The sequence below is a fragment of the Janthinobacterium saanense genome (assembly GCF_014200675.1).
Classification (GTDB): Bacteria; Pseudomonadota; Gammaproteobacteria; order Burkholderiales; family Burkholderiaceae_D; genus Janthinobacterium.
This window is the reverse complement of the sequence record NZ_JACHCI010000008.1, coordinates 55,603-170,945: the sequence shown is the minus strand read 5'-3', so window position 1 is coordinate 170,945 and position 115,343 is coordinate 55,603. Positions and strand designations below refer to the sequence as shown.

101 protein-coding genes and 4 tRNA genes (2 of these 105 only partly in view) are annotated in these 115,343 nt (G+C 59.8%); 53 read left to right on the top strand and 52 right to left on the bottom strand.

Features of this window, described 5'->3' with window-relative positions; translation table 11 throughout:
- The 13 genes from hisD to tatC all read left to right on the top strand — a co-directional run.
- On the top strand, window positions 1–490 hold the final stretch of the coding sequence (hisD, locus tag HDE72_RS13480) for a histidinol dehydrogenase (protein WP_183741710.1). The gene continues 836 nt to the left of window position 1, outside the view; 490 of the gene's 1,326 nt are visible here — the last part of the coding sequence; its start codon lies beyond the left edge, outside the window; it ends in the stop codon at window positions 488–490.
- Window positions 487–1,407, top strand: coding sequence for a DNA-methyltransferase (locus HDE72_RS13475; RefSeq protein ID WP_409254963.1), 921 nt, complete (start codon window positions 487–489; stop codon window positions 1,405–1,407). The genes hisD and HDE72_RS13475 overlap by 4 nt, the downstream gene beginning before the upstream one ends.
- A 33-nt stretch (window positions 1,408–1,440) precedes the next feature.
- Window positions 1,441–2,547, top strand: a complete 1,107-nt coding sequence (gene hisC, locus HDE72_RS13470; protein WP_183741604.1) for a histidinol-phosphate transaminase — start codon at window positions 1,441–1,443, stop codon at window positions 2,545–2,547.
- Between the two features lie 20 nt (window positions 2,548–2,567).
- Entirely contained in the window at window positions 2,568–3,158 is a 591-nt protein-coding gene (gene hisB, locus HDE72_RS13465) for an imidazoleglycerol-phosphate dehydratase HisB (protein WP_010402123.1), read from the top strand.
- A gap of 43 nt (window positions 3,159–3,201) precedes the next feature.
- Complete coding sequence (gene hisH, locus HDE72_RS13460; RefSeq protein ID WP_183741602.1) at window positions 3,202–3,840, top strand: imidazole glycerol phosphate synthase subunit HisH; 639 nt, start codon at window positions 3,202–3,204, stop codon at window positions 3,838–3,840.
- Window positions 3,841–3,900: 60 nt separating this feature from the next.
- Entirely contained in the window at window positions 3,901–4,674 is a 774-nt protein-coding gene (gene hisA, locus HDE72_RS13455) for a 1-(5-phosphoribosyl)-5-[(5-phosphoribosylamino)methylideneamino]imidazole-4-carboxamide isomerase (RefSeq protein WP_183741600.1), read from the top strand.
- A 57-nt stretch (window positions 4,675–4,731) separates the two neighbouring features.
- Window positions 4,732–5,493, top strand: a complete 762-nt coding sequence (gene hisF / locus HDE72_RS13450) for an imidazole glycerol phosphate synthase subunit HisF (RefSeq protein WP_183741598.1) — start codon at window positions 4,732–4,734, stop codon at window positions 5,491–5,493.
- A 33-nt stretch (window positions 5,494–5,526) separates the two neighbouring features.
- The gene (hisI, locus tag HDE72_RS13445) at window positions 5,527–5,943 is read left to right on the top strand and encodes a phosphoribosyl-AMP cyclohydrolase (RefSeq protein WP_183741596.1); all 417 of its coding nucleotides are present in this window, start codon (window positions 5,527–5,529) and stop codon (window positions 5,941–5,943) included.
- A gap of 7 nt (window positions 5,944–5,950) precedes the next feature.
- A complete protein-coding gene (locus HDE72_RS13440) occupies window positions 5,951–6,304 on the top strand; it encodes a phosphoribosyl-ATP diphosphatase (RefSeq protein WP_183741594.1) in 354 nt (117 codons plus the stop codon).
- 17 nt (window positions 6,305–6,321) lie between these two features.
- Window positions 6,322–6,693 (top strand): histidine triad nucleotide-binding protein, encoded by a 372-nt coding sequence (locus HDE72_RS13435; protein WP_183741592.1) that lies wholly within the window; start codon window positions 6,322–6,324, stop codon window positions 6,691–6,693.
- 80 nt (window positions 6,694–6,773) lie between these two features.
- Complete coding sequence (gene tatA / locus HDE72_RS13430; RefSeq protein WP_183741708.1) at window positions 6,774–7,010, top strand: Sec-independent protein translocase subunit TatA; 237 nt, start codon at window positions 6,774–6,776, stop codon at window positions 7,008–7,010.
- 48 nt (window positions 7,011–7,058) lie between these two features.
- A complete protein-coding gene (tatB, locus tag HDE72_RS13425; protein WP_183741589.1) occupies window positions 7,059–7,601 on the top strand; it encodes a Sec-independent protein translocase protein TatB in 543 nt (180 codons plus the stop codon).
- Entirely contained in the window at window positions 7,598–8,353 is a 756-nt protein-coding gene (tatC, locus tag HDE72_RS13420; RefSeq protein WP_183741587.1) for a twin-arginine translocase subunit TatC, read from the top strand. Before tatB ends, tatC begins: the two co-directional genes overlap by 4 nt.
- Before the next feature lie 73 nt (window positions 8,354–8,426).
- Here tatC and HDE72_RS13415 read toward each other — a convergent pair whose 3' ends face one another.
- From HDE72_RS13415 to HDE72_RS13395, 5 genes are all read right to left on the bottom strand, one after another.
- A complete protein-coding gene (locus HDE72_RS13415; RefSeq protein WP_183741585.1) occupies window positions 8,427–8,741 on the bottom strand; it encodes a hypothetical protein in 315 nt (104 codons plus the stop codon).
- A gap of 166 nt (window positions 8,742–8,907) precedes the next feature.
- A complete protein-coding gene (locus tag HDE72_RS13410) occupies window positions 8,908–10,722 on the bottom strand; it encodes a DUF885 domain-containing protein (protein ID WP_183741706.1) in 1,815 nt (604 codons plus the stop codon).
- A gap of 174 nt (window positions 10,723–10,896) precedes the next feature.
- Complete coding sequence (locus tag HDE72_RS13405; protein WP_183741583.1) at window positions 10,897–11,385, bottom strand: hypothetical protein; 489 nt, start codon at window positions 11,383–11,385, stop codon at window positions 10,897–10,899.
- Between the two features lie 60 nt (window positions 11,386–11,445).
- Entirely contained in the window at window positions 11,446–15,615 is a 4,170-nt protein-coding gene (locus HDE72_RS13400; RefSeq protein ID WP_183741581.1) for a DEAD/DEAH box helicase, read from the bottom strand.
- Window positions 15,616–15,646: 31 nt separating this feature from the next.
- Window positions 15,647–17,596: a dipeptidyl-peptidase 5 gene (locus tag HDE72_RS13395; protein WP_183741579.1), complete on the bottom strand. Its 1,950-nt coding sequence runs from the start codon at window positions 17,594–17,596 to the stop codon at window positions 15,647–15,649.
- Window positions 17,597–17,793: 197 nt separating this feature from the next.
- On the opposite strand from HDE72_RS13395, the gene hemE reads away from it, so the two are divergent.
- Window positions 17,794–18,891 (top strand): uroporphyrinogen decarboxylase, encoded by a 1,098-nt coding sequence (gene hemE, locus HDE72_RS13390; RefSeq protein ID WP_183741577.1) that lies wholly within the window; start codon window positions 17,794–17,796, stop codon window positions 18,889–18,891.
- Window positions 18,892–19,227: 336 nt separating this feature from the next.
- Here hemE and HDE72_RS13385 read toward each other — a convergent pair whose 3' ends face one another.
- A complete protein-coding gene (locus HDE72_RS13385) occupies window positions 19,228–19,449 on the bottom strand; it encodes a hypothetical protein (protein WP_183741575.1) in 222 nt (73 codons plus the stop codon).
- Between the two features lie 297 nt (window positions 19,450–19,746).
- Between HDE72_RS13385 and HDE72_RS13380 the strand changes: the two genes are divergently transcribed.
- Entirely contained in the window at window positions 19,747–21,786 is a 2,040-nt protein-coding gene (locus tag HDE72_RS13380) for a primosomal protein N' (RefSeq protein WP_183741573.1), read from the top strand.
- Here HDE72_RS13380 and HDE72_RS13375 read toward each other — a convergent pair whose 3' ends face one another.
- Complete coding sequence (locus HDE72_RS13375) at window positions 21,787–22,674, bottom strand: ArgP/LysG family DNA-binding transcriptional regulator (protein WP_183741571.1); 888 nt, start codon at window positions 22,672–22,674, stop codon at window positions 21,787–21,789.
- Between the two features lie 133 nt (window positions 22,675–22,807).
- Between HDE72_RS13375 and HDE72_RS13370 the strand changes: the two genes are divergently transcribed.
- Together HDE72_RS13370 and HDE72_RS13365 are read left to right on the top strand one after the other, a co-directional pair.
- Window positions 22,808–24,256: a dihydrolipoyl dehydrogenase gene (locus tag HDE72_RS13370; protein WP_183741569.1), complete on the top strand. Its 1,449-nt coding sequence runs from the start codon at window positions 22,808–22,810 to the stop codon at window positions 24,254–24,256.
- Between the two features lie 208 nt (window positions 24,257–24,464).
- Window positions 24,465–25,052: an FxDxF family PEP-CTERM protein gene (locus HDE72_RS13365; protein ID WP_183741567.1), complete on the top strand. Its 588-nt coding sequence runs from the start codon at window positions 24,465–24,467 to the stop codon at window positions 25,050–25,052.
- A 20-nt stretch (window positions 25,053–25,072) separates the two neighbouring features.
- Here HDE72_RS13365 and HDE72_RS13360 read toward each other — a convergent pair whose 3' ends face one another.
- The gene (locus HDE72_RS13360) at window positions 25,073–25,558 is read right to left on the bottom strand and encodes an SRPBCC family protein (RefSeq protein ID WP_183741564.1); all 486 of its coding nucleotides are present in this window, start codon (window positions 25,556–25,558) and stop codon (window positions 25,073–25,075) included.
- Window positions 25,559–25,767: 209 nt separating this feature from the next.
- Here HDE72_RS13360 and HDE72_RS13355 point away from each other — a divergent pair, with 209 nt between their 5' ends.
- Complete coding sequence (locus tag HDE72_RS13355) at window positions 25,768–27,828, top strand: UvrD-helicase domain-containing protein (RefSeq protein ID WP_183741562.1); 2,061 nt, start codon at window positions 25,768–25,770, stop codon at window positions 27,826–27,828.
- A gap of 2 nt (window positions 27,829–27,830) precedes the next feature.
- Here the strand turns inward: HDE72_RS13355 and HDE72_RS13350 are convergent, their stop codons facing one another.
- Both HDE72_RS13350 and HDE72_RS13345 read right to left on the bottom strand, forming a co-directional pair.
- The gene (locus HDE72_RS13350) at window positions 27,831–28,181 is read right to left on the bottom strand and encodes an addiction module antidote protein (RefSeq protein WP_183741560.1); all 351 of its coding nucleotides are present in this window, start codon (window positions 28,179–28,181) and stop codon (window positions 27,831–27,833) included.
- Complete coding sequence (locus HDE72_RS13345; protein WP_221291262.1) at window positions 28,178–28,582, bottom strand: type II toxin-antitoxin system RelE/ParE family toxin; 405 nt, start codon at window positions 28,580–28,582, stop codon at window positions 28,178–28,180. Before HDE72_RS13345 ends, HDE72_RS13350 begins: the two co-directional genes overlap by 4 nt.
- 161 nt (window positions 28,583–28,743) lie before the next feature.
- Between HDE72_RS13345 and HDE72_RS13340 the strand changes: the two genes are divergently transcribed.
- Window positions 28,744–28,962 carry a SlyX family protein gene (locus HDE72_RS13340; RefSeq protein WP_183741702.1) on the top strand — a complete coding sequence of 73 codons (219 nt, stop codon included), beginning with the start codon at window positions 28,744–28,746 and terminating at the stop codon, window positions 28,960–28,962.
- Between the two features lie 4 nt (window positions 28,963–28,966).
- Here HDE72_RS13340 and HDE72_RS13335 read toward each other — a convergent pair whose 3' ends face one another.
- Complete coding sequence (locus tag HDE72_RS13335) at window positions 28,967–30,037, bottom strand: SMP-30/gluconolactonase/LRE family protein (RefSeq protein ID WP_183741558.1); 1,071 nt, start codon at window positions 30,035–30,037, stop codon at window positions 28,967–28,969.
- Between the two features lie 293 nt (window positions 30,038–30,330).
- Between HDE72_RS13335 and HDE72_RS13330 the strand changes: the two genes are divergently transcribed.
- The 16 genes from HDE72_RS13330 (at window position 30,331) to ahpF (ending at window position 47,615) form a co-directional block, all read left to right on the top strand.
- Complete coding sequence (locus HDE72_RS13330; protein WP_183741556.1) at window positions 30,331–32,490, top strand: M3 family metallopeptidase; 2,160 nt, start codon at window positions 30,331–30,333, stop codon at window positions 32,488–32,490.
- Between the two features lie 251 nt (window positions 32,491–32,741).
- Window positions 32,742–34,898: a M3 family metallopeptidase gene (locus HDE72_RS13325; RefSeq protein ID WP_183741554.1), complete on the top strand. Its 2,157-nt coding sequence runs from the start codon at window positions 32,742–32,744 to the stop codon at window positions 34,896–34,898.
- 133 nt (window positions 34,899–35,031) lie between these two features.
- Window positions 35,032–35,244 carry a VF530 family protein gene (locus tag HDE72_RS13320; RefSeq protein WP_183682627.1) on the top strand — a complete coding sequence of 71 codons (213 nt, stop codon included), beginning with the start codon at window positions 35,032–35,034 and terminating at the stop codon, window positions 35,242–35,244.
- A gap of 11 nt (window positions 35,245–35,255) precedes the next feature.
- Entirely contained in the window at window positions 35,256–35,543 is a 288-nt protein-coding gene (locus tag HDE72_RS13315; protein ID WP_183741552.1) for a DUF4404 family protein, read from the top strand.
- 252 nt (window positions 35,544–35,795) lie between these two features.
- A complete protein-coding gene (locus HDE72_RS13310; RefSeq protein WP_221291265.1) occupies window positions 35,796–38,051 on the top strand; it encodes a YgiQ family radical SAM protein in 2,256 nt (751 codons plus the stop codon).
- A gap of 88 nt (window positions 38,052–38,139) precedes the next feature.
- The gene (locus tag HDE72_RS28075; RefSeq protein WP_260176679.1) at window positions 38,140–38,271 is read left to right on the top strand and encodes a hypothetical protein; all 132 of its coding nucleotides are present in this window, start codon (window positions 38,140–38,142) and stop codon (window positions 38,269–38,271) included.
- Between the two features lie 8 nt (window positions 38,272–38,279).
- Window positions 38,280–38,549 carry an EamA family transporter gene (locus HDE72_RS13305; protein ID WP_260176678.1) on the top strand — a complete coding sequence of 90 codons (270 nt, stop codon included), beginning with the start codon at window positions 38,280–38,282 and terminating at the stop codon, window positions 38,547–38,549.
- Window positions 38,550–38,710: 161 nt separating this feature from the next.
- Complete coding sequence (locus HDE72_RS13300; RefSeq protein ID WP_183741548.1) at window positions 38,711–39,670, top strand: sugar ABC transporter substrate-binding protein; 960 nt, start codon at window positions 38,711–38,713, stop codon at window positions 39,668–39,670.
- 76 nt (window positions 39,671–39,746) lie between these two features.
- Window positions 39,747–41,309 carry a sugar ABC transporter ATP-binding protein gene (locus HDE72_RS13295; protein WP_183741546.1) on the top strand — a complete coding sequence of 521 codons (1,563 nt, stop codon included), beginning with the start codon at window positions 39,747–39,749 and terminating at the stop codon, window positions 41,307–41,309.
- 19 nt (window positions 41,310–41,328) lie between these two features.
- Window positions 41,329–42,300 (top strand): ABC transporter permease, encoded by a 972-nt coding sequence (locus HDE72_RS13290; RefSeq protein WP_183741544.1) that lies wholly within the window; start codon window positions 41,329–41,331, stop codon window positions 42,298–42,300.
- A gap of 17 nt (window positions 42,301–42,317) precedes the next feature.
- Complete coding sequence (locus HDE72_RS13285) at window positions 42,318–43,370, top strand: LacI family DNA-binding transcriptional regulator (RefSeq protein WP_183741542.1); 1,053 nt, start codon at window positions 42,318–42,320, stop codon at window positions 43,368–43,370.
- On the top strand, window positions 43,367–44,272 hold the full coding sequence (rbsK, locus tag HDE72_RS13280) for a ribokinase (protein WP_183741540.1): 906 nt from the start codon (window positions 43,367–43,369) through the stop codon (window positions 44,270–44,272). Before HDE72_RS13285 ends, rbsK begins: the two co-directional genes overlap by 4 nt.
- Before the next feature lie 10 nt (window positions 44,273–44,282).
- Window positions 44,283–44,675, top strand: a complete 393-nt coding sequence (gene rbsD, locus HDE72_RS13275) for a D-ribose pyranase (RefSeq protein ID WP_183741538.1) — start codon at window positions 44,283–44,285, stop codon at window positions 44,673–44,675.
- 86 nt (window positions 44,676–44,761) lie between these two features.
- Complete coding sequence (locus HDE72_RS13270) at window positions 44,762–45,166, top strand: DUF3597 domain-containing protein (protein ID WP_183741536.1); 405 nt, start codon at window positions 44,762–44,764, stop codon at window positions 45,164–45,166.
- Window positions 45,167–45,355: 189 nt separating this feature from the next.
- Window positions 45,356–45,919 carry an alkyl hydroperoxide reductase subunit C gene (gene ahpC / locus HDE72_RS13265; protein ID WP_183741534.1) on the top strand — a complete coding sequence of 188 codons (564 nt, stop codon included), beginning with the start codon at window positions 45,356–45,358 and terminating at the stop codon, window positions 45,917–45,919.
- A gap of 100 nt (window positions 45,920–46,019) precedes the next feature.
- A complete protein-coding gene (gene ahpF, locus HDE72_RS13260) occupies window positions 46,020–47,615 on the top strand; it encodes an alkyl hydroperoxide reductase subunit F (protein WP_183741532.1) in 1,596 nt (531 codons plus the stop codon).
- Between the two features lie 50 nt (window positions 47,616–47,665).
- Here the strand turns inward: ahpF and HDE72_RS13255 are convergent, their stop codons facing one another.
- From HDE72_RS13255 to HDE72_RS13205, 11 genes are all read right to left on the bottom strand, one after another.
- On the bottom strand, window positions 47,666–50,137 hold the full coding sequence (locus tag HDE72_RS13255) for a TonB-dependent siderophore receptor (protein ID WP_183741531.1): 2,472 nt from the start codon (window positions 50,135–50,137) through the stop codon (window positions 47,666–47,668).
- 88 nt (window positions 50,138–50,225) lie between these two features.
- A complete protein-coding gene (locus tag HDE72_RS13250) occupies window positions 50,226–51,239 on the bottom strand; it encodes a FecR family protein (RefSeq protein ID WP_260176676.1) in 1,014 nt (337 codons plus the stop codon).
- The gene (locus HDE72_RS13245) at window positions 51,236–51,736 is read right to left on the bottom strand and encodes an RNA polymerase sigma factor (protein ID WP_183741529.1); all 501 of its coding nucleotides are present in this window, start codon (window positions 51,734–51,736) and stop codon (window positions 51,236–51,238) included. Before HDE72_RS13245 ends, HDE72_RS13250 begins: the two co-directional genes overlap by 4 nt.
- A gap of 163 nt (window positions 51,737–51,899) precedes the next feature.
- Window positions 51,900–52,241 (bottom strand): CzcE family metal-binding protein, encoded by a 342-nt coding sequence (locus tag HDE72_RS13240; RefSeq protein WP_183741527.1) that lies wholly within the window; start codon window positions 52,239–52,241, stop codon window positions 51,900–51,902.
- An 89-nt stretch (window positions 52,242–52,330) separates the two neighbouring features.
- A complete protein-coding gene (locus HDE72_RS13235; RefSeq protein WP_183741519.1) occupies window positions 52,331–52,990 on the bottom strand; it encodes an ABC transporter ATP-binding protein in 660 nt (219 codons plus the stop codon).
- Window positions 52,981–54,078, bottom strand: coding sequence for a hypothetical protein (locus tag HDE72_RS13230; protein WP_183741517.1), 1,098 nt, complete (start codon window positions 54,076–54,078; stop codon window positions 52,981–52,983). Before HDE72_RS13230 ends, HDE72_RS13235 begins: the two co-directional genes overlap by 10 nt.
- 110 nt (window positions 54,079–54,188) lie before the next feature.
- A tRNA-Asp gene (locus HDE72_RS13225) sits at window positions 54,189–54,265 on the bottom strand.
- Window positions 54,266–54,318: 53 nt separating this feature from the next.
- Window positions 54,319–54,394, bottom strand: a tRNA-Val gene (locus HDE72_RS13220).
- A gap of 208 nt (window positions 54,395–54,602) precedes the next feature.
- Window positions 54,603–54,679: transfer RNA gene (locus HDE72_RS13215), tRNA-Asp, on the bottom strand.
- A 54-nt stretch (window positions 54,680–54,733) separates the two neighbouring features.
- Window positions 54,734–54,809, bottom strand: a tRNA-Val gene (locus HDE72_RS13210).
- 110 nt (window positions 54,810–54,919) lie between these two features.
- Window positions 54,920–57,067, bottom strand: a complete 2,148-nt coding sequence (locus HDE72_RS13205) for a S9 family peptidase (RefSeq protein WP_260176674.1) — start codon at window positions 57,065–57,067, stop codon at window positions 54,920–54,922.
- 189 nt (window positions 57,068–57,256) lie between these two features.
- Between HDE72_RS13205 and dinB the strand changes: the two genes are divergently transcribed.
- Entirely contained in the window at window positions 57,257–58,456 is a 1,200-nt protein-coding gene (gene dinB / locus HDE72_RS13200) for a DNA polymerase IV (RefSeq protein ID WP_260176673.1), read from the top strand.
- Between the two features lie 127 nt (window positions 58,457–58,583).
- Window positions 58,584–59,480 (top strand): recombination-associated protein RdgC, encoded by an 897-nt coding sequence (locus HDE72_RS13195; protein ID WP_183741515.1) that lies wholly within the window; start codon window positions 58,584–58,586, stop codon window positions 59,478–59,480.
- A 114-nt stretch (window positions 59,481–59,594) separates the two neighbouring features.
- On the opposite strand, the gene HDE72_RS27750 is transcribed toward HDE72_RS13195, so the two are convergent.
- The 5 genes from HDE72_RS27750 to HDE72_RS13170 form a co-directional block, all read right to left on the bottom strand.
- Window positions 59,595–60,272, bottom strand: a complete 678-nt coding sequence (locus HDE72_RS27750; RefSeq protein ID WP_260176672.1) for a PEP-CTERM sorting domain-containing protein — start codon at window positions 60,270–60,272, stop codon at window positions 59,595–59,597.
- Between the two features lie 221 nt (window positions 60,273–60,493).
- Window positions 60,494–62,947: a TonB-dependent siderophore receptor gene (locus tag HDE72_RS13185; RefSeq protein ID WP_183741513.1), complete on the bottom strand. Its 2,454-nt coding sequence runs from the start codon at window positions 62,945–62,947 to the stop codon at window positions 60,494–60,496.
- A gap of 77 nt (window positions 62,948–63,024) precedes the next feature.
- Complete coding sequence (locus HDE72_RS13180; protein ID WP_183741511.1) at window positions 63,025–63,990, bottom strand: FecR domain-containing protein; 966 nt, start codon at window positions 63,988–63,990, stop codon at window positions 63,025–63,027.
- 1 nt (window position 63,991) lies between these two features.
- Window positions 63,992–64,507, bottom strand: a complete 516-nt coding sequence (locus tag HDE72_RS13175) for a sigma-70 family RNA polymerase sigma factor (protein ID WP_183741509.1) — start codon at window positions 64,505–64,507, stop codon at window positions 63,992–63,994.
- A 197-nt stretch (window positions 64,508–64,704) separates the two neighbouring features.
- A complete protein-coding gene (locus HDE72_RS13170; protein ID WP_034781194.1) occupies window positions 64,705–65,190 on the bottom strand; it encodes an asparaginase domain-containing protein in 486 nt (161 codons plus the stop codon).
- 148 nt (window positions 65,191–65,338) lie between these two features.
- On the opposite strand from HDE72_RS13170, the gene HDE72_RS13165 reads away from it, so the two are divergent.
- Window positions 65,339–66,112, top strand: a complete 774-nt coding sequence (locus tag HDE72_RS13165; protein ID WP_183741507.1) for an L-asparaginase — start codon at window positions 65,339–65,341, stop codon at window positions 66,110–66,112.
- Here the strand turns inward: HDE72_RS13165 and HDE72_RS13160 are convergent.
- Entirely contained in the window at window positions 66,100–67,113 is a 1,014-nt protein-coding gene (locus HDE72_RS13160; RefSeq protein WP_183741505.1) for a D-2-hydroxyacid dehydrogenase family protein, read from the bottom strand. The genes HDE72_RS13165 and HDE72_RS13160 overlap by 13 nt on opposite strands.
- A gap of 357 nt (window positions 67,114–67,470) precedes the next feature.
- On the opposite strand from HDE72_RS13160, the gene HDE72_RS13150 reads away from it, so the two are divergent.
- A complete protein-coding gene (locus tag HDE72_RS13150; protein WP_183741501.1) occupies window positions 67,471–69,342 on the top strand; it encodes a phosphoenolpyruvate carboxykinase (GTP) in 1,872 nt (623 codons plus the stop codon).
- A gap of 111 nt (window positions 69,343–69,453) precedes the next feature.
- Here HDE72_RS13150 and uvrA read toward each other — a convergent pair whose 3' ends face one another.
- A complete protein-coding gene (uvrA, locus tag HDE72_RS13145; RefSeq protein WP_183741499.1) occupies window positions 69,454–72,303 on the bottom strand; it encodes an excinuclease ABC subunit UvrA in 2,850 nt (949 codons plus the stop codon).
- A gap of 378 nt (window positions 72,304–72,681) precedes the next feature.
- On the opposite strand from uvrA, the gene ssb reads away from it, so the two are divergent.
- Window positions 72,682–73,188 (top strand): single-stranded DNA-binding protein, encoded by a 507-nt coding sequence (gene ssb / locus HDE72_RS13140; protein ID WP_183682695.1) that lies wholly within the window; start codon window positions 72,682–72,684, stop codon window positions 73,186–73,188.
- Window positions 73,189–73,249: 61 nt separating this feature from the next.
- On the opposite strand, the gene HDE72_RS13135 is transcribed toward ssb, so the two are convergent.
- Window positions 73,250–73,660 (bottom strand): hypothetical protein, encoded by a 411-nt coding sequence (locus HDE72_RS13135; protein WP_183741497.1) that lies wholly within the window; start codon window positions 73,658–73,660, stop codon window positions 73,250–73,252.
- 147 nt (window positions 73,661–73,807) lie between these two features.
- On the opposite strand from HDE72_RS13135, the gene HDE72_RS13130 reads away from it, so the two are divergent.
- A complete protein-coding gene (locus tag HDE72_RS13130) occupies window positions 73,808–74,266 on the top strand; it encodes a hypothetical protein (protein ID WP_183741496.1) in 459 nt (152 codons plus the stop codon).
- 18 nt (window positions 74,267–74,284) lie between these two features.
- Here the strand turns inward: HDE72_RS13130 and HDE72_RS13125 are convergent, their stop codons facing one another.
- The 6 genes from HDE72_RS13125 to HDE72_RS13100 form a co-directional block, all read right to left on the bottom strand.
- Window positions 74,285–75,526 (bottom strand): MFS transporter, encoded by a 1,242-nt coding sequence (locus HDE72_RS13125; protein ID WP_183741494.1) that lies wholly within the window; start codon window positions 75,524–75,526, stop codon window positions 74,285–74,287.
- An 8-nt stretch (window positions 75,527–75,534) separates the two neighbouring features.
- The gene (locus tag HDE72_RS13120) at window positions 75,535–75,846 is read right to left on the bottom strand and encodes a hypothetical protein (RefSeq protein WP_409254965.1); all 312 of its coding nucleotides are present in this window, start codon (window positions 75,844–75,846) and stop codon (window positions 75,535–75,537) included.
- A 21-nt stretch (window positions 75,847–75,867) separates the two neighbouring features.
- Window positions 75,868–76,434 (bottom strand): RNA polymerase sigma factor, encoded by a 567-nt coding sequence (locus HDE72_RS13115; RefSeq protein ID WP_183741491.1) that lies wholly within the window; start codon window positions 76,432–76,434, stop codon window positions 75,868–75,870.
- Window positions 76,435–76,570: 136 nt separating this feature from the next.
- Complete coding sequence (locus HDE72_RS13110) at window positions 76,571–80,152, bottom strand: ABC transporter permease/M1 family aminopeptidase (RefSeq protein ID WP_183741489.1); 3,582 nt, start codon at window positions 80,150–80,152, stop codon at window positions 76,571–76,573.
- 9 nt (window positions 80,153–80,161) lie between these two features.
- Window positions 80,162–81,088 (bottom strand): ABC transporter ATP-binding protein, encoded by a 927-nt coding sequence (locus HDE72_RS13105; RefSeq protein ID WP_183741487.1) that lies wholly within the window; start codon window positions 81,086–81,088, stop codon window positions 80,162–80,164.
- Window positions 81,089–81,352: 264 nt separating this feature from the next.
- Window positions 81,353–82,201 (bottom strand): hypothetical protein, encoded by an 849-nt coding sequence (locus HDE72_RS13100; protein WP_183741485.1) that lies wholly within the window; start codon window positions 82,199–82,201, stop codon window positions 81,353–81,355.
- 154 nt (window positions 82,202–82,355) lie between these two features.
- On the opposite strand from HDE72_RS13100, the gene HDE72_RS13095 reads away from it, so the two are divergent.
- Window positions 82,356–83,093, top strand: coding sequence for a metallophosphoesterase family protein (locus HDE72_RS13095; protein ID WP_183741483.1), 738 nt, complete (start codon window positions 82,356–82,358; stop codon window positions 83,091–83,093).
- A gap of 12 nt (window positions 83,094–83,105) precedes the next feature.
- On the opposite strand, the gene HDE72_RS13090 is transcribed toward HDE72_RS13095, so the two are convergent.
- The 5 genes from HDE72_RS13090 to HDE72_RS13070 form a co-directional block, all read right to left on the bottom strand.
- Window positions 83,106–84,449 carry a sigma-54-dependent transcriptional regulator gene (locus HDE72_RS13090; RefSeq protein ID WP_183741481.1) on the bottom strand — a complete coding sequence of 448 codons (1,344 nt, stop codon included), beginning with the start codon at window positions 84,447–84,449 and terminating at the stop codon, window positions 83,106–83,108.
- Entirely contained in the window at window positions 84,442–86,346 is a 1,905-nt protein-coding gene (locus HDE72_RS13085) for a sensor histidine kinase (protein ID WP_183741479.1), read from the bottom strand. Before HDE72_RS13085 ends, HDE72_RS13090 begins: the two co-directional genes overlap by 8 nt.
- 90 nt (window positions 86,347–86,436) lie before the next feature.
- Window positions 86,437–87,441, bottom strand: a complete 1,005-nt coding sequence (locus HDE72_RS13080; RefSeq protein ID WP_183741477.1) for a porin — start codon at window positions 87,439–87,441, stop codon at window positions 86,437–86,439.
- Window positions 87,442–87,503: 62 nt separating this feature from the next.
- On the bottom strand, window positions 87,504–88,817 hold the full coding sequence (locus HDE72_RS13075; protein ID WP_183741475.1) for a dicarboxylate/amino acid:cation symporter: 1,314 nt from the start codon (window positions 88,815–88,817) through the stop codon (window positions 87,504–87,506).
- Window positions 88,818–89,217: 400 nt separating this feature from the next.
- On the bottom strand, window positions 89,218–91,563 hold the full coding sequence (locus HDE72_RS13070; protein WP_183741473.1) for a catecholate siderophore receptor Fiu: 2,346 nt from the start codon (window positions 91,561–91,563) through the stop codon (window positions 89,218–89,220).
- Between the two features lie 280 nt (window positions 91,564–91,843).
- On the opposite strand from HDE72_RS13070, the gene nudC reads away from it, so the two are divergent.
- Together nudC and folE are read left to right on the top strand one after the other, a co-directional pair.
- Window positions 91,844–92,671 (top strand): NAD(+) diphosphatase, encoded by an 828-nt coding sequence (nudC, locus tag HDE72_RS13065; protein WP_183741471.1) that lies wholly within the window; start codon window positions 91,844–91,846, stop codon window positions 92,669–92,671.
- A 78-nt stretch (window positions 92,672–92,749) separates the two neighbouring features.
- Window positions 92,750–93,316 (top strand): GTP cyclohydrolase I FolE, encoded by a 567-nt coding sequence (gene folE / locus HDE72_RS13060; RefSeq protein ID WP_183741469.1) that lies wholly within the window; start codon window positions 92,750–92,752, stop codon window positions 93,314–93,316.
- 54 nt (window positions 93,317–93,370) lie between these two features.
- Here folE and HDE72_RS13055 read toward each other — a convergent pair whose 3' ends face one another.
- Window positions 93,371–94,222, bottom strand: a complete 852-nt coding sequence (locus HDE72_RS13055) for an AraC family transcriptional regulator (protein WP_183741467.1) — start codon at window positions 94,220–94,222, stop codon at window positions 93,371–93,373.
- 173 nt (window positions 94,223–94,395) lie between these two features.
- Here HDE72_RS13055 and HDE72_RS13050 point away from each other — a divergent pair, with 173 nt between their 5' ends.
- Entirely contained in the window at window positions 94,396–94,824 is a 429-nt protein-coding gene (locus HDE72_RS13050) for a hypothetical protein (protein ID WP_183741465.1), read from the top strand.
- A 9-nt stretch (window positions 94,825–94,833) separates the two neighbouring features.
- Here HDE72_RS13050 and HDE72_RS13045 read toward each other — a convergent pair whose 3' ends face one another.
- The gene (locus tag HDE72_RS13045; RefSeq protein WP_183741463.1) at window positions 94,834–95,199 is read right to left on the bottom strand and encodes a hypothetical protein; all 366 of its coding nucleotides are present in this window, start codon (window positions 95,197–95,199) and stop codon (window positions 94,834–94,836) included.
- 256 nt (window positions 95,200–95,455) lie between these two features.
- On the opposite strand from HDE72_RS13045, the gene HDE72_RS13040 reads away from it, so the two are divergent.
- Entirely contained in the window at window positions 95,456–97,096 is a 1,641-nt protein-coding gene (locus HDE72_RS13040; protein ID WP_183741461.1) for a methyl-accepting chemotaxis protein, read from the top strand.
- A 16-nt stretch (window positions 97,097–97,112) separates the two neighbouring features.
- On the opposite strand, the gene HDE72_RS13035 is transcribed toward HDE72_RS13040, so the two are convergent.
- Window positions 97,113–97,538, bottom strand: a complete 426-nt coding sequence (locus HDE72_RS13035) for a hypothetical protein (RefSeq protein WP_183741459.1) — start codon at window positions 97,536–97,538, stop codon at window positions 97,113–97,115.
- Between the two features lie 199 nt (window positions 97,539–97,737).
- Here HDE72_RS13035 and HDE72_RS13030 point away from each other — a divergent pair, with 199 nt between their 5' ends.
- Window positions 97,738–98,436, top strand: a complete 699-nt coding sequence (locus HDE72_RS13030; protein ID WP_183741457.1) for a glutathione binding-like protein — start codon at window positions 97,738–97,740, stop codon at window positions 98,434–98,436.
- 83 nt (window positions 98,437–98,519) lie between these two features.
- On the opposite strand, the gene HDE72_RS13025 is transcribed toward HDE72_RS13030, so the two are convergent.
- The 3 genes from HDE72_RS13025 to HDE72_RS13015 form a co-directional block, all read right to left on the bottom strand.
- Window positions 98,520–101,855: a DEAD/DEAH box helicase gene (locus HDE72_RS13025; protein ID WP_260176671.1), complete on the bottom strand. Its 3,336-nt coding sequence runs from the start codon at window positions 101,853–101,855 to the stop codon at window positions 98,520–98,522.
- Between the two features lie 174 nt (window positions 101,856–102,029).
- On the bottom strand, window positions 102,030–103,709 hold the full coding sequence (locus HDE72_RS13020) for a methyl-accepting chemotaxis protein (RefSeq protein ID WP_183741453.1): 1,680 nt from the start codon (window positions 103,707–103,709) through the stop codon (window positions 102,030–102,032).
- Between the two features lie 212 nt (window positions 103,710–103,921).
- Window positions 103,922–104,812: a LysR family transcriptional regulator gene (locus HDE72_RS13015; RefSeq protein WP_183741451.1), complete on the bottom strand. Its 891-nt coding sequence runs from the start codon at window positions 104,810–104,812 to the stop codon at window positions 103,922–103,924.
- A gap of 111 nt (window positions 104,813–104,923) precedes the next feature.
- Here HDE72_RS13015 and HDE72_RS13010 point away from each other — a divergent pair, with 111 nt between their 5' ends.
- Together HDE72_RS13010 and HDE72_RS13005 are read left to right on the top strand one after the other, a co-directional pair.
- Window positions 104,924–106,105, top strand: a complete 1,182-nt coding sequence (locus HDE72_RS13010) for a serine hydrolase domain-containing protein (RefSeq protein ID WP_183741449.1) — start codon at window positions 104,924–104,926, stop codon at window positions 106,103–106,105.
- A complete protein-coding gene (locus HDE72_RS13005; protein ID WP_183741447.1) occupies window positions 106,102–107,286 on the top strand; it encodes an MFS transporter in 1,185 nt (394 codons plus the stop codon). The genes HDE72_RS13010 and HDE72_RS13005 overlap by 4 nt, the downstream gene beginning before the upstream one ends.
- A 4-nt stretch (window positions 107,287–107,290) precedes the next feature.
- Here HDE72_RS13005 and HDE72_RS13000 read toward each other — a convergent pair whose 3' ends face one another.
- Together HDE72_RS13000 and HDE72_RS12995 are read right to left on the bottom strand one after the other, a co-directional pair.
- A complete protein-coding gene (locus tag HDE72_RS13000) occupies window positions 107,291–107,890 on the bottom strand; it encodes a MarC family protein (protein ID WP_183741445.1) in 600 nt (199 codons plus the stop codon).
- Between the two features lie 92 nt (window positions 107,891–107,982).
- Window positions 107,983–108,789 (bottom strand): AraC family transcriptional regulator, encoded by an 807-nt coding sequence (locus tag HDE72_RS12995; RefSeq protein WP_311735233.1) that lies wholly within the window; start codon window positions 108,787–108,789, stop codon window positions 107,983–107,985.
- Window positions 108,790–108,885: 96 nt separating this feature from the next.
- Between HDE72_RS12995 and HDE72_RS12990 the strand changes: the two genes are divergently transcribed.
- Window positions 108,886–109,812, top strand: coding sequence for a DMT family transporter (locus tag HDE72_RS12990; RefSeq protein ID WP_183741443.1), 927 nt, complete (start codon window positions 108,886–108,888; stop codon window positions 109,810–109,812).
- 346 nt (window positions 109,813–110,158) lie between these two features.
- Window positions 110,159–111,856: a methyl-accepting chemotaxis protein gene (locus tag HDE72_RS12985; protein WP_183741441.1), complete on the top strand. Its 1,698-nt coding sequence runs from the start codon at window positions 110,159–110,161 to the stop codon at window positions 111,854–111,856.
- Between the two features lie 4 nt (window positions 111,857–111,860).
- Here the strand turns inward: HDE72_RS12985 and HDE72_RS12980 are convergent, their stop codons facing one another.
- Window positions 111,861–113,021, bottom strand: coding sequence for an AI-2E family transporter (locus tag HDE72_RS12980; RefSeq protein WP_183741439.1), 1,161 nt, complete (start codon window positions 113,019–113,021; stop codon window positions 111,861–111,863).
- A 248-nt stretch (window positions 113,022–113,269) separates the two neighbouring features.
- Between HDE72_RS12980 and HDE72_RS12975 the strand changes: the two genes are divergently transcribed.
- Window positions 113,270–113,599: a type II toxin-antitoxin system PrlF family antitoxin gene (locus tag HDE72_RS12975; RefSeq protein ID WP_183741438.1), complete on the top strand. Its 330-nt coding sequence runs from the start codon at window positions 113,270–113,272 to the stop codon at window positions 113,597–113,599.
- A complete protein-coding gene (locus HDE72_RS12970; protein ID WP_183741436.1) occupies window positions 113,599–114,108 on the top strand; it encodes a type II toxin-antitoxin system YhaV family toxin in 510 nt (169 codons plus the stop codon). The genes HDE72_RS12975 and HDE72_RS12970 overlap by 1 nt, the downstream gene beginning before the upstream one ends.
- Here the strand turns inward: HDE72_RS12970 and HDE72_RS12965 are convergent.
- Both HDE72_RS12965 and HDE72_RS12960 read right to left on the bottom strand, forming a co-directional pair.
- A complete protein-coding gene (locus HDE72_RS12965) occupies window positions 114,100–114,678 on the bottom strand; it encodes a DUF1993 domain-containing protein (protein ID WP_183741434.1) in 579 nt (192 codons plus the stop codon). The two genes, HDE72_RS12970 and HDE72_RS12965, sit on opposite strands and share 9 nt — an antisense overlap.
- An 80-nt stretch (window positions 114,679–114,758) precedes the next feature.
- Window positions 114,759–115,343, bottom strand: the 3' portion of a protein-coding gene (locus HDE72_RS12960) for an SDR family NAD(P)-dependent oxidoreductase (protein ID WP_183741431.1). It continues 165 nt past the right edge of the window; only the last 585 of its 750 coding nucleotides appear in the window; its start codon lies off the right edge, out of view; its stop codon occupies window positions 114,759–114,761.

Sequence of the window (115,343 nt, the reverse complement as noted above, 5' to 3'; positions counted from 1 at the left end):
GCTGTGCCCGGACGCCGCCTACATCGCGCGCGTGGAGGAAAGCATCCGGAAACTGCTGCCTGCCATGCCGCGCCAGGCCACCATCAGCACCTCGCTGGCCGACCGTGGCGCCCTGATCAAAGTGCGCGACATGCATGAGGCCTGCGAGATCGCCAACAGCATCGCGGCCGAACATCTGGAAATCTCGGCAGAGAACCCGCAGCAATGGGCCGATAAAATCCGCCATGCAGGCGCCATGTTCCTGGGGCGTTTTTCGTCCGAGTCGCTGGGCGACTATTGCTGCGGCCCTAACCACGTGCTGCCGACCTCGCGCACGGCGCGTTTTTCGTCGCCACTCGGTGTGTATGACTTCCAGAAACGTTCGTCCATCATCCATGTCAGCGAAGCCGGTGCACAAACGCTGGGCCGTGTCGCCGCCACGCTGGCGTATGGCGAAGGCTTGCAGGCGCACGCGCGCAGCGCCGAACTGCGTTTGAAGCCGCAGCCATGACGAATATGGCGGACCGGCCGGACTGGCTCAACCGGGTCTATTGCGAAGACGCGCTGGCGGGGCTGGCGCGGATTCCCGATGGTTCGGTGGACTTGATCCTGACCGACCCGCCCTACAACCTGGGCAAGGATTATGGCAATGCATCGGACCAGCAATCGGTCGCGGACTACCTGCGCTGGACCGAAGCATGGATCGATGCGGCGCTGCCCAAGCTCAAAGCCAACGGCAGCCTGTACATTTTTTTGACCTGGCGTTATTCACCAGAGATTTTCGTCATGCTGAAACAGCGCATGGCGATGATGAACGAGATTATATGGGACCGCCGCGTGCCGTCCATGGGCGGCAGCGTGCGCAGCTTTTCATCGGTGCACGACACCATCGGCTTCTTCGTCAAGCGCAAGGATTACTACTTCGATCTTGACGCGGTGCGCATCGCCTACGACGCGGCCACCAAAAAAGCCCGTTCGCGCTCGATCTTCATCGGTGCGAAATGGCTGGAAGTGGGCTACAACCCGAAAGACTTGTGGAGCGTTTCGCGCCTGCACAAGGAACACCCGGAACGGGCCGACCACCCGACCCAAAAGCCGCTCGAAATCATCGAGCGCATGGTCAAGGCTTCCTGCCCACCCGGCGGCGTGGTACTGGATCTGTTCATGGGCAGCGGCACCACGGCGCTGGCCGCCAAGCGTTGCGGGCGCGATTTCGTCGGTTTTGAGTTGAACCCCGATTACTGCGCCATCATCGAACAGCGTTTGACGGCGCAGGAACTGGAAATGAACGCGCCGCCAGTGCCGGTCAAGAAAACGGCAGTGAAGAAAATGGCAGCGAAAAAAGCCACCGCCGTGAAAAAGCCGGCAGCCAAAAAAACACCGTCCAGGAAGACGCCGGCCGCCGAGCCGGAAGACGTCACCACCTAGACCCTTACAAAATTATCAGGAGTGCTTGCAGCAATGTCTTTCCTCGATCAGTTAATCAGCAATACGGTACGCTCCGACGTACAGGACGTCAAAAGTTATCACGTGCCTGATGCCAGCGGCTATATCAAACTCGATGCGATGGAAAATCCGTATCTGCTGCCGCAGCATTTGCGCGACGAGCTGGGCCTGCGCCTGGCTGGCGCCGTGCTGAACCGCTATCCGCCGTCGTACGCCAGCCTGAAGGCGGCCATCTGCAGCAAACTGGGCGTGCCCGCCGGCTATGATGTCTTGCTGGGCAATGGTTCCGATGAATTGATTTCGATTCTGGCCATGGCCTGCGCCGTGCAAGCGCCGTTGCAACAGCGGCCGCGCCGCGCCGTGCTGCTGGCGCCCGTGCCCGGCTTCGTCATGTATGCGCGCTCGGCGCAGTTCGCCGGCATGGATTTTGTCGGCGTGCCTTTGCTTGCCGACCTGAGCCTCGATATCGACGCCATGCTGGCCGCCATCGAGCAGCACCGCCCGGCGCTGGTGTTCCTGGCCTACCCGAACAACCCGACCGGCAATCTGTTCAGCGTGGCCGATATCGAACGCATCATCGCCGCCCTGGGCGACACCGGCATTGCCGTCGTCGATGAAGCATACGAACCGTTTGCGCAGCAGAGCTTCATGGGCCGTTTGCCGGAATTTGAAAACCTGGTGGTGATGCGCACCGTGTCGAAACTGGGCCTGGCCGGCATCCGCCTCGGTTATATGTCGGCCGCACCAGCCTTGCTGGCCCAGTTTGAAAAAGTACGGCCGCCGTATAACGTCAATGTGCTGACACAGGTGGCGGCAGAATTCGCGCTGGAACATGTCGACGTGCTCAATGCACAGGCGGCCTTGCTCAACAGCGCGCGCGATGCGCTGGCCGAACAATTGGCTGCGCTGCCCGGCGTGACCGTGTTTCCATCAAAAGCAAATTTTCTTTTGATACGTGTACCAGATTCCGACGATGTCTATGCAAAATTGCTCACTCACCGGGTTTTAATTAAAAATGTGAGTAAAATGCATGCAGTGCTGGCCAATTGCCTGCGCATCAGCGTCAGCACGCCAGAAGACAATGCCATTTTTTTCAATGCCTTCAAAGCATCCCTCGTTTAGCCTACCGCCAGAGTCCCGCCATGAACCGCACCGCAGAAATCACGCGCAACACCAACGAGACGCAAGTACGCGTCGCCCTCAATCTTGATGGCACCGGCCAGCAAAAGCTGAACACCGGCGTGCCTTTCCTCGACCATATGCTGGACCAGATCGCCCGCCACGGCTTGATCGACCTCGATATCGAAGCGACGGGCGACGTGCACATCGATAACCATCATACGGTGGAAGACGTGGGTATCACACTGGGCATGGCGGTGGCCAAGGCCATCGGCGACAAGAAGGGCATTCGCCGTTATGGCCATGCCTACGTGCCGCTGGACGAAGCGCTGTCGCGCGTGGTGCTTGATTTCTCCGGCCGTCCAGGCATCGAATATCACATTCCGTTCACGCGCGCGATGATCGCCGGCTTCGACGTTGACCTGACGCTGGAGTTTTTCCGTGGCTTTGTGAACCATGCCGGTGTGACCTTGCATATAGACAACTTGCGCGGCACCAATGCCCATCACCAGTGCGAAACCGTGTTCAAGGCGTTTGGCCGTGCGCTGCGCATGGCTGCCGAGCTCGACGAGCGCGCAGCCGGCATCATTCCGTCGACCAAGGGCAGCCTGTAAGCTGACCTTGACTCCTGGTTCATAGATTTCTAGATTAAAACAGATGAATAAAATTGTGGTGGTGGATTACGGCATGGGCAATCTGCGCTCGGTAGCGCAAGCCTTGCGGGCCGTGGCGCCGGAAGCCGATGTCTGCATTTCCGGCCTGGTGGCCGATATCGACAGCGCCGACCGCATCGTCTTGCCGGGCCAGGGCGCGATGCCCGACTGCATGCGCAGCCTGCGTGAGTCGGGCGTGCTGGAGGCCTTGCTGCGCGCAGCCGACAGCAAGCCCGTGCTGGGCGTGTGCATCGGTGAGCAAATGCTGTTCGATAGCAGCGAAGAGGGCGATGCGGCCGGTTTGGGCTTGCTGCCAGGCAAAGTCGTGCGTTTCCAGCTCGACGGCCAGGTGCAGGAAGACGGCTCGCGCTTCAAGGTGCCGCAGATGGGCTGGAACCAAGTGCGGCAAACGGCGTCACATGCCATGTGGGATGGCATCGCCGATGATGCTTATTTTTACTTTGTGCACAGCTACTTTGCTCAGCCTCAAGTAGCGGCCCACACGGTCGGCCAGACTGTCTATGGCAAGCCATTCGCTTGCGCCGTCGCCCGTGATAATATTTTCGCGACCCAGTTCCATCCTGAAAAAAGCGCGGCTGCCGGCTTGCAGCTGTACAAGAATTTCGTTCACTGGCAACCTTGATTTCCGTTTCACCGTTTTCGCTATTTTTACTTACCCACTCATAACCCTGACCACACGACCATGCTGCTCATTCCCGCCATCGACCTGAAAGACGGTCACTGCGTACGCCTGAAACAAGGCGATATGGAACTTGCCACCGTATTTTCCGAAGACCCTGCTGACATGGCACGCCATTGGCTGCAACAAGGCGCGCGGCGGCTGCATCTGGTCGACTTGAACGGCGCGTTTGCCGGCAAGCCGAAAAACGAAGGCGCCGTAAAAGCCATCCTGAAAGCCGTGCAAGACTTTGCGCTGGAAAACGATATCGAGGAAATCCCCGTGCAACTGGGCGGCGGCATCCGCGATCTCGACACCATCGAGCGCTACCTGGACGCCGGCATCAGCTATGTCATCATCGGCACGGCGGCCGTGAAAAGCCCCGGCTTCCTGCACGACGCCTGCAGCGCCTTCCCTGGCCACATCATCGTTGGCCTGGACGCCAAGGATGGCAAGGTCGCGACCGATGGCTGGAGCAAGATGTCGGGCCACGAAGTAATCGACCTGGCCAAGAAATTCGAAGCCTATGGCGTGGAATCGATCATCTACACGGACATCGGCCGTGACGGTATGATGGGCGGCATCAATATCGAAGCCACCGTCAAGCTGGCGCAAGCGGTCAAGATTCCCGTCATCGCTTCGGGCGGCCTGCACAATCTCGGCGACGTGGAAGCCTTGTGCGCCGTGCAAGCCGAAGGTATCGAAGGCGTGATTTGCGGCCGTTCGATTTATGAAGGCACGATCGACCTGGCGCAGGCGCAAGAACGCGCCGACGAGTTAAGCGACGAGGCTGTTTAAGCCAGCCTGGCCGGGGCGCGCATGCGCTCCCTGGCCTGGCGACAATTGGATATCATCATGCTTGCAAAACGAATTATTCCCTGCCTCGACGTGACCAATGGCCGCGTCGTCAAAGGCGTCAATTTCACGGAGCTGCGCGACGCGGGTGATCCTGTAGAAATTGCCCGCCGTTACGACGAGCAGGGCGCCGATGAAATCACTTTCCTCGACATCACTGCCTCCAGCGACAACCGTGGCTTGATCTTCGACATCATCGAAGCGGTCGCCTCGCAAGTGTTCATTCCGCTGACGGTGGGCGGTGGCGTGCGCGTGGTGGAAGACGTGCGCCGCCTGCTCAACGCGGGCGCCGACAAGGTCAGCATCAACACCTCGGCCGTGACGAACCCGCAACTGGTGTATGAAGCCTCGCAAAAGCATGGCTCGCAATGCATCGTGGTCGCCATCGACGCGAAACAGGTGTCGCCGGGCAAGTGGGAAGTGTTTACCCATGGCGGGCGCAACGCCACCGGCCTGGACGCCTTTGTATGGGCGCGTAAAATGGAAAGCCTGGGCGCCGGCGAAATCTTGCTTACCAGCATGGACCGCGATGGCACCAAGGCAGGTTTCGATCTGGGCCTGACGCGCGGCGTGTCCGATGCGGTCAGCATCCCCGTGATCGCCTCGGGCGGCGTGGGCGGCTTGCAAGATCTGGCCGATGGTATCAAGATAGGCAAGGCGGACGCGGTGTTGGCCGCCAGTATTTTCCACTATGGTCAGCACACGGTGCAGGAAGCCAAGCGCTTCATGGCGCAGCAGGGCATACCCATGCGTTTGAGCTGATAGGATATGAATAACATGCAAAACGGAACTATCGTGTCTAGCAATGCAAAGTGGCTGAAAAAGGTCAAGTGGGACGAGCACGGCCTGGTGCCGGTGATCGCGCAGGAAGCGGGCAGCAATGACGTGCTGATGTTTGCCTGGATGAACCGCGACGCGCTGGCGCGTACTGTAGAGCTCGGTGAAGCCGTGTACTGGAGCCGTTCGCGCAAGAAACTGTGGCACAAGGGCGAAGAATCTGGCCATACGCAGAAAGTACTGGAAATTCGCCTCGATTGCGATGAAGACGTGGTCTTGCTGAAAATCGAGCAGGCGGGCGGCATCGCCTGCCATACGGGCCGCCACTCCTGTTTCTTCCAGAAATTTGAAGGCGATGAAAAGACGGGCGAGTGGCAAGTCACCGATCCCGTGCTGAAAGACCCGGAAACGATTTACGCGGACACGAAGAAATGAGCAAGCAATGAGTGAAACCCTGAAACGCCTGGCGGCCGTGATCGAATCGCGCAAGCCGGCCAATGGCGGCGACCCTGCCACCTCCTACGTGGCGCGGCTGTTCGCCAAGGGCGATGATGCGATCCTGAAAAAAATCGGCGAGGAAGCGACGGAAACAGTGATGGCCGCCAAGGATGCGCGGCGTGACAATGACTCGTCGAAAGTATTGTATGAGTGCGCCGACCTGTGGTTTCATAGCCTGGTGATGCTGGCCCAGTTCGATTTGACGCCGCAACAGGTGCTCGATGAACTGGCGCGCCGCGAAGGCTTGTCCGGTCTCGATGAAAAAGCGGCGCGTCAAGATGCGTCCGGCCTATCCTGATCAACCCTGGAGACTGCGTGGATAACTGTATTTTCTGCAAAATTGCTGCCAAAAAAATTCCTTCGACCGTGGTATATGAAGACGAGGATTTGCTGGCCTTCAAGGATATCAATCCAGCCGCGCCCGTGCATTTGCTGCTGATTCCGAAACGCCATGTGTCGACTTTGTCCGACTGTGACGACAGTCATACGGAAGTGCTGGGCAAGCTGCTGCGCCTGGCGCCGAAACTGGCGGCTCAATTTGGTTGCGCGGTCAGCTATGACGCCGATGGTCTGCCATCGGGCGGCTTCAAGACCATGATCAACAGCGGTCCCGATGGCGGGCAAGAGGTGTATCACCTGCATATGCACGTCTACGGTGGCCCACGCCCATGGCGTGGCCAGCACTGATTTCGCTGCGCGCCGGGTTCGCGTGTATACTGTCTGCATAGTTTGATGCGATCCGGGCGCCGTCCCGCAAGGAGAATATGATGGGTTCATTGAGTATTTGGCACTGGCTGATCGTTCTGGTCATTGTGATGCTGGTCTTCGGCACCAAGAAACTGGGCAATATCGGTGGTGATATTGGCAAGGCCGTCAAAGGCTTCAAGGATGGCGTCAAGGGCGAAGAAGAAACTCCGCCAGCGAACACTCCTCCTGCTACGCCATCGCAAGTGGCCGACAAAACCACGATCGACGTGGATACGAAAGAGAAAAGCAAGTTCTGATAGCGGGGCGGGACCAGTTTCCTGCCCAGCCACAGCACTTGTACGCTTATGATCGATCTCGGTCTTTCTAAAATCGCCATCATCGGCGTGGTTGCCCTGATAGTCATCGGCCCTGAAAAGTTGCCGAAAGTAGCTCGTATGGCCGGCACCCTGTATGGCCGTGCGCAGCGCTACCTGAATCAGGTGAAATCCGAAGTCACCCGCGAAATCGAATTGGAAGAGCTGAAAAACCTGCAGAAGGAAGTGCAGGACGCAGCCCATTCCGTCAAGCAAAGCGTGGAGCAATCCATGCATGGTCTGGAAAATTCCATTTCCGGCAATATTTCCTCGATGGAAGACAGCTGGCGCGGCAATAACGACCACTATGGCGAACCGGGTGGCGATGCACATGAAGCCATGTTGCGCGCCACCAAGGAAGACCTGGCCCGCAAGGCGCGCGAATTCCGCCGCAAAAAGCTGGTGCGCAATTCGGCCGTGCCCGGCTGGTACAAACAGCGTCATGGCGGCAAGATGCATGTGCAATCGGGCGCTGCGCGCGTGGCCCGCTTCCGTCCCCGTAGTACCACTTCCTCGACGTCCTTTTACTCATGAGTAGCAAAGCCCCGTTGGAAGAAACATTTATCTCGCATCTGGTCGAGCTGCGCAACCGCCTGGTCAAGGCGTCGATCGGTCTGGCCGTCGTCTGCGCCGTGCTGTTTTACTGGCCAGGCGCCGCGCATATTTATGACTTCATTGCCGAGCCCATGCTGGCAGCGTTGCCGGCCGGTTCGAAACTGATCGCTACCGGCGTGGTGTCGCCCTTTTTGATACCCATGAAGGTAACCTTGCTGCTGGGTTTTATCATCTCGCTGCCGTGGGTGCTGTATCAGCTGTGGGCCTTTATCGCTCCGGGCTTGTACGCGCATGAAAAGCGCTTGATTGCGCCACTGGTCATTTCATCGTCCCTGCTGTTTATCGCCGGCGTGGCTTTCTGTTATTTCTTTGTGTTTGGCCGCGTGTTCCACTTCATCAGCAATTTCGCGCCCGCTTCGATTGCTGTCACGCCCGATATTGAAAATTATCTCGATTTCGTCATGTCGATGTGCCTGGCGTTTGGCGCCACCTTCGAAGTGCCGGTGGTGGTGGTGATCCTGGTGCGCATGGGCCTGGTCAGCATCGCCAAGCTCAAACAAATGCGTTCTTACGTGATCGTTGGCGCTTTCGTGATCGCCGCCATCGTCACGCCGCCGGACGTGGTCAGCCAGTTCTCGCTGGCCATTCCCATGTGGCTGCTGTTTGAACTGGGCTTGCTGGTGGCGCCTATCTTTGTGAAAGCCACGCAAGCGCCGGAAGAAGCTTCCTGAGTTTTTACCTGTTGACGTGAAAAAGCCGCTGCCTCCGTGAGGAGCAGCGGCTTTTTTATGGATGAGCCCAGCGCTATTGCAGCATCAGCTTGCTCAAGATGCCCAGGTTCAGGAGGATCAGGGTGCTCATCATCCAATAGACATGTTTCATGTCCGCCCCCTGCCGCAAATCCATGCGTTCGAGCCGACCGTGAATTTGCTGTTCGCCTAGTTTGATCGCCGACAGCAGGTTTTGTTCCAGCGCAGACAGTTCACCGCGTGCCACGGCTGACGATGCCAGCGCATTGCCCAAGGCTGCTGCATGGGCTTCCGCCTGCGGTGCGGGGACGCCAGCAGAGGATAATTTTTTGGCGTAATCGAGTGTATCGAATTGGATGGACATGTTCATGATGCTCCCTGTCTTCCAGACTAGCAGAAAAAGTGGCAAATGCCAGCGCCGTATATCTGGTGCTGGCATCAATGAGCGTAGTCCTTTGTGCCAGCACCGGTTTGCGCAAGCACAAGCCCATGAAAAAGGGCGCCGCAGCGCCCTTTCCAACGATCATCTGTCTTGCTTACTGCATCAATTCCTTGATGACTTTGACGGGTGCGCTGCCATAGCTGAGGAATTGCTCATGGAAATCCTTCAGCACGAACTTGCTGCCCAGCGCCTGCTTGCGTTGTTCGCGCAAGTCCATGATTTCGCTGAAACCGCTGAAATAACTGGTCAGTTGAACTGAGCTCAGCTGCACGCGGCGCCATTTTTCCTTCGCTTCACGCGGGGTCTGGAAGGCCTGGCGCGTCAGCAAGTCGAGCGCCTGTTCTTCCGTCATGCCCAGCACGTGCACGCTGTAATCGAGGATGGTATTGGTGACGCTGCGCAAGTTCCATTTCGAGTACATCAGCCACATTTCCGGCGCATTGTCGCCATAACCGGATTCGAGCATCATGCGCTCGCCATACACTGCCCAGCCTTCGACCATGGCGCCGTTACCGAAGATGGACTTGATCAGCGATGGCGACTTGTTGGCATAGATCAGCTGCGTGTAATGGCCAGGAATGGCTTCGTGGATATTGAGGATTTGCAAGATCCAGTGGTTGTATTCACGCAAGCTGCTTTCCTGCTGTTCCGGCGTTTCGCCATCGAGCGGGGTCACGTTGTAATAAGTGCGGTCTTGCGGACGATACGGACCCGGCGCTTCAATGCTGGCGCCAGCCACGCCGCGCTGGTAGACCGGCGTTTCACGCACCACCAGCGGTTTTTTCGGGTCCATGGTCAGCAGGTTGTGGCTGGTGACCCAGGCTTGCAGTTCGGGAATCTGGCGGCGGATTTCAGGTACGAAATCGGCCGGCGCCACGTGATTGCTCGACAGCTTGTCGATCACCATGCCGATCTTGGCCGTGCGGTCAGCCGGCTTGGGCGTATCGCCCATGGTCTTGGTCCACAGTTCGTCGGACAGGCTATCCATATGCGTCAGCAGCTTTTCACGCTCATCCAGGGCCTTCTGGTACATCTGCTCCGCGCTGACGCCGGCCTGTATATCGTAGGCAAATTTCTGATCATACAATTCCTTGCCGATACGGAAGGAGCGCGCGCCATTCTGCGCCAGCAAGGCGTCTTGCTCGCCCAGCCAGCTGGCATAGCCTTGCACCGCCGTCTTGGCGGCAGTGATGCGCACGTTGTACAACTGCTTCTCGGTCGGCGTCAGGATCGACGCTTGCGCCGTCTTGTTCAGGTCGTCGAGCACGCTCAGCACGCCTGCGCTTTGTGCGATGGCCAGCTGCGTGTGTTCACGCGTCGGATGACTGATGCTGGCGCGCGCCGCCGCATAATATTGCGGCACGGTGGCGATGCGCTTGAGCAAGGTGCGCAGGCGCTGCGGCTGGGCCGCATACTCCGTATTGAGGATAAAGTCGATCGTGCTGGCCACATTGTATTCGGCCGGATTCCACTCGAAATCGCGGAAGGTGGTCAGATACCAGCGGTCCGATTGCAGCTTGTTGGTGACCAGCGCCAGGTCGGTGCGCTGTTTGGGCGACATTTTGCTGCCGTCGAGCTTGCCGAACTTGTCCATCCACTCATCGATGAAGGCCAGGCGCGCCTGGCGGTTGGCTGCGTCGGGGATGGTGAGATTGGCTGCGCCATCGTATTTGCCGACGGAGATCGCCGCTTCCGGATCGAGGCGCCACAGGGCCGTCAGGAACTGGCCGCTGAGATTATTCATGGCGCGGTCGCGGCTGTTTTCTGCCGCGACCGGTGCTGCGGCAGCTGTTTTCTTGCTGGCGCTGGCGGCTGCCTTGCCATGTTTCTGGGTTTTCTTGGCGGCCATGGCGGGCGCCGTGGTGAAGGCCATCATCAATGCAGCGATTACAACTTTATTCTTCGTCATCATCTCAAATCTCTTGATTATTTGGTTATTTGTAAAAATCAGTGAATAAAAACCTGACAATATAAGTAACAAACAATTATTTTTAACGTGGGTTTGCTTGCCTGGACGGCCCAAAGATTAGCATCAATTACCCGGCCTGCGCAGATTTTTGCGGCGGGCAAACGGTGTCAGCACTTAGAGTGTGACGGCGTGGCTGGGTATCATCTCTTGCAGACGCGCATTCACGCTGGCCACGGCGTCCTTGCCGCGCGCCATGCCGCTGGCGAAAATTTCCGTGTCCTGGGTATAACGCTGGCTGATGCGTACCGTATAAGAGCGGAACAGCCAGCTCCAGAAATTGCTTTCATAGCTAGCCTCATCCATGTCGCGCCATTTCACGCCGTTCAATTTCTTCTTCCACGGCAAGATGCCCGAGGCCAGCCATACGCCAGCCTCGTCGTAATACAGCTGCACGCTGCGGATAGACAGAAATCGATAGCCGACGATTAGCGCCGAGCCGATCAGCACCACCAGCGCAGCGCGCGTGTTGTACTTGAAAGCCAGCGGCAGGGCAGCGAAAAACAGCAGCACCGCCAGCACGAAGGTGCCGACGTAGGCTGTCCAGGATTTACCGCACAGAAAAGTGGCGCGCTGGCCGGAAGTGGTGGCGATATAGTCGGTCATGGTGCTGGAAAGAAAAAAGGAAAATCATCATCGCATGGAATGCGTTTGCCCTTGTGTTTTTTACTGCTTCAACCCTTCCTGCAACATGCCCAGCATATCGCTGGCCGACATGCGCGCCGCTGCGTCGCTGCCTTCCAATAAGCTGTCAGCCAGGTCGCGCTTGTGCTGGTGTAATTCGACGATGCCTTCCTCGATCGTGTGCTTGGCCACCAGGCGGTAAATCGTTACCGGGCGCAATTGCCCCATGCGGTGGGCGCGGTCCGAAGCCTGGTCTTCCACGGCCGGATTCCACCACGGGTCCATATGGATCACGTAATCGGCCGCCGTCAGGTTGATGCCCATGCCGCCCGCTTTCAGGCTGATCAGGAACACCTCGCCTTCGCCCGCCTGGAAGGCATCGACGCGGCGCTTGCGCTCCTGCATGGGCGTGGCGCCATCGAGATACTGATAGCTGATGCCATGTTGCTCCAGATGTTTGCGGATCAGGCTCAGGTGGTCGACGAACTGGCTGAAGACCAGCACCTTGTGGCGGTTTTCCAGCAAGCCCGACAGCAGTTCTGCGAAGGCTGCCAGCTTGCTGCTGGCCAGGCCCAGTTCCGGCGCCACCAGTTGCGGGTTGCAGCAGGCGCGGCGCAGCTTCATGATTTCGGCCAGGATCTGGATGGCTTTTTTCGAGGCTGGTCCTTCCACCATGGCCAGCTTTTCCAGCGCTTCGCGGCGCAGCGATTCATACAGCGCCGTTTCCTGCGGCGACAACTCCACTTCCAGCACGATTTCCGTGCGCGACGGCAATTCGGATAGCACTTGCGTCTTGGTGCGGCGCAAGATGAAGGGCGCGATCAAACGCCGCAACCGCAGGCGGGCGCCGGCTGCGGCGCGCTTGTCCTGGTCTTTTTCGATCGGGCCCGCAAAGCGCAGGTTGAACTGGTCCAGGGTGCCCAGCAAACCTGGGTTAATGAAACGGAACAGATTCCACAATTCGCCCAGATGGTTTTCCAGCGGCGTGCCGCTGGCCACCATGCGGAAGTCCCCTTGCAGGGCCATCACGGCTTGCGAGCGCTTGGTCGCGCCATTCTTGATCGCCTGCGCTTCATCGAGCACGATGCTATGCCAGCGTACGCCGGCAAACATGGCCGCCTCCTGCTGCAGCAAGCCATAGCTGACTACCACCAGGTCGAAGGCTTGCACATTGTCCAGCATCCCGGCGCGGTCGCCGCTGCCGAACAGTTTCACTTTCAAGGTGGGCGCAAAACGCTGCGCTTCGCTGATCCAGTTCATGCACACGGAGGTGGGCGCGACCACCAGCGCGGGGCCATTCGGTGCGCGCGCCAGTATCAGGGCCAGCGCCTGTAAAGTCTTGCCCAGGCCCATGTCGTCGGCCAGGCAGGCGCCCACGCCCCAGTGCGCCAGGCGCGCCAGCCATGCGAAGCCGGCCAGCTGATAGTCGCGCAAGTCCGCCTGCAAGGTGCTGGGCAATTGCGGCTGATACTCGTCCAGTGCGCGCAGGCGCAGCAAGTGTTCGCGCCACAGCTTGTCGGCTTTGACGCCGCCGGCGTCATTGGCCAGCTCCTCCAGCGCAAACGCCGCCAGCGGATGCACATGCACGCCATCGTCGTGCGTTTCGCCGTACGCCGCCAGTTCCGACAAGCGGCGGTGCAATTCATCGCTGAGGGCCAAAAACTGGTTATCGCCCAGGGCCACGAAGCGGCTCTTGTTGTTCTGCATCAAGTCGAGCAGGGCGCGCAAATCCATCACCTTGTTTTCATCGATCTGCACTTCGCCGCTGGCGGCAAACCAGTCTTTTTCGCTCTTGATGTTCAGGCGCATCTGGGCGCTTTCGATGCGCTTGGAGACGCGGAACGATTCGCCTTCTGGCCAGGCCAGCACGATGCCGGCCGGGTCCAGTTCCTGCAGCTCCACCAGCAGCTGCAAGCACAGCGAAGGCTGGCCCAGCAGCCATTCGCCGTGGTCTTCCTCGGCTTCTTCCAGCACCAGGCAACGTCCGATCAGCTGGCGCTGTGCTTCGCGTTCGGCATTGAGGTCGCGGCGCGCTTGCACGGCCCGCCCTGCCACGTCGGCAAACACGCTTTCGGCGCCGCTGCCGGGGGCGTAATACGCGCCATTATCGAGCAGTGGGCGCACCAGTATCTGCATCTTCAAGCCCTGGCTGTAGGGCAACAAATGCACATGCAGGCGACGGTCGGCGGTGATGAGTTCGGCGTCACTCGCGCCGCCGCCGATATCCGATTGCACGGTCACCATGGTCGAGATGGCGCCTATCGCTTGCAACACTTGTTTTTCCGCATGCAGCGGCACCGACAAGCCGCTGCCGACGATGGCGCCGATGCGCCGGTGCTCGTCCAATATATGCACCACGCGCAGCCGGGTCGGGGTTTCCTTGGCCACCACCACGCTGCCGCCATTGTCGGGCAGCGGCGGTTGCAAACCCAGCCATAGCTGGCCGCCGTGCGACTTGATCAAGAGTTCCGGTGCGCCGGCCAGCAATTCCACGCGCGTTTCGGGCGCATCGAGCCAGAACACCAGCGGATGGCCGACCAGCAGCACGGCCGCCTTGTCGGCCTCGATTTCATAGCGCGGCGCCGACGAGTAATATTGCTTGAATGGTGCAATACTGCCGGCCGCGCGCACATCTTGCGGCGACAGGAAATCGATTTCGCCCACTTCTTCGGCCAGGCGCTTCAAGCCCATGGCGCGGCCCTTGCTCCAGCCGCCGCGGACATCGCGCTTTTGCTCGCGCACTTCCACTTCCGTGATGCCATGGCGCGCATCGAACGCCACCAGCCACACCAGGCGCGAAATATTGCCTGGCGTTTCCAGCGGGGCGTTTTGCTGCAGGTTGATCAGGGCGCTCAGCTGGCGCTGCCATGCTTCCTGGCGTTCGAACCAGGGCGCCATGTCCGTCAAGCCATGCTGGGCCCGCCTGGACGTGGCATAACGTTCTTGTGCCGGCTCGCCCATCAGGCCCAGCAGGCCGGCCGTTTGCGCCGCGATCAAGTCATAGCCGGCCGCGTCGGCTTGCTGCACCAGCGCATGTAATTGCGGTGTGCGTTCGCTCAATTGCGGCAGGGCCAGCCAGTAGTACAGCAAGGCCTGGAACAATTGCGCCTGCAGACCCGTTTCCCAGTTACGCGTGGGAATGATGTCCGCTTGCATGATGCCGGCGCGCACCTGGCGCAGCATGCTCAGTTGCTGGTAGACCACGCTGTCATGGTTGGGTTGCGCGTGCAGGGCGATATCGAGATAGGTTTCCGCCGCTTTCAAGGCTTTGGCGTCATTGCTGCGCAGCAAGGTCAGCACATACAGATGGCCGCCGATGCCGCTAAAGCACAGCTTGCGTTTGCCGCTTTCCTTGCGCAAGCCCTTCAAAGCCGTTTCAAAGCCCGCCACGGCGTGAGCATGTTCACCGCGCAACACGGCAATGCTGCTGTCGATAAACAGCGCCTGCGGCCCTTGCTGGCTTGCCAGGTACTGTGCGGCAATATCGAGCTCGCCGCACAGCAGGGCGTCTTCAGCCAGGGCCAGCGGCAGGGCGGCGGCGATATGGTCGCCGATCGCCGACTGGGCCGCGAAATGCGCGCGCGCGCAGGCGCGGATGGCTTGTGCCGTGGCCGGTTCACGCGGTGCATTGCCCAGCAGCACGGCCAGGATTTCATCCTGTAATTGGGGCACGACGAAGGACAGCATGTCCGGCTCGAATGGCCGGCCAAAAATCTCGATCAGCGGATGCAGTTGCTGCGCTTCATAACAGGCCATACAGGCGGCCAGGATGGCGGCTATCTGGCGTGTTTCATCGTTGCGCAGCAGGGCGATGCGCAAACGCGCCACGCCTTGCCGGTAACTGCGCAATTCCACATAGCCATCCCAGTTGCGGCGCACGGGATTGATCAGCTCGATTGCCTGGCACAGGTCGCGGAACACCAGGTGTTCGATGGCCGCGTGCATGGCGGGCCAGCGCAGCCTGGCGGCGCAGGCAAAACCGCGCCCCACCACCTCTTCCGCATACGCCAGGCGGGCCAGGCGCTGCAGCATGCCGGTGACGACCGCCAGCGTGAATGGCGTGCCGTCAGGCTCGACCACATTGGCGCGCTGCAAGTGTTCATACACGGCATGCTTGCCAACCGGCTCGCCGGCGATGGCCAGCAAGGCCAGGATCATTTTGTCGTGCTGTTCCAGCGCGTTGAATTCATTGAGCAAATGCTGATCGGTCATGCGGCTTCCGCGTCGGTGTTACGGTGAAAAGTCAGGCAGGCAGATTATCGATGTGTACGGGCGCCTCGCCGGCAGGCGTGGCCAGTTTCAGCACGCGCTGATAAAAATACAGCTCCGCGTCCAGGGTGCGCACGATGTTTTCGGCCTTGCGGAAACCATGGCCTTCGCCTGCCAAGGGTACATAGGCCACCGGCACGCCGCGCGCTTTCAAGGCGTCGACCATCAGTTCGGATTGCTGCGGCGGCACTACCTTGTCATCGAGGCCCTGCAGGAAAATCATGGGGCGCGACAATTTATCCGTGTGGTGGATGGGCGAGCGCTCGCGGTACAGCACTTCGGCTTGCGGCTGGGATGCGATCAAATAATCGGTATAGCGCGCTTCGAACTTGTGCGAATCGAGGTCCAGTCCCTTCAGATCGGACACGCCGTAATAGCTGGCGCCCACCTTGAATACATCGTGGAAGGTCAGCGCGCACAAAGTGGTAAAACCGCCGGCGCTGCCGCCACGGATGATCAGGCGTTCAGGATCGGCCAGGCCATGGGCGGTCAGATAACGCGCGCCGGCGATGCAGTCTTCCACGTCGACAATGCCCCATTGCCCCTTGAGCGCATCGCGGTACTCGCGGCCGAAACCGCTGCTGCCGCCGTAGTTCACGTCCAGCACGCCGATGCCGCGGCTGGTCCAGTACTGTGTCGCCAGTTTCAAGGTGTTGCTGGCCATGCTGGTAGGGCCGCCATGGCTGATGACGATGACCGGTGGCAAGCTGCCTTCTGGCGCTTGCACGTCCACATTGTGGGGCGGGTAAAAGAAGGCGTGCGCCGTGCGGCCGTGGTTGCTGGGAAAACTCAGGCTGCGCGGCACGGACAGGTAGCCGAGCGCAGGCAGTGCCGTGATCGACTGGGCCAGCACTTCCAGTTCATTGTTCGACAGATCGATGCGGGCCAGTTCCAGCGCGATGGTCGGGCTGCCGCCCAGCAAGGCCAGGTAGCCCGGCCCCACGCGCAGTTCGCGGATTTCCTGGTACGGATGGGCAATGGCTTCCAGCCTGGCGCTGCCCACGGTTAATTGCCCCAGGTGGCTGACGCCCTGCTGGATATAGGTGCAGATGATCTCGTCGGACGACAGGAAACCGTACATGGAAGCGCCGAAGGTCCAGTGCGGCGTGGCAAATTCCGCTTCCATCGGGCATAGCGCCTCGATATCGGCGCCGTGCAATCGATACAGATTCCACCAGCCGCTGCTGTCGGAAACAAAATGCAGCAAGCCGTTCGGGGACCATTCCGGCTGGCAAATCGATTCACGCTCGCCACCGGCGATCAGGCGCGGCGAACCCAGCGTGCCATCGGCATGCACGTCGGCCAGCCACAGCTCCGTACCCTGCCACGGCAGGCGCGGATGGTCCCAGCTGATCCAGGCCAGCTGGCTGCCGTCCGGCGACAAGCGCGGCGCCGCATAAAAATCGTGGCCGCGCGCCAGCACCGTTTCGCTGCCGTCAAACTGCACCGCGGCCAGGCTGTTTTCGGGATGGGCGTGGCCTTGCTCCGGATGCTGTTCGCGCACGGCGATCAGGCGGCTGCGTGCATGGTCGACGACGAAGTCGGCATGCCGCGTGGTGCCGCCGGCGCTGAACGCTTCGGGGGCAGCATCACCGCTCTGGCGATACAGGCGGTTGTCGGCGAAATGCGAAAAATACACGGTATCGCCATCGACCACGTAGGCGCCGCCGCCGTATTCATGCACGCGCGTGCGCACATTGAACGGTAGCGGCGTCAATTCATCGACCCGCGCGCCGCGCTGGCGCAGCAGGGTATTGCGGCCTGCTTCGCTGGCGCGGCCAGCGAGCCAGTAGACATCGCTGCCATCCGCGCCGCCCAGGGCCAGTTGCGTCAACGGCGAGGCGCCGGCGGCCACCAGTGCGGCGCTGATCGGCGAAGGCCAGGCGCCATAAGGGGCGGTCGTACGGGATGGGATCGATGTCATGCAGGCTCCGTGTGGTAGTGGGCGAGAACGCCGCCCGGCGTCGTGATGCAGCGTGGCGGCGTCCATCATCATAATGGAAGGGACGGCACAGCGAAAGCTATTGTCCATGCGGCAAATGCTGCAAACGAGCACTGGAATCAATGATTTAGCCTCGATTGGATGCGATAATACTGCTTCTTCAAGCTCGATTGCCCGCCATGCCACAATTTGCTCCGCTCCAGAACGATACTTTCTTGCGCGCCCTGTTGCGCCAGCCGACCGAGCACACGCCAGTCTGGCTGATGCGCCAGGCGGGCCGCTACCTGCCCGAATACCGCGCCACGCGCGAGCGGGCCGGTTCCTTCCTGGGCCTGGCAAAGAATCCCGATTACGCGACCGAAGTCACCTTGCAGCCTTTGGAGCGTTTCCCGCTCGATGCCGCGATCTTGTTCTCCGACATACTGACCGTGCCCGACGCCATGGGCCTGGGCCTGTATTTCGCCGATGGCGAAGGCCCCAAGTTCGAGCGTCCGCTGCGCACCGAGCAAGATGTGATGGCCTTGCAAGTGCCGGACCTGTCCTCGCTCGACTACGTTTTCAATGCCGTCACGCAAATCCGCACGGCATTGAACGGCCGCGTGCCGCTGATCGGTTTTTCCGGCAGCCCATGGACTCTGGCCTGCTATATGGTGGAAGGCGGCGGCTCGAAAGAGTTTCACACCATCAAGAAGATGCTGTACAACCGTCCCGACCTGATGCACCACATCCTGGCGATCAACGCCACCTCCGTGGCGCAATATCTGAATGCGCAAATCGATGCCGGCGCGCAAGCCGTGATGATTTTCGATTCCTGGGGTGGTGCGCTGGCCGATGGCGCCTACCAGGAATTCTCGCTGTCCTATATGCAGCAAGTGGTGGCGCAGTTGAAACGCGACAAGGATGGCGTGAAGATTCCCGCCATCGTGTTTACCAAGGGCGGCGGCCAGTGGATCGAGCAGATCGCCGACATCGGCGCCGACGCCGTAGGCCTGGACTGGACCGTCAACCTGACGCGTGCACGCCAGCTGGTCGGCCATAAAGTGGGTTTGCAGGGCAACCTCGACCCGGCTATCCTGTTCGCCAGCCCCGAGCAGATCCGTGCCGAAGTGGCCAAGGTGCTCAACGCCTTTGGTGCGCCATCGGAAGGCAACGGCCACGTATTCAACCTGGGCCACGGTATTTCCCAGTTCACGCCGCCGGAATCGGTGGCCGCCATGGTGGAAGCCGTGCACAGCATGAGCCGCGCCATGCGCAGCGGCCAAGGGCTGGCTAAATAAGCAAGTAGCTTGCTACGGGCGCCGCTGGCGCCTGGCGATCTGGAAGCAGGTTTTCCCTCGGGAAGCCTGCTTTTTTATTGGGCACGCTGCGAGGCAGAGGCGACTTATGCACAATTTTTTTTGCTGCGGAAATAACAGGCAGCTGAAAACCGTAGCCCGGAGGGCTATTGCAAGTAATTGATTTGTAAGGGCTAATTTTTTTCGTTTTGAATATACCTTGCCATATCTGGCAAGGTTGTTCCACCAGGCGTCGCGCTTATCCGTTCATTGTCCACAAAGTTATCAACAGATTCTGTGGATAAAAAAGAAAAGTATTTTGTTAACGGGCACTTAGCGTCATTGTTCAGGTTTTACCTGAAGTTCATGCTGCATTGCATGATATTTAAATAATTTTCCATCTCGCCATTGCTGCAATCGATTGCCTTCGGCGGCGGCTTGCCGGTTTGATCTTGTTGTAAAGAGAATGTTTTGATTTTCACTAGCTAATTTGCTGTAATTGCTGAGTAAAAATTTTGAGAATAGTTCAGTTATGCACAGAAGCAGAAAGATGCCAGCCATTTTGCCTCTCCGGGGCATGATTTTTCAAGTAACTGATTTTAAACGATTAATTTTTATATCGTGCCCCCCTTGACGCAGATGCGAATTTTATATCCACATTATTCTCGAAGTTAATTTTGCTTTGTCCACAAAGTTATCCACAGAATTATCTTCAGACAGCATGGGCTATTTTTTCGCTCCGGGCGCCTGCCTGAGGGCGGGTGTAGGTATTCGGCGGACAGACCAAGTATCATGGCCGGCTGGCCCGTGGGCTGTGGCATCGCCGGGTGCGATTTTTTATCAAGATAGGCAAGACTCATGACGCAGGGCATACTCAGGCAGTGCATCCTTCAAATCGCGCTCGATACGCCCCTGAACGCCGTGTTCGACTATCGTTGGCGTAGTGAGGACGATGCGCCGCTGCCGCAAGTGGGCCAGCTGGCGCTGCTGCCGTTTGGCCGGCGCGAAGTGGTCGGGCTGATCGTCGGCATCGCCGATAGCACGGATGTGCCCGACGCAAAACTGAAAGAGGTGCTGGCGGTGCGCTCGCAGCTGTCGCCCCTGTCGGCCGAATGGCTGGCGCTGGCTGCCTTTGCCGCCGATTATTACCAGCGCCCGCTCGGTGAAGTCGCCTTGCCCGGTGTGCCGAAAAACCTGCGGGTCCTCACTACCGTGGCGCTGGATCGCGCCATCAAGAAGCTGGCCAAGCTGCCCGACGCCCATGACGGCACGCCCTTGAACATGCCGGCGCTGAACCCGGCCCAGCAGGAAGCGGCGGACGCCATCGGCGGCGCGCAGGGTTTCAAGCCGACCTTGCTGTATGGCGTGACGGGCAGCGGCAAGACGGAAGTGTATCTGCAGGCCTGCGCCCAGGTGCTGGCGCGCGAAGACGATGCGCAGATCCTGATACTTGTGCCTGAAATTAACCTTACGCCCCAGCTGGAAGGCAATATCCGCGCGCGCTTTCCCGGCGTCATGCTCGCTACCTTGCACAGCAGCCTGTCGGAAGGCGAACGCATGCTGCACTGGCTGGCTGCGCACCAGGGCCAGGCGCGCATCGTGCTGGGCACGCGCCTGGCGGTACTGGCTTCCTTGCCCAAGCTCAAGTTGATCGTTATCGACGAAGAACACGACCCGTCTTACAAGCAGCAGGAAGGCTTGCGGTATTCGGCGCGCGACCTGGCCGTCTGGCGTGCCTGGCAATTGCAGATACCCATCGTGCTCGGTTCAGCCACGCCGTCGCTGGAAAGCTGGCATCACGCCCAGACGGGGCGCTACCGCAAGCTGGAATTGCGCGAGCGGGCCGTCAAAAATGCGGTCTTGCCGCGCGTAAAATTGCTCGACATGGAGCGCGACAAACCGAAAGACGGCCTCACTTCGCACCTGGTGGCAGCCTTGAAGTTGCGCATGGAACGCGGCGAACAGTCGCTGCTGTTTTTGAACCGGCGCGGTTATTCGCCCGTGATCTGCTGCGAGTCCTGCGGCTGGATCAGCAACTGCACGCGTTGCACCTCGTTCATGGTGCTGCACAAACCCGAGCATCGCTTGCGCTGCCATCATTGCAGCCTGGAATTGCGCATCCCCCGTCATTGCCCCACTTGCGGCAACGTCGATCTGCAGCCGCTGGGACGCGGCACGCAGCGGGTCGAAGAAGGTCTGCAGCAACTGTTTCCAGAAGCGCGCATCTTGCGCATCGACGCCGATTCCACGCGCAAGAAGGGCAGCGCGCAAGAGGCGTTCGATACCGTGCACCGCGGTGAGGTCGACATCCTGATCGGCACGCAGATGGTGGCCAAGGGCCACGATTTCAAAAAGCTGACTTTGGTGGGTATCTTGAACCCTGACACGGCCCTGTTTTCACAGGATTACCGGGCCAGCGAGCGTTTGTTTGCGCAACTGATGCAGGTGGCGGGCCGGGCCGGCCGCGCGGCGCAGACAGAAGGCGGCAGCGTTTCCGAAGTGCTGATACAGACGCGTTATGCGCGCCATCCGCTGTACGACGCCGTGGTGAACCACGATTACGATCATTTCGCCACCAGCCTGCTGGAAGAGCGGGCACAAGCAGCGTTGCCGCCGTATCTGTTCCAGGCCCTGTTGCGCGCCGAAGCGCCGGAATTGGCGACCGCCATCGAGTTCTTGCAGGCGGCCAAGGATTGCATGGCGCACCCGGCCATCACCATCAATGATCCGATTCCGATGAGCATGACGCGTGTCTACAATGTGGACCGCGCCCAGTTGCTGCTGGAATCGGCCTCGCGGCCCGCCTTGCAAGCGTTCCTGAAGGAATGGCTGACGGCGCTGCGGGCCATGAAGTCGCGCGTCAAATGGTCGCTGGAAGTCGATCCGCTGGACATTTAATTAGTGCAGATAATCGCGGCCCGCCTTGATGATCTGTTCCGACAGCAACTTGGTAAATGGCGTATCCAGCGCCCAGGCATGCCAGCTCAGAGGCAGGTCCAGCGTGCGGCCAGGCAGCAAGTCCACCAGCCTGTCCGTGGCCAGCGCCTGCGCGGCCAGCCGTTGCGGCATCAAGCCATAGGCCAGGTTATTCTGGATGCAGGCCCGGCGCGCGCTCTCCACCGGTAAAGTGTGATGTGGGAATGGCTCGCGCATGCCCAGTTGTTCGCTGAGGAAACGCGCCAGCAAGCAGTGCTGGCTGACCACGGCCGGCGCCAGCAACGCCGCCTCGCGTGAAAAACCATCACCAAACCAGTGCCCCGCAAACACGGGTGTGGCCACGCAGACATAGGACAAGGTCCCCAGCGGCGTGACGCTGATGGCCGCTGCCGCATCGCCAGTCATGCTGGCGGCCGCCACACAGCCGAAGACGCTACCGTCGCGCACCATTTGCAGGGCAGCATCGCTATCGGCCAGGCGCACGTCGAGCTGGCAGCGGGGCGGCGCCAGCAGTGCGCTCAGGGTATCGGGGAACCAGCTGGCCAGGCTGTCGGCATCGATGGCGATAGCGATTTCCGGCATGCTGATGCTGTTGCCCAGGTCGATATCGAGCGACGCTTCCATCAACTTCACGTTGCGGTAATGCACGATCAGGCGCTGGCCCAGGCCCGTCGGCACGGCTGGCTGGCCACGAATGATCAGCAAGCGCCCGCTGGCGTCTTCCAGCGCCTTGATGCGCTGCGACACGGCTGACTGGGTAATGCCCAGGGCCAGGGCGGCCTTGTCGAAACTGCCGTGGCTGGCAACGGCGTCCAGCACGGCCAGCGCGCGATAATCGAATGATCCCATTAGCTGTGCTTATATATTTTGAGAATGATTAGTAATACTAATGCATGTGTTGCCGCAAAGTAAAACCTTATTTTCAGCAAAAGGGTAGTATCGATGCTCGCAAACACACCAACACAGCGGGACGGAGCAAGACATGAAGACGATACAAGTGGATGTGGCCGTGATCGGCGGCGGCACGGCAGGCATGACGGCCCACAGGGCGGCGCGCCTCGATGGCAAGCGCGTGGTGATGATAGAAAGCGGCCCCTACGGCACGACCTGCGCGCGCGTGGGCTGCATGCCCAGCAAATTGCTGATCGCCGCCGCCGAAGCGGCCCATGCGGTGGCGGCCGCGCCCGCGTTTGGCGTGTTTCCCGGCCCCGTGAAGATTGATGGAAAGCAGGTGATGGCCCGCGTGCGTAGCGAGCGCGACCGCTTTGTCGGCTTCGTGCTCGAAGGCGTCGAGGCGATCCCCGAGGCTGAAAAATTGCAGGGTCATGCGCGCTTCCTGGCGCCCAACAGACTGCAGGTGGATGATCACACCATCGTCGAGGCTGGCAGCGTGGTGATCGCCACCGGTTCCACGCCCATCGTGCCGCCCGAATGGCAGGCGGCCGGCGAGCGCGTGATCAATAGCGACGCCGTGTTCGACTGGACCGATTTACCCGCTTCGGTGGCGGTGGTGGGCAGCGGCGTGATCGGACTGGAGCTGGGCCAGGCGCTGGCGCGTCTGGGCGTGCGCGTGAGCTTGTTTGCGCGCGGCACCAAGCTGGCGCAATTGAGCGATCCGCGAGTCTTGCAGGAGGCCGCCACGGTGCTGGCAAAAGAGCTCGACATCCGCTTCCAGACCAGCGTGGCCAGGGTGGAAAAGGCGCTTGATGGAGCAGGCATTTTGCTGACCAGCCGCGATGGTGAAGGCCAGGAAAAAACCGAGTCCTTTGAGTACTTGCTGGCCGCCATCGGACGCAGCCCGAATGTGCACGATATCGGCCTGGACGCGGCGCATATCGAACTCGACCGTCATGGCATCCCCGTGTATGACAAGCACACCATGCAGTGTGGCACGAGCGCCATTTTTATTGCCGGCGACGTTGACAACGACGTGCCGCTGCTGCCAGAAGCGGCCGACGAGGGGCGTATCGCGGGCGACAATGCGGCGCGTTATCCGCAAGTGACGCCGGGCTTGCGGCGCACGCCGCTGGCGATTGCTTTCAGCGAGCCGCAGATCGCCACCGTGGGCGCCACTTACCAGCAATTATCGATCAGCCATTCGGGCCACTTTGCCATCGGCAGCGTGTCATTCAGCAACCAGGGCCGCAGCCGCGTGATGCTGCAAAATCAGGGCTTGCTGCGTGTTTATGCAGAGTTCGGCAGCAAGCGTTTCCTGGGCGCCGAGATGATAGGTCCACGCGCCGAGCACTTGGGCCATCTGCTGGCTTGGGCGTGCCAGGCAGAACTGACGGTGCCCGCCATGCTCGAGATGCCGTTTTACCACCCGGTCATCGAGGAAGGCGTGCGCACGGCGCTGCGCGCACTGGTCGCGCACCTCGATACGGAACCAGAACATGTGGCCGACTGTGCCGATTGCACGCCAGCACCGTGATGACTGGCCGTCCTTAAGTTTCCAATGTCGTTGTATTTATGGTAATTTATTTGTGTAAATAGTCAGTGTACAGTTGTTTTTGTTATCAAAAATACTTACCATTATTTACAGAAGTACACACACCATGGATGGCAAATGTCTGCGCGCTTGCGCCAGTTTCCCGTTTTTCAGACATAGGCTATGACGACAATCTCACTGGAGCTTAGCGATGAAAAAACTGATCTGCCTGATAGCGCTGTTTACCGCCGTCTTGTCGTCCAATGCCTATGCCGGTTACGGCACCATATACATTCTTAGGGACCATAGCAATCTGGGTGCGCTGGCCAGTCCGGGTCAGATCAGCGATAGCTTCGAAAGTGTTACCAATGGAGGCGTATCGCTCAACTTTCAGATTCAGGGATATGGCAGTCTTGATGGTGCGAATGCCTACAGCGATGTGTTTAACTTGACACTCAACGGCAACACAGTATTGAGCGCGACCTGGGATCTGGGCGGCGGTGGCGCCAACGTGATTTACGCTAATCCCTACAATGCCGTGGCCAAGGCTGTATCGAACGGCAGTTTTTCCGGTGGCAAGGTGGACGTATTCATCCCTGTTCTCTGGTTGGTTACCGGACTCAACACGCTCACGTTTTCCTACTCGGGCCAGGATGAGGGCCTCGTTAACGAGGGATGGGGTATTAACCGGGTGTACGTAGCGAGCATACCCGAACCTGAAACCTATGCCATGCTGCTGGCCGGCCTGGGTTTGCTGGGCTTCATGACGCGCCGTAAATCAGGCAGACAAGCTGCCTGATACAGGCTTGGCGGAGTCAATTAATTGAGCAGATCCGTATCCAGGCGGCCCTCGGCCGCCAGTTCACGCAGCAGGCGTATCGTGTCGATGTCCGATTCCTGATAGGCGGAGCGGCGGAAGTCATCGTACATGGCGTTGGCCGCATCGGTGGCGGCGTCGTGGCCGTCGTCGTACTGGAAACGCACCCACAGGCTGGCTTCATCTGGCATCTCGATCGTCATGACGAGCGACGAAGCGCTGATATCCTTCTGCGCGGCTACTTCATAACGCACCTGCATCTGCGGCACCAGGATCACCTTGTCTTCGATCACCAGTTCGCCGTAGCGCAAACGGCGCGAAAAGCCGCTGCCGCCACGCTCGCTGATCTGGCATTCATCCAGATGCGGCACGAACAGCTTCGGCGATTCGGCGCGCAGCACCAGGCCGCGCCACACTTGCTCCAGGCTCAGGGTGTCGATCAGCGGGTTGAGGGGATCGTTGATTTCTATCAGGTGTTCAAATTTCATAGGGCTGCCATTTGGTAAGTTGGAACGCAGGGGCGATATAGGCGGAATGGTACTCCAGGCAAGGCTTTGCCGCACAGTGTCAATCGGGCTAGATGGCGACCGTACTAAATTTATCAACGCCATTGCCCGTTTTTCAGGCATATGCTGGAACGCAAATGGCCTGCACGACGCTGTTACAATGGGCTGCTGTTCCCTCCGGAAATACCCTGATGTCCAAAGCGCCACAATTCGGTCTTAACGTTCCCCAAAGCGAAGCGGTTACCTATCTCGACGGTCCCTGTCTGGTGCTGGCGGGCGCCGGTTCGGGCAAGACGCGCGTGATCACGCAAAAGATCGCCCATCTGATCGAAGACCGTGGCTACGATCCGCGCACCATTGCTGCCTTGACGTTCACCAACAAGGCGGCGCTGGAAATGCAGGAGCGCATCGCCAAACTGCTGAAACAGCCACGGCAGGCCAAGCAATTGACGGTGTCGACTTTCCACTCGCTGGGGGTGAAAATCCTGCGCCAGGAAGCCAATGGCGTGGGGCTGAAAGACCGGTTTTCCATCATGGATAGCGACGACTGTTTTTCGCTGGTGCAAGATTTGGCGATTACCACCGATAAACAGATTATCCGCCAGATCCAGACCGCCATGTCGCTATGGAAAAATGGCTTGATCGACCCGGACACGGCGCTGGCGCAAGCCAAGGATGAAGACGAGGCCAACGCGGCGCGCATTTACCGCAGCTATGTGGCCACTTTGTCCGCTTACCAGGCGGTCGATTTCGATGACTTGATCCGTTTGCCGGTGGAATTGTTCCGCAACAATGGCGCCGTGCGCGACAAGTGGCAGCGCCGCCTGCGCTACCTGCTGGTCGATGAATACCAGGACACGAACACGTGCCAGTACGAACTGGTGAAACTGATGGTGACGGGCATCGGCAAGAAGCCGATGTTTACGGCCGTGGGCGACGACGACCAGGCGATCTACGCCTGGCGCGGCGCTACCGTGGAAAACCTGAAAACGCTGGAGACGGATTTCCCCGATTTGCGCGTTATCAAGCTCGAGCAGAATTACCGCTCCACCATGCGCATTTTGAATGCCGCCAATGCCGTCATCGGCAACAATCCTAAGCTGTTTGAAAAGTCGCTGTGGTCTGAACATGGCCTGGGCGAACCGATCAAGGTGCTGGGCATGCAGACCGACGAGCAGGAGGCGGAACAGGTCGCCATCATGATTTCGGCCGACCATTTCGAGCGCAAGAATAAATTTTCCGATTACGCGATTTTGTACCGGGGCAACCACCAGGCGCGCATCATCGAACAGTGTTTGCGCAAGGAACGTATTCCGTACACGATTTCGGGTGGCCAGAGTTTCTTCGACAAGGCCGAAATCAAGGACATCATCAGTTATTTGCGCCTGCTGGCCAATGAAGACGACGATCCGGCCTTCATTCGCGCCGTGACCACGCCGCGCCGGGGCGTGGGCCAATCGACCCTGGAAGTGCTGGGCGCGTTTTCAGGCCAGTGGCAGTGCTCGCTGTTCCAGGCCGTGTTCAAGGGCGGCATCGAAGCCAAGCTGACGGATCGCCAGCTGGGACCGCTGCGCGACTTCTGCAACTTCATCAATGATCTGGAATCGCGCGCAAGCCGTCCGGGACCGTCCGGCAGCGGCGATAACGCGGCCGAAGTACTGGACGACATGATGAAGGAAATCCACTACGAATCGTATCTGTACGATGCGTTTGAAGAGCGGCAAGCGCAAAGCAAATGGCAAAACGTGCTGGAATTCGTCAACTGGCTCAAGGAGCGTGGGCGCGGTGGCAAGGAGCGCGACGGCGAAGAAAAGAACGTGCTGGAACTGACGCAGATGGTGGCCCTGATGACCATGCTGGAAGGCAAGGATGAAGAGCAGGACGCCGTGCGCATGTCCACCCTGCACGCCTCGAAAGGGCTGGAGTTTCCACACGTGTTTCTGGTCGGTGTGGAAGAGGGTATCTTGCCGCACAAGGGCGACGCCGATGCGCCTGCCGAAACGATGGGCGCGCGCATACAGGAAGAGCGCCGTTTGATGTACGTCGGCATCACGCGCGCCCAGCGCACCTTGCACGTCAGCTGGTGCAAGAAGCGCAAGCGGGCCGGTGAGCAAGTCCATTGCGACCCGTCGCGTTTCATCAAGGAAATGGAACTCGATGTGGGCGACGCCGTGCCGACGGAAGCGGAAGTGATTTCACCGAAAGAACGGCTGGCGCGCATGAAGGCCTTGCTGAATACGCCCAAGGGATAAGCTCAGATCGCTCCGCTCTCATGCGAAGGTTTGGGCACGATGGCAAACTGCATGCCCAGCGCATCGAGCATGGTGAGGATGGTTTCGAAGCGTGGCTTGCTGCCGGCGCGCAAGGCTTTATACGCACCTTCACGCGTGATATCGGCTTGCGCCGCCACCTTGCCCATGCCGTAGGCACGCACCACGTCGCTCATCGCCGCGCGGAACAGATCGGCATTGCCGGTGGCCACGATTTCGCTCATGTAAGCGGCCACCGCTTCCTTGCTGCTCAGGTGTTGTGTCGGGTCGAAAGGGGACAGGCCCAGCGCTTCGAGGTCGTCCAGATCGAAGTCATTGTCGATGGGTGATTTCATTTTTTACGCACTCCTGTTGATGTGCCCGCTGCCTGTTTGCGGATGGCCGCTTGCCGGGCTCTCAGTTCTTTCAAAATCGCCTGGGCTTTTTTGATGTCGCGCTGCTGGCTCGATTTATTGCCGCCGAGCAGCAACAAGATCAAGGTTCCCAGATTCGTCTCGTGAAAATACACGCGCCATCCGGGACCCGTCTGTAAAAAGCGCAATTCGCACACGCCTTCGCCCACCGCACTCCAATCGCCTTTTTTGCCATGCTGCAAGTTCTTGATGCGGGCATCGATGGCGGCTGCCGCCACGTCATGCAGACTATCTTCCCAGCGGCGATATTCGGCAGTCTTGCGCGTGTCGATCAGTAACAACGCAGGCGGCGCTGCGTCAATTGGATCAGTCGGCATAGTCATTGTAATCGTTTGTTCTCATTCGTCAAGCGGGTTTATCCGTGATTGCACTGAGAATAGCGAAGAATGGCAGCTGGTTTGAGACTAAGCGCATGCTGTTTGACCTGTCTCGCAAGTGCGGACGGTAAAATGCGCCTTTGATGCCAGGAATCACCGTGAGTACTATGGAAAATGCAGAACAGATGGAAGTGCGCTTCGTCGATATCGAAATCAAGCTGGCGCAGCAGGAAGACCTGGTCGAATCCTTGAACCAGATGGTGTACCAGCAGGGGCGCCGCATCGACCAGCTGGAAAAGATGCTGCACAAGCTAGGTGAACACGTGCGCGATGGCGCGCAGCAAGCCAATGGCGGCATGGTCAACGAGCGCCCGCCGCATTATTAAGCGATCAGCGTTCGAGCCAATCCAGGCTCTTGCCATCGGCCGCCTGCAGGTACAGGCATGTGCGGGTTTCCGTGATACCGGTCGTCAGCGGTGACGTCCCGCTCGGGTCTTGCAGGTCGGCCACAATCTGACCGTCTTCCGTGAAAGCCATCACGTGGCCATAAGGTTTGGGCAGGGGCCACAGCGCTTGCGGGATGCGCAGCATCATCTGGCGCAAGAATGGCTTTTGGTCCATGGCGTCGAGCTCATTGCGTTGTCCTGCCAGTCCCAGCCACAGCTTGCCGTCCAGGCCACGCATCAGGTTATCGGGGTAGCCAGGCAGATTGTCTAACAGCACACTGGCCTGCTCCGACGGCTGCGCCACGTCCAGCTGCGCTGCTTGCGCGGCAATTTTCCAGACCCGGTATCTTCCGCTCTCGGCCATCAATAGCGTTTGTTCGTCGGCACTCAAGGCGATGCCGTTGGCCAAGCTCAAGCCATAGGCAACGATGCGCGTTGCCTGCGTGGCGGGGTCGTATTCAAGCACCCTGCCGGTGGCCGATTGTTCCATGACGTCCAGCGTGGCCGCTGCCAGAGTGCTGCCCCAATCGGCTGCCGTAAAGCGTGTCGATGATTCGGTAAAATAAATCTTGCCAGTGCTGGCCACCACCACTGCATTGGTAAAGCGGATGGCGTGTCCATCGACGCTGTTGCTGAGGAGATTGACCTTGCCGTCGGGCGCTATCGATAGCAAGCCCTTGACGGCATCGGCTGCGATCAGATTGCCTTGTGCATCAAAGGCCAGGCCCAGGCTACGGCCACCGGTCGTCGCAAATACTTCTTGTGCGCCACCATCGGCGTCCATGCGCAAAATCTTGCCGCTGGCTACTGCCGTGTACAGCTTGCCATCGGGGCCGAAGACGATATGTTCGGGCCCTTGCTCGCCTTGCAGCAAAATGTGATGCCTGCCGGTCAATTTGCTGTTGGGCGCATGCACGCCCACATAGCCAGGCGCCACTGGCGCTTGCCAATTGACCGCGTGAATCGGGACGGGCCACAGGCTTAGATAGGCCGCCAGCGCCAGTATGACTAACATGATAATCCAGCGTATTTTTCGCACATGGTTTCCTGCAATGACGGTTGCGACAGGCCATCCTGCCGCTGCGCATCATGCTGGCATAGTTGTATCTGATAGGCAATAAATTATCATTTGAGCAGCGTAGTAGACGCGATCGACTTCACTTTTTATCAATACCGTATGAAAACTGCTCATTACCGTATGGATCGATACCATCGGTAGTTGCGAGTGACGCAAGAGTGTCATGCTGTTATGATTTCAAGTTGGCCCGCGACACAATCGCGGCTCTCTTGCGCTCTTTGAAAGAAGTCATGACCCGTCCAACCCTGCTCGTCATCGCCGCCAGCCTGATGCTGGCGCCAGCCGCTTTTGCCGCCACCAACGCGCCAGCCACTGCTTCGACCGCTGTCGCGGCAGCAGCCTTGCCTGCCTCGAATCCGTTTGCGCAAGTGAGCGCGCTGCCCTTCCATTACCCGCCGTTCGACAAGGTGCAGGACGCCGATTACGGACCCGCCTTTACGGCAGGCATGGCCGCCCACCTGGCGGAAATCAATGCCATCGCCAACAATCCAAAGGCCGCGACGTTTGACAACACCATCGTTGCCATGGAACGCTCGGGCCAGTTGCTGGGCCGCGTGCGCACCGTGTTTTCGGTGATGTCCGGCTCCAACACGAATGACACCATTCAGGGCCTGGAACGCGAGCTGGCGCCAAAAATGGCTGCCCACAGCGATGCGATCATGCTCAACGATAAATTGTTCCAACGCATCAGCACCTTGTACGCCAAGCGCGACAAGCTGGGCCTCGATGCAGAATCGAAACGCTTGCTGGAGCGCTACCACACCGATTTCGTCCGTGCGGGCGCCAAGCTGTCGGCCGCTGACAAAGACAAATTGAAATCGTACAACGGCCAGCTCGCTGCCCTGTCGACCAAGTTTGCACAGAACGTGCTGAAAGAATTGAACGCCTCGGCCATCGTGGTCGATACGCGTGAAGAGCTGGACGGTTTGTCGCCAGCCGCCATCGATGTGGCTGCCGGCCTGGCCAAGCAGCGCGGTCTCGACGGAAAATACGTGATCGCCCTGGTCAACACCACCGGCCAGGCGCCGCTGTCCTTGCTGACCAACCGTGCCTTGCGCGAGCGCATCATGGCCGCGTCGCAGGCCCGCGGCAGCCATGGCGGCGAGTTTGACAACCGGCAAGTGGTGCTGGACCTGGCACGCCTGCGTGCCGAGCGCGCCACCCTGATGGGCTACCCGAACTACGCCGCGTATTCGCTGGAAGATCAAACGGCAAAAACCACCACCGCCGTGAACGCCTTGCTGGGTGAGCTGGCCAAGCCAGCCGTCGACAATGCGCGCCGCGAAGCGGGCGATATCCAGAAAGTCATCGATGCGCAAAATGGCGGCTTCAAGGTCGCGGCCAGCGACTGGTCTTTCTACAGCGACAAGGTGCGCGCCGAACGCTACAGCTTTGACGAAAGCCAGCTGAAGCCGTATTTTGAAATGCACAGCGTGCTGACCAAGGGCGTCTTCGTTGCCGCCGGCAAACTGTATGGCTTGAGCTTCAAGCAACGCACCGACTTGCCTGTCTACAATGCCGACATGCTGGTCTACGATGTGTTCAATGAAGACGGCACGCAACTGGCCATCTTCACCCTGGACCCGTATGCGCGCGGCAACAAGCGCGGCGGCGCCTGGGCGAACGCCTATGTCAGCCAATCGGCCTTGCTGGGCAACAAGCCGGTGATCGCCAATAACCTGAACATTCCAAAGCCGGAAGCGGGCCAGCCGACCTTGATGACGTTTGACGAAGTCACCACCATGTTCCACGAATTCGGCCATGCGCTGCACGGCATGTTCTCGAACGTGAAATATCCGCGTTTCTCGGGCACCAGCGTGCCGCGCGACTTCGTGGAATACCCATCGCAAGTCAATGAAATGTGGGCCCTGTGGCCGGAAGTGCTGCAAAACTACGCCAGGCACTACCAGACCGGTGCGCCGATTCCTGCCGAATTGCTGGCGAAAGTCACGGCAGCCGACAATTTCAACCAAGGTTACAAAACCACCGAATACCTGGCGTCGGCCCTGCTGGACCAGCGCTGGCACCAGCTGACCCCGGCCCAGATCCCGACCGACGTATTGGCGTTTGAAAAGACGGCCTTGACGGACGCCGGCATCGATTACGCGCCGGCGCCACCGCGCTACCGCACCACGTACTTCTCGCACGCATTTGCGGGCGGCTATTCGGCTGGCTACTACGCCTATCTGTGGTCGGAAAAACTGGACGCTGATACGGTTGAGTGGTTCAAGGAAAACGGCGGATTGACGCGCAAGAATGGCGACTGGTTCCGTGCCAAGCTGCTGTCGCGCGGCGGCAGCGCCGATGCGCTGGACATCTACCGCAACTTCCGCGGCCGCGATGCGCAGATCGAACCTTTGCTGAAACGCCGTGGTTTGAATGTAAAGTAAGAAATAGGTAAATACTTAAGTAAGTGCTTGAATGATAATCTCGGGATGATTTGCCGGGTTTATCAAAAAACGGTCGCCCTTGTCTGGCGGCCGTTTTTATTTGGTAAATCGTTTTCAAAACCGTTGAAAAACGCTCAGTGCAAGCCACTTGCAGCTGTTCAGTGACGCCAATCTTTCATGCTGATATGATTTGACGCTTGGTCCGCAGCACAGTTGCCTGTGGTTCTACCCCGCTCCCAGAGAAAGATCTTATGACCCGTCCTACATTGCTCGTCATCGCCGCCAGCCTGATGCTGGCTCAAGTTGCCTATGCCGCAACGCCTGCAGCCGCAACGGCGAGTGCACCGACCAGCGCCGCGTTTTCGGCCTCGAACCCCTTCTTCAAGGCGAGCCCGCTGCCGTTCCAGATGCCGCAATTTGGTCTGATCAAGAACGAGCACTATGTGCCAGCGTTTCTGGAAGGCATGAAGCGCCAGACGGCGGAAGTGAACCACATCGCCAACAATCCTAAACCAGCCACTTTCGACAACACCATCGTGGCGCTGGAGCGCAGCGGCCAGTTGCTGCACCGTGTGAACAGCATCTTCAGCAATATGGCAGGCGCCAACACGAATGACGAGATCGACAAGATCAACGTGGACATCGCGCCGAAACTGGCGGCCCACGACGACAGCATCCACCTGAACGCCAAACTGTTTGCGCGTATCGAAGCGCTGTACGACCAGCGCGACAAGCTGGCCCTGGATGCTGAATCGGTGCGCCTGCTGGAACGCTACCATACCGATTTCGTCCGCGCCGGCGCCAAGCTGTCGGCCGCCGACCAGGAAAAACTGAAAGCCTATAACGGCGAACTGGCTGCACTGCAAACCACCTTCCTGCAAAACGTCTTGAAAGAAGCCAACGCCAAGGGCCTGGTGGTCGATACCCGCGCCGAACTGGACGGCATGACGGCCAGCGACATCGATACGGCTGCCGCCGAAGCGAAAAAACGCGGCCTGGACGGCAAATTTGTGATCGCGCTGACCAACACCTCGGGCCAGGCGCCACTGGGCGTGCTGACCAACCGCAATACCCGCACCCGCTTGATGCAAGCCTCGCTGAACCGTGGCATCCAGGGCGGCGAATTCGACAACCGCGGCGTGGTCCTGAAACTGGCCAAGCTGCGCGCCGACCGGGCTGCCTTGCTGGGCTACCCGAACTATGCGGCCTACTCGCTGGAAGATGAAACCATCAAGAACACGCAGACCGTCAACACCCTGCTGTCCGAACTGGCCAAGCCAGCTGTTGCCAATGCGCACCGCGAAGCGGCGGATCTGCAAAAACTGATCGATGCCGACAAGGGTGGTTTCCAGGTTGAAGCGCAAGACTGGGCGATCTACACCGACAAGCTGCGCGCCGAGCGTTTCCACTTTGATGAAAATCAGCTGAAGCCATACCTGGAACTGAACAACGTGTTGACCAACGGCGTGTTCTTCGCTGCCAACAAGTTGTACGGCATCACCTTCAAGGAACGCAAGGACTTGCCGGTCTACAACCCGGACGTGCGCGTATATGACGTGTTCGACGCCAACGGCAAGCCGCTGGCCATTTTCCTGGAAGACTTCTATGCGCGCGGCAACAAGCAAGGCGGCGCCTGGATGAATGAATACGTGTCGCAATCGGGCTTGCTGAACACCCACCCGGTGATCGCCAATCAGCTGAATATTCCAAAACCACCGGCTGGCCAGCCTACCTTGCTGACGTTCGATGAAGTTACCACCATGTTCCACGAATTCGGCCATGCGCTGCACGGCATGTTCTCGAACGTGAAATATCCATACTTCTCGGGTACCAATGTGCCGCGCGACTTCGTGGAATACCCATCGCAATTCAATGAAACCTGGGCTGTGTGGCCAGAAGTGCTGCAAAACTACGCCAAGCATTACCAGACCGGCGCCCCGATGCCGCAAGATTTGCTCGACAAGGTCAAGGCCGCCAAGAAATTCAACCAGGGCTTCATGACGACGGAATACATCGCTGCAGCCTTGCTGGATCAGCGCTGGCACCAGCTGAGCCCGTCGCAAATCCCGACCGACGTGGTGGCGTTTGAAGCTGCTGCCTTGAAAGACGCGGGCGTCGATTTCCCACCGGTGCCACCGCGCTACCGCACCACGTATTTCTCGCACAGCTTCAATGGCGAGTACTCGGCGGCGTACTACGCTTACCTGTGGTCGGAAAAACTGGACGCCGATACGGCTGAGTGGTTCAAGGAAAACGGCGGCCTGACACGCAAGAACGGCGACTGGTTCCGTAGCCAGCTGCTGTCGCGCGGCGGCAGCGTCGATGCGCTGCAGCTGTACCGCAACTTCCGCGGCCGTGACGCCAAGATCGAACCGCTGCTGGAAAGCCGTGGTTTGAACACCAAGTAAGCGGAGGCATCGTTACGCTTGCGCTGCGTCGTACAGCGCTCGCAAGCGTAACGTACCAGGACGCTAAAATTGGGTAAGATGCATGGTAGTGAGTGATGGTAGTTAGTGAGTAGACCGGTAGCAGAAAGAGAACATGAGTCAGCAAGATTTGAATGGCGTCACCCTGGAAGCCATCGTGACGCGCCTGCAAGCCCATTATGGCTGGGATGGCCTGGGCAAGCGGATCGATATCAATTGTTTTATCAGCGATCCCAGCATCAAGTCTAGCCTGAAGTTTTTACGCAAGACGCCGTGGGCCAGGAGCAAGGTCGAACAGTTATACCTGGACACGCAATTTACCGACTGACAGGAAGAGACATGGATAGCAAACTCAAGGAATCGTTACAACAGCTGCACTCGAGCATCGAGACCGGCGGCCCCGTCGATGAAGAATTGCATGGTTTGCTGCAGAAACTCGACGGCGACATCCAGCTGCTGCTGGCCAAGCGCGCGGCGCAGGAACAACTGGCTGATCTGGAAGACTCGACCACCTACGGCCTGGCCGAACGCAGCCAGGAATTGTCGGCCAAATTTGCCGTGAAGCATCCGAAGCTGGAACCTGCTTTACGTGAGCTGGGCGAGATTCTTGCCAACATGGGTATTTGATGCAGCTCTGAATTGGGGTCCGTCGCTTCGCGATCGCAATGCGCCCCACTGGGGCGCATTGCCCCAGAGGGTCTGACCCCAAGTAATTGAAAATAAAACGTTTTTTTCGCTGAAATACGACAGTGAAAATCGGCCCCTCCGGCTGAAAGGGGCCAATTCCGGTACAATCCGTACCCTATGAGCTCCCCTACCAATTTATTTGCGACCGTTCCCAAGCGGTCTGCCCGCGCTGCCGTTGCGCCTTTCCTGCCCATGTCACGCGCCGAGATGGACGCGCTGGGCTGGGACGTCTGCGACGTCGTCCTCGTCACCGGCGACGCCTATATCGACCATCCGAGTTTCGGCATGGCCCTGGTCGGCCGCCTGCTTGAAGCGCAGGGCTATCGCGTAGGCATTATCAGCCAGCCGGACTGGCTGTCGGCCGACGCCTTCCGCATATTGGGCAAGCCGCGCCTGTATTACGGCATTACCGCTGGCAATATGGATTCCATGGTCAACCAGTACACGGCCGACCGCAAGATCCGCTCCGACGATGCCTACACGGCCAATGGGGAACCGAACAAGCGCCCGGACCGCGCCGTCACCGTCTACGCCCAGCGCGCGCGTGAAGCGTACCCGGACGTGCCGATTGTCATCGGCAGTATCGAGGCGTCCTTGCGCCGCATCGCCCATTACGATTACTGGTCGGACAAGGTCCGCCGTTCCGTCTTGCCCGATTCCAAGGCCGATTTGCTGATCTTCGGCAATGCCGAGCGCGCGCTGGTCGACCTGACCCACCGCCTGGCTGCCGGCGAAAACATCAAGGATATCCGCGACTTGCGCGGCACGGGCTTCATGGTGCCGTCCGGCTGGTTGCCTGGCGACGACTGGGGCGTGCACAATTCCACCCGCGTCGATGTGCCCGGCAAGGTCGATCCGCACTACAGCCCGTACGCAATGGTGCAGGAAGACAAGTCTGCCTGCGCCACGGAAAACGCGGCCAAGTCGGCCGAAGTGATCAAGCCGATACGCATCATGAGCCGCGAAGAGCGCCTGGCGATGGCCAAGGAAAAGCACGACAAGACGGTGGTGCGCCTGCCTGCCTACGACGTCGTCAAGGATGACCCGGTGATGTATGCGCACGCTTCGCGCGTGTTCCACCTGGAATCGAATCCCGGCAATGCGCGTGCCATGGTGCAGGCGCATGGTGAACGCGACGTGTGGCTGAACCCGCCACCGCTGCCGCTGGCGATGGACGAGATGGATGGCGTGTACGACATGAATTACGCGCGCGCTCCGCACCCAAGTTACGGCAAGGCACATATCCCGGCCTGGGAAATGATACGTTTTTCCGTCAACATCATGCGCGGCTGTTTTGGCGGCTGCACCTTCTGTTCGATTACCGAGCATGAAGGCCGCATCATCCAGAGCCGTTCGGAACCATCGATCCTGCGCGAAATCGAGCATATCCGCGATAAAACCAAAGGCTTTACGGGCACCATTTCCGATATGGGCGGCCCGACCGCCAATATGTACCGCCTGGCTTGCAAGGACAAAGAGATTGAAGTCTCATGCCGCCGTTTGTCCTGCGTGTACCCGTCGATCTGCGTCAACCTGGGTACCGACCATAGCAAGCTGATCTCGCTGTACCGCAAGGCGCGGGCGATTCCTGGCATCAAGAAAGTCTTGATCAGCTCAGGCTTGCGCTACGACCTGGCCGTGCGTTCGCCCGAGTATGTGAAGGAACTGGTGACGCACCACGTGGGCGGCTTGCTGAAGATTGCGCCCGAGCATACGGAAGAGGGCACTTTGTCGAAGATGATGAAGCCCGGCATCGGCGCCTATGATGAATTCAAGGAAATGTTCGACCGTTTCTCGCTGGAAGCAGGCAAGAAGCAATACCTGATTCCCTACTTCATCGCCGCCCATCCGGGTACCACCGACCTGGATATGCTGAACCTGGCACTGTGGCTGAAGAAAAACAATTTTAAGCTCGACCAGGTGCAAACCTTCATGCCTACGCCGATGGCGATGGCCACCACCATGTATCACTCGCGCAAGAATCCGCTGCGCAAGGTCACGGCTGATTCGGAAGCGGTGGAAACGGCCCGCAGCGGCAAGATCCGCCGCACGCATAAAGCGTTCCTGCGCTACCAGGACCCGGCCAACTGGCCTATCCTGCGCGAAGCGCTGGTGAACATGGGGCGTGGCGACTTGATCGGCAATGGCGACAAGCACTTGATCCCGGCCTGGACTTCGTCCGAAGCGGGCGGCCTGGCCGCTGGCGAACGCAGCCGCCAGACGCATGGCGCCGGCACGCCGGACAAGTTCAAGGTGACGCCAGGCAAGAACCGTATCGCCCTGGGCGGCACGGCAGCCGCACCGAAGGCCACAGCCGTCGAATCGAAAGTGCGTCCATCGATCCTGTCGACCATCAAGACCCGTGCCAAGCCCGCTGCCGCTCCTGTCGGTCGTGGCGGCAAGCCTCCCGCCAAGGGGGGCACTCCTGCCCGCAGCGGCCGCAGATAAGCGGCCTCATCTACACCGAACCCGGCCATGCGCCGGGTTTTTTTTATGGACAGGCCTATAGCGTTTTATCTTGATGCAAAGATAGTTGATGCATTTGCCTGCTTCCCTCCCTGCCTGGGGCGATATTATTCTCACCGCACTGGCGCCCCTGATCTGGGGCGCCACTTATATCGTCACCTCTGAATTGCTGACACCGGGCCGCCCTTCACGGCCGCGCTGATCCGCGTCTTGCCGGCCGGCCTGACGCTGGCTCCCGTGGCCTGGCTGGTCGACGCTCCCTTGCCTGCCTTATCTCTGCAGCAAGTGCTGGCCTACGCCTATTTGTGCCTGGCGGGCGCCTTGCTGGCGTACGCACTGTGGTTTCGCGGCATTGCCCGCCTGGCGCCCGTGGCCATCTCATCCCTGGGTCTGCTTAGCCCCTTGATGGCAGTGATGCTGGGCTTGCTGATGGTGCTGGTCAGCGTGCTGGCCGTGCAGTGGGCCAGCGCCAAGTCTTGAGATAGTTTCCACAGGGTATTTTTGCTGCACCGCACCGTCGGTTTCGCTTGCACTCGAATAGGGCATTGAGGCACTATTTGTGTCGCGCAAACGTTTGCGCGACGCGAAATTCCAAAAAAGCATCGCTTTGACGTGCTAACCCAACAACTCTGGAGACTGTCATGACATCCCGTATTCGCCTGAAAATGATTGCTGCCGCTGCTCTCGTCTGCGTCCTGCCTGCCTTGCCGGCGATGGCGCAGACGGCGGCCAAACCGAAGGTTGCGCTGGTGATGAAGTCGCTCGCCAATGAATTCTTCCTGACCATGGAAGACGGCGCCAAGGCACATCAGAAAGCCCACGCGGCGCAGTACGATTTGCTGTCGAACGGCATCAAGGATGAAACAGACACGTCGAGCCAGATCAAGCTGGTCGAGCAAATGATCGTCTCGCGCGTCAACGCGCTGGTGATCGCGCCGGCCGATTCGAAAGCGCTGGTGCCAGTGCTGAAAAAAGCCATCGATGCGGGTATTCTCGTCGTCAATATCGACAACAAGCTCGATGCGGGCGCCTTGAAAGAGAAGGGCATTTCCGTGCCATTCGTGGGCCCGGACAACCGCAAGGCGGCCAAAGCCGTCGGTGATTACCTGGCCAAGCAAATCAAGAAGGGCGACCCGGTCGGCATTATCGAAGGCGTGTCCACCACCTACAACGCGCAGCAGCGCACCCTGGGTTACCAGGACGCGATGACGGCGGCCGGCGCCAAAGTGGTCAGCCTGCAATCGGGCCAGTGGGAAATCGCGCCTGCCAACACGGTGGCGGCCGCCATGCTGAACGCCAATCCGAATATCAAGGCTTTGCTGTGCGGTAACGACAATATGGCCATCGGCGCGATTGCCGCCATCAAGGCTGCCGGCAAGACGGGCAAGGTACTGGTGGTGGGCTATGACAACATCAACGCCATCAAGCCGATGCTGGCCGATGGCCGCGTGCTGGCCACTGCCGACCAGTTCGGCTCGCAGCAAGCCGCGTTCGCCATCGACGCCGTGTTGAAAGCATTGAAAGAGAAAAAGAAACAGTCGGAACTGGGCGGCACCATCGAAACCAAGGTGGAACTGGTGACCAAGGGCACGAAGTCCTGATCGTTTGATCCCGCCGGGGCCAGCGCCATCGTCAATGCGGGCGCCGGCCCCGTTTGCCCTTTTTCGCGGAGCCCTCATGCCCACCGATATTTCTCCGGCGCAGTCTGACGCCATCCCTTTGTTGACTCTGGATAACATCGGCAAGTCCTATGTCGGCCCCGTGCTGGGCGGCGTGGCCCTGCGCTTTTCTCCTGGCCAGGTGCTGGCGCTGACCGGTGAAAACGGCGCGGGCAAGAGCACCTTGTCCAAGATCATCTGTGGCCTGGAACCGGCCACCACGGGCAGCATGCTGCTCGACGGCAAACCGTACCAGCCAGCCACGCGCGGTGCGGCCGAGGCGCTGGGTATCCGCATGGTGATGCAGGAATTGAATCTGATTCCCACCCTGTCGATCGCCGAAAACCTGTACCTGAAAAACCTGCCGCAGCGTTTCGGCTGGATAGACCGTGGCCGCCTGGAGCGCGATGCGCGCGAGCAGATGGAAAAAGTCGGCCTGGGCGGACTCGACCCATGGACCCTGGTGGGCGAACTGGGTATCGGTCACCAGCAAATGATCGAGATCGCGCGCAACCTGATCGGTAGCTGCCGCTTGCTGGTGCTCGATGAACCGACCGCCATGCTGACGCACCGCGAAGTCGAATTGCTGTTCCTGCAGATTGAACGCCTGAAGGCCGAAGGCGTGGCCATCATTTATATTTCGCACCGCCTGGAAGAACTCAAGCGCGTGGCCGACCGCATTGCCGTGCTGCGCGATGGCCAGCTGGTGTGCGACGATAATATCGCAGATTATTCGGCCGCCGACCTGGTCAGCCTGATGGTGGGCCGCTCGGCCGACGATGCGGTGGACTTGAGCGGGCGCACCATCGGTGCGCCGCTGCTGCGCGTGCGGGGACTGGCGCGTGGCAGCGTGGTGCACCCGACCTCGTTTGATGTGCGTTCCGGCGAGATACTCGGCATCGCCGGCCTGATCGGTTCGGGCCGCACGGAATTGCTGCGCCTGATCTTTGGCGCCGACCGCGCGGACGCTGGGCAAGTGTTTCTGGGCGATAGCGAGATTCCCGCCGCCCTGGGCTCGCCGCAGGCCGCTGTCAAGGCCGGTATCGCCATGATCACGGAAGACCGCAAGGGACAAGGCTTGCTGCTGCGCCAGTCGATTGCCATCAACACGACGCTGGCCTCGCTCGACACCGTCAGCAGTGCCGGCTGGCTCAATGAGGCGGCAGAAGCAACGGTGGCCGACGACTACATCGCCCAGCTTGGCGTGCGATCGCGCAACAGCGCCCAAACGGTGGCCGAATTGTCGGGCGGCAACCAGCAAAAAGTGGTGATCGCCCGCTGGCTGTACCGCGATTGCCCCGTGATGCTGTTCGACGAACCCACGCGCGGCATCGATATCGGCGCCAAGTTTGACATTTATCAGGTGCTGGCTGAACAGGCGCGCCAGGGCAAGGGCCTGGTGATTGTCTCCAGCGACTTGCGTGAACTGATGCTGATCTGCGACCGTATCGCCGTGATGAGCGCGGGCAAGATCGTCGAGACCTTCGAGCGCGGCGCCTGGAGCCAGGATGCGCTGCTGTCGGCCGCCTTCTCCGGTTATTTGCATTCCTCTTCTTCTGACAACCCCGCCGCTGCGGCCTGATGCCGCCGGAAAGATTCCCATGACGACTACTTCTTCCCCTAGCTATCTGCAGCGCAGCCTGGCCGACCTGAAAAACTATGCGGGCCTGATCGGTGCGCTGCTGGCCATGTGTCTGCTGTTCTCGTTTGCCAGCGAAAACTTCTTTACCCTGGCCACCCTCAGCACCTTGTCCAACGATATTCCTACTTTGGTGGTGATGGCGGTCGGCATGACCTTTGTCCTGATCATCGGCGGCATCGATCTGTCGGTGGGTTCCGTGATGGCGCTGGCCGCGTCCGTGTTGTCGCTGGCCACCGTGCACTGGGGCTGGCCCGTGTGGAGTTCGGCCTTGCTGGGCATGCTGGTGGCGGCCGTATGCGGTTCCATCACGGGCTTGATTTCGGTCGGCTGGCGCATCCCTTCCTTCATCGTGTCGCTGGGCGTGCTGGAAATGGCGCGCGGCATGGCCTATCAGGTGACCAATTCGCGCACCGAATATATCGGCAGCGCTGTCGACGGCATCAGCTCGCCTATCTTGTTTGGCTTGTCGCCTGCCTTTATCGCCTCGATTGCCATCGTTGTCATCGGCCATTTGGTGTTGACACGCACGGTGCTGGGCCGTCACTGGATCGGCATCGGCACCAATGAAGAAGCGGTGCGTTTGTCCGGCATCAACCCGAAACCGTCGAAAGTGCTGGTCTTCGCCTTGATGGGCTTGCTGGCAGGCGTCGGTGCGCTGTTCCAGGTGTCGCGCCTGGAAGCGGCCGATCCGAATGGCGGCGTGGGCATGGAATTGCAAGTGATCGCCGCCGTGGTGATCGGCGGCACGAGCTTGATGGGTGGCCGTGGTTCCGTCATCAGCACCTTTATTGGCGTATTGATCATTTCCGTGCTGGAAGCGGGCCTGGCGCAAGTGGGCGTTTCCGAACCGGTCAAGCGTATCATCACGGGCCTGGTGATCGTCGCTGCCGTCGTGCTCGACACCTATCGCCGCCGCGGCGAGCGCGCGTAGCCGCAAACTAGGAGCTCATGGCAACCATCAAACAAGTGGCGCAGGTGGCCGGTGTATCGTTTACCACCGTGTCCCACGTCCTCAACAATACGCGCCCCGTCAGCGACGAGGCGCGCGCCGCCGTGCTGGCGGCGGCCGAACAATTGCATTACGTGCCCAGCGCGCTGGCGCGCTCCTTGCGCAGCCGCAGCACGGGCACCATCGGCCTGATCATTACCAACAATACGAATCCGTATTTCTCGGAAGTGGCGCGCGGCATCGAAGACAGCTGCTATGCGGCCGGCTATAGCGTGATCCTGTGCAATTCCGATGACGACCCGGTCAAGCAGCGCGAGTACCTGAACGTGCTGCTGACCAAGCGCTGCGATGGCTTGATCCTGTCGGCCCTGGCCGACAGCGATGGCGCCTTGCTGCGCAAGATGAAAGTACCGGCCGTGCTGCTGGACCGCGCTCCGAACGATTTATCGATCGACGCGGTGGCGGTCGACAACCGCGCCGGTGGCGTGCTGGCCGCACAGCACTTGCTGGAACTGGGGCGGCGCCGCATCGCCTGCATCGCCGGCCCGCGTGAAGTAACGATTTCCAATGAGCGCATCGCCGGCGCGCGTTTCGCCATGCAGGCAGCGGGACTGCCCCTGATTGATACGCTATGCCGCCATGCCGATTTCACCAGCGCCGGTGGTTACGCCGCCGCGCTGGACTTGCTGGCGCTGCCCGCCGGCCAGCATCCGGACGCCGTCTTTTGCTGTAATGACTTGATGGCCATCGGCGTGCTGCGCGCCGCCGCTGAACTGGGCATCAGCGTGCCCGGCCAACTGGCGATAGTCGGTTTCGATGATATCGACCTGGCCAGTTTCGTGTATCCGGCGCTTAGCAGCGTGGCGCAAAACACGCGCGAGCTGGGCCGTGTCACGGCGCGCTTTTTGCTGGCGCGCATCACCGAACCGGGCTTGCCGCGCCAGCAGCGCAGCATGGCGCCCGTGCTGCAGGTGCGCGGTTCCAGCGCCGCAGCTCCGGTGGCGCCTTCCCCTTTAAATGAAACAACTGAATTGACAGGACAAACACCATGATCGTGGTTATCGGCAGTATCAATATGGACCTGGTCTTGCGCGTGCCGCGCATGCCGCTTCCCGGCGAAACCCTGACGGGCGGCGCCTTCCGTACCATTCCTGGCGGCAAGGGCGCCAACCAGGCCGTGGCTTGCGCCCGCCTGAGCGGCAAGCTCGAAGCCGGTGGCCAGCAAGTGGCGATGGTCGGCTGCGTGGGCGATGACGCCTTTGGCGCCACCCTGCGCGCAGCGCTGCGCAGCGATGGCATCATCGATAGCCATATCACGACCTTGCCCGGCGTGGCTTCGGGCATCGCTTCCATCCTGGTCGATGACAATGGCCAGAACAGCATCGTGATCGCCGGTGGCGCGAATGACTTGCTGAGCCCCGCGCACATTGATGCGGCGCAAGACTTGATCGCCCAGGCCGACATCGTGGTGCTGCAGCTGGAAACGCCCATGGCCACCGTGGAGCACGCGATCAAGCTGGCCCGCTCGCTGGGCAAGACGGTGGTGCTCAATCCGGCGCCAGCCGCGCAGGTGCCGGCCGGCTTGCTGGAACTGGTCGACTACCTGATCCCGAATGAAATCGAAGCGGCCATGCTGACTGGCGTCGACAGCAGCGACGCGAGTGTCCTCGCGCGTGCCTTGCAACAGCAGGGCAGCGACAACGTCATCATCACGCTGGGCGCCAAAGGTGCGCACGCCGCCCTGTATGGCGGCGATGTTGATTTCCCGGCTGAAGCCGTCAAGGCCGTCGACACCACCGCCGCCGGCGACACCTTCATCGGCGGTTTCGTGGCCGGCCTGGCCTCGGGCATGGATGAAGCCGAAGCGATTGCGCAAGGCCAGCGCGCTGCCGCCTGGAGCGTCACCAAGCCCGGTGCACAGACCTCGATTCCCCACCTGCACGAATTATTTTAAGTTGACGGCCATGAAGAAATCACCGCTGCTCAATATCGCCCTGTCGCAACTGATCGCTTCCCTGGGCCATGGCGACATGGTCGTCATCGGCGACGCCGGCCTGCCGTCGCAGCCAGGCGTGCCCCTGATCGACCTGGCCCTGACGCGTGGCATACCTGGTTTTATCGACACGGTGGAAACCGTGCTCAGCGAGATGCAGGTGGAACACCATGTGCTGGCCGAAGAGTTGCCGCAGCACAATCCTGCGATTGCCGGGCAAGTGGCGGCGCTGAACTTGCCTGATGCGCGCCAGTTATCGCATGAAGAGTTCAAGCAGCTGAGCAAGCGAGCCCGCGCCATCGTGCGCACCGGTGAATGCACGCCCTACGCCAACGTGATTCTGGTGGCCGGCGTGGTGTTTTAAAGCCAGTTCCCAGGGCGGCGCCTGGCGTCCGCCCCGGAATAGCGGCATCTGCCACAATGGGCCTCCTTTTCCTATGGAGGTGCACCATGAGTATTCTCGGCAATATCTTCAACAAAATATTCCACCGCACGCCAGACGCTGCCGCCACGCCAGCTGCAACCCCGGCAGCGGCGCCTGCTGCTCCAGCGGCCGCTCCGGCGGCGGCACCGGCCGCTGCACCCGTTGCCATCACCGAAGTCGATGTGGAAGTGGTGCTCAACGGCCTGGCGCAAAAGAATGCGCAGCAGCTCAATTGGCGCACATCGATCGTCGATCTCTTGAAATTGCTCGATCTCGACAGCAGCCTGGCCGCGCGCAAGGAATTGGCCGGCGAACTGCATTTCAGCGGCGACACCAATGACTCCGCGTCCATGAATATCTGGCTGCATAAACAGGTCATGATCAAGCTGGCGGCTAACGGCGGCAAGGTGCCCGCCGATCTCCAGGCTTAAGCCAGGTCAACCGCAGCGGGCCATCGCGCCCGCTGCTATCCAATTTTCCCGGAACAGCGATAATATCGCTATCCTTATGCGGTAGCGATAGTCAAAACGTATCAAAACTATTGTTACAATCAATTTTGCATATGGAAAAAAAATCCGTACACTAGCATTTATCGATTCACCACCCACGAGGAAACTACAATGTCTCTGATCAATACCCAAGTTAAACCATTCAAAGCCACCGCTTACCAAAATGGCAAATTCATCGATGTATCCGAAGAGTCCCTGAAAGGCAAATGGTCGGTATTCGTGTTCTACCCAGCCGACTTCACTTTCGTTTGCCCAACCGAACTGGAAGATCTGGCCGACAACTACGCTGAATTCCAAAAACTGGGCGTTGAAGTTTACGGTATCTCGACCGACACCCACTTCGCGCACAAAGCATGGCACGACACCTCGGACGCGATCAAGAAAGTGCAATACCCACTGATCGGCGACCCAACCACCGTGCTGTCGCGTAACTTCGAAGTGCTGATCGAAGAAGAAGGCCTGGCACTGCGCGGCACCTTCGTCATCAATCCAGACGGCTTCATCAAAGTACTGGAAGTGCATGACAACGGCATCGGCCGTGACGCTTCGGAACTGCTGCGCAAAGTTAAAGCAGCGCAATACGTTGCTGCTCACCCAGGCGAAGTTTGCCCAGCTAAATGGACCGAAGGCGCAGCTACCCTGACCCCATCGCTGGACCTGGTAGGCAAGATCTAAGTTGTAAGTAATTAGTAGTCGATGCCGGACCGGTCTGTCCGTTCCGGCATCAGTTACCCGCAGTAGTGTTGCTGCAGAAAAATAAGGAAGGAAGTCGATCATGTTAGATGCCACTCTCAAAACCCAGTTGAAAGCCTATTTGGAAAAGGTCGTGCAGCCGATTGAGATCGTCGCGTCTCTCGATGACAGTGCCAAGGCCCGTGAAATGCAGCAACTGCTCCAGGAAATTACCCTGTTGAGCGAGCGCATTACGCTGGTGGAACGCCGCGACGACCAGGAACGCACACCGTCGTTCAGTATCAACCGCCCAGGCACCGACATCGGCGTGCGTTTCGCCGGCATCCCGCTGGGCCATGAATTTACTTCGCTGGTGCTGGCGCTGCTGCAAGTAGGTGGCCACACCATCAAATTCGACGATGCCGTGATCGAGCAGATCCGCAACCTTGAAGGCGATTACGAATTTGAAACGTTTATTTCGCTGAGCTGCCATAACTGCCCGGAAGTGGTGCAGGCGCTCAACGCCATGTCGGTGATTAACCCGCGCATCAAGGTCACCACCATCGATGGCGGCGTGTTCCCGAAAGAAGTCGAAGCACGCCAGATCATGGCCGTTCCGATGATGTTCCTCAATGGTGAACACTTTGGCCAGGGCCGCACCAATGTCGAGGAAATCCTCGCCAAGCTGGACACGAACGCCGGCGTACGCCAGGCGGCAGCGTTGAGCAAAAAAGACGTGTTTGACGTGCTGATCGTCGGCGGCGGCCCTGCCGGTGCGGCAGCGGCCATCTACGCTGCCCGCAAAGGCATCAAGACCGGCGTGCTGGCCGAACGTTTCGGCGGCCAGGTGCTCGACACCATGGCGATTGAAAACTTTATTTCGATCAAGGAAACCGATGGCCCTAAATTTGCCGTGGCGCTGGAACAGCACGTCAAGCAATACGAAGTGGACATCATGAATACCCAGCGCGCTGCCAAGCTAACGCCAGGCAAGCTAATTGAAATCCAGACGGCCAGCGGCGCCGTGCTGAAAAGCAAAACCGTTATCCTGGCCACCGGCGCCCGCTGGCGCGAAATCAATGTGCCGGGCGAGAAGGAATACCGCAACCGTGGTGTTGCCTACTGCCCGCACTGCGACGGTCCTTTGTTCAAGGGCAAGCGCGTCTCCGTGATTGGCGGCGGCAACTCGGGTGTGGAAGCGGCGATTGACCTGGCTGGCCTGGTCAAGCACGTGACCCTGATCGAATACGGCGATCAATTGCGTGCCGATGAAGTGCTGCAACGCAAGCTGCGCAGCTTGCCAAACGTGACCGTGATCATGTCGGCGCAAACCACCGAAATCCACGGTGACGGCAAGATCGTCAATGGCCTGAGCTACAAGGACCGGGTCAGCGGCGAAACGAAGAAAGTGGAACTGGAAGGCGTGTTCGTGCAAATCGGCCTGGTGCCGAACACCGAATGGCTGAAAGGCACTTTGTCGCTGTCGCGTCATGGTGAAATCGAAGTCGATGCCCGTGGCCAGACCTCGATCCCCGGCGTGTTCGCTGCCGGCGACGTGACGACCGTGCCGTACAAGCAGATCATCATCGCCACCGGCGAAGGCGCCAAGGCTGCCCTGTCCGCCTTCGACCACCTGATCCGCTCCGGCGACGATGAAGTGGTGGAAGAGTCGGCGGCCAAAGAAGCGCTGACTGCCTAAGCTCTGCGCTTGTAAAAAACCGGAACCGCCGCAAGGCCGTTCCGGTTTTTTTACATTTTGAATGTCAGCGCCATCCGTATATTGCGGCCTTCGCCGTAGTACGAGGAATTCGAATTGACCTGGTAGCGCTTGTCGAACAGGTTATTCAGGTTCACCGACACGCCTACCGTCTGGTTGAAGGCATATTGCAGCATCGCATCGGCCAGCACATAACTGCCCTGGCGGATGATGGGGTCGCCCGGCAAAGCCAGGTAAGACATATCGGACCAGGTATGGTTTTGCCAGCGCAAGCCACCACCCACGTTCAGACCACCTGCACCGGCGCCGCCGAACTGCGGCAAGCGGTAGCTGCTGAACAGTTTCAAGGTGCTTTGCGGCACTTCCGTATTGAGTTGCTTGCCATCGGCGTCGGCGCTCATATTGCGCGCGAAACCGGCCATGCCTTGCCAGTTGTGTGCCAGCTGTCCCGCCACTTCCAGTTCCAGGCCACGGCTGCTGGTACCCGAGGCGGCGCGGTAGGCTTGCGAGCCGTCCGGAGCAAACGCGCCGGGAATCGAGACGGCAAAGTTGTCCTGCCTGGTCTTGTACACGGCGGCGCTGACGTTAAGCTTGCTGTCCATCAGCGCGCCTTTTATTCCAGTCTCGTAGCTGTTGCCCAGCTGGGGATCGAGGTAGCGGCCATCGGCGCCCATATTGTTTTGCGGCTGGAAGATATTCGTGTAACTGCCATACACCGACCAGTCGCGGCTGATGTCGTAGACCAGGCCCGCATACGGCGTGACTTCGCCCGTTTCCTGGCGGTAGCTGCTGTCGGTCGTAGCCGTATCATAGGCGGTTTCCGACTGCGAACGTTTCCAGCTGGTCACGCGCGTACCGAGTATCAGCGCCAGCCTATCGCTGGCCTTGATGCGCGCCGTGGCATAGAGGCTGTTGCTGCGCTCGCTGGAATGGATGTCGCTGATCGGTGGATTGTTCGGTTGCACCGGCGTATTGCCATCCCAGCTAACAATATTGTCGATGGCGCTGTTCCAGCCCTCGAAGGACCAGCGGCCGTGGCCTTGCGTGTCATTGCGCGTGCGTGAACTGGTGGCGCCCAGCACCAGTTCGTGGCGCCGGCCGAACAACTCCACCGGGCCGCTCGCGTAGACATCCAGCGTATCTTGCACGGGCTTGCCTGCCCACAGCGCTGACCACAGGCTGACGCCCTTGCCCGTAGCCTTGTCGATGCCGAATTCATCGGTCCAGCCCGGCACTTCCGTGTAGTTGCTGCCGTCGCGCGTGAGGGTGGCCTTGCTGCGCCAGCCGCTGCCGAACTGGTGTTCCAGGCTGGCAAAATAACTGCGGTTTTCACGCTCGGTTGAAGCCCAGCGCGCGCCCGAGGAATCGGAGCGGCGCCAGTGCGTGCGCGTACCATCCGTGTAAAAGAAGGGACGGCCCGAACGCCCTACACCGCTGGCTTCATAGTCTTGCCAGGCAAAGCCCAGGGTGGCCAGGGTGGTGGGCGACAAGTCCGCCTCCATGATGCCGTACAGCACCTTGCGTTTCTCTTTTTCATAGTCGACCTGCGACTGGTTGTCTTGCGCAGCGGCCACCAGGCGCGCGCGCACCGTGCGCGCTTCATTGACAGGGCCGGACACATCGGCCTCGCCACGGCGGTAATCCCAGGTGCCGCCGCTCAGCTTGACGCTAGCCTGCAAGCCGGCCGTGGGGCGCTTGCGCACCAGGTTGATGCTGGCGCCCGGCGTGCCCAGGCCATTCATCAGGCCGGTGGCGCCGCGCACCACTTCGGCGCGGTCGTAGATCACCATGTCGTTGGTCTGGAAGATGCCCACGTAATCGGTAAACAGGCGCGCCACGCCATCGATCTGCATGTTTTGCACGCGTTCGCCGCGCGCAAAAAAGCCGTTGGTGTCGCTGCCCGATGGGCCGTACTGGACAAAGGTCAGGCCCGTGGTGCGCTTGACCAGGTCTTCCTGCAACACGATGTTCTGTTCATCCATCTGCTGGCGCGTGACCACGCTGACCGATTGCGGCGTTTCACGGATGGACAGCGCCAGGCGGGTAGCCGTCTGCATCGAATCCGTGGTGTAGGAAGCGCGTCCTTCCGTGGTGCCGTCACGTTCCTGCGCCGCGCTGACGGTGACGGGCGCCATGGTCTTTTCCGGCGCGCTGGCAGTGCCTTCGCGCACGATCACGTCATTGCCTTGCACTTGCGCCACCAGGCCGGTACCGGCCAGCAAGCGCGTCAAAGCCTGGCGTGCCGACAACTGGCCCGCTACCGCTGGCGCCTGCTTGCCTGCCACCAGGTCGGGGCGCACCATCAATTGCAGGCTGGCCTGGCGCGCCAGGGCGTTCAGGGCCGTACCCAGCGGCTGGGCTGGCAGGGAAACGCTGACCACGGGCTCGGCAGCGAGTGCTGTCTGGGCCTGCAGCTGCGGCGTGGCGCCGATGGCGGCCAGGGCGATGGCCAGGGTGAGGGGGGCAAGGCGACGGCGGTGCAACGAGGTACGCAAACTGGACATCTATCGTTCTCCAAAGGATCATAAACAAGAATCATTACCAATGAAGACGCATCAGCTGCCAAACAGTTGAGGTCAGCTGCAAAGATTTTTAAGGTGCGGCCGAAATGACGGTGACCGGGCCTTCTTCATGCAGGCGCAGTGGCAGCACTTGCGGCAGGGCGCGGCGGAACGAGGCCACTTCGCGCAGATTGAAACTGCCATTCAGGCGCAGTTCACCCAGGGCCGGGTCGGCCAGCAGCAAACCGGTAGGGCCATAGCGTTCGAATTCGGCCAGGGCCAGGCGCAGCGGGGTGTTGTTGAAATGCGCGCGGCCTTCGCGCCATAGCAGGGCGTCTTCCGGCGCCATGCGCTCAAGCGGCCCCAGCTGGCCCGAGGCATCGCTGCGCACGGCCTGGCCCGCTGTCAGTTCCAGCGCTGCGCCGCTGCCCGCCACCCTGACCTTGCCGTGTTCGACCTGCACGCTGGCGCCGTCGCCCAGCAAGCCGCCATGCGTGTGGCGCACGCTGAAGCGCGTGCCCACTACGCTCACGTGCACGGGGCCGGCCAGCACCTCGAAGGGGCGCGTCTTGTCGGGCGCGACGGAAAACATGGCCTGGCCTTCCGGCAGGCGTACTTCGCGCCGCTGGCGGTACAAGGTGACGTCGGCGCGGGTGGCGGTGTCCAGGCGCAAACTACTGCCATCGGGTAATTCCACCACCAGTTGCTGACCGCGCGCACTGGCAAAGCTGGCGCTGTAAATCGGCTGCTGTAGCCAGTATTGCCAGCCGCCTATTAATGCGGCGCAGGCCAGGGCGGCGCCAGCCAGCTGCGGTGTAAAGTTCAACCAGGCAAAACGCTGGCGTGGTGCTGATACCGGGGCCGCAGGACGCAGGCGCGCGATAGTCGCCGGTGACAATGCGTCCAGGCCATCCCAGGCACGGGCCAGTTGCGCGTAGGCAGTCGCGTGCGCTGCGCTGCTGGCTAACCATTGCTGGAATAGGGCTTCGTCGTGCGCATCGATGCCCTCCTGGCGGCGCACCAGCCAGCCGGCTGCCTGTACATCGAGCTCGGCCTGTTGCGACAGGTAGTCGGCGCTGTCTTGCATTTCAACAGGCTTATTCATGACTGCCTACCTTTGATGCGTGCTTCGACCGCCTTGCAGCTGAGCACGCCGCGCATCACGTGCTGGGCTACCATATTGCGCGAAATACCCATCTTGTCTGCCACCTGCTGATGCGACAAGCCATCGAAACGGTTCAGGATAAAAGCCTCGCGGCAACGCGGCGGCAAGGCTTCGATAGCGCTGGCGATGGCGGTCGCATATTCCTCATAGGCATAGATTTCTTCCGGCTGCGCATGTGCAGGGGCAGCTGGCTGCTGCGTTTCCAGCAGGCTGTCGAGATCGTGGTGGTCGCGCACGGCCGCGCGGCGGTGGCCATCGATCAGCAAACGGCGCGCCGTCTGGTGCAGCAGGGCGCGTGGCTCGGCGATGGCCTGCCCAGCGCGCTGCATGCTCAGGTAGCGCGCATAGCTTTCCTGGACCACATCGGCCGCCGCCGCCCGGTCCTTCAGGGTGCGCAGGCAAAAGTTCAGCAGTTCTCGGTAATAGCGTGCAACCACAGGGGACAGTCGGCAGAGGGGAAGGCGTAACGGCGGATAGATTGCTAACCTGACCGTAAATGATAATGATTCTCATTGTATCAGCGTGTCCCTTGCCTTGTCGACACGCTTCCCCGACGCTGTTGCTTTTAGGCTAGCGTGTCAGCCGCCTCTCAGCTACCTCTCAGCTACCCGAATACAGGGGATTGCTGGCCACATACACCAGGATATCTTCGGTGGACATCTCTTTCGGTGCGATCTCGGCCAGAGGGAAGACGGTGGTATTGCTGTAGGTTTGCACATTCCAGCTGAAGCGCTGCTGGCCGACCACGATGGTGACTGTCTCGCCACGGGTGACATTGATGGCCTTTTCGCCGGGTGCAACCGTGATGGTGCGCGTGGCGGCTGCCTGGCTGGCGGGGCTGCCATAGTCGGCGGTGCCCGTCGGGTCGCTTGCAAAGGCGTTGGCGCCAAATGCCAGGCTCAGGCTCAAGGCGGCCAGGACGGCGCTAGTGAATCGCAACATGCTGTTCTCCAGATAGATCGATGCAGGGTTGCACCGTTACGCCATATCGCCAGGATCGCCAGCGGGGCGCAGACGGCATCGTACCTGTTCTATGGCTGGACGGCAAAGCCTGGGTATAAAAGCGACAGTTCCAGGGTCGCCGCCAGCGGCACTTGCGGTTCCACATGGCTGGTCAGCACGATGCACTGGCGGGCCAGGCGCTGCGGTTCGGACAGGCGCTGGCGCAAATAGGCCATGGCGCTGGCGTCGAGGCCGTTGAACGGTTCATCGATCAGCAGCAAACGCACGGGCAAGGCGAGGGCCAGGGCCAGCTGCAATTTTTTATGCTGGCCCAGCGACAGTGCGGTGATGCTTTGCTGCAAGGTCGACGTCATGGCAAATGCGCTTAGTTCATCGTTCAGCAGTCCCTTGTCGCTGCCCGGATACAGGGCCAGGTGCAGGTCGAGAAATTCGTGTACTTGCAGCCAGGGCAGGGCCGGCGTGTCGCCGCCGCAATAAAAAGCCTGGGCGCGGTAAGCCAGCGGCTGGCGGCTGCTATCGATATCGTCCAGGCGTATGGTCCCGCGCGCAGGCTGCAGGGCACCGCCCGCCAGTTTCAGCAGGGTGGTCTTGCCGGCGCCATTGGCGCCGCGCAGCCAGGTGATGCCGGGACCGAACTGCCGGCTGAAGCGCTGAAAGACGCTGTGCGTGGCGAAATGAAAATCGAGCTGCTCGACATGCAGCACGGGAGTAGACAGATTCAATTCCATAATTCGCTTCCGATGGCGCTCAAGGCAAGGATGGAGAAGACGACCAGCGCGACTCTGCCCCGCGCCGTCAGGCGGGGCAAGCCGGCGATGGCCAGCAGGGACATCGCAGAGACGATGGCATACACCATCGGCACGCGGCGCTGCAAGGCGCTCGCATCGGCCCAGTGCAATACCAGGCCGGCGGCCAGCAGCACGGCCAGGCCCGGCAGCAGGCTGAAGGCGCAGGCCAGCAGGGTCAAGGGCTTGCTGGCGATGGGCCAGGCGTCCAGCGATGGGCGCAGCACGGCGATCTGTTCGCGCACGGCCTTGTCGCCACGGTCCGTCAAAATGATCAGGCTGGCGCTGGCCAGCAAGCCCAGCAATGGGCCTGGCACGACCGGCGCGCGCAGCAGCCAGGCCAGCATGCTGGCGACAGTGCCGGCCAGCAGCAGGCTTTGCTGCATACCGGTCACATTCTCATTGCGCCAGAATGGCAGCCAGAACAAACGCCGCCACAGGAACACGGTGCGCCAGCGCGGGGTATGCGGTACATACACGCTGGCGGTTTGCTCCTGCGCCTGTTGCACAGGACGGGGAGCGCGCATGCGCAAGGTCAATATGCAAGCCGATAGCAGCCAGGCCAGCAGCCAGACGGCCAGATTGATGGCAATGCCTGGCACCAGGACGGCGTGCAGCCAGGCCGGCGACTGCACCAGCCAGACGCCGATCGAAATGGCATAGGCCAAACCCAGCGGCAGCATCAGCATGCCGGCCACCAGCGCATCGGCTGACCAGCGCCGGCGCGGCGCCACGGGCAGCTGGCGCAGCCAGGATGCGATGGAGCCGGGCAACAAGCGCTTGCGCAGCAGCCAGGCGGGCAGGCTGGTCACCAGTATTTGGGCGGCCAATAATCCCAGCGCGGTGGGCCTGGGCAGGGTGGGCGCCATCAGGCCTGGCAGTGCCATTACGCTCAGCAGGCCCAGCAATACTGGTCCGGCCAGCAGCACGAAAATTTCCACGGAGCTGGTCAGGCTGGCGATAAATTGCAGCAGCGCATGATGGGCCAGGCGCAGGCGCAGGGCGATATAGGGATGAGTACTGCGAGGCAAGCGCATTGTGGGAGTCAGGTAGGCGGAGTGGGCAGATTCTAGCAGTGAATTTCTGGTGCTGAAATGGGAAAAGCCCTTCGGTTCAGAGAACCAAAGGGCTTTTCTTTTATTGGCGGAGCGGACGGGACTCGAACCCGCGACCCCCGACGTGACAGGCCGGTATTCTAACCAACTGAACTACCACTCCAAGCTCGTATGATCTGTATTGCTGATCCATGAAGCACTGGATAATTTTCTGTTTGGTGGGTGCTGAGAGGCTCGAACTCCCGACCTACGCCTTGTAAGGGCGCCGCTCTACCAACTGAGCTAAGCACCCGCTATATCCCAGAAAACTATCCCGACGTTTGTCACCACGTCTGGAAGAGGCACTATTATAGGGAGCCTGTTCCGCTTCTGCAACTGTTCTGCCAGGATTTTTTGCGAAAAAAGTGCATTTTTTTTCAAGATAGGACTGGCGCTCGTATTTCTGGCGCTGAAATGGGAAAAGCCCTTCGGTTCAGAGAACCAAAGGGCTTTTCTTTTATTGGCGGAGCGGACGGGACTCGAACCCGCGACCCCCGACGTGACAGGCCGGTATTCTAACCAACTGAACTACCACTCCAAGCTCGTATGATCTGTATTGCTGATCCATGAAGCACTGGACAGTTTTCTGATTTGGTGGGTGCTGAGAGGCTCGAACTCCCGACCTACGCCTTGTAAGGGCGCCGCTCTACCAACTGAGCTAAGCACCCTATGCTTGACTCAGAAAACTATCCTGACGTTTGTCACCACGTCTGGAAGAGGCGCTATTATAGGACGCTGAAAATCCTGATGCAAGCGCTTTTTTTCATTTGCTAGCAATTTATTCTGTAATGCCCCACTCGGACAGCATCCAGGCGGTATTAAATGCGCCTTCGGCAATCGCGTCATAGCGGCCCGATGCGCCACCATGACCGGCGCCCATATTTGTTTTCAGCAGCAATGGATGGTTGTCGGTCTTGTAGGCGCGCAGCTTGGCCACGTATTTGGCCGGTTCCCAGTACATCACCTGGCTATCGTTCAAGCCCGTCGTCACCAGCATGGCTGGGTAGTTCTTGCGAGCAATGTTGTCGTAAGGCGAGTAGCTGAGCATATAGTCGTAAGCTGCCTTTTCATTCGGATTGCCCCATTCCAGGTATTCGCCGGTGGTTAGCGGCAGGCTGGCGTCCATCATGGTGTTCATCACGTCGACAAACGGCACGGCCGCGTGTACTGCGTGGAACAGTTCCGGGCGCATATTGACGACGGCGCCCATCAGCAGGCCGCCGGCGCTGCCGCCCTGGATGATCAAGCGGTTGGGACTGGTCCATTTTTCGCGCACCAGGTAGTCGGCGCTGTCGATGAAGTCATTGAAGGTGTTTTTCTTCTTCATCAGCATGCCGTCTTCATGCCAGGCTTCGCCCATGTCGGTGCCGCCGCGGATATGCGCCTGCACGTAGATCACGCCACGGTCCAGCAGGCTGAGGCGGGCAATCGAGAAACCGGCTTCGGTGGAAATGCCGTAGGAACCGTAGGAATACAGCAGCAGCGGTGCCGAACCGTCGAGCTTGACGCCTTTCTTGTAGACCACCCACAGCGGCACTTGCACGCCATCGCGCGCTGTCACCCACAGGCGCTGGGTGGTGTAGCGGGAAGCGTCATAACCGCCGACCACTTCCTGCTGTTTCAGCACCGTGCGCTTGCCGTCTTTCATCGACACATCGATGACGGTCGGTGGCGTGACGGGCGATTGATACGACATGCGAAATTGCGTGGCGTTAAATTCCGGCGTGCCGGCCGGGTTGGCCAGGTAGACCGGATCGTCAAATTGCACCGTTTTCCAGTGCTTGCTGGCGAAATCGTAGATGCGCGCGCGGTTCAGGGCACGCGCCTTTTCCATCACCACCAGATAACCCTGGAACACGTCGAGCGATTTGATGACGGCATTCTTGTCATGCGGCACCAGTTCCTTCCAGTGCTGTGGCGCCGACAGGGGCGCGCTGACGACGCGGAAGTTCTTGGCATGCTTGTTGGTGAGGATGTAGAGCTGGCCATCGCGGTGCTCGACGCTGTAGCGGTGGCCTTTTTCACGCGGCAATACCGATGTGAAGACGCCGTTGGGCTGGTCGGTCGGCAGCAAGAAGGTTTCGCTGGTATCGGTGCTGCGCGATTCGAGTACAAAGAATTTCTTGTCGTGCGTGCGGCCCAGGCCGATGGCAAATTGTTCCACTGCTTCGTGGTAAACCTCTTGCGGCGTGCCGCCCAGGGCCAGGCGGAACAGGCGGTCCGAGCGCTTGGTGGTGGCGTCTTCCTGCACCAGCAGCACGGTGGCGTTGTCGGCCGCCCAGGCTAAAGAAGTGACGCGCGGCATGCTGTCGGTCAGCAATTTTCCTGTCTTCAAATCCTTGATATGCAATTCGTACTGGCGAAAGCCGGTGGTGTCGGTGGTGTAAGCGAGCAATTGCTCATTCGGGCTGACGGAAAAGGCGCGCACCGAAAAAAATTTCTGGCCTTCGGCTAATTTGTTTTGATCCAGCAGGATTTCTTCGGCTGCTTGCGCGTCATACGCGCCGTCCGCACCCACGGGGCGGCGGCAATTGATTGCATATTGCTTGCCCGCTTCGGTGCGCGTGTAATAGTAGAAGTTGCCGATACGCACAGGCACGGACAAGTCCACTTCTTGCATGCGGCCCTTGATTTCCGCAAAGACCTTGTCGGCCAGCGGCTGTATAGTCGCCGTCACGGCTGCCGTGTAGGCGTTTTCCGCATTCAGGTAGTCGATCACGGCGGGATCGGTTTTCTTTTGTAACCAGCGGTAATCATCGGTCACGACGGTGCCGTGGCGGGTTTCCTGCCAGGCTGTTTTCGCCGCGACGGGAGGGACGGGGGCATCGGTCGCCAGCGCGGCGGATGGCAAGCCTGACAGCAGCAGGGCGGGCAAAATGGCGGAACAAATCGACAAGCGACGCATGGCGTGATGGGCAATAGACAAGGCAACTCCTTTTAGTGTTGTGCCAAGATTCTAATCTTGCCATTGAGAAAAGCAACCGCTGATCCCCGTCGTGGCCTTGCGCGCCGTTCGTTTCAACTTGCATCCTGCCGCGTTTCAGGTAATACTGTATGCATACACAGTATCTTGCCGCAACCGTCTGCAGGCAGGCTTAACCGCCGCGAGGTGTCCTTGACCACATCTGTCTCTTCCCTTGCTGACGCCCGCCGCGGGGACGCCCGCCGTTGGATAGCCCATCTGGACATGGATGCGTTTTTTGCTTCCGTCGAGTTGCTGAAATATCCGGAATTGCGCGGCCAGCCGGTTGTAATCGGTGGCGGCCGCTTGCAGCAGCCTGTGCTGTTGCCCGATGGCACGCGGCAATATGCCCGCATGCGCGATTACGCCGGGCGCGGCGTGGTCACCACCTCCACCTATGAGGCGCGGGCCTTTGGCGTGTTTTCCGCCATGGGCATCATGAAGGCGGCCAAGCTGGCGCCGGACAGCATTTTATTACCGGCCGATTTCGAGGCTTACCGCGAATATTCGGCGCGCTTCAAGCAAGCCGTGGCCAATCTTGCGCCCGTGATTCAAAACGTGGGCATCGACGAGATTTATATCGACCTGACCGACCATGGCGAACAAGCGCCTGCCATGGCCGCCCGCTTGAAGGCGGCCGTGTTCGAGGCGACGGGCTTGTCGTGTTCGATCGGCCTGGCACCGAATAAACTGCTGGCGAAAATCTGTTCCGACCTGGAAAAACCGAATGGCTTGACCATTTTGCATCCGGAAGATGTGGCGACACGGGTCTGGCCCTTGCCGGCAAAAAAGATCAATGGCATCGGTCCCAAGGCCACCGCCAAGCTCGAGGCGCTGGGTGTCAATACCATCGGCGAGCTGGCGCAAGCCGATATGGGCATGCTGCGCACCCAATTTGGCGACCTGTACACGAGCTGGCTGTGCCAGGCGGCGCAGGGTATCGATGAGCGGCCCGTGCAGACCAGCCGCGAAACCAAGTCGGTCAGCCGCGAAACGACGTTCGAGCGCGATCTGCAGGTGGTGCGCGACCGCGCCATGTTGTCGGAAAAGCTGGAAAGCCTGTGCACGCGGGTGGCGGGCGACCTGGACAAGCAAGCGCTGGCGGGGCGCACGGTGGGCATCAAGCTGCGCTTCGAGGATTTCAGCACGGTGACGCGCGACATCACCTTGCCCAGCGCGACAGCGGACGCGGCTGCCATCCTGCGCGCCAGCCGTGATTGTTTAAAGCGCGTGCCCTTCGAGAAAAAAATTCGTTTGCTGGGTGTGCGCATCTCGACCTTGTGCGATCCTGCGCTACAAATACAGCAAGCGCGGCAAGTACCGGCGCAGGCGGAGCTATTCCCCGCCCTGTAGCGGCATTAATCCCTTATTGCATGTGAAAAAAGCACCGCGCCAGACCGCGCCTTTGACGGCATCGCCATGTCAAAAGTGTAGAATGGCGTTCCCTTGGCACTACTGAAACAAACGGAAGACAAAAACTATGTGGTTCAAGAATCTTCAGATTTACCGCCTGCCCGCACCGTGGGCTTATACGCCAGAACAACTGGAAGAGGCATTGGCCTCGAACAAATTTACACCGGCGACCAGCATGGATCTGATGCGCCAGGGCTGGGATACGCCGCGCCCTAACGGTGGCCTGGTTCACGTGGTGAACAAGCAGATGCTGATCTTGCTGGGGACAGAAAAGAAACTGTTGCCAGCGACTGTGATCAACCAGGTCGCCAAGGCCCGCGCCGCTGAAATGGAAGAAGCGCAAGGTTTTGCACCGGGCAAGAAAGCCATGAAGGAATTGAAAGAACGCGTGGCCGACGAGTTGCTGCCGCGCGCTTTCAGCATCCGCAGCAATGTGTGGACCTGGATCGACCCCGTCAATGGCTGGCTGGTAGTCGATGCCGCCAGCCCGGCCAAGGCGGACGAAGTCATCAAGCTGCTGCTGAAAGCCGTCGACAAATTGCCGCTGGAAAGCCTGCGCGTGCAGCGCTCGCCAGTGGCGGTGATGACGGAGTGGCTGCAAGCGGACGACGCGCCTGCCGGTTTCACGGTGGACATGGATACCGAATTGCGCGCCACGGGCGAAAGCAAGGCCACCGTGCGCTATGTACGCCACACGCTGGAAGCGGACGATGTGCGCCGCCATATCGCAGCCGGCAAGCAATGCACGCGCCTGGCCATGACCTGGAACGACAAGATTTCGTTCGTGCTGACCGAGTCCTTGGCCATCAAGAGCGTCAAGCCGCTCGACGTGATCAAGGAAACGGAATCGAGCACCAAGAACGACGAAGAACGTTTCGACGGCGACCTGATGCTGATGACGGGCGAGTTGAGCAAGTTGATGGCCGACGTGGTCGCAGCACTGGGCGGCGAAGCGACGGCTTAAGTCTTCAGTTTAAACCAGTCAGTACTGACGGCCCGGTGGCATGATGCACCGGGCCGTTTTTACATTAAAAAAGCCCGCCGGTAGCGGGCTGGCCTCAGTATTAAAAAGTGAAAATCAAGCAGCGTGCCGGCCTGATTTTCTGCGGCGTGCCACGAAACCCAGCAGGCCGAGGCCGGCCAGCAGCATGGCGTAGCTTCCCGGTTCAGGCACGGCTGCCACCGGTGAAACGAAGTTGCCGGTAAAGGTAGAATAATTGCCGTACTGGCTGCTGGTAGATTCTGCCGTCGCAGCGCCGAAGCCGAAATACGTGCTCAGGCCCACAGTGTTATTGCCAACGGCAACATTGCTCAAGGTAATACTGAAGTTCGCTGTCGAGCCTGGCGTGTACACGGATTGCGTATTTTGACCCCACCATGTATAGGCGGCGTAACCCGCTGGCGCCACCAGGTTTTGCGTACCGTTGCCAGCCAGGTCCAGTTGCGCGCTGCTGCCTTGCGACCAGAAGCCGGGTGCACCGTTGTAAGGAGCGGGGGCGGTAGAGCTGACCAGGCTGGCCGTGACGGGCACGAAGATCGTAAAGCCATCGAAGCCGGTCTGGCCGCCGATGCCTTGGTTGTTGTTCAAGACGCTGTAATCGAAAGTCCAGGTATTCACGCCTGCGGCGCTGACCGATGTCGTGACCGTGTATTCATTGGTGAGCGTGGTGGTCGCCTGAGCGGCGCCGCTCAGCGCAAACGCGGCGGCAATCGCAGCCAATTGAAACATTTTTGCAGCCGATGCGTATTTGGTCATGATGGATTCCCGGAAAGGACTGAAGTCGATGAGCAAAATATAGCACTGAAGCGTGGGAAAAAATTGCAATTATGAACAAATATATTGCTTTTTTACTTTCTTCATTTCCTATTGGAAATTAATCACTATTTTGTTTATTTTTATATCAATATTGTCATGGACTTTGTTGTTGCGCTACGACATTGCCGTAACACAACAACCTTGGACAGGGTGCGGCTGTTTTAGAACTTCGCCCTCAGTGCCAGATTGACGGTACGCGGCTGGCCATAGAAGTTCCAGTAATCCGTGTTGCCCGTCGTCTGCATGTATTTTTTATCGAGGGCATTGGCTATATTCAACTGCAGCGTCATGCTTTTGCTCACGTCCAGCACTGCATGCAAGCCCGTCAGGAAGTAGCCGCTTTGCTTGATACGGTAAGCCACGTCTTCATCGGCATCGCTGGTTTGCAGCATGCTGCTCTGGGCATACACGCTGCCGCCGACGCGCAGCCTGTCCATGGCGCCAGGCAGGCGCACATCGCTGGCCACCTTGAATAAATGGCGCGGGAAATCGGTGGCAAAGGGCTGCCCCTGCAGCGCGCCTGCCGCGTAGCTCGACTGGGTATAAGTGTAGCCGGCGCTGATGTTCCAGCTGTCGCTGAGGGCGCCGCTCGCTTCGATGTCGATGCCCGTGCTGCGCACTTTTTCGGCGGCGCGGTAACACGAGAACACCCCCACCGGGCATAGCGCTGTATTGTTGACCAGGTCTGCCCGTCCCGTCTGTTCCGAGCGGAAGACGGCGAGCGCCGTTTGCAGGCGGCGGTCCAGGAATTCGCCTTTCAGGCCCAGCTCATAGTTGCGTCCCGTCATGGGTTTCAGTACGGCGCCATCGATGCCGATATTGCTCTGCGGCTTGAAGATTTCCGTGTAGCTGCCATACGCAGACCAGCTGTCGTTCAGCGTGTGCACCAGGCCGGCATACGGCGTGAATTGGCCGCGCTTGCTGTCGCGCGTCTGCGTGAGCGTACCCGTCTGCGTCATGCGCTCTATCGACATCCAGCTGACGCGGCTACCCAGGATGAATTGCGTCGCGTCTGTCAGGCTGAAGCGTCCTGCGCCATACAGGCCTTGCTGTTTCTGTGTCGTGTTGTACTTCCACATATCGGGGTTGAGTCCGGTCGGCGCGGGCGGGTTGAAGGCGCCCAGGTTGTTCATGTCCAGCAAGTAGTGGTAAGTGCTGTCGCGCCCACCGTGATAGTCGAAATTGTCCGAGCGCGCGCTGGCGCCGGCCACCAGTTCATGCTGGCGGCCGAACAGGGTCAAGGGGCCGCTGACGCTGGCGTCGAGACTGGTTTGTTTGTCGTCATACAGGAAGCCGCGCGGATTCAGGGAAAATACATCGCCTTCCTCGCGTGCCGTGTAGTTGCCCAGGAAGTCAGATTTGGCCAAAAGCACATTGCCTGCCAGTTTGACCTGCCAGCCATCGGCCAGCTGATGCTGCAGATCAGCAAAAATATTCGTATTGCGTTTGTCCAGATGGTTCCACTTGCCCGTCAGCGTGGTGCTGCGCGAGATCGGGTAAAACTTGCCGTCTTCCTGCGTGGGCAGGCCAGACCAGTCGTAAGCGGCATTGCGGTCTTTCTGATAGCTCAGCCCCAAGGTGGCCAGGGTGTGCTTGCCCAGGTCGGCTTCCAGGATGCCGTACAGGATCTGATTGTCCTTGCCGGTATTGTGCATATAGCTGTTGGCGTTGGTCAGTGCCAACACGCTGCGTCCGCGCAGGGTCTTGGCCTCGTTCAGCGGCGAAGAGGCGTCCAGCATGGCGCGGTAGTCCGACCATGAACCCAGCGATGCCGAGACGATGACTTGCCGCTCTTGCGTCGGGCGCTTGCGCAGCATATTGATGGCGGCGGAAGGGTTGCCTGCGCCTTCCAGCAAGCCATTGGCGCCGCGCACGATTTCCACCCGGTCATAGATTTCCGTGGTGGGCTTGTTGATGGCGTCAAAGGAATAGGCATTGCTGATATTGCTTGCGATGCCGTCCACCTGCAGCGTATCGATGGCCTGGCCGCGCGAAAAATACACGGAACGTTCGGCGCCGTTGCGGGTCACTGCCGCACCGGTGGTGGCATGCAGCACGTCGTCGAGGTTTTTCATGCCCTCGTCGTCTATGCGCTGGCGTGTCACCACGGTGACGGACTGTGGCGTGTCGCGCAAGGACAGGTTCAGCCTGGATGCGCTGCTGCTGTTTCTGACCGTATAGGTGCCGCTGGTTTCACCTTGGGCTGCAGGGTAGGCCTCGCCTGTCACCACTACCGGCGCCAGGGTGGCTAAAGGCAGTTTTTGCTGGACCAGCTGGGTGGCCGGGGCAGGACGCAGCGTATAAGTACCATCGGCTGCAATCACCAGTTCCAGTCCGCTTCCCGCCAGGGCCTGGCGCAGCGCTGTCTGCACGCCGTAGTTGCCGGAAATCGCTGGCGCCTGTTTCAGGCGCACCAGTTGCGGATCGTACGACAGCACCACGCCTGCTTGCCTGGCGATCTGTGCCAACGACTTGTCGAGATTGTCGGCGGCGAGGTGGAATGGCAGTTGTATTTCTGTCTGGGCGTATGCCAGGGGCGGGACCGCTGGCAGTGCAAACGCCAGGGCCAGCAAGATACTCAAGGGCCGCAAGCTGCGGCCAGGGATAAAACGCATGACAATCTCCTCAATGGTGGATGGCTATATGGGAGATGTGCGCCGAGCATGGAAAAGCGTCAGTGCCGCAGCAAAAATTATGCAGCGGGCAGGGTGTCGATCAGGGTGAACCAGCGCGTGTAGCGTTTCAGGACGATGGGCGTGGTGTGCAGCAGGGCGCTCAAGGCGCGTTGCGTATCGTCCAGCGGATACAGGCCCGAGATGCGGATGCGGGATGCGGCTGCACTCACTTGCAGCAAGCCGGCCTGGTAAGGCTGTAGCGCGGCAACAAACTCGGCCAGGGGCCGGTCATGCATTTCCAGCAAGCCATCGCGCCACGATGCTGCCGGGCGCAATGCCTGGTCGGGCGGGGCTATCCAGTCCGGGCCGAAGCGTGTGCCCTGCCCGGCTTGCAGCAGGTGCTGGCGCTGGCCTTGCGGGCGTACTTGCAGCGTGTTGCCCAGCGCCACGACCAGGGTGGCTTGCTCTTCCAGCCGCACCATGGCCGGCGCACCCTGCGAGCCTACCTCGCCGTGCCGGGTACGGACGATCAACGGCGTTGTCCGGTTCGCCTGAGGCTGTGCGATCACGGCACCGGCCAGCAAATGGATGGTGCGCTGCCCTGCAGAAAAATCGATATCGGCACGGCTGCGCGCATCCAGCGTCAGCACGCTGCCGTCGGGCAGGGCAAAGTCGCGCCGCTGCGCCGTGTCGGTACTGAGATCGGCGGCCAGATTGGCCAATGGTATTTGCCGGTTCAGCAGCCAGGCGCCGGACGCGCTACCAGCTACGGCTGCGGCACTGAGCAGCACGCGACGCCTGGCCGGCCGCACCAGAGTTGCGCGCAGGCTGCTGCCAGCTTGTGCGAGCGCCGGCTCCAAACGTCCCACGGACTGGGCCATGCCCTGCTGCAGGCGTTGCCACGCCTGTTCGTTTTCGGCTGCCGCGCCGCGCCAGGCATCGCAGTCGCGCTGGTCCTGCTCGCACGCCTCGCCTGAGCTCAGCTTGAGCCACCATGCGATGGCGTCGTTGACCGCCGTACCGATAGGTGCTGGTGGCCGCATGTCAGGCTTGCGTAGCGGCATAACAGCGTTGCAGGGCCTGCGCCAGGTATTGCCGCACCATGCTGGCGGAGACGCCAAGCTGGGCGGCGATTTCCTTGTGCGTCAGTCCGTCAAGCTGGCTGTACAGGAACGCGGCGCGTGCCTTGCCGGGCAGGCCATCGAGGATCTGGTCTACCGCCTGCAGTGTTTCCATGACCAGGGCCTGGTCTTCTGCCGAAGGCGTCCAGGCTTCGTCCTGCAAGCGCAGGCTATCGAGCCAGGCCTGTTCCAGCTCGCGCCGCCGCCACAGTTTCCACACCAGCCGCTTGGCGATCGTGATGATCAGGGCGCGCGCTTCACGCACGTTTTCCAGCCTGGGCTGTTCGATCAACTGTACGAAGGTATCGCCCGTAATGTCTTGCGCATCTTGCAGATTGCGCAAGCGGCCATACAGACGGCCCAGCAGCCAGGGGCAGTCATCGGCATAGATACGGGCCAGTACTTGCTGGCGTTGTGCGAGCGAAAGGATGGAAGACATGAGGAGAGGGCGGCGATCTTGGTCTTAAATGAGAATGATAATCAATGCCATTATAGGGCAAGGTATTATCTATATGCAAAAGATCATCGCCAGCATGGAACAGTATGTGCGACAGCATCGCCGGAAACAAAAAGGGCCTTGCGTTTGCAAGGCCCTGCGCGATGGTGCTAGAGCAGCATATTTCGAACGTGTTTTCTTTACAAAGGCTGGAACACGCCGGCGGCGCGGTTCTTTTGTACATTGTCCCAGGCAAAAATCTGGCCATTCATGGCCACGTACACGCCGGCTGGCAAGGTTTGCGCCACGCCGCAGGCAAAGCCCAGGTTGAACAGGGCGTCGGAGTTGTCGATTTCATAGGGAATCATGGCGCCCGTCAGAATCACCGTTTGTTGCAGGTTTGCCGCACCCAGCACTTGCGCCGTTTCGCGCATGGTATCGGTGCCGTGGATGATGACGATGGCTTTTTCCTGCGCGGCGCGGCACGAGGCCAGCACGCGCTGGCGGTCTGCATCCTGCATGTCGAGCGAATCGAGCAGTGGCAATTGTTCCAGCGCCACGGGCGCTGTCATGCGTGCACGGGCGATGGCAGCTGGCAAATGACTGTCGGAAAAGCCCAGGGTGCCGTTCAATTCGTTGTAGTGTTTATCGAAAGTGCCGCCAGTGGCGAGTATGCGCAAAGTCATGATGTGGTCACGATGTCAGTGGAGAATGACGCGCATGATAGCGTGAATAGCCGACCTGAGGCGAATCGAGCTTGTTGCGGCGTCTGGAAAATTCCGCCATCTGTGAGTACACTTGATTCTTTGCCTCGCCTACCGGCTGGACTCCCGTATGAAAGCGCTCGCTCCCGGCACCGTCATTTTTCACCGTCACCGCGGTTACGGCGTGATCACGTCCGTCAATTTGCTGACCGGCTGGATCGCCGCCCGTTTCGGCAGCGAGGCGCGCACGCTCGATTTGAATCTGTCGACGGACGATGTGCAATTTGCCGATGGGGAAGCGATCCTGTTTCGCCGCGCGCCGCCAGACCGCATGCCGCATGCGCGCCTGATGGCCATGGTGCGCGAACTGCACCGCGCCGGTTATCAAAAGCTGTATCTGTATGCCTGGCCGAAACCTTCCGGCCTGCACTGGCGCTGGCATTTGTTTACGGGGCCGCGCGACTGGATGCAGCGGCCGTGGCGCGAAGGCTGGTATGGCTCGGGCGCCGACTACAACGTCAATCCCGTGATGGGCTGGGGCGATACGCCGGGCGCGTCAACAGGCGAGTTGATCGATGCGCTGGCCCGTTTCGATCCGCAAGGGCTGGCCCAGGCGCTGGGCCGCGATGAAGACCACACGGCCTGGTTCGCGCAAGTGTGCGATGCCTTGCTGCCCAACTATATGTATAGCCTGGACATGCAGCGCCCCGACGGCGGCCTTTTGCAAGACAGGCCGCCGGTGCCCGTGATCGGCGTGCGCGCCGGCCTGGCGCCGTATGCGGGCCCGGTGCTGCCCTGGCCACCGGGCTGGGCCGGTTTGTGGACGGGCACCCACGTGCTGCCCGCCTCAGCCATCAGCCTCACGGGCGAAGCCGATCTGCTAAAGGGTTTTCAGCGCTCCTGAGGCCGCTGGCGTGCATGTTGCAGCACCTCCGGGTTGAGCAGGCGCGTGCATTGTCCCTGCTCAAAGTCGACGATGTTTTGCAGCGCATAGCGGAAATACAGCTCATAACTGTCACGCTCGACATAGCCCAGGTGCGGCGTGGCCAGCACATTCGGCAATTGCAGCAAGGGCGAGGTGGGCGGCAGTGGCTCGTCCGTAAACACGTCCAGTGCAGCCGCGCCCGGGCGACCCGTTGGCAATGCCGCTTCCAGCGCACCCGTTTCCACCAGTTCGGCGCGGCTGGTATTGACGAATAATGAAGTTGGCTTCATGCGCGCCAGGTCTTCTTTGGTCACCAGGCCACGCGTCTTGTCGGACAGGCGCAGATGCAGGCTGAGCACATCAGCTTGTTCAAAGAAGGCCTCGCGCGATTCGGCGGCCGTATCGCCAGCCGCCACCGCTGCGGCACGGCTCGCTTCACTTCCCCAGACCAGGATCTGCATGCCGAAGGCGCGGCCATAGCCCGCGATCAGCTGGCCGATCTTGCCATAACCCCAGATCGCCAGGGTGCGTCCCTTGAGCACCGTGCCCAGGGAGTTCAGCGATGGTTCGACCGATGTCGTTTGCCACAAGCCTTCTTTCAAGTGCTGGGCGTAAGGCACGATCTTGCGCTGCGCCGCCATGATCAGCGCCCACGTCAGTTCCGCCGGCGCCGTCGGCGAACCGATGCCTTCCGCGATGGCGATCCCCAGTTCCGTGGCGGCTGCCACATCGATGTGGCCAGCCACCTTGCCGGTTTGCGACAGCAGTTTCAGATTCGGCAGTTTGGACAGCAGCGCGCGGTTGAAACCGCTGCGTTCGCGTATCAGTACCAGTGCGTCGAATGGCGCCAGGCGTATCGCCAGCTGGCCCAGTCCGCGCGCCGTGTTGTGGAAGACTTTGACCTCATGTCCATCGACTAATTTGAAACAATCGAGTGTACGAACTGCATCCTGATAATCATCGAGTATGGCTATTTTCATGGTAGATGGCAGATGTTAGTAAAGATTTGGTAGGGAAATAACACGATACGGAAAATGCTGAATAGCCTACTACATTAGTCAAGCTATTCTCCTACATTTTTGCGAGAATAGCTGTTTTGCGGGTGTACAATCGCCGGCACTTTTAATGATTCCTGATCTGTCATCAGGCGCAATACTGTCGCAGCCGCCTTGGGGCATGATCAAGGAAACAGCCGCTGGCGCGTACGCCGCGGCCGACACGACACCAGAGCCCGCCGGCGTGATCTACCCGCCCGCAATGAGCCGCAGCCACCTCTCAACGATGCTGCCTGTCTTGCCGGAACGACCAGAATTTCTTTTATTGGTATTGGAGGTAACATGAATCAGCCCGTCATGAGTGGTGTCGCCGCACTCAACGTCCCAGCTTACATCAAACAGCAAAAGCTTATCAATTGGGTAGCAGATATTGCCGCGCTGACCAAGCCGGAGCGTATCTACTGGTGTGATGGCTCGCAGGAAGAGTACGAACGCCTGTGCGCCGAGATGGTAGCCAGCGGCACCATGAAAAAGCTGAACGCTGAAAAGCGTCCGAATTCCTACCTGGCGTGTTCTGACCCCAGCGACGTGGCCCGTGTCGAAGACCGCACGTATATCTGCTCGGCAACGAAAGAAGCGGCTGGCCCAACCAATAACTGGACCGAGCCTGGCGAGATGCGCCACACCCTGAACGGCCTGTTCGATGGCTGCATGCGCGGCCGCACCATGTATGTCGTGCCGTTCTCGATGGGCCCGCTGGGTTCGCCGATCGCCCATATCGGCGTGGAACTGTCCGACTCGCCTTACGTTGCCGTCAACATGAAGATCATGACCCGCATGGGCCGTGCCGTGTATGACGTGCTGGGTAGCGATGGCGAGTTCGTGCCGTGCGTACACAGCGTGGGCGCACCTTTGGCTGCCGGCCAGCAAGACGTGAAATGGCCATGCAACAGCACCAAGTACATCGTGCATTTCCCGGAAACGCGCGAAATCTGGTCCTTCGGTTCCGGCTACGGCGGCAATGCTCTGCTGGGCAAGAAATGCTTCGCCCTGCGTATCGCCTCCAACATGGGCCACCAGGAAGCGCAAGCATCGAACGACAATCCGGGCTGGCTGGCCGAACACATGCTGATCCTCGGCGTGGAATCGCCAGAAGGCAAGAAGCATTATGTGGCGGCCGCTTTCCCTTCGGCTTGCGGCAAGACCAACTTCGCCATGCTGATCCCGCCTGCCAGTTTTAACGGCTGGAAAGTGACCACCATCGGCGACGATATCGCCTGGATCAAGCCGGGCGCCGATGGCCGTTTGTACGCCATCAACCCGGAAGCGGGCTACTTCGGCGTGGCGCCTGGCACCAACGAAAAAACCAATTTCAATTGCATGGCGTCCATGCGCGACAACACCATCTTCACCAACGTGGCGCTGACCGACGATGGCGACGTGTGGTGGGAAGGCTTGACCAAGGAAGCACCGAGCCATCTGATCGACTGGCAGGGCAAGGATTGGACGCCAGCGTCCGGCACCAAGGCCGCGCATCCAAACGCCCGCTTTACTGTTGCAGCCACGCAAAACCCAGTGATCGACGCGGCCTGGGACGACCCGGCCGGCGTGCCGATCTCGGCCTTCATCTTCGGTGGCCGCCGCTCGACCACCGTACCGCTGGTGACCGAGGCGCGCAACTGGGTCGAAGGCGTCTATATGGCAGCGACCATGGGTTCCGAAACGACGGCCGCCGCCGTGGGACAGATGGGCATCGTGCGTCGTGATCCATTTGCCATGTTGCCATTTATCGGCTATAACATGAGCGACTATTTCCAGCACTGGCTGGACATGGGCGTCAAAGTGGGCAAAGTGAACCCGGGGGCCCTGCCGAAAATCTACTGCGTCAACTGGTTCCGTACCGATGAAGCAGGCAAATTTGTCTGGCCTGGTTTTGGCGACAATATGCGCGTGCTGAAATGGATGCTGGAGCGTATCGAAGGCAAGGCCGGTGGCGTGGAAAACCTGTTTGGCACCACGCCGCAATATGGCGACCTGAACTGGGATGGCTTGCCATTCACGCAGCAACAGTTCGACACCATCACCTCGATCGACAAGGCCGCGTGGGTGGAAGAATTGACATTGCATACCGAGTTGTTTGAAAAACTCGCGTATCATCTGCCGCAAGAATTGGTAGACAATAAAGCAGCGTTGGAAAAGCGTTTGCTTGCGTAAAGAGTTGTAGTGGGGGAGAAACACGCCGGCAAAGATCGGCGTGCATAAAAAGGAGAAACGGCGCAGATTGCATGAGCAATCCGCGCCGTTTTTTTATGTCCGATGACTGCGTTATTGCTTCAGCAGCGGCCCCAGGTATTTACCCGTCACGCTGGCCGCGTTCAGGGCCACCTCTTCCGGCGTGCCGGTAGCGATGATTTGCCCGCCGCCAGCACCGCCTTCAGGGCCCAGGTCGACGATCCAGTCGGCCGTCTTGATCACATCCAGGTTGTGCTCGATGATCACCAAAGTATTGCCTTGGTCGCGCAGGCGGTGTATCACTTTCAGCAGCAGATCGATATCGTGGAAGTGCAAGCCGGTGGTCGGTTCATCGAGGATGTACAGGGTGCGGCCCGTGTCGCGCTTGGACAGTTCCAGCGACAGTTTCACGCGCTGCGCTTCGCCGCCCGACAGGGTGGTGGCGCTCTGGCCCAGCTTGATGTAACCGAGGCCCACGTCGAGCAGGGTTTGCAGTTTGCGCGCAATCAGCGGTACGGGCTTGAAGAAGACATGCGCCTCTTCCACCGTCATGCCCAGCACTTCCGTGATGTTCTTGCCCTTGTATTGCACTTCCAGCGTCTCGCGGTTGTAGCGCTTGCCGTGGCACACATCGCACGGCACATAGACGTCGGGCAAGAAGTGCATCTCGACCTTGATCACGCCATCGCCCTGGCACGCTTCGCAGCGTCCGCCCTTCACGTTGAACGAGAAGCGGCCAGCGCTGTAGCCGCGTTCCTTGGCCGTCGGCACGGTAGCGAACAGATCGCGGATCGGCGTAAACAAGCCCGTGTAGGTGGCCGGGTTCGAGCGCGGCGTGCGGCCGATCGGTGCCTGGTCGACGGAAATGACTTTGTCGAAATGTTCCAGGCCGCTGATCGACTGGTGCGGCGCCGGTTCCGTTTGCGAGCCGTATAAATGGCGCGACAGCGCCGGGTACAGGGTATCGTTGACCAGCGACGATTTGCCCGAACCGGACACGCCCGTCACGCAGGTCATCAGGCCGACTGGCAAGCTCAAAGACACATTCTTCAGGTTGTTGCCCGTCGCGCCAGTGATCACCAGCTGCTTTTCCGGATTGCTGACATGGCGTTTGGCCGGCACGGCGATTTTCAGCTTGCCGTTCAGGTACTGCGCCGTCAGGGACTTCTTGTTTTTCAGGATGTCTTGCAAAGTGCCTTCGGCAATGATCTCGCCGCCGTGCACGCCCGCACCGATGCCCATGTCGACGATGTAATCGGCCGTGCGGATCGCGTCTTCATCATGCTCGACCACCAGCACGCTATTGCCGATATCGCGCAAGTGTTTGAGCGTTTCGATCAAACGGTCATTGTCGCGCTGATGCAGGCCGATCGACGGTTCATCGAGTACATACATGACGCCCGTCAAACCGGAGCCGATTTGCGACGCGAGGCGGATACGTTGTGCTTCGCCGCCCGACAAGGTGTCGGCGCTGCGGTCCAGCGACAGATAATCGAGGCCCACATTGTTAAGGAATTTCAAGCGCGAAATGATTTCCTTGACGACGCGGTCGGCGATCTCTTTCTTGGCGCCCGTCAGTTTCAGTTTTTCAAAGAATTCCAGTGTTTCGCGCAGCGGCTTTGCCGCTACTTCATAAATGGCCCGCTGTTGCTTGCCGGTGCCCACTTTGACGAAGCGCGCTTCCACGCGCAGGCGCGCACCATCGCAGGACGGACATTGCTTTTCATTGATGAACTTGGCCAGTTCTTCCTTGACGGCCATGGAGTCCGTTTCACGGTAGCGGCGCTGCAGATTGTTGACTACGCCCTCGAAGGTGTGTTCCTTGATGACAGTACGGCCGCGTTCGTTCACATAGGTAAACGGGATGGTTTGCTTGCCTGAACCGTACAGCACCACTTGCTGTGCATTCAAGGCCAGTTGCTCGAACGGCATGTCCAGGTCGAACTCGTAAAAGGCGGCCAGGTTCGACAGCATCTGGAAGTAAAACTGGTTGCGGCGGTCCCAGCCCTTGACGGCGCCCGAGGCCAGCGACAAATTCGGGAACGCGACGATGCGTTTCGGGTCAAAGAATTCTATGTGCCCCAGGCCGTCGCATTCAGGGCAGGCGCCCATCGGGTTGTTGAACGAGAACAGACGCGGTTCGAGTTCCTGCAGCGAATAACCGCAGACATTGCAGGCGAACTTGTTGGAATACACATGTTCCTTGGCGGACTCCATTTCATAGGCGATGGCGCGGCCATCGGCCAGGCGCAGGGCTGTTTCGAAACTTTCCGCCAGGCGCTGCTTGATCTCGCCATTTACTTTGACCCTGTCGATCACCACGTCGATCGTATGTTTTTCCGTCTTCTTTAATTTCGGCAGGTCATCGACTTCATAAATCTTTGCTTCATGCGTGCCGCTCTGCACGCGAAAGCGCACGAAGCCCTGGGCTTGCATCTGCTCGAACAGGTCCACGTGCTCGCCCTTGCGGTTGGCCACCACGGGCGCCAATATCATCAGCTTGGTGTCTTCCGGCATGGCCAGCACGGCGTCGACCATTTGCGACACGGATTGGGCCGCCAGCGCGTTTTCCGGGTGGTCCGGGCAATACGGCGTCCCTACGCGTGCATATAACAGGCGCAGATAATCGTGGATTTCCGTTACCGTGCCGACGGTTGAGCGCGGGTTGTGCGAGGTGGCTTTCTGTTCGATGGAAATCGCCGGCGACAGGCCTTCGATCAAGTCCACGTCCGGCTTTTCCATCAACTGCAAAAATTGGCGCGCGTAGGCCGACAGCGACTCGACATAGCGGCGCTGTCCTTCCGCGTACAGCGTATCGAAGGCCAGCGAGGACTTGCCGGAGCCGGACAGGCCGGTAATCACGATCAGCTTATTGCGCGGCAAATCGAGACTGATATTCTTGAGGTTATGCGTGCGGGCGCCGCGAATGCGGATCTGTTCCATGTGATTGCCTTGCTTTCAGTATATGGTGCGGCCAGCGTAGTGCGGGTGAGCGCGGATGGGAGCCACAAGGGGTCAACCTGTTACTATAGCCGGGTTTTGATCTGCATGCCCGGGGTCGCCACAGGGGAATTTCTTCAGCCCTGCCGTACGCCCTGACAAAGATTGATATGGATGCGTGCAGACGTTTAAACACTGTATATAATACCAGTATTCAAGTTTCTTGTTTTCCCCTGCCGTGAAAAAAAACAGGCTGCCGCACGGTAGATGACGCGCCCGGAACGTAGGTATTTGGTACCTGGTCGCTTATAATTCTCGTTTACTACATTAAACTAACGCGCGGGAATACCGGCTCCCGCTGCAGTTCATCAGGAGTTATTCATGGCATCAGTCAACAAAGTCATCATCGTCGGCAATCTGGGCCGTGACCCGGAAATCCGCTACATGCCGAGCGGCGACGCGATCGCCAACATCGCCGTGGCCACTTCGTACAAATCGAAGGACCGCAACACGGGCGAGCAAAAAGAAGTGACAGAGTGGCACCGCATCTCGTTCTTCGGCCGCCTGGCTGAAATCGTCGGCCAATACCTGAAAAAAGGTTCCTCCGTCTACGTCGAAGGCCGTCTGCAAACCCGTAAATATACGGACAAGGATGGCGTCGAGAAATACGCAACCGACATCGTCGCCGAACAAATGCAAATGCTGGGCGGCCGTTCCGGCATGGGCGGCGACGCCGGCGGTGACGACAGCTACGGCGGTGGCGGCGGCTACGAAGCCCCGGCCCCACGCCAGGCACCAGCCCCCCGTCCAGCCCCGGCACCAGCCCCACGCCCGGCACCAAAGCCAGCGCCGAACTTCTCGGATATGGATGACGATATTCCGTTCTAAGCCGCAATCACTCGGCTTGCTCAAAAAAATCCCTGCAAATCATCGCTTTGCAGGGATTTTTTTAATTCCGTAAGCCTATATCCAGGCTATAGCTAGCGGCCGCATTCCTACGCGCCGCGTTGCGCATCAGATACACCTGCACGGTGTACTCGCCATCGGCCGGCAGTTTCGCCTGATAGCTGTTGCCGCCGGATGAGCCAATAAACAGTGCTTCGTCCTTGCCTGCCTGGCGCAGGTTGAAATAATTGGATGGCTGATTGGTCTTGAGCTGGACGCGGAGCGTCTGGCCAGCCTTGCCTGTCAGCGTGTATTCGGCCGTGCCATAGCCCTTGATCTTGCCTTTTACGCTATGCGTCGGCGCTTCCGCTGTCAATTCCACTTTTTCCTTATGGACAGGGTCTGCGCTCCAGGCGGGGCTGGTCAACAAAAGCGCCGCCAGTAGCAGGCTGGCGCGAATAGGTGTCGGTGGCATGTCTTGCTCCCTTGAATGGTGATGGATGACGGCGGTGTCGTGCAGTGCAAAACTGTAGTATTGCATGAAAAATATGGCACTGCCTTTGGTCGCGATGCGGTGTGCAACAGGTGTTCCTGATATGACTGTCAACACGCTGGCAGTAAAATGACGGGATTACGCTTTATAGTCTTCGCTCCTGCCATGCAATGCATCCCCATCGCTGTTTCCCTGCTGCTCGCTTTCCGTTTTGAGGAAGTCATGCAGATCGCAAAGGCACGCGACCGGAAGATTATCGATGCGGAATGCAGTTTTGCCGAGGCTATCGTCGCTATCCAGAATGAGTACGCTGGCATTGAACGCTATCCGGGGCGCTTGCTGATTGCCGATGCGGAGGATGAAAACTTTGTCGCGACACGGCGCGTGGGCGAGTACACGATTTTCAGCTATCGCTACAGCCCGCGCCAGCTGTTGCAGTTTGCGCTGAAGGACAGCAGCTGGGCGGAAGGCGTAGCGTTCCAGGCTGGCGCCTACAAGATTATCGGCGTCAAGCAATTCAAGACGCCGACCGGTTTTCCCGTCAGGTTGCTGGTGGCGCAGGGCTTCCAGTGTTATGGCCCGCCGTAAGGTACGGGCTTTGTCTGCCTACTTCGTCACCGGCACCTTGGCCGTACTGCGCTGCAATAACCATAGCAAGGCCAGGGCCAATAGCGCGGTGCCAACCATCACGTCGCCGATCAGGTCGAAATGCTGCAGCTTGCCATCGGCGCCGAAGGTGACGATGTGGCCGGCGATGACGGAGGCGACGCCGCCGGCCAGTTGCTGGATCGAGGCGCTGATGGCATTGAAGGAGCCGCGCTGGTTGGCCGCCGGCACGGATGAGACCAGCGCCTGATACGGGATCATGCGTGAAAAGATACCGACGAACATCAGTGCGTTGATGAATATCAATGCCGGCAGGCTGATGGTGGTCAGGCGGGTGTAGACCAGCACCATCACGATGGAGACCACGGTGCCAAAAGTAAACACGCGGAACTTGCCGTAGGCGTCGGCGGCCTTGCCGATCAGGGGGCCGAAAAAGATGGTGCACACGCCCGTCACCAGGTAGACGGTGGGCAACTGGTGCATGTCGATGCCCAGGTTGTTGACGATGTAGGCGCTGCTGAATGGCATCAGCATGAAGCCGCCCGTGGTCAGCACGGCCGTGATGGCAAACGCCAGCAGGTAGCGCCTCTCGGTGACGGTGTGGTACAGATGCATCCACGGGCTGTGTTCTTGCGGCAGCGCCAAGTGGGCGTTGACTGGCTGCATTTTTCGCAGCATCAGCAAGCCGCCCACGAGACCGAAGCCGGCCATGGCCAAAAACGGCATATGCCAGTCCCAGCGGTTGGCCAGGTAGAGACCAATAGGGATGCCCAGCACCTGGCTGGCCGCAAACGCGGTCTGGATCAGGCCCATGACCCGGCCCCGCATATGGGGCGGAAACAAATCGGTTGAAATAGCCAGCACGATGGAGCCGATCACACCGCCAAACAGGCCGGTGACTATGCGCGCCAGCAACAGCATTTCATAGCTGCCGGCCAGGCCGCACCACAGGGTACCGAGCAGGAAACCGGTATAGAAAAACAGTAGCAGTTTCTTGCGGTCGTAGCGGTCGGCCAGGCCGGCCGTCAGCAAGCCGGCGATGCCGGCGCTGAAGGCGTAGGCTGAAACGACCAGGCCGAATTGTGCGGTATCAATCTTCAGTTCAGGAATGATCATTGCGCCCAGCGGCGACATCAGCATGAAGTCGACGATGACGGCAAACTGCAAGAAGGCCAGTATCGTGACGACGATTTTCTGGTAAGGGGAGAATGTGCCTGGCGTGTCCTGGATGGTGGAAGTCATGGTTTGCTTCAGATGTTAGGTTGTGCCGGACGGCCACGCTGCGCGCATTGCTGCAGGAACTGTTCGCGCTCTTCCGGCGTCATTTTTTGCCAGCGCTGCCATTGGCCATGATCGTGCCTGTGGCCGCGTCCGCGAAAGCCGCCAAACAGGATGCGGCTCAGCACCAGCAAGCCCAGCGCGCGCCAGTAATCAATGCTTGTCACGCCTGGTACCAGGCCGGGCATGACCCAGTTCCACAGCAGCATGACCACGCCGCCCAGCACCGCTGCACCGGCCAATAGCAGGCCCAGCTTGGCCAGCTTTTTCATCTTTGTTTTCAAATCCATGATATTGCTCCATCGTTAGTCGTTGTGAAAATCTTGTAGCTGCGTGCGCAGAGACAAGACTGCATAGCGCTTGCGCGCCAGTAATGTGTTCACGGCAACGCCGCTTTGTGCCGCCATTTGCTTGAAACTGACCCCTTCCAGCTCATGCGCGATAAACACCTCGCGCTGATTGGCTGGCAAGGCTTCCAGGGCGCTGTGCAAGGCTTGCAGCAGCATTGCCCGGGCATAAGCCGCTTCCGGCCCGGCATCGCCCGAGGGCAGCAGCAAGTCCAGGCGGTAAGCCTCGTCGTCGTCACCATCGTCGATATCGTCCAGCGAAGTTTCCTTCTTCTTGCGGAAGCGGTCGATGATGCGGTTGCGCGCCACCCGGAACAGCCAGGCGCTGGCTTGTTCTATCGGCGCCGGCAGCCGGCACGCCTCGATGAATTCCTGGAACACGTCTTGCAGGATGTCATCGGCATCGGTGGGGTCACGCACGCGACGGCGTATGAAATTGCCCAATTTCAGCTGCTCGCGTTCGACGGTGTCGGCGATGTGCTGTTCGTGCGCTGCGCTGGGGGAAGGAGTCTTGGGCGGGTTCATGTCATTGAAGACGTTTCAGAATCGCAAATATTGTGGCTTGCTGTACTTATATTTTGCGCCCGCCAAAAAAAACGGGCCGTGCAATGCAATGATTGCGCGGCCCGTTTGCCAGGTGTCAGCGGTGAATCAGCGCTGGTTAATTAAAACTGACTTCCTTGCGGTTATCGCTAGACACGCGGTCGATCATCTTGTTGTAAGGATCGACGCCCACATCGAACGGTTTTTCCTTGACGGTGATCGTCACCACCGGATCGCTGCCTTGCAAGCTGCGCTTGTCGGTGAACAAGACTTTCTCATCTTTTTCTTTGCCGCCTGGCGGACGCGAGAAGATGGCGATTTCTACCGGTTCGTCATACACGCGCGGGCTCTCCTTGCCCTTGCCGTCGGATTCCAGCTTGGCCAGGTGCAGCTTCATGGTGACATCCCATTGGCCATCGGCCCGCTTGACGGCTTTCGCTTCCGTCACACGGTTGTCGTAGAACACGATCTTCTCGAACAAATCCGTGATCAGCGCCTGTTTGTCTTGCGGTGCTTCGGCGCGGATGTAGCTCAGCAGTTCCAGCGTATTGGTGAACGGTGCTTGCTGGAAACCTTTGTCTTGCAGATAGCGTTTCAGGGCACGGTTCAGCGCTTCCTCGCCGATTTCATCGCGCAGGCGGTAAAACACCAGGCTGCCCTTGTTGTAGTGGATGTATTGCTGGCCTTCCACACGCGCCAAAGGCAGTTCCTCGATGGCTTCGCCGCCACGCCCGCTCAGGTAACGGTCCAGCTCATAGCGCAGGAAGCGGCGCATTTTTTCGCGGCCGTATTCCTTTTCCATCACCATCAAGGCCGAGTATTGCGCCAGCGACTCCATCAGCATGGTGGCGCCCTGCACGTTGGCGCCGATCACCTGGTGGCCCCACCACTGGTGCGCCATTTCATGCGCGGTAACGTAGAACACGTAGTCGATGTCATCTTTCTTGCGCAGGTCGGCGATAAAGCCGATGCCTTCCGAATACGGAATGGTATTGGCGAAGGACTGGGCAAAGCTCTGGTAGCCCGGGAACTCCAGAATACGCACCTGCTTGTGCTGGTAAGGCGTGAACTGGGTGGTGTAGTAGTCGAGCGACTTTTGCACGGAGGTGATCATGCGCTCCGTGTTGTAGCCATGCTTTTTATCGTAGTAAATTTCGATCGGCACACCATGCCAGTCGCCTTTCTTGAGCTCCCAGCGCGCCGACAGATAGGCGAAGAAAGGCATCATCGGCTGATCCATCTTGTAGTGGAAATAGCGGCGGCCATCCTTTTCCCAGCTTTTTTGCAAGTAGCCAGGCGCCACGGCGATCTGGTCGCTGCTGGTGGACACGGTGGTGTCGAAATTGATCCAGTCCGCTTCGCTGCCAAACACGGTATTGCCGTAGGCCGATTTGTCTTCCAGCTTGGCCATGCGCTGCGGTTCGCCCAGGCCCCGTTTGCGGCGCTCGTTGCGGTCGGTCAGCTCGAAGCTTTTTGCATAGCCGAAATGCGGGAAAAAGGCCTGGTTATTGAAGAACGTACCGTTCAGGTTGACCTGGTCCGGTGCACCGCTGTTGGTAAATCCTTCATGAGTGACTGCCACCGTGAAGTCCAGCGGCAAGGTTGCGCCTGGCGCCAGTGGCTGGGCCAGCTTGAGAATGCTGAATCCCAGCTCCTTGTCGTCCAGTTCCACCTTGTGCGCTGGCAAGTTCAGCCAATGCGTTTCCAGATCGGGATTAAGCTGGATACGCAGGGTATCGAGTGGCTGCTGGGTCTTGTTCTGCAACACATAATGGCCCTTGATCAGCACCTTGCGCTGTTGCGGGTAGATATCGACATTCGCCTGGATGTCGGTAATCTTTGGCTGCGGCAAGTCCTTATACTGCTTGTACATTTTTTCGTAGCGGGCCTGCTTGTCCATCTCTATATTCGATGGCACGTACTGGTTCAGCACATTGGTGTTGTAAAAGATCCAGCCACCCGTACCTATCCAGGCCAGCAGCACCACCGCCAGGGCGCCGCCGGTGCTGCTTTTGAGGCGCTGGCCAGCCAGGCGCACGCGCGCGCGCCAGCCGGTCGACAGGCCGCGTACCCAGAATGCCTGTGCCACGATCAGCAGTGCCACGGTAAACAAGCTCCAGTACAGTGCAAACCAGCTCCAGCCCGTCAGGAAGTGGCCATAGCCATTCATGTCCGAGTATTTGATCGCAGGCGTGGCGGCGAAGTTGTACAGATTGTGTTCGAAATGCAGCATGCCCAGCACGCCTTGCACGATCATCAGCACGATCACCAGCAGGTAGCCGATGAATTTATTGTTGGACAGCACTTGCAAGGTGAGGGCACATAAAGCCATCAGCACGAAGAAGAATGCGCCCAGCAAACTGCCTTTCAGGTACAGCGCCAGTTCCACCGGTGCGCCGCCCTTGAACAGCTGGAAGCCGATCGCCGCGATCACGCCGACCAGCAGGTAGCCGACGATCACGCCGATCAGCGCCGTGCACTTGGCCAGCAGTGGTACCCAGTTGGGCACCGGCATGGCGTCGCTGACATCGGCGATCTTGACTTGCCTTTCCTTGAAGATCAGTTCGCCCGCGTAAAAGGCGACGATGATGATCAACAGGAAGCTGAAGCTGTTGCTGATATTTTGCAGCATCAGATGCGTCATCGGATACACGGCCGTGCCGTACATGTCTTTGGCCACGCTGGAGCCGGCGATCAGGTTGATCACGCCGAACAGCAGCATGACCATGAACGGTACGCTCCTGAACACGCTGACGGCGTCGAAGCGCAGGATTTGCCACCATTGGCGCCAGCCGGTCGTGCCAGTGAAGCGGGGCACGGTGCGTGGCAGGTGCAGCGGGGCCGAGACGGCGGGTGCGGCGGCCTGGAGCTTGCTCTGGCCTAACCAGCGCTTGCCGGTACCGGCGCGCTGCGGCTTGAACAGCAGCACGGTAGCGATGAACAGCACGGCCGTGATGCCCAGCCATAGCAGGCGGTTGGCCAGCAGGAAGCCGGAAAATGGCGGCAAGATGGTGTTCGCTTCGGAAGACGTGAAATAGCGCGTCATGCGGCCAAAGGCGCGCACGCCAAACGGGTCGAGCAGCACCGAGACCCATTCATTGTTGATGTCGCGCGTAAAAGCGCCGGCAATAGCCCACAGCACGAAAAAGCCCAGCACGCCCACGTAGACCAGCATCATCGAACGCGTGGTCGCTGCCAGCAGCATCAGCAGCGCACCGATGAATAGCAGGTTGGGGATCACCATGATGGCGAAGCTCCAGGCGTAGGTATGCAGCGAGAACGCGCCTACCCGTTGCGGATCGACCCAGGGCATGATGGGGCCGAGCATGGTGGCCAGGGCGATTGCGATAAAAATCACCAGGCAGGCGGCAAAGCCGGCGGCGAAGCGGCCGAATAAATAATCCCATTTACGCATGGGCGTGGCGAACAGCATGTCGGCCATGCCCACTTCGCTGTCGCGCAGCACGGCGCCGGCGATGAAGACTGTGACCAGGAACATCGCCAGCAGGCTGAACATGCCCATGATCTGCGCGATGACGGTGGGGGCGTTGCGGTTGATGTTGCCGATGGCGCCGCCGATCTGCACGGAATCGCTGGTGGTGACGCCAAAGGCCATCAAGGCCATGATGGCGGCAAATACCCACAGCAGCGGTTGTTTCAGCTGGTAGCCGAGGTCAAACTTGAAAAATTCCTTCCACATGGCGGCCCCTTACGCTGCGACTGCGGCCGAGGTGGCCTGTGCGGCGGCAGGCCCGGCAGCGCCCTGGCGGGCGGCATTGCGGACATGCAGGAAATACACATCTTCCAAGTCCGGCGCGATCTGCACGAAGCCGCTGTCGGGCTGGCTGTCGGCAAACACATTGATTTGCGGTTTGCCGCCCACCAGGCGCGTCGACAGCACATTGAAACGTTCCTGGTATTGCGGCAGCTCATCGCTGGTGACGCTGCGGCGCCAGACCTTGTTGTGCAGGGTATCGATGGCGGCCTGCGGTTCGCCGTGCACCAGTACTTCGCCCTTGACGATCATGGCCATGCGCGGGCATAAATCGGTCACGTCTTCCACGATATGCGTCGACAAAATCACCACCACCTGCTCGCCGATCTTGGCCAGCAGGTTCAGGAAGCGGTTGCGCTCGTCCGGGTCCAGGCCGGCCGTCGGTTCATCGACGATCACCAGGCGCGGCGCACCGAGCAACGCCTGGGCGATGCCGAAGCGCTGGCGCATGCCGCCCGAATAGGTGCCCAGGTTGCGCTTGCGTGCTTCCCACAGATTGGTTTGCTGCAGCAAGGCTTCCACCGCTTCCTTGCGCGGGCCTTTTTCCGTCAAGCCTTTCAGCACGGCAAAGTGATTCAATAAGGTTTCCGCACTGACTTTCGGGTACACGCCGAAGTCCTGCGGCAGATAACCGAGCTGGCGGCGCAAGCCTTCCTTGTCCTTGAGCACGTCGACGCCATCGAAAGTAATGCTGCCGCTATCGGGATCTTGCAATGTCGCAATCGTGCGCATCAGGGAAGACTTGCCCGCCCCATTCGGTCCCAGCAAGCCGAACATGCCGTTCGGTATCTCAAGACTGACGTTGTTGATGGCCTTGACGCCATTGTCATAGGTTTTGTTCAGCTGTTTAATCGATAGCATGTGCAGCGCTCTCCTGGGCTTTAGATAGGGTGGTGCAGACCGGGTCGCCAGCGTCATGCGCAGGCCACCGCCGGTTTCCGCCGTTGCGTGGATATTTATTTCTCGGCAACAATACTTTACATCGTTCCGTGAGGAAATAATGACTTTTGCGACAGGCTGTCGCAATTCGGTAACGAATGACGGAAATACGAGGGTGGAAGGCGGGGAAGCAGGAGGGCAATGGCAGAACTGACTCCGCAGAGCGCGGAGCCAGTAGAGACGCGTTTAGAAACGCACTTTCACATAGGCCGATGGTCCGGCCAGGCGTATGTTCAGGTCGGCATTATTATCGCTGTCGCGGTTCAGCTTGATTTTCGAGATGCCATAGTCGGCCACGAAGCCGATGTTCTTGAACGGAAACCATTCGAGACCGATATTGCCGCCGTAGATATGGCCATTGATGCGGCCGCCATTTTTCTTGATGCCCGACGCTTCCGCATACATGCGCAAGTCTGGCGTGAAGGCGTGGCGCCAGCCGATTTCCAGCAGCGGCGCAAATGCGTGTTCGCTGATGGAATCACTGGCGCTCGCTGTTTGTCCATTCACAATACCGCTTGCCGTGCCATCCAGATGGGCGCGGTAATACGCGGCGCCCAGGCCGATGCCGAAGGTATCGTTGCCTTCGCCCAACCACCATTTATAGGCCAGCTTGGCCAGGTCCAGCTCCAGGTCCGCATTGGCGGTAGCGGTGCCGGTGACTGGCTGGCCATTGATGGTGGTCTGGCCCGTCAGGGTAGGCGTGTAGGATTTGTCGTAGCGGTAGTAATCGAAGGCCAGGCCGTGCCGGTCGCCGATCAGCAAATCGGCTTTGACCCGCGGTATGGTGGTATGGTTGGGATTCGATTCCGGTGCATCGATACGGCCAAATTGCGTGTCTGCCCCGATATTGATGCGCGGCTCCGCATAGAAAGCGCCCAATGAAATGCTGGCGCGGTCCAGGGTGAGCGATGGGTCGGCGCGGACGGTGGTGCTGGCAGCGCCTGCACTCAGTATCCCCAGCATCATGACGCTGCGCAAGCCGAAGTGGCGCAAGCGTGGTGGAGAAAGGCGGGCGGGCGCGGACGTGGCAAACATGGAGGCTCCTTTGCTATGTGGATGGCGTAGCCGCAAGGTTGGGGCGGCTACACAGTAGAAAAATAATAGCAATTCAATCAAGTTGTTGACGTAGCCGCACGGCGCAAGTCGCCGTCGGAATTGTCCTACTGGGACTTAAAACAAGGGGAACCGTATGAGAATCGCCGCCATTTCCGATATCCATGGCAACCTGCAGGTGCTGGACGCCGTGCTGGCCGACATTGCGCGCTGTGGCGTGGACGTGATCGTCAACCTGGGCGATATCGTCTCGGGTGGTCTGCAGCCGAGCGCCACGGCGGCCCGCCTGATGGCGCTTGATTTCCCCACCATCGCTGGCAACCACGAGCGCCAGTTGCTGGGTGACCTGGCGCGCATGGGCAAGTCTGACCGCTATGCCCGCGAGCAACTATTGCCGCAGCAACTAGAATGGATCGCTGCGCTGCCGGCCACCTTGCGCCTGACGGAGGATGTATTGCTGGTACACGGCACGCCCACCAGCGACCTGGTGTATTTTCTCGACACGGTCACGCCGCAAGGCAGCCGCGCCGCCACGCCAGACGAGGTGTTCCAGCGCGCCGGTACGACGGACGCGGCCTTGATATTGTGCGGTCACACGCATATGCCGCGCCAGGTGGAGTTGCCTGACGGGCGGCTGATCGTCAATCCCGGCAGCGTGGGCTTGCCGGCCTATGACGACGACCATGTTTACCCGCACGTGATGGAAAACGGCACGCCGCACGCGCGCTACGCCATCGTCGAACGCGATGCGCGCGGACGCTGGTCGGCGCAGTTTCATGCGGTGGAGTATGACTGGGAAGAGGCGGCGCAGCTGGCGCTGGCCAACGGCCGCCCCGATTGGGCCGTGCCTTTGCGCACGGGCAAGGTTGCTTGACGGTTTGTTTGCTTATCTGAACTCTTCCGCCACTAGGTTGTACTTCTGCATCTTGTGATACAGGGTCTGCTTCGGCAGTCCCAGCACGCTGCTCACTTCTGTGACGTTGCCCGCATAAGCGCGCAGTTCCTGCTCAATCAAGGCGCGTTCGAAGCCGTTCACCTGTTCGGCCAGCGACAAGGGACTGGCCGTTGCACCCGCCAGCAGGCTGGACGCGCCGCTGGCGATGCCCAGTACGAAGCGGTCGGCGATATTGCGCAGTTCGCGTACATTGCCGGGCCAGTTGTGCGCCATCAAGCTGCGCATTTGTGCGCTGGACACCACGGGCGCGGCGCGGTTGTAGCGGGCTGCGGCAGCCAGCACGAAGTGTTCGAACAGCATGGGGATATCTTCGCGCCGGTCGCGCAGCGGCGGCAAATGCAGCACGATCAAATTCAAGCGGTAATACAGGTCGCTACGGAATTTCTGTTGCTGCGACAATTCTTCCAGGTCCAGCTTGGCAGCGGCGATGACGCGCACGTCGACCGGCGTGGGCAGGTTGGAACCCAGGCGTTCGATATAGCGTTCCTGCAGCACGCGCAACAATTTGACTTGCAGCGCCAGGGGCAGGCTTTCTATTTCATCGAGAAAGAAGCTGCCATGATCGGCATGCTCGATCTTGCCCACTTGCCGCTTGGCTGCGCCCGTGAAGGCGCCCGGTTCGTGGCCGAAGACTTCGCTTTCGAAGATGCTTTCAGGAATCGCTCCGCAATTGACGGCGACAAAGTTGTGTTTGCGGCGGTGGCTGAAGTCATGCAGGCAGCGGGCCACCATTTCCTTGCCGGTACCGGTGTCGCCATAGATCAGCACATCGGCCGGTTCATCGGCCACGTCGAGTATCAAACGGCGTATGTCGCGCATCGCCATCGAATTGCCCAGCAGGCGAGCTTCGATGCCGCCGCCGTCTTCCAGCTGGCGGCGCAGGCTGTGTACTTCCAGCATCAAGCGCCGCGTTTCCAGTGCGCGCAGGATCACGTCCACCAGTTGTTCCGACGAATACGGTTTTTCAATGAAATCGTAGGCGCCCGTGCGCATGGCGTGCACAGCCATGGTGATGTCGCCGTGGCCCGTGACGAGGATCACGGGCAGGTTGGCGTCCAGCTTCTTGACGGCTTGCAACAGTTCCAATCCACTCATGCCGGGCAGGCGCACATCGCTGACGACGATGCCGGGAAAACCCGGTGTCAGCAATTTATACGCCAGTTCGGCCGAGTGGAAGGCCAGCACGTCCAGGCCGGCCAGCTGCAGCGCCTGTTCGCTGCCTTCACGTACCGTGGGGTCGTCTTCGACCAGCAAGACCTTCAAGCCTTCAAACATGTTTTTCCTCTTGCCTTGCAATCTGTAATTCGATGGTGAAGATGGCGCCGCCGCCGGGCGCGTTTTCGGCGCGCAATAGCCCACCGAACTGGCGCGTAATCTGTTCGGAAATGGCCAGCCCCAGTCCCAGCCCCTGGCCTTGCGGCTTGGTGGTGAAGAAGGGTTCGAACAGGTGTTCATATACTTCCGTCGACAAGCCCGGCCCTGTGTCGGCCACGTGTATCAAGACTTGCTCTGCGGTGCATGCTACCGACACGCGCAAGCTGCGCACCTCGCTGCCATGCATGGCGTCGAGCGCGTTGGCATACAGGTTGACCAGCACCTGCTCCAGGCGGTTGCTTTCGCACATGGCGAAGATGTCGTCGGGCGGCAAATGCAAGGTGAAGCGCACGTTTTCCACCTGCAGCCGGCGCTCGACCAGAAATAGCGCATTGCTGATGGCGGTCGGGATGGAGACGGACGTCAGGCTGGTGGTCGATTTGCGCGCAAACACTTTTAGTTGCCCCGTGATCGTGCCCATCCTGGCGGCGATCTGCGATATCTTGGCCAGGTTGCGTCGCGCATCGTCGAGCCTGCCCCGTTCCAGCAGGATCACGGCATTGTCGGACATGGTGCGCAGGGCCGTCAGCGGCTGGTTCAGTTCATGCGTGATGCTGGCCGACATCTGGCCCAGCACGGCCATCTTGCCCGCCTGGAATAACTCGTTTTGCGTGATGTGCAATTTTTGTTCCGCCTTGCTGCGCACCTCGATTTCCTGGCTCAGGCTTTGCGTCATGGCGTTCAATGCCGAGGTGCGCTCCTCGACCATGGTTTCCAGGTTGTCGTAAGCGTGCTGCAAATCTTCGCGTGCGCGCAATTTCTGCGCCACGGCTGCGCGCCGCTGGCGCAAATAAAAGAACAGCAGCATGAAAAAGCCCAGCAGCACGCAGGAAAAAGCGGTCGCTGCGCGCGCGCTGGCTTTGGCCTGCGACAGGTCGGACAGATAAATAAACGTCCAGCCATTGGGCGACTTGAGCTTGATCTGGGTCATCACGCTGGAGGTGGTTTTGGGGGGGCCATCGGCACGCTCTTGTTCGCGGATGGTGATCACGCGTGCGCCATTGCCCAGCTGGCGGTCGGAAATGAAGGGGATGGGTTCCAGCTGCTTCGAATAATACTGGCGCGTGCGGTTGAGCTCTTCGACCACGTCGGCCGACAGCGACGCCAGGGTCTTGTATTTCCAGTCGGGCATGGAGCTGAGAAAGATCACGCCATGCTCATCGGCCAGCATCACTTTATCGGCCCCTTGCACCCAGCGCTTTTCCAGGTTTTCCAGGTTCAGCTTGACGGTGGCCAGGCCCAGCATGCGGCCATTTTGATAAATGCCATGGGCAAAGAAATAACCGGGTTCCAGCCGCGTCGTGCCCACGCCATAAAAGCGCCCCGGCGTGCCGCGCAAGGCATCCTTGGCATAGGGGCGGAAGGCGATATTGTCGCCTATAAAACTGTCCGGCATACGCCAGTTGCTGGCCGCGCGCGTGTTGCCATCGAGGTTGCTGATAAAAATCGTCGACGACTTGGCCTGGGCATTCATTTGCTCCAGATAATGGTTGACGCTATCGACCAGGACCGGATCTTCCGGGTGCTGCAGCAAACGGATGACATCGCGGTTCAGCTCCAGGGTCTTGGGCAGGAAATCGTATTTTTCCAGCGCGTTTTCCAGGCTGCTGATATACACCTCCAGCCGCTGCGCGCCGCTGGCCTGCAGCTTGCCGATGGCGATGCGTTCAGTCCAGAAATACACCAGCCAGACGATCGCCAGGCAGGCAGCCAGCACCAGGCCCCAGGCCAGCGCCTTGCGGCCCGAGCGCTGCAGCAGGCGCTGGCGCCAGGAGAGAGGTGGTTTGCTGCTATTCATAGGCCCACAGTATCGCATCAAGCTGCTGTAAAGATAAAAAAGCCGCCGGATCTGACTCCGGCGGCCTGGGTAGTGCGCAAGCAGACAGCATCAGAACGTATGACGTATACCCAAATTGAAGCCGCTGTTGCCGGTGCCATTATCGGTTGCATTGCCGACCGTAAATGTGGCGCCGTTCTTGTTGCTGATATGGCCGTAGCCGGTGTACAGGTCGCTACGCTTGGACAGCGAATAAAACGCGCCGATGGCCCATTGCTGGGCGTCACGGTTCAGTACGCTTTTGTCGTTGTGGCGGATATAGGAAGCGACCAGCTTGGTGCGGCCAAACGGCGCGCTAAAGCCCAGCAGCAAGTCATTGCTCTTGCTCTGATCGAGCGCGCGGTTATCGGCATAGCCAAAGTTGACTTGCAGTACCTTAAAATCGTAGCGCGCGGCCAGCAAGGTGTTGCGCGTTTGCTGGGTTGCCAGGATGTTGGCCACGACGTTATCCTTGCGGTGATGCGCGAGGGTCAGGTTCAGCGGGCCATCGATGTAGTGCACGGCGCCGCCGATGCTGCGGTTTTTCACATTGCTATCGGCCGCTTCGCCAAAGCCGTAGGCCAGGTCGGCCGACAGCTTGTGGTAGGTCGGCGTGCTGTATTGCAGCATATTGTCGACGCGCAAATTGCTCACCATCAGGTTCGAAGCAGTGCCAGCCAGGCCGATGGCGAAAGGATCGGCCACGTCGCGCAAGGCCAGGTAGTACGGCGAATACTGGCGGCCGGCAGTGACGGCGCCGGCGCTGCCGGACAAACCCACATACGCCTGGCGGCCAAACAGCAAGCCGCCCTGGCCGGTCGTGCCGGTGTCGATGTTGTAGCCGTTTTCCAGCACGAAGCTGGCAGCCAGGCCACCGCCCAGGTCTTCCCTGCCCTTGAAGCCGATGCGCGAGCCTGATGCAACGCCGCTGGCGATGCGGTTCAGGCGTTCGCCGGCGGCGTCTTTGTCCAGCACCAGGCCGGCGTCGGCAACGCCGTAAATGGTGACGTTGGACTGCGCCAGGGCGCCGTTGCAGGCGCCAAGGCCCAGCAACGTAATCAACAATGCTTTTTTCATGAGTACCTCAGGCGTCAGGATGCAAGACCCTGGCCCGCGCGTGGCGGACCAGGATGCCGGGATCAAGCCTTGCTGGCGTGATCGGCTTCGCCCCAGTGGCTTTCCGTGTTCTGGCTGGCGGCGTTGGCAGCGGCGGCTTCTTCTTCCGTGGCCAGGCCACCTTCCCATTTGGCGACCACGGCGGTGGCAACGGCATTGCCGACCGCGTTGGTGGCCGAACGGCCCATATCGAGGAATTGGTCCACGCCCATCAGCAGCAGCAGGCCCGCTTCTGGAATATTGAACTGGGTTAAGGTCGCAGCGATCACCACCAGCGAAGCGCGCGGTACGCCGGCGATGCCTTTCGAAGTCAGCATCAGCAGCAGCAGCATGGTGATCTGGGTACCGATCGACAGGTCGATGCCGTAAGCCTGTGCAATGAACAGCACGGCAAAGGTGCAATACATCATCGAGCCATCGAGGTTGAAGGAGTAACCCAAAGGCATCACGAAGCTGGAAATCTTGCGGTCCACGCCGAACTGGTCCAGCGCTATCAGCAGTTTCGGGTAGGCTGCTTCCGAACTGGCGGTCGAGAAGGCCAGCAGGAATGGTTCGCGGATCAGGCTGACCAGCTTGAAGATGCGCGGGCCGATGACGAAGAAGCCGGCCGCGATCAGCAGCGCCCACAGGCAGATCAGGCCCAGGTAGAAGCCGCCCATGAATTTGGCAAACGTGAGCAGCACGCCCAGGCCGTGGGTGGTGACGACGGAAGCCATTGCAGCGAATACGGCCAGCGGCGCCATGTTCATGATGGTGCCGGTGATGCGCAGCATGACTTGCGCCAGCTGGTCGATTACCTTGGTGAGCATCTTGCCCGATTCGCCCAGGCCGGCCAGTGCGCCGCCGAAGAAGATGGAGAACACCAGTACTTGCAGGATTTCATTATTGGCCATCGCCTCGATCGGCGATTTCGGCACCAGATGCGTGAAGAAGTCTTTCATGGTGAAAGCGGCTGTCTTCAGATTGGTGCTGGCGTGTACGTCCGGCAAAGGCAAGCCCAGGTTGGTTCCCAGCTGCATCAAATTGGACAACACCATGCCCAGCGCCAGGGAAACCAGCGAGGCGACCATGAACCAGCACATGGCTTTCAAGCCGATGCGGCCAGCCGTCTTGCCGTCGCCCATGTGGGCGATACCGACCGTCAGGGTGGAGAACACCAGCAGCGCGATGATCATCTTGATCAGGCGCAGGAAGACATCGGTGACGATGGAAATATTGCCAGCGATGTCAGCGCTGACTTTGGCATCCGGGAAAGCAGTGTTGCATCCATAACCCACGCCTATGCCCAGTATCATCGCAATCAGGATGTACAGGGTTAATGGCCGTTTCTTTTTCATATTGACTCCTCCAGATGAAGCGCCGCTGCGAGCGGATTATTTATTAATGTTGAGCAATGAGTAACGCAGGTCTGGCTTTACTCATAAGCAATTTCTTGTGTGTTTGCGTGTTGTCATGCTCTTACATAGCAAAGGATATGCCTGAAATCGTGTTTTGCCACGCAGATATGTAAGGGTATGATTTCATGCTGTTTTTTTGTGGCAGCCGCATTGTAATCGCATCCCAGGCTGGCTTGCATGTGCAAATTATTGGACGACAATGGGGCAGGCCGTATGACTTTTCATACAAAGGCGCTTCCATGCACCATCAATGACAATGTTTTTAAAATAAAAAAAGCCCCTCCGCCAGGGAGGGGCTTGCAGGATCGGCTTGCCAAGCCAGCTTGCCAGCCTATTTAAATCAGAACTTGATATTGGCCGTCAGGCTGAACGAGCGCGGCTGGCCTGGCGTGTAGCGAAAGCCGCTCTTGTTGATGGCCGCCACATAGACCTTGTCGGCCAGGTTGTAGGCATTGAACTGCAAGTCCAGGTTCTTGGTGATGGGGTAAGTGGCCATGGCGTCGAAGACCCAATAGCCATCGATGCGTGCCGGCGTGCCGATCGCGCCATCGGTGCCGCGCAGCATGTCGCCCACATAGCGGGCGCCGCCGCCCAGCTTCAGGCCGAAGGGCAGGGTGTACGAGGTCCAGCTGGTGAACGCCTGTTTCGGTGTATAGCTGAGGTTATTGATGCCCGACGCCGTCACTACCTTGCCCGACTCCACCTCGGTATTCATGCGGGTGTAGCCGGCGCTGACCAGCCAGTCGCGCATGATTTCACCGACCACGCCGATTTCCACGCCCTGCACGCGTTTCTTGCCAGTCTGGTAGTACAGGGTAGGGATGACGGGATCTTGCTCTACGTCATTTTTGACCGTGGTCTGGTACAAGGCCGCCGTCAGCGACAGTTTTTGTTTCAGCAAGTCCCACTTGCCGCCGAGTTCCTTGGTGGTGGTTTCTTGCGGGTCATAGGTCGGATTCTGGGCACTGCTGGCCGCTGCGCTCAGCGCAAAGTTGACGCCCGGTGGTGCTTTCGAGCTGGCCCACAGCGCATACACGCTGCTGTCGGCGGTTGGCTTGTACGACACGGACAGCTTGCCGTTGGCCAAGGTGTTGCCCAAGGTCAGATGGGTAGGAATAGGCGTACCCACTGGCAAAGGCTGGACCACGCCGGCCGCTACCGCCGTTTGCAGGGTGACGGCGTCATAGGTGGTGTTGAAATGGTCGAAGCGCACGCCGCCATTGACACTCCATTTGTCGCCCAGTTTGATGGTGTCGAAGGTATACACGCTTTGCGTGTTGACTTCGCCTTCGGTATAGGCGCCGCTGCGCACCGGATTAAACCCCGTGACCGGGTCGTTGGGATTCGGGTGGTACAGATTGGCGGGCGCCAGGGTGCCCAGGCTGGCCGGCACATAGCTGTAGTTAGTCTGCTTTTCGCTGGTAAATTCGAGGCCGGTCACCAGTGTGTGTTTCAGCGTACCGGTGTCGAATTGCGCGGTCACGACGGTCTGGTTGGTCAAAATCGTGTTTTCCTGATCCTTGACCGTGCGCAGCGAGCGCGCCAGGGTCCAGGTCGACGGATCGGTGGCCACCGGTGTCGCCAGGTTGGCCGTGCTGCCCATGAAGGACGTCAGCAGATAATCTTCCTTGGTTCTGCCGTAGCGCGTGGTGTTTTGCAGTTGCACGGTGGGCGAGAAGTCGTGCTCGATGCGCACGGTGGCCATGTCGGCCTTGACCTTGTCGTAATCCGAGCTGGAACCGTAGAAATTGTTGGGGTCGACCTTGGCGGCGCTGTTCAGGAAAGTGCGCACGACTTTATTGGTGGCGGTAATGGTATCGGGCGTGGTGTAGCCGGGCAAGCCGATGGTCGGCACGCCGCCATCGGGCACGTTATTCTGGTCCACGTGCAGATAACTGGCCGTGATGCGGGTCGGTTTGCCGATGCCGAAGGTGATGGTGGGGGCCACCGCCCAGCGCTTGTTCTTGACGTCATCGCGGGCCGGGTTGCCGCTGTTCTGGTCCAGCAGGTTCAGGCGGAAGGCGGTGCCGCTGTCGGCGTCGATGATCCGGTTCCAGTCGGCCGTGGCGCGTTTCTGGCTGCCGCTGCCTGCCGTCAACAATGAATTGAAATTGTTGTCCAAGGTCGCCGTCTTGCTGACCAGATTGATCGAGCCGGTCGGCGAGCCGCGTCCGTTGTCGGTGCTGGCCGGGCCCTTGAGCACGTCGATTTGCTCGATATTGAACACATCGCGCGAGATGGACCCCACGTCGCGCACGCCATCGACATAAATATTGCCCGAGGCATCGAAGCCGCGCATGTAGACGGCGTCGCCCGTATTCGTGCTGCCGTTTTCGCCGAGGAAGAAAGTCCCCACGCCAGGCGTGTTGCGCAGCGCATCGGTCAAGGTCACGGCGCCTTGCTGCTCGATCAATTCCTTCTTGATCACGACGATGGTTTGCGGCGTATCGACCAGTTTTTCCGTGTATTTCGGTGACGACGCTTTTTCTGCCTTGAAATCATTTTCCTTGACGCTCACCACCTTGATTTCGCTCAGGGTTTGCTGCGATGCGGGCGCAGCCTGGCCGGCCGGATCGGCGGCAGCGTCGGCCGCGTGTGCGGCCACGGGCAGCAGCATCACTGCCAGCGCGGCGCCGATCTGCTGGTTGAAACGGGACGACACATGTTTGCGGCTCTTGATTGCCATTTTTTGCTTTCAATAATCTTGCAGTAATTCCTGGCTGGCGCTGCAAGACGATGCTGGGCAGATGGCTGGCGATGGAGAGAATGGGAGACATTGTAATAATCGGTAGCTGATTCGTAAATGAGAATCGTTATCAGTCTCGTTTACGCAACGAATCGGCGTAGCAAGAAAAAAACGCTGTGATATCGCATGAATTCTTGCCGTGCGGGCCACTTTACTGCTACGCGCGCAGGCGTCCTGAAGCGGGAGTATGATGAGCAACCTTTACAAATTTCCTCTTAGCATGCTTCAGACTCCCGACGCGTTTTTGCCACTCATCGATGCACCCACGCCCTTGCCTGGCGATCCGCTGACCTTTGTATTTCACCGTGGCCGTTTGCTATTGGGCGCCCTGGACCATGGCTTGCCCGAGTTTGAGCGCGTCCAGGCGCTGGGCCTTGATCTGGCGCAGGCACAGCCGGTTGGTCTGTGGCAAGGCCGTTATTGCCAGACCATCTGGACCGATGAAGAAGCCTTGCCTGACGCTGCTTTTGCCTATCACAGCCTGCGTTCGCTGTTCAATGTAGTCGACGACGGTTTCCTGGGCTTGATCAGCCGCGCGGCCCAGCTGGCCGAATGGGCCCGCACCCATCGTTATTGCGGCGTGTGCGCCACGCCCATGCAGCGCCATCCGGGCGAGCGCAGCTTCAAGTGTAGCGCTTGCGGCATGCTGGCCTATCCGCGCATTTCGCCGGCGATGATGGTCCTGATACGCAAGGGTGACAAAGTGTTGCTGGCGATGCACAAACATTCTCCCTCGCAGCGCTTCAGTCCGCTGGCCGGTTTCCTGGAAGCGGGCGAATCGATCGAAGAAGCGGTGCACCGCGAAGTGATGGAAGAGGTGGGCTTGCGCGTGCACAATCTGCGCTATTTCATGAGCCAATCCTGGCCCTTCCCGCATTCGCTGATGATCGCGTTTACGGCCGATTATCTCGATGGCGAGATTCGCCTGGACGAGAATGAAATTGCCGAGGCGCGCTGGTTCGGTGTGGACGATGTGTGGCCTGAAGCGAGCTCCAGCGTGTCGATTTCTTCGATGCTGGTGCAGGCCCACCGTCCGCCCGGCAAATAGGAAAAGCGTGGCCGGCTCAGGCAGCTTGCCCACTTTTCTATATACTGGCGGCAATTGTAACTATTTGGGTGTTTTAGTATGTCTCAAGAAGAATTCTCTGAAAACGACTGGCGCCGTCTGATCAGCAGCCTGGGTGAAGACCCACAGCGTCCTGGTCTGCTGGAAACGCCGGCACGCGTGGCAAAAGCCTGGAAACACTGGACCTCGGGCTACGGCCAGAATCCGGTCGACCTGCTGAAAGCGTTTGAAGATGGCGCGGAACAGTACAACGAATTGATCGTCGTGCGCGGTATTCCCGTCTACAGCCATTGCGAACACCATCTGGCGCCGTTCTTTGGCAAGGCCACCATCGGCTACGTGCCGAATGGCAAAATCGTTGGCTTGTCGAAACTGACGCGCCTGGTCGATTGCTTCTCCAAGCGCCTGCAAGTGCAGGAACGCATGACGATGCAAATCGCCAATGCCTTGATGGAAGTGCTGGAACCGAAATCGGTGGGCGTGGTCGTTCGCTGCCGTCATTTGTGCATGGAAAGCCGTGGCATCCGTACGCCAGGCGAAGAAACCATCACCTCGGCCATGCTGGGCGAGTTGCAGCCTAACCTGGCGCTGCGCACGGAATTTCTGGCGCTGGCCCGCGAAAGCTGATTTTCGCAGACAATGCAGACAGAAGGCGGCGCGATGCCGCCTTTTTTTATGGCTTCAAGCGCTGGTGGTAGCCTTGCGCTCGGCCAGATAGCGCGCCGGCGGCTTGCCGGTCGCCTTGCGGAACATGGTCACGAAGCCGCTGGTGTTTTCATAACCAAGTTCCAAAGCTACCGTTTTCACGCTATGGCCTTTTGCCAGCCGCTGCAGGGTGATGATCACATGCAGTTGCCGCCGCCAGCGGCCCACGCTCATGCCAATTTCTTCCAGTAACTGCCGCGTCATGCTGCGCTCGCTCATGCCGATGCGCGCCGCCCACTGCGTCAAGGTACTTTTATCGGCCGGCTGCGCCAGCAGCAAGCTTGCCAGCTGGCGCAGACGCACATCGCGCGGCAGCGGCAAGTGCAAGTCTTCCACCGGGGCGGCCGCCAATTCATCGAGCAGGGTGGCGACCAGCCTTGCTTCGGCGCCATGCAGTGCATACAGGGTGGGGAAGCCGGCCGCCTTGATGATCAGTTCGCGCAGCAGGGGCGAAACGGCCAGGGTGCAGCAACTGCCGGGCAAGATGACGCCCATGGCTCCCATGGCAACCATCTCGGCTTCGACAAACAGGCAATAACATTGCGCCTCGCCCACGCCGCGCGCCGTATGCAGCAAGCCGCCCGGTATCCATACGGCGCACTGGGGCGGCACGATCCACACGCCGCTTTCCACTTCGCAATGGATGATGCCGCGCACGGCGTACAGCAACTGCCCTTTGCGGTGACGGTGCGGTATATGTTCCCATTCCCGGCTCACGCTCGCCACGCCGACCGCCAGCACGGGGCGCAGCACGTCGTCGATGTCTTCGATGGAAGTGGGCAGGTCGCGCCGCTCTGGAAATATGGCGGTGAAAGGAACGTCAGTCATGATGAGAGGTTTGGCTGGATTGAATAATATTGTGGCTATTTTATGCAATGACGTCCAGTGCCGCGTTTGTTATCGTGTGTCTATCCGCAGCCCTGCTTCAAGGTTGATAGCCGTCGCCAATTATCCGGGGAAGGTCAGACGGCGCGGCAATTATTGATGAAAGAGGGAACACCATGCTGCTCGACATTTCCAATTTTCCGCTGGTCTGGATGCGTCACGACGCCGTATCCGGCGGCAATACCGAGGCACTGTTTGCGCAATTCGATGCCTTGCTGACGCGCAGGCAAGCGTTCGTGATTCTCACCGACGAGGGTTACGCCGATAGCGGCCATGAACACACGCAGGAAGAGCGCAAGCGCACGACCTTGTGGATGAAGCAGAACAAGGCGGTGATCCGCGCCTATATCCAGGGCATGGTGATGGTGGAATCGGATGCCGCCAAGCGCCTGGCGGGCAAGGCGATAGCCGTGATGTTCGGCAAGTTCTGGGGTTACCCCCTGCATTTCGGCAGCAGCCGCGACGATGCGCTCGATATCGCCCACAGTCTGTTGCAGGCGTGGCTGCCGCCGCAGTCAGCACTCGACCAGGCGGTACTTTCCTGACGAACAGCTTTAGTAGCGGTATTCGCTGACCAGGTGTTTTGTGAAATTATATTTACTGCCGCCATCGAGCAAGTCGATCAGGCGTTTTGGCGCGGAGGCCGACATGAAGGCGTCCGCCGCCCCGCCCGTGCTGCGGAACTTCATGCCGGGACTGAGGATCTGGTTGGCGCCTGTCTTCAAATGCTGGAAGCTCTTGGTTTTCTCATTGTTGAGGATAAAGTGCAATTCCTGCTTGAAGGTCAGGAACGGTATCTTCAGCCACCAGCCTTCGTCCGTGCCATAGCTGGCCACGCTGGTGAAATGCGTGTTCTTGTCTGTCAGCGTGGGTTTGCCCAGGCGGTCGTTGATGCGCTTCATGGCTTCGATCTTGGTCATGCTGTTCTTTCTTTTTGATGCATTGCTTAGCTGCGCATTCTGCCACAGTTCCTCCTGCTTCTTGCCGCCCTGATGCGATGCTTGCTGTTTTTAAAAAAACATTTCTCATAAGCATTGTCAGTTTCATTACTTCAAGCGTATGCTGGTGTTGTCTGAAGGATGCCGCCAGAGCATCTGCGCCGCCGCATTCCGGCCGTCCGGGCGGGAAGCGGGGCATGTCCTAATCGCCGCAACACCACAAAAGTTGGAGACACGCATGAAGAAACTGACCTTCCAGCAAAAGTTATGGATCCCCCTGATTTGCAGCCTCTTGTGCATCACGATCATCTTTGTGTACAACGCGCTGGAAATCCGCAAGATACGCATCGAGGAACGCAGCGCCGACCTGGCCAACGCGGCTGATCTGGGCCTGGGCGCCGTCAAGATGTTCGGCGACCTGGCAGCCAGCGGCGCCTTGAGCACGCCCGAGGCGCAAAAGCAGGCGCTTGCCGTGATCAACAGCATGCGCTTTGGCGCGACTGGCTATCTGTCCATCATCGGTTTTGATTCGTCGGTCGTGATGAATCCTGGCGCGCCGCAGACCAATGGCAAGAATATGTTCGACTTCAAGGATGCCAACGGCACTTATCTGTACCGCGATATCGCCAATGTGGGCAAGAGCGACGCGGGCAAGGGCTTTGTTTATTATCACTTCCCCCGTCCCGGCCAGCAAAAGCCGGAACCCAAGATGAGCCGCGTGGTGGCCTACAAGCCATGGAACTGGACCGTCGTGGTCGGTGTGTACATGGACGATATCGACGCCGCCTTCCGCCAGTCCCTGTGGACGGCGCTAGGCGTGCTGGTGGTGGTCTGCGCCGTGCTGTCAGCCATCGTGGTGGTCATCAACCGCAGCTTGCGCCATGCGCTGGGCGGCGATCCTGAATATGCGGCGCAAGTGGCCGAGCGCATCGCCAATAACGACTTGAGCGGCGCCGTATTTACGCATGCCAAGGACCGTCAAAGCGTGCTGTTCGCCATGAAGACCATGCAAGCCAATCTGGTCGACGCCATCAGCGAGATCCGCCACAGCGCCGACACCATCGCCACCGCGTCCAGTGAAATTGCCAGCGGCAATATGGACTTGTCGGCGCGCACGGAAATGCAAGCCAGTTCCCTGGAAGAAACGGCGGCGTCGATGGAAGAGCTGACCTCGACCGTGACGCAAAACACGGGCAACGCGGTGCAGGCCAATGAACTGGCCAAGTCGGCCTCGGCCGTGGCCCGCCAGGGCGGCGCGGTGGTGGCGCAGGTGATCGGCACCATGGAAACCATCAATGCATCGTCGCGCAAGATCGTCGATATCATCGGCGTGATCGATGGCATCGCCTTCCAGACCAATATCCTGGCCTTGAACGCGGCGGTGGAAGCGGCCCGTGCCGGCGAACAGGGACGCGGCTTTGCCGTGGTGGCTTCGGAAGTGCGCAACCTGGCGCAACGCTCTGCGGCAGCAGCCAAGGAAATCAAGGGCTTGATCGGCGCCTCGGTCGACAGCATCGCGGCCGGCAGCAGCCTGGTGGCGCAGGCGGGCACGACCATGGATCAGGTGGTGGCCAGCGTTACGCGCGTGACCGACATCATGGCCGACATCACGGCTGCCTCGCACGAACAAAGCACGGGCATCGGCCATGTCAACCAGGCGATTACGGAAATGGATAGCGTGACGCAGCAAAATGCGGCGCTGGTGGAGCAGGCGGCAGCGGCGGCGGGCAGCATGCAGGACCAGGCAGCCGTGCTGGCGCAGCTGGTGTCGCGCTTTACCTTGTCGGCCCAGGAAAACGGCGCCGTGCGGGTGACGGCCAAGGGGCCATCGGCCCTGCGCGCAACGCCCAGAAAGCCGCTGCGCAGCCTGGCTGCATAAGTTTATCGTGTAGCGATTACTGGGGCGGCGCTGGCGGCTGTGGCGCCGCTTCAAACACCAGCTTGTCATCGACGACCTCGAATTTGCCGACCGGCTGGCCCAGGTCGGCTTTCGGGTCGTTTTCCATTTCCGTCAGGCTATTGCAGGTAGTCGTTTCCGCCTGCCACAGTTGCTTGCCCATCCGGATATTCCACACGTCATCACCCGCCGCAAACACTTCCACCGTGATGTCGGCAGGCGCCTCGGTGGACAGGATATGCAGGCGCTGGCATTGCGGCAAGTGCGTTGCCATCAGCTGCACTTCCACCGTGTCTTGCCAAAAGTAATTTTGCTGGCGGCGCACGGTCAGCGCGTGGTCCTGGCCATCGATCGTATAAATGGCGAAATCCTTGACACAGCCTGACAGCAAGATAGGCAACATGAGGATCAGAATTTTGCGCATGGTCGGCTTTCTTCGTTGGTTCTCGGTATGGTCGCTGAGAGTGGGTACTTGCACTGGCGGGAAATCGCGCACCCGCCGTCTTGTTTTCCGCTTACGTGGCATTATAACTATGCACAGCGCCATGCACACCAGTTGCGGCGCGACAAACCAGACGGGCGCGCCGCCAGCCAGCTATCCTTTACCTGATTGAAAGACCACGATGATCGACCTGTACTATTGGACTACGCCCAACGGGCACAAAGTGACGATGTTCCTGGAAGAAGCGGGCATCCCCTACAACATCATCCCCGTGCATATCGGCAAGGGTGAGCAATTCAAGCCGGAATTCCTGGCCATCGCGCCAAACAACCGCATTCCCGCCATCGTCGACCAGGCGCCTGCCGACGGCGGCGCAGCGCTGTCACTGTTTGAATCGGGAGCGATTCTGCAATACCTGGCCGAGAAAAGCGGCCAGTTCCTGCCGTCGGATGTGCGCGGCCGCGCCGAAGTGTCGCAATGGCTGTTCTGGCAAATGGGTGGCCTGGGCCCCATGGCTGGCCAGAACCACCATTTCGTGCAATACGCGCCCGAGCAGATCGAGTATGCCATCACCCGTTACGTGAATGAAACGAACCGCCTGTATGGCGTGCTGAACAAGCGCCTGGCTGACCGCGCTTTCGTTGCCGGCGACGACTATTCCATCGCCGACATGGCCATCTACCCGTGGATCGTGCCGCATGAGCGCCAGCGCCAGAACCTGGCCGACTTCCCGCACCTGGCCCGCTGGTTCGCGGCCATCGCCGAGCGCCCGGCCACCATCCGCGCCTACGCCCGCGCCGCTGAAATCAACCAGCAGCCGACCGTCAGCGCCGACGCGAAAAACGTGCTGTTCGGGCAGACGGCCAAGACGGTCAGCTGATTTAGCCCCACATTTAGCCCCAGATCAAATGCCGGGGTCGGACCCTGAGGGTCCGACCCCGGTCTTTGCTGTTGGGTTAAAGATTAGCCCATCTCGGTTAAGAATTCGTGCATATCGGTATGCGCCAGCTGCGCGCAGGCCGGTGCAAAGTGGGGCAGTTGGCCCCACAGCTGCGGGTTGCCGAGGATGTAGACGTGGTGTCTGGCGCGCGTCAGGGCCACGTTCAGCAGGTTCGGCGTGCTGGCGGCCCACTGGGCGGCGCCGGCCGTGCTGTTGTCGGCGCCCAGCACCAGCATCACCACGCCTTGCTCCTTGCCCTGGAAGGTGTGCACGGTGCCCACCATCTTGCCGCACCACAGGCCCAGTTCGCGGACCGTGGGCGCCTTGCCATAGCCTAATCGACGATCCCAATCGAGGTCCATGATGCGCGAACGCAATTCATTGCGCACGGCCTTGAACGGCGTGATCAGATACATCTCGGGCAGCTTGCCATCGCGGCGATACAGCTTGAGCAAGACTTCCAGCACGAAATCGAGTTGCACAGGCACTACCTGCTTGTAGCTGACGGGGCCGGCCACGTCGATCCAGCGGCTGGGGCCACGGCTCAGGCCGCGTGCGTTGGCTGGCGGCGCGGTGTCGGGCAAGCCATACACCATCTTGCCTTCATAGGCGATGGTATTGGCCAGCGAGAACATTGGCTCCACGCAGCGGCGGTGCACGCGCAGCGGGCTGCCTATCCACAGCGGCTGGCCGCTGGCCACGCCCACTTGCGCGCCATAGCGGTTGGCCCTGTCGGCCAGGGTTTGCACCGAAACGGATGTCGGTGCGTAGTTGCCGTTTTGCGTGTGCGGCGACAGGTTAGACAAGGCTTGCACCAGCCGGCCTGGCACCGTGAATACAGGTTCGATCTGCAACGGATCGCCGACCACCACCGCGCGCTTGGTGCGCCACAGGCTGCCGATGGCTGCTTGCGGCACGGACTGGCCCGCTTCATCGATGAACAGCCAGCCCAGCGATTCCGGGCCCATGCCCTGGAACTGACGCGCAAACGAGGCAAACGTGGTCGACACGATGGGCACCACCATGAACAGGCTGTGCCAGACCATGGCGATATGCGACTGGTCGTAGGCGCGCTTGTTTTTCAAGAGTTTGGAAACGGCCAGCAAGTTGCCGCCAAAGCCAGGTCCGCCTTTCTTTGCCACTTCGGCCAGCCATGCTTCATGCAGGGCCAGCGCCTTGGCGAACAGGCGCGAGCGCAAACGGGCCAGCGCCGGTTCATGCCACAGGCCCCCAATTTGCAGCGCATCGCCATCGAGTTCTTCCAGCGTCGCCGGGGCGATCAGGGTGTGGAAGCGCAAACGCGCGCGGCGCAGCATTTCCGTGCTGTCATCCCATTCGCGCTGGCGCGACTGCGCCGTGCGCAGGGCAACATGCAGGCTGAGGCGCGCACGGTCGCAGCGCGGTTCCAGCTCGCCCTTGAGCAGCAGCTTGATGTTGGACACGTCCTTGGCTGCCTGGCGTTGCGCTTCGGCATTTTCCACCACGGCGGCCTGATAATTGCGTGCTGGCGCCGTACGGAACAAACGGGCAAAGAAGCCCGGTTCCGTCAAGCTCACCAGCCGTTCTTCTTCCTGCAATTCCTTCTTTTTGGACAGCAAGATATCCTGCTGCGCCAGCGCCGTTTCCAGCGCGCCATTGGCGCCATCCATTTCGGTTTCTGCCGCGATCAGCGCCTGCTGGCTGCTGGCCAGGAATTCTTCCTGGCTGCACGTGCCCACGGCTTGCCACAGGGCAGCATATTGCGCTTGCTCGGCCAGCGCTTTTTCCACCACGTGTTCCGTCTCGCGGAATTCGCGCGATGCCTGGGCGAAACTGATGCCCTGGTGACTGGCCAGCCACTGGCGGATATTTTGCGCTTGCGGCGTCTTGCGCGGCGTGCTGGTATCCCAGTCGTCATCGTAGAAATTGCTGATGAAGCGGCGGCGGTTGTTGTTATTGCCGAGCGCGCAGGAAATCAGCCCCCACGGTGCTTCGTCTTCGCTCAGCTGGCGATTGGCGCCATTGCCATCGGCCACCACGCGGCGTGCCACGCTTTCAAAGTAGCGCGTGCGTGCCCAGTCCTTGCCCAGCTGCGTGGGTTTCAGCAAGTCGGCCGAGATGTTTTCCACGGCGGCATTGTTCGACGATGCCACCACCATTTCAAAGCCCGTCAGTTCCGGGCGCAAACGGGCAATCGTGATCGGGTCGCGCACGCCTTCGAAGGCCACGGCCACCTTGCCGATAAAGGCGTCGGCGGCACGGTCCAGGTTGGACAGCACGGCGGCGCGGCGCACGATATTGTCGGCAAACAATTCGCGCAGCAGGGTAGTCTTGCCCGTGCCTGGCGGACCGTTGACAGAGAAAATGCCCCGCTCAGCCAGGCCCGTGCGCGCGCCGTGGATGGCGAACTGCTGCATCAAGCTCATCGCATAGCTGGAGTCTTCCAGCCAGTGGCCCCGGTTCATGTTTGCCGGATTGAGCATGGCGGCCAGCGCCTGGCGTCCGGCCGGGCTGTACAGGTCGATGCGTTCTTCCTGCGCCAGCGGCGTCAGGTAGGCGGCCAGGGTGGCGGGCAGCTTTCCACCACGCAAGGCGCGGATGATCTGCTCCAGGTCATCGAGGTAAAAACTGTTGAGGATATCGATGGTCGGTTCGACCGTGTCGCCAAAGTCCAAGGTGCGGTTGCCGTTGCCCTCAAGGCCTGCTTCCACGTCCTTGACGGGACGTTTCTTGCGCGTGCGAATTTCCAGCACAGCCAGCGGCTGGCCGGGCGATGGCCGGAAGCCCGCCCAGTCGGCCAGCAAGTCGGCCAGTGCGCCGATTTCCAACCCCGACAAGGGCGCCGAGACATTGCCAGCATCATCGGTCACCTGCGCCTGCTTGTTGCGGGCGGCGGAAAAATTGCGCAGGCTGTCTTGCAAGGCCAGCTGGCTATCGCTGAAGGCGTCCAGGCTCAAGCCGGACCAGTTCGGCGTGCGCGCGCGGCCCAATGCCCATGGCAGGGTGGACACGGAAACAGGGTCGAACTGCGGTTCGCCCAGCGCGTTCAGGCTGATGCGGGCAAAGCAGGAACGGCCAGCCAGTTCCGTCTTTTCCATTTCGGAAATATTTTCCGCACCGGCAGGCAAGACCTTGCCGATCTCGGCCTTGTCGAACACGTTCAGGAATAGCTGGAAGCCGTCGATCTCGCGGTCGGCGCCGACTTGCAACTGGGTATAAAACTGTGGCGGCAATTGCGCCAGGTGTTCACGCTGAAGGAGACGCACGGTGGACGGGTCTTCAACTTCCGTGATTTGATTCAGGTCAAACGGTATAAAGAATTCAATCTTGTGCCAATACTCCAGGATAGCCAGGAGGCGCTGCTGTTCTGCCTGATTCATGATGACCAATATTTTGTAAAGCGAGCGAGGATTGTAAAGCGTATGCGCCCCATCTGTTTTGCAGTTTCGCCTATCGCGCGGCCTTTGCTGCAAAAAAAGTGCAGCGGTGCAATGAAAAAAAGCCAGGTGGCAACTTCCCACCTGGCTTTCTTGTAAGAATGCGTTTGCAGTCTGTTAAAACTCTTCCCATTCACTGTCGCTCGTGCGTGCTGGTGCGGCGGCGACGGCCTTGCGTATCGGTGCTGCGGCAATAACCGGTGCTGGCGCTGGCGTCCTGCGTTCAGTTTTCGCTTTCTGTGTCGTCACGGCATTGCCGGTCTTGAAGAAGCCGACTACCTGCGCCAGTTCAGCGGCTTGTTCCTGCATGCTGTGCGAGGCGGCTGCCGCTTCTTCCACCAGGGCGGCGTTTTGCTGCGTGACTTCATCCATCTGGGCAATCGCCATATTGATTTGCTCGATGCCGACGGTTTGTTCGTGCGTGGCCGAGGTGATCTCGCCCATGATGTCGGTCACGCGCACGATGCTGTCGACGATGTCGCCCATGGTCTGGCCCGCTTCATTGACCAGGCGCGAGCCGGTGTCCACGTTGCTGACCGAGGCGGCGATCAGTTCCTTGATTTCCTTGGCGGCCGAGGCCGAACGGTGGGCCAGGTTGCGCACTTCGGTGGCGACGACGGCAAAGCCGCGTCCCTGTTCACCCGCGCGCGCTGCTTCCACCGCCGCGTTCAGGGCCAGAATATTGGTCTGGAAGGCGATGCCGTCAATCACGCCGATGATGTCGACGATCTTGCGTGACGATGCATTGATGCTGCCCATGGTGTCGACTACTTGCGAGACGATATGGCCGCCGCGCACCGCCACTTCGGACGCGCTTTTGGCCAGCTGGTTGGCCTGGCGCGCATTGTCCGCGTTCTGTTTCACGGTCGAGGTCAGCTCTTCCATCGAGGACGCGGTTTCTTCCAGCGAACTGGCTTGCTCTTCCGTGCGCGAAGACAGGTCGTAGTTGCCGGCGGCAATTTCGCCCGATGCCGTGGCGATCGCATCCGTGCCCTGGCGTACTTGCCCCACCACGCCCAGCAAGCTGTCGTTCATGGTTTTCAGCGCTTGCAGCAAGCGGCCCGTTTCATCGCTGGAATTGACGATGATCTGCGACGACAGATCACCGGAAGCCACCGTTTCGGCCACGGCCACGGCTGCGTTGATCGGCTGGGTGATCGAACGCGTGATGATCCAGGCCACAAAGGCGCCCAGCAGCACAGCCACGCTGCCCAGGATAATCATGGTGGTGCGCGCGCTGTTGCTCAGTGTTTCGGCCTCGGCCGCCGCTTCTGCCACTTGCTCGCCTTCATACGCCACCAGCTTGTCGAGCGTGTCGAGCACGCGCTTCAGGGCAGGCGCCGCCTGTTGGGTCAGGACGCCGGCCGCTTCTTCCGTCTGGCCTGCCTTGCGCAGTTCGATCACCTTGTTGTTCAGCGGTGCGCCCGCTTTCAGGGCGGCATCGAGTTCGCTCATCAAAGCCGCTTCCTTGTCGGTCGCCACCTTTTTAAGCAACTGTTCCTTGGCCGCACCATAGTGCTGGCGCGCCTCGCCTATCTTTGTTTGTTCCGTCTGCACCAGCGCGTCCGTGGGCGCCACCACCAGGCTGGTGATGGCCAGGGTGATATTGCGCACGTTATCGCTCATGGTATTGGCCAGCGCCGTCTTGACGTTCTTGTCTGCAACGATGTCATGCGTGCGGCCGCTCAATTTCGCCATGGAATACAGGCCGACCAGCAATACGGCGACCAGCAAGCCCAGGACGACTGCAAATCCAATTCCCAGGCGGGTGCCGATTTTATAATGTGTAAGTGACATGATTGCTTTCGTGTTTCTGGAATAAAGAGGAGAACCGGCCTGTGACGTCAGGGCGCTACGGGTTTATACGTAGCGAGGCCAGGCCATAATTGTTCCTGAAAATTCCGTGTGGCAATACTGTTAATTGCTGTCAATCTAATAAAAGTCCGAAGATCGGCAGCAAATGAAATAGCTTGTCGTATGGAAACAACGAGAGAGGTGCTGAAGCGAACTCAGCCTTTTTGAAAAACGTGCTCCGCCAGGAAGTCGATCAAGGCGCGCAGCTTGGGCGACACATGGCGGCTGCCTGGCCACAGGATGCGGAAAGCGCCGGTGTGTTGCGTATGTTGGCCCAGCACGGGCAATAAACGGCCAGCCTCGCGCGCGGTGCGCACGGCAAAGTCGGGCAGGGCAGCCAGGCCCAGGCCGCTTTCGGCAAAGTGCAGCAAGGTGTCGACATTGTTGCAACTGAGTACGGTGGGCAGGCCGGCGGCCAGCAAGCCGCTCCATGCCGGCAGCGGCCAGGCTTCGATCTTGCCGCTGCTGGGAAATTTATACAGCAAACAAGTGTGCCGGGCCAGGTCCTCTGGCGCGGCGGGCGTGCCATGCCGGGCCAGGTAAGCGGGCGAAGCCACGATCTGCAGCTGGAACAGGCCCAGTTGCCGGCTCATCAAGCGGCTGTCGGCGCTTTCACCGGCCCGCACCACGGCGTCATAACCTTCCTCGATCACATCGACCCGGCGGTCGGTGAAATCCAGGTCCAGTTCCACTTGCGGATAAGCACGGACGAAGGCGGCCAGCACGGGATTAAGCAGGCTGCCGACCAAGGGCAGGCTGACTTTCAAACGTCCCTGCGGCGCATTCTTGCTATTCGACAGTTCCAGTTCGGCCGCTTCGATTTCACCGAGGATGCGCCGGCAGCGTTCCAAAAAAACGCTGCCTTCGCTGGTCAGCGTGATGCTGCGCGTATTGCGGTGAAACAGGCGCACGCCCAAGCGCTCTTCCAATCTAGCAATGCTTTTGCCGATGGCCGAGGCCGATATGCCCAGCACGCGCCCGGCCGCCACGAAACTGCGCGTTTCCGCCGCCTGCACGAAGGCCGTGAAGCCTGCCAGATTATCCAATGTGTTCTTTCGATTGCGGATGCCAACGTCCGCTGTGAAAGAAACTATAGCCCATTTTTCTTTGATGACGATGGTTTTAAGCTGTCAGCCTGTACTTTTACAAGGCTAGCCATGTCCATCGATCTTTCCTCCGTTAATCTTCCATCCCGCATCGACACCCTGCTGGACACCGTCGTGCAGCAGCAGCGCCTGGTGGGCGCGGTGGTGCTGGTGCGCCACCAGGGCCGCGAAATTTACCGGCGCGCCACCGGTTATCTGGACCGTGAAGCGCAACTGCCCATGCGCGGCGATGCGCTGTTCCGCCTGGCGTCCGTCAGCAAACCCATCGTTTCAACGGCTGCGCTGGCGCTGGTGGGCCAGGGCCGTTTGACACTGGATGACCTGGTAGCCCGCTGGCTGCCGTATTTCCAGCCGCGCCAGCCTGACGGCGCCGTGGCCCAGATCACCGTGCGCCATCTGCTGACGCATACGGCAGGCCTCGACTATGGCTTTTTCCAGCCGCCCGGCGGGCCGTATGCGCAGGCGGGCGTGTCGGACGGCATGGATGCGCTTGTGATCACCCTGGAAGACAATCTGCGCCGCCTGGCCACGGTGCCGCTGGCCTATGCGCCCGGCGAGCGCTGGGCCTACTCGATCGCCACCGATGTGCTGGGCGCCGTGATCGAGCACGCCAGTGGCTTGCCGCTGGCGCAGGCTGTATGCACTCTGGTGACGGCGCCGCTGGCCATGCACGACACGGGGTTTATCGCCGTGGACCGGGCGCGCCTGGCCGTGGCCTATGCCGACCGCACGGCGCCCGATGCGCAGCCGCGCCGCTTGCTGGACGTGGGCGACGATCATTTACCGTTTCTGGACGGCATGGCGGGTTTCCAGCTATCGCCGGCGCGCGCTCTCGATGCATTGGCCCATCCCTCGGGCGGCGCCGGCATGGTCGGTTCAGCCGATGACTTCATGCGCTTGCTGGAAGCTTTGCGCTTGGGTGGCGCGCCCTTGCTGCCATCTGAACTGGTGCACCAGCTGGGCACCAGCCAGACCGGTAATGCTGAGCTGCCATTCTGGCCCGGACGTGGTTTTGGCCTGGGCTTTACCGTGCTGAACGATCCGCAGCTGGCCGCGACACCGGAAGCAGCGGGCACCTGGCGCATGGGCGGCACGTATGGCCACTCGTGGTTTGTCGATCCGGCCCGTGAGTTGTCCGTGGTGGCGTTCAGCAATACGGCGCTCGAAGGCATGGCGGGAGCATTCGTGGGCGAACTGTGCCAGGCGGTGTATGGCGTGCAGGCAAATCCATGATGCGCCCGCACCCGATTGTTTTCCTCGCGCTGGGCCTGTTTGGCCTGTATTGCATCGAGTTTGGCGTGGTGGGCATCTTGCCGATGATCATGCAGCGTTTCCAGGTGACAGCCGCACAGGCCGGCTGGCTGGTGAGCCTGTTTGCGCTGGTGATTGCGGCGGGCGGCCCTTTCCTGGTGTTGCTGGCGACGCGCTGGCGCCGCAAGCGCGTGCTGCTGGTTTCGCTGTGCGTGTTTGCATTGGCCAGTCTGGTGTCGGCCTATGCTCCTCGCTTTGAGCTGCTGCTGGCCCTGCGCATGGTGCCGGCCCTGTTTCACCCGGTGTATTTTTCGTTGGCGATGGTGGCCGCTGCCACCCTGTATCCGGCGGGACAATCGGCACGGGCCAGCGCGCATGCCTTCGTCGGTACCAGCCTGGGCATGGTGCTGGGCATTCCGCTGACGACCTGGATCGCGGCCCAGTATGGTTATGAGGCCTCGTTCCTCGCTTGTGCCCTGGTGAATATATTGGCTGCGCTGGGACTATGGCGTTATCTGCCTGATGCGCCGAAGGCCGCACCGCTGGCGTATGGCCACCAGCTGGCCATTTTGCGCAAGGGCGCGCTGTGGCTCAATATCATCGCTGCCGTGCTGGTGTTTGCCGCCATGTTTTCCGTGTATGCGTATGCGGCCGCCTATCTGGAGCAGGTGACGGGCTTGAGTGCGCGCCAGACCGGTTTGATCCTGGTGGTGTTTGGCGTGGGCGGCGTGGCCGGCAACTTGCTGGCGGGGCGTTTGCTGGGCACGCATGTATTGCGCACGGTGCTGTTGCAGCCTGTGTTGCTGGGCTTGGCGTATTACCTGCTGTACCGCTATGCGGGCGCGGGCATGGATTGGGCCGGGCTGGCTGTGCTGGCGCTGTTCTGGGGCGCGGCCCATACGAGCGGGCTGATCGTCACGCAAGTGTGGCTCAGTGGCGAAGCACAGGAAGCGCCTGCGTTTGCCATCGGCGTGTATATCGCCGCCATCAACCTGGGCGTGACGGTGGGCGCGCTGGCCGGTGGCCTGGCGATTGCGAACTATGGCATGCAGGGCGCCATCGCCAGCGGTGTGCTGTTTGCCGCGCTGGCGCTGCTGGTGATCGTGTTCAAGGCCTGGCGCTACCGCGTGCCGTCCCTGCAGATGCTTGGGACGGCGGAATAGTCGATCAGACGGATTTCAGGAAGGCGCGTATGCCGGCCAGCAGCATTTCAATCGCCATCGCCGTCAGGATCAAGCCCATCAGGCGCTCGAAAGCTGTCATCACGCGCGGGCCCAGCGCCCGTTGCAAGCGTTCGGCGCACAGGAAGACGGCCAGCCAGACCACGGCCACGGCCATCAAACCTGCCACGTGGGCGACCACTTCGCTCACTTCATGCGAGGAAAACAGCAGCACCGTCGCCAGCGCCGATGGGCCAGCCAGCGCGGGGATGGCCAGTGGCACGATGAACGGTTCGCCACCCATCTCATGGTCGCTATTGCCATTGCCCGGTTGTGGAAACACCATGCGCATGGCGATCAGGAACAGGATCACGCCGCCGCCGATGCGCAGCGCAACTTCCGACAATTGCATGGCTTTCAGGAAGTGGCGGCCGAAGAACATAAACAGCAGCAAGATGCCGAAGGCGATCATGCATTCGCGCACCACCACTTTCCAGCGGCGCTCGACGGGGACCTGTTTCAGGGCGTTGACGAAAAGGGAAACATTGCCAAACGGATCGGTAACGAGCAAAAGCAAAATAAAGGTCTGAAAGAAATTCTGTGTCATGTTGGTGCCGAAAGAAGGGGAAAACCGTCACCGGGATGGGTGCGGTTCATCAGGCTTGCGATGATATCAAGCGCTTCGGCAATCGCCCATGTTTATTGATGCATAGCAGCATTTTTTTTGGCGACGGGGGAGCTTGGCTGGTAAAACGCCGTCGGCGTGGTGCCGAAATGCTTTTTGAACATGGCGGCAAACGCGCTCTGGCTGGTGTAGCCGTTATCCAGCGCCACATCGATCACCTTGCCGCCGCGCGCCAGTTGCTCCAGCGCCCGCAGCAATCTTGCCTGCTGGCGCCAGTGGCCAAAGCGCATGCCCGTCTGTTTCTGGAATAAACGGTGCAGGCTGCGCGCAGTGATGCCCAGCTGCCCGGCCCAGTCATCCACTGTCGCATGTTCGCCCGGGTTGGCCATCAACTGGCTGCACACGCTGCGCAGGCGCGGGTCGGTCGGCACCGGCAAGTACAGGGGCAGCACCGGCAGGCTGTCGAGTTCGTGCAGCAGCAGTTGCAGCAGATGCCAGTCGCGGCCGCCTTCCGCAAAGCCCGGCACGATATCGATGGCCGCCAGGATCAGCTGGCGCAGCAAAGGGCTGACGTCGAGCACGCAGCTGTGGCGCGGCAACAGTGGCGAATGGGCGCAATCGATGAACACCGTGCGCATCCTGACCTCGCCGCTCATGCGTATCTGGTGTTCCACGCCCGCCTGCAGCCACACGCCACGCGTGGGCGGCACCACCCAGCGCCCATCTTGCGTCGCTATCGTCATCACGCCATCGGTGGCGTAGATCAGTTGTGCATGCGTATGGCGGTGCACGGAAATCACATGGCCATGCGGGTAATCGACGGCCAGCGCCATGGCGCGCGTGTTGACTGGGATCAGGAATTGATAATCAGCAATTTGCACGATACGTCACTTTGGCGATAGGTGCAGACATCTTAGCGCGAGAAGTCATGTGGCCGTTGCGGCATGATGGTTTTCCCTCATTCCCGGAGCTTGTAAATGCCTTTCCGTGCGTATTTGTATCCCTTGCTTGCCATGTTGCTGTGGGCCGGCAACGTGATTGTGTCCAAGCTGGCCGCCTCCAGCATCGCCCCCACGGCCATCACTTTCTACCGGCTGGTGCTGGTGCTGCTGGTGATGACGCCGTTTATTGTTCGTCCGCTGTGGCGCAACCGCACCGTACTGAAGCGCCACTGGTGGCAACTGGCCGTGTGCGGCCTGATGTCGATGGCGCTGTTCCAGAGCCTGTCGTACCGGGCGGCCGACAGCACCACGGCCACCAATATGGCCATCGTCACGGCGCTGGCGCCCTTGATGACGGCGATTCTCAGCGTGCTGCTGCTGGGCGAGCGCCTGACGGTGGGCATGGCGGCCGGCGGTCTGCTGTCGTTTGGCGGCTTGCTGTATCTGGTCGGACGGGGAGATGTGCTGGCGCTGCTGCACGAAGGCGTGCATGCGGGCGATGGGCTGATGCTGCTGGCCACCTTGATCTTTGCCCTGTACGGCGTCTTGCTGCGCCGCTGGCGTTTATCGGTGCCGCCCTGGCAAATGATCTATTGCCAGGCCCTGGCGGCGCTGCTGTGCATGCTGCCGTTTTTCCTGTTGCTGCCAGCTGGCCACGCCGCGCTCGACGCCACCACCTTGCCGCTGATCGCCTATGCGGGCATAGGCTCGTCCATCGTTTTATCGTTTCTGTGGATACAGGGCGTGAAATTGCTGGGGCCTAACCGTTGCAGCATCTACGTTAATCTGCTGCCCATCCTGACGGCATTGCTGGCCATCGCCTGGCTACATGAAAGCATGCATGGTTATCATTTGATCGGTGGCGGCATCTCGCTGCTGGGCGTGCTGCTGGCGCAAACGGTGCAGCGGCCCTTGTTTGCGCGGCGTGCAAGCGTGTCGGGCCTTGGGCAAAGCATGTTTTGAGTTAGATAGCATAAATGGCGTTCCGCTACGACCCCGTAACGCCAATCTGCTTAAAAAACATCAGTCCGTTGTGACAATGTGTGAAAATTGATGGTGATTATTGCTACTGAGAATTTTTCCCTGTATCTTGAAATCAGGAAATAAAAACCGGGCCAACCTCTACCCCGTTGCCCGATATTTTTTCTCCTTATCGATCTGAGCGGGCCGCCTTCCCCCCTGCTGCCGCAGACGCTCCATCGACCGAGTTTGTCCTGAACAAGTCATTCAAAAAAACCACGTCTACTTGACGTTTCTTTTTGCCCAAGAAACGCGGGGACGGTTGTGCCCTTACGCTAGGAAAAATTGCATGTTCTCCAGAATCACAATAAAGATGCGTTTGATCGTCACCATGAGTGTGCTGGGGCTGCTGATCGCCGTCCTGGGCGCCATGAGCATCATCAGCCTGAAGTCGGCCAATGCCAGTTTGAACGAGGTGTACAGCAATCAACTGGCTTCCACCCAAGCAATCGGCGAGTCGCAGATTGCGCTGGGGCGCGCCCGTTTCACGATAGACCGCGTGGTCTTGCACCCTGATGGCAGTGACGTCAAGGATACCCTGGGCCGGGTAACGCAATTCATCGCGGACTCGAACAAGGCCTGGAAAGTCTATCTGGCCTTGCCGCAAAGTCCGGCAGAAAAACGCTTGTCCGACGAGATGGACAGGAAGCGCCTCGATTACCTCAACAATGGCTTGCTGGTGCTGGATAAAGCCTTGCGCGAAGGCAAAGCTGAAGAGGCGGACCGCATCATGATGAAAGGTCTCACGCCGCTCTACCGTGCACTGAATGACGCGGCTGAAGCCCTGACCCAGTTCCAGCTCACATCAACCGCCCAGATGTATGCCGAAAGCCAGTCCCGCTACCACACGCAAGTGGGCCTGGCGATGGCCGGCATGGTGGCGGGGCTGTTGATCATCATCATTTCCAGCGTGCTTTTGCTGCGCGCCATCTTCGGCCCGCTGGAGCAAGCCCTGCGCCACTTCGGCGCGATTGCCGAAGGCAACCTGGCCAATACCATCGTCATCACGCGCCGCGATGAAATGGGGCAATTACTGGACGGCTTGCACCAGATGCAGGAGCGTTTGTCGCACACCGTGCGCGGCGTACGCGATGGCAGCGGCGCGATTGCCACGGCCAGCAATGAAATTGCCTCGGGCAACCTTGATCTGTCGAGCCGCACGGAACAGCAAGCCTCCAGCCTGGAAGAAACAGCCTCGTCGCTGGAAGAGTTGACCTCGACCGTCAAGCAGAATTCCGACAATGCGCGCCAGGCCAATCAGCTGGCCGTGTCCGCCTCCGACGTAGCCGTCAAGGGCGGCGCACTGGTGGCACAGGTGGTCACCACCATGGGCACCATCAGCGCCTCGTCGAAAAAGATTGCCGACATTATCGGTGTGATCGATGGCATTGCTTTCCAGACCAATATCCTGGCCTTGAACGCGGCGGTGGAAGCGGCGCGCGCGGGCGAGCAGGGACGCGGTTTTGCCGTGGTGGCCACCGAAGTGCGCAACCTGGCCCACCGCTCGGCCAGCGCAGCCAAGGATATCAAGCTGCTCATCGAAGCGTCGGTGCAGAATGTGGATGCCGGTAGCGAACTGGTCAGCCAGACAGGTAGCACCATGGAAGAAATCGTCGCCAGCATCCGCCGCGTGACCGACATCATGTCCGAGATCAGTGCTGCCGGACGCGAGCAGGAAATGGGCATCGGCCAGATCAACCAGGCCGTGGCGGAAATGGATACCGTGACGCAGCAAAATGCGGCGCTGGTGGAAGAAGCGGCGGCCGCCTCTGCCGCGCTGCAGGATCAGGCGGCAGAGCTGGCGGCGATGGTCAGCATCTTCAAGGTCGATGCCGGACACCGCGGCGTGGCGCCTGCCGCGCGCAAGCTGGTTTCCACCAGACCAGCGCCGCCTGCGCCGCTGCCAAGTCCCGCCAGGAAACTGACGGTCAAGCCGCGTGCCGCCAAACCGGTGGCTGACAGCAGCGGCGAGTGGGAAGAGTTTTAAACAGTCAGAGATCGAGCGCGGCGGCGCCAGGCGTATCTTGCAGCGCCGCCGCTTTTTCCGCTGCTTTTTCGGCTTCTTTGGCCCGCTTTTCTGCCGCTGCCAGTTCTGCTTTCTCCATCGCATCATGGCGCAGCTGCAAGGCTGCCCGGGCGCGTACGAAGACGATCTTGATTGCCGCCATGACCGGCACCGACAGGAAGATACCGACCACGCCACCGAGCTGGTCACCGGCCAGCAAGCCCACGATCACCATCAGCGGGCTCACTTCCACGCCTTCGCTCATCAGATAGGGATTGAGCACATAATCCTGGAACAAACGGTAGGCAGCGATAAAGCCGATCAGCCAGAACACATGGTCGAAACCGCTGAAACCGGCCACGACGACTGCCAGCACGGCTGCCGCCAGCGGACCGGCAAACGGTATGAATTCCAGCAAGGCAGCCGCGCCGGCCAGCAGCAGGCTGTACGGTACGCCCAGCAGCGAAAACGCCACGCTGTAGGAAATGAAGGTGGCGATCGACAGCAGCAGCAAGGCGCGCACATAGCGCGACAGCAAGATGTCGAGGTCCTCGATGATGGCGCCCCATAATTTTTTGTTGGGACGGTTCAACAGCGACAGCAAGCCGTCGCGCATGTCCGGGCCTTCCTTGATCAGCAAAAAGCTCAGCACGGGCACCAGCACCAGATAGATCAGGTTGCTGGCCGCATGCATCACTGTCAAGCCCAGTTCCTTGGCCAGGGGCATGGCTTGTCCCGTGCCGCTGCTCAATTGTTCCTGGATAAACGACAGCAAACGGGCGCGCAGAGGCTCCATGAATTCCGGCAAGGGTATGCGCTCGGCAAAGTTACTGCCTTTGAGCAAGGTCGGCAGCTGCGCGCTGAGCTTGGTCGCTTCCTCCTCGATACGGGTGCCGAAGATGGAACCCAGTATCGCCACCAGCAAGATGACGACGAGAAATACGATGCCGATGGCCGCCGTGCGCGGCAGCCGCTTCGGTCCATACCGTTCCAGCAATTCGATCAGCGGATACACCAGGTAGCTGAAAAAAATGGCAAACACCACCACGATCAGGGTCGATGAAACACGGTAAGTCAGGTAGAGCAGCAGGGCGACCAGGAAAGTCGTCCATATCATCTTGGCGACACGCAAGTTAAAACCGAACATAAGAGTTCCTTAGGCAGAATGGCTACGCAAGCGTGGCGGAGCTGGAAGAGAGTGGCGGACAGGGCAGGTGCCGGGCACAGCCGCTTGACCGGAAATCATACCGCAGAATAGCAAAATGCCATGCTCCGGTGCGGCATGGAAATTATTTACCTCGATACCTGTTAATTCAAGCCACTGAGTTATGTCAATTGACATGGTAATGCATTTGCATTACCATCGATCATATCCCTATCCTTGAGGTGATTACCATGAATGCTGCGCTGGAAGCCGAGTCTACGCTCACAGATCGTTACCAGACTACTGTTCCTGAAACCGTGCGCCGCGCGCTCAAGCTGGGCAAACGCGACAAGCTGCAATACACGATACGTGCTGACGGCACGGTACTGATTGCCCGTGCCGTGCCGCCCGATGAGAGCGATCCTGTGCTGGGACAATTCCTGGGTTTTCTGGCGGCCGACATTGCCCGGCATCCTGAGCGGATAAGCGCCGTCGATACGGCCTTGCTTGCCCGTATTGATGCGCTGGTCGGTCAGGTGGACGTCGATCTGGATGCCTCCTTGCTTGAGGACGACGAGTAATGCCGCTGAGGACCAAGCCGCTGGTCGTCAATGGCTGGACTATTTTTTCCCATCCCTTGTTTCTTGACGCGCTGGAAGCCTTGATACGGCAAGTGGAAAGCTTGCGTCTGAAAGATCCGCTGGGCTATGCAAACAAGAATGCAAGCAAACGTCTTGCCGCCATCGCCAGGCTGGCTTTTGATGTGATTCCACAAGATCCGACACGCTCCGAATACCGCCAGGGCCATACCCTGGGTGGCCATCACACGCACTGGTTCCGCGCCAAGTTCTTTCAGCAATATCGGCTATTTTTTCGCTACCACCTGGAAAGCAAAATCATCGTGTACGCCTGGGTCAACGATCTTGATACCAAGCGCGCTTATGAAAGCGACGATGATGCTTACCGGGTGTTCCGCAAGATGCTGGAGAGCGGCCATCCGCCGGACGACTGGCTAGCCTTGCTGGCGGAAGCGCAAGGAGGGCAGAGCCGGTTGGACCAGCTTGGCAAGGCGAATACCCCCTTATTTTGAATTGGTCACACCAGTCGGTTGCCAGCCAAAGAAGCTGGTCACTGGCGGATTGACGTAGGACAGGCTATCGGAGCCGATATAGTCGCGTTTATTGAGCTGGCAGCCGTTGTGGCGCAGGATGTCGTGCGCGGTGGTGATGTGGAAAAAGAAGTTCGGCAGCAAAAAGCTGAGCAGATAGACATCGCCGCGCATCACGCCATTGATGCTGCGAAAGCGCAGCTCGTTGCTGCGGCTTGCGCTGCCTGCCAGCTGTTCCGGCGTGATGGTTTCCAGAAACGCGACGGTCTTGGCCACGCGTTCTTGTAACTCTTCGAGCGTGGTTTCGGTATCGGCGAAAGTGGGGCCGCTGACTCCTGCCAGACGGGCGGCGCCGCCCTTGGCATTGTCGCTGGCGCGCTGCACCTGGCCGGCCAGCGGCAGCATGTCCGGCGCCAATCGCGCTTGCAGCAGCACCGAGACGGGAATATTTTTTTCGACCGCATAGGCTGCTGCCTTGTCGAGGTAATCGGACATGATGCCCAGGCCGCGGATCAAGACCGGGATGGAGGCATCGTACATGGAGAGGGACATGATGGTTCCTGTTATGTTGATTGTCGTGCGTGTAGGCAAAACAGCACCTGCGCCTGGTCGGCGCAAGTGCCTGGCCCTTTTTAGACCTGGGCCATGCCGCCGTCTACCGGCAAGTCGATACCGGCGATATAGCTGCTTTCATCGGACGCCAGGAACAGGGCGGCGGCCGCGATTTCGTGCGCTTGGCCCATGCGGCCCAGTGGCACCTGGGTAGCGAAGAAGGCACGCACCTGGTCGGCGCCTTCCTTGCTCTCAGCCTGGCTGTCGATCATCGGTGTGTCGACCGGCCCTGGGCTCAGGGTGTTGACGCGAATGCCGCGTTCTTTCAGCTCCATGGTCCAGGTGCGCACGAAGGAACGTACGGCCGCCTTGGTGGCGCTGTAGGTGGCGTAGCCAGGGAAACCCTTGGACGAGACGATGGACGAGATCACGATGATGGCGCCGCCCTTGCTGATCAGTGGCAAGGCTTTTTGCACGGTGTAGAACACGCCTTTGGCATTGATGTTGAAGGTCTTGTCGAAGTGCGTTTCGTCCGCGTCAGCGGTGGACTTTGGTTCCACGATGCCGGAGTTGGCCACCACGATGTCCAACTGGCCTTTTTCGGCCTGGATGGTGGCGTACAGGCGGTCCAGGTCGGGCAGGCTGGTGACGTCGCCTTGCACTGC

Coding starts and splice junctions, on each gene's coding strand:
- HDE72_RS13020 (WP_183741453.1), bottom strand. CDS start 103,709: ATGTCACTTACACATTATAAAATCGGCACCCGCCTGGGAATTGGATTT.
- HDE72_RS13330 (WP_183741556.1), top strand. CDS start 30,331: ATGACCCGTCCAACCCTGCTCGTCATCGCCGCCAGCCTGATGCTGGCG.
- HDE72_RS13150 (WP_183741501.1), top strand. CDS start 67,471: ATGAATCAGCCCGTCATGAGTGGTGTCGCCGCACTCAACGTCCCAGCT.
- HDE72_RS13000 (WP_183741445.1), bottom strand. CDS start 107,890: ATGACACAGAATTTCTTTCAGACCTTTATTTTGCTTTTGCTCGTTACC.
- HDE72_RS13070 (WP_183741473.1), bottom strand. CDS start 91,563: ATGGCAATCAAGAGCCGCAAACATGTGTCGTCCCGTTTCAACCAGCAG.
- HDE72_RS13125 (WP_183741494.1), bottom strand. CDS start 75,526: ATGACTTCCACCATCCAGGACACGCCAGGCACATTCTCCCCTTACCAG.
- HDE72_RS13415 (WP_183741585.1), bottom strand. CDS start 8,741: ATGAACATGTCCATCCAATTCGATACACTCGATTACGCCAAAAAATTA.
- HDE72_RS13365 (WP_183741567.1), top strand. CDS start 24,465: ATGAAAAAACTGATCTGCCTGATAGCGCTGTTTACCGCCGTCTTGTCG.
- HDE72_RS13370 (WP_183741569.1), top strand. CDS start 22,808: ATGAAGACGATACAAGTGGATGTGGCCGTGATCGGCGGCGGCACGGCA.
- HDE72_RS13380 (WP_183741573.1), top strand. CDS start 19,747: ATGACGCAGGGCATACTCAGGCAGTGCATCCTTCAAATCGCGCTCGAT.
- tatA (WP_183741708.1), top strand. CDS start 6,774: ATGGGTTCATTGAGTATTTGGCACTGGCTGATCGTTCTGGTCATTGTG.
- HDE72_RS12975 (WP_183741438.1), top strand. CDS start 113,270: ATGAATGCTGCGCTGGAAGCCGAGTCTACGCTCACAGATCGTTACCAG.
- HDE72_RS13300 (WP_183741548.1), top strand. CDS start 38,711: ATGACATCCCGTATTCGCCTGAAAATGATTGCTGCCGCTGCTCTCGTC.
- HDE72_RS13185 (WP_183741513.1), bottom strand. CDS start 62,947: ATGCGTTTTATCCCTGGCCGCAGCTTGCGGCCCTTGAGTATCTTGCTG.
- folE (WP_183741469.1), top strand. CDS start 92,750: ATGTCTCAAGAAGAATTCTCTGAAAACGACTGGCGCCGTCTGATCAGC.
- HDE72_RS13475 (WP_409254963.1), top strand. CDS start 487: ATGACGAATATGGCGGACCGGCCGGACTGGCTCAACCGGGTCTATTGC.
- HDE72_RS13105 (WP_183741487.1), bottom strand. CDS start 81,088: ATGCTATCGATTAAACAGCTGAACAAAACCTATGACAATGGCGTCAAG.
- tatB (WP_183741589.1), top strand. CDS start 7,059: ATGATCGATCTCGGTCTTTCTAAAATCGCCATCATCGGCGTGGTTGCC.
- HDE72_RS13115 (WP_183741491.1), bottom strand. CDS start 76,434: ATGAACCCGCCCAAGACTCCTTCCCCCAGCGCAGCGCACGAACAGCAC.
- HDE72_RS13110 (WP_183741489.1), bottom strand. CDS start 80,152: ATGTGGAAGGAATTTTTCAAGTTTGACCTCGGCTACCAGCTGAAACAA.
- HDE72_RS13375 (WP_183741571.1), bottom strand. CDS start 22,674: ATGGGATCATTCGATTATCGCGCGCTGGCCGTGCTGGACGCCGTTGCC.
- HDE72_RS13075 (WP_183741475.1), bottom strand. CDS start 88,817: ATGAAAAAGAAACGGCCATTAACCCTGTACATCCTGATTGCGATGATA.
- HDE72_RS13325 (WP_183741554.1), top strand. CDS start 32,742: ATGACCCGTCCTACATTGCTCGTCATCGCCGCCAGCCTGATGCTGGCT.
- HDE72_RS13410 (WP_183741706.1), bottom strand. CDS start 10,722: ATGACGAAGAATAAAGTTGTAATCGCTGCATTGATGATGGCCTTCACC.
- HDE72_RS13165 (WP_183741507.1), top strand. CDS start 65,339: ATGAAAGCGCTCGCTCCCGGCACCGTCATTTTTCACCGTCACCGCGGT.
- HDE72_RS13385 (WP_183741575.1), bottom strand. CDS start 19,449: ATGGCTGGCATCTTTCTGCTTCTGTGCATAACTGAACTATTCTCAAAA.
- HDE72_RS13175 (WP_183741509.1), bottom strand. CDS start 64,507: ATGTCTTCCATCCTTTCGCTCGCACAACGCCAGCAAGTACTGGCCCGT.
- HDE72_RS13320 (WP_183682627.1), top strand. CDS start 35,032: ATGAGTCAGCAAGATTTGAATGGCGTCACCCTGGAAGCCATCGTGACG.
- HDE72_RS13270 (WP_183741536.1), top strand. CDS start 44,762: ATGAGTATTCTCGGCAATATCTTCAACAAAATATTCCACCGCACGCCA.
- HDE72_RS12965 (WP_183741434.1), bottom strand. CDS start 114,678: ATGTCCCTCTCCATGTACGATGCCTCCATCCCGGTCTTGATCCGCGGC.
- HDE72_RS13005 (WP_183741447.1), top strand. CDS start 106,102: ATGATGCGCCCGCACCCGATTGTTTTCCTCGCGCTGGGCCTGTTTGGC.
- HDE72_RS13050 (WP_183741465.1), top strand. CDS start 94,396: ATGCTGCTCGACATTTCCAATTTTCCGCTGGTCTGGATGCGTCACGAC.
- uvrA (WP_183741499.1), bottom strand. CDS start 72,303: ATGGAACAGATCCGCATTCGCGGCGCCCGCACGCATAACCTCAAGAAT.
- HDE72_RS13100 (WP_183741485.1), bottom strand. CDS start 82,201: ATGTTTGCCACGTCCGCGCCCGCCCGCCTTTCTCCACCACGCTTGCGC.
- HDE72_RS12980 (WP_183741439.1), bottom strand. CDS start 113,021: ATGTTCGGTTTTAACTTGCGTGTCGCCAAGATGATATGGACGACTTTC.
- HDE72_RS13340 (WP_183741702.1), top strand. CDS start 28,744: ATGGAAAATGCAGAACAGATGGAAGTGCGCTTCGTCGATATCGAAATC.
- HDE72_RS13345 (WP_221291262.1), bottom strand. CDS start 28,582: ATGACTATGCCGACTGATCCAATTGACGCAGCGCCGCCTGCGTTGTTA.
- HDE72_RS13360 (WP_183741564.1), bottom strand. CDS start 25,558: ATGAAATTTGAACACCTGATAGAAATCAACGATCCCCTCAACCCGCTG.
- HDE72_RS13010 (WP_183741449.1), top strand. CDS start 104,924: ATGTCCATCGATCTTTCCTCCGTTAATCTTCCATCCCGCATCGACACC.
- HDE72_RS13400 (WP_183741581.1), bottom strand. CDS start 15,615: ATGACCGATCAGCATTTGCTCAATGAATTCAACGCGCTGGAACAGCAC.
- HDE72_RS13315 (WP_183741552.1), top strand. CDS start 35,256: ATGGATAGCAAACTCAAGGAATCGTTACAACAGCTGCACTCGAGCATC.
- HDE72_RS13130 (WP_183741496.1), top strand. CDS start 73,808: ATGACGGGATTACGCTTTATAGTCTTCGCTCCTGCCATGCAATGCATC.
- HDE72_RS13355 (WP_183741562.1), top strand. CDS start 25,768: ATGTCCAAAGCGCCACAATTCGGTCTTAACGTTCCCCAAAGCGAAGCG.
- rbsD (WP_183741538.1), top strand. CDS start 44,283: ATGAAGAAATCACCGCTGCTCAATATCGCCCTGTCGCAACTGATCGCT.
- HDE72_RS13350 (WP_183741560.1), bottom strand. CDS start 28,181: ATGAAATCACCCATCGACAATGACTTCGATCTGGACGACCTCGAAGCG.
- ssb (WP_183682695.1), top strand. CDS start 72,682: ATGGCATCAGTCAACAAAGTCATCATCGTCGGCAATCTGGGCCGTGAC.
- HDE72_RS13440 (WP_183741594.1), top strand. CDS start 5,951: ATGAGTGAAACCCTGAAACGCCTGGCGGCCGTGATCGAATCGCGCAAG.
- HDE72_RS13030 (WP_183741457.1), top strand. CDS start 97,738: ATGATCGACCTGTACTATTGGACTACGCCCAACGGGCACAAAGTGACG.
- HDE72_RS13285 (WP_183741542.1), top strand. CDS start 42,318: ATGGCAACCATCAAACAAGTGGCGCAGGTGGCCGGTGTATCGTTTACC.
- nudC (WP_183741471.1), top strand. CDS start 91,844: ATGCTTCAGACTCCCGACGCGTTTTTGCCACTCATCGATGCACCCACG.
- HDE72_RS13240 (WP_183741527.1), bottom strand. CDS start 52,241: ATGTTGCGATTCACTAGCGCCGTCCTGGCCGCCTTGAGCCTGAGCCTG.
- hisB (WP_010402123.1), top strand. CDS start 2,568: ATGAACCGCACCGCAGAAATCACGCGCAACACCAACGAGACGCAAGTA.
- HDE72_RS13295 (WP_183741546.1), top strand. CDS start 39,747: ATGCCCACCGATATTTCTCCGGCGCAGTCTGACGCCATCCCTTTGTTG.
- hisC (WP_183741604.1), top strand. CDS start 1,441: ATGTCTTTCCTCGATCAGTTAATCAGCAATACGGTACGCTCCGACGTA.
- HDE72_RS13160 (WP_183741505.1), bottom strand. CDS start 67,113: ATGAAAATAGCCATACTCGATGATTATCAGGATGCAGTTCGTACACTC.
- HDE72_RS13290 (WP_183741544.1), top strand. CDS start 41,329: ATGACGACTACTTCTTCCCCTAGCTATCTGCAGCGCAGCCTGGCCGAC.
- HDE72_RS13235 (WP_183741519.1), bottom strand. CDS start 52,990: ATGGAATTGAATCTGTCTACTCCCGTGCTGCATGTCGAGCAGCTCGAT.
- HDE72_RS13135 (WP_183741497.1), bottom strand. CDS start 73,660: ATGCCACCGACACCTATTCGCGCCAGCCTGCTACTGGCGGCGCTTTTG.
- HDE72_RS13255 (WP_183741531.1), bottom strand. CDS start 50,137: ATGTCCAGTTTGCGTACCTCGTTGCACCGCCGTCGCCTTGCCCCCCTC.
- HDE72_RS13085 (WP_183741479.1), bottom strand. CDS start 86,346: ATGAATAGCAGCAAACCACCTCTCTCCTGGCGCCAGCGCCTGCTGCAG.
- HDE72_RS13405 (WP_183741583.1), bottom strand. CDS start 11,385: ATGACCGACTATATCGCCACCACTTCCGGCCAGCGCGCCACTTTTCTG.
- HDE72_RS13250 (WP_260176676.1), bottom strand. CDS start 51,239: ATGAATAAGCCTGTTGAAATGCAAGACAGCGCCGACTACCTGTCGCAA.
- HDE72_RS13335 (WP_183741558.1), bottom strand. CDS start 30,037: ATGTTAGTCATACTGGCGCTGGCGGCCTATCTAAGCCTGTGGCCCGTC.
- hemE (WP_183741577.1), top strand. CDS start 17,794: ATGCCACAATTTGCTCCGCTCCAGAACGATACTTTCTTGCGCGCCCTG.
- ahpC (WP_183741534.1), top strand. CDS start 45,356: ATGTCTCTGATCAATACCCAAGTTAAACCATTCAAAGCCACCGCTTAC.
- tatC (WP_183741587.1), top strand. CDS start 7,598: ATGAGTAGCAAAGCCCCGTTGGAAGAAACATTTATCTCGCATCTGGTC.
- HDE72_RS12985 (WP_183741441.1), top strand. CDS start 110,159: ATGTTCTCCAGAATCACAATAAAGATGCGTTTGATCGTCACCATGAGT.
- hisH (WP_183741602.1), top strand. CDS start 3,202: ATGAATAAAATTGTGGTGGTGGATTACGGCATGGGCAATCTGCGCTCG.
- HDE72_RS13195 (WP_183741515.1), top strand. CDS start 58,584: ATGTGGTTCAAGAATCTTCAGATTTACCGCCTGCCCGCACCGTGGGCT.
- HDE72_RS13080 (WP_183741477.1), bottom strand. CDS start 87,441: ATGAAAAAAGCATTGTTGATTACGTTGCTGGGCCTTGGCGCCTGCAAC.
- rbsK (WP_183741540.1), top strand. CDS start 43,367: ATGATCGTGGTTATCGGCAGTATCAATATGGACCTGGTCTTGCGCGTG.
- HDE72_RS27750 (WP_260176672.1), bottom strand. CDS start 60,272: ATGACCAAATACGCATCGGCTGCAAAAATGTTTCAATTGGCTGCGATT.
- HDE72_RS13035 (WP_183741459.1), bottom strand. CDS start 97,538: ATGCGCAAAATTCTGATCCTCATGTTGCCTATCTTGCTGTCAGGCTGT.
- HDE72_RS13055 (WP_183741467.1), bottom strand. CDS start 94,222: ATGACTGACGTTCCTTTCACCGCCATATTTCCAGAGCGGCGCGACCTG.
- hisA (WP_183741600.1), top strand. CDS start 3,901: ATGCTGCTCATTCCCGCCATCGACCTGAAAGACGGTCACTGCGTACGC.
- HDE72_RS13310 (WP_221291265.1), top strand. CDS start 35,796: ATGTCACGCGCCGAGATGGACGCGCTGGGCTGGGACGTCTGCGACGTC.
- HDE72_RS13170 (WP_034781194.1), bottom strand. CDS start 65,190: ATGACTTTGCGCATACTCGCCACTGGCGGCACTTTCGATAAACACTAC.
- HDE72_RS13095 (WP_183741483.1), top strand. CDS start 82,356: ATGAGAATCGCCGCCATTTCCGATATCCATGGCAACCTGCAGGTGCTG.
- HDE72_RS13090 (WP_183741481.1), bottom strand. CDS start 84,449: ATGTTTGAAGGCTTGAAGGTCTTGCTGGTCGAAGACGACCCCACGGTA.
- HDE72_RS13025 (WP_260176671.1), bottom strand. CDS start 101,855: ATGAATCAGGCAGAACAGCAGCGCCTCCTGGCTATCCTGGAGTATTGG.
- HDE72_RS13180 (WP_183741511.1), bottom strand. CDS start 63,990: ATGCGGCCACCAGCACCTATCGGTACGGCGGTCAACGACGCCATCGCA.
- HDE72_RS13395 (WP_183741579.1), bottom strand. CDS start 17,596: ATGACATCGATCCCATCCCGTACGACCGCCCCTTATGGCGCCTGGCCT.
- ahpF (WP_183741532.1), top strand. CDS start 46,020: ATGTTAGATGCCACTCTCAAAACCCAGTTGAAAGCCTATTTGGAAAAG.
- HDE72_RS13040 (WP_183741461.1), top strand. CDS start 95,456: ATGAAGAAACTGACCTTCCAGCAAAAGTTATGGATCCCCCTGATTTGC.
- HDE72_RS12990 (WP_183741443.1), top strand. CDS start 108,886: ATGCCTTTCCGTGCGTATTTGTATCCCTTGCTTGCCATGTTGCTGTGG.
- HDE72_RS12970 (WP_183741436.1), top strand. CDS start 113,599: ATGCCGCTGAGGACCAAGCCGCTGGTCGTCAATGGCTGGACTATTTTT.
- HDE72_RS28075 (WP_260176679.1), top strand. CDS start 38,140: ATGCATTTGCCTGCTTCCCTCCCTGCCTGGGGCGATATTATTCTCACC.
- hisF (WP_183741598.1), top strand. CDS start 4,732: ATGCTTGCAAAACGAATTATTCCCTGCCTCGACGTGACCAATGGCCGC.
- HDE72_RS13045 (WP_183741463.1), bottom strand. CDS start 95,199: ATGACCAAGATCGAAGCCATGAAGCGCATCAACGACCGCCTGGGCAAA.